Source organism: Acinetobacter sp. GQ146, assembly GCF_059758585.1.
The window spans coordinates 115,343-229,745 of sequence record NZ_JCAXDV010000005.1 but is presented as its reverse complement, the minus strand read 5'-3'; the positions used below and the strand labels follow the sequence as shown (position 1 = coordinate 229,745).

The 114,403-nt window shown below is 41.1% G+C and carries 115 protein-coding genes and 1 riboswitch (1 of these 116 only partly in view); of the genes, 63 read left to right on the top strand and 52 right to left on the bottom strand.

From position 1 onward, the window contains the following. Positions 1-46 carry the 5' end (the start) of a muconolactone Delta-isomerase gene (gene catC / locus AC6CHI_RS10590; protein ID WP_498121184.1) on the bottom strand. The gene continues 245 nt to the left of window position 1, outside the view, so the window shows 46 of its 291 coding nt (coding positions 1-46); its start codon is at positions 44-46; its stop codon lies off the left edge, out of view. A gap of 13 nt (positions 47-59) precedes the next feature. Then, positions 60-1,169: a muconate/chloromuconate family cycloisomerase gene (locus tag AC6CHI_RS10585; protein ID WP_498121182.1), complete on the bottom strand. Its 1,110-nt coding sequence runs from the start codon at positions 1,167-1,169 to the stop codon at positions 60-62. 115 nt (positions 1,170-1,284) lie between these two features. On the opposite strand from AC6CHI_RS10585, the gene AC6CHI_RS10580 reads away from it, so the two are divergent. Continuing rightward, complete coding sequence (locus AC6CHI_RS10580; RefSeq protein ID WP_498121181.1) at positions 1,285-2,199, top strand: LysR substrate-binding domain-containing protein; 915 nt, start codon at positions 1,285-1,287, stop codon at positions 2,197-2,199. Positions 2,200-2,218: 19 nt separating this feature from the next. Here the strand turns inward: AC6CHI_RS10580 and AC6CHI_RS10575 are convergent, their stop codons facing one another. Both AC6CHI_RS10575 and AC6CHI_RS10570 read right to left on the bottom strand, forming a co-directional pair. Beyond that, positions 2,219-3,127: an alpha/beta fold hydrolase gene (locus AC6CHI_RS10575; RefSeq protein ID WP_498121180.1), complete on the bottom strand. Its 909-nt coding sequence runs from the start codon at positions 3,125-3,127 to the stop codon at positions 2,219-2,221. Between the two features lie 21 nt (positions 3,128-3,148). After that, entirely contained in the window at positions 3,149-3,685 is a 537-nt protein-coding gene (locus AC6CHI_RS10570) for a PadR family transcriptional regulator (protein ID WP_458892222.1), read from the bottom strand. A 134-nt stretch (positions 3,686-3,819) separates the two neighbouring features. Between AC6CHI_RS10570 and AC6CHI_RS10565 the strand changes: the two genes are divergently transcribed. The 4 genes from AC6CHI_RS10565 to AC6CHI_RS10550 are packed head-to-tail and all read left to right on the top strand — an operon-like array spanning position 3,820 to position 8,171. Then, the gene (locus tag AC6CHI_RS10565; RefSeq protein WP_498121178.1) at positions 3,820-5,847 is read left to right on the top strand and encodes an FAD-dependent oxidoreductase; all 2,028 of its coding nucleotides are present in this window, start codon (positions 3,820-3,822) and stop codon (positions 5,845-5,847) included. 48 nt (positions 5,848-5,895) lie between these two features. Further along, positions 5,896-6,303 carry a nuclear transport factor 2 family protein gene (locus AC6CHI_RS10560; protein WP_498121177.1) on the top strand — a complete coding sequence of 136 codons (408 nt, stop codon included), beginning with the start codon at positions 5,896-5,898 and terminating at the stop codon, positions 6,301-6,303. Positions 6,304-6,343: 40 nt separating this feature from the next. After that, on the top strand, positions 6,344-7,060 hold the full coding sequence (locus AC6CHI_RS10555; RefSeq protein WP_498121175.1) for an SGNH/GDSL hydrolase family protein: 717 nt from the start codon (positions 6,344-6,346) through the stop codon (positions 7,058-7,060). A gap of 19 nt (positions 7,061-7,079) precedes the next feature. Next, positions 7,080-8,171 carry a YheT family hydrolase gene (locus AC6CHI_RS10550; protein ID WP_498121249.1) on the top strand — a complete coding sequence of 364 codons (1,092 nt, stop codon included), beginning with the start codon at positions 7,080-7,082 and terminating at the stop codon, positions 8,169-8,171. A 74-nt stretch (positions 8,172-8,245) separates the two neighbouring features. Here AC6CHI_RS10550 and AC6CHI_RS10545 read toward each other — a convergent pair whose 3' ends face one another. Next, entirely contained in the window at positions 8,246-8,647 is a 402-nt protein-coding gene (locus tag AC6CHI_RS10545; RefSeq protein WP_498121173.1) for an internalin, read from the bottom strand. 227 nt (positions 8,648-8,874) lie between these two features. On the opposite strand from AC6CHI_RS10545, the gene pyrG reads away from it, so the two are divergent. The 7 genes from pyrG to AC6CHI_RS10510 all read left to right on the top strand — a co-directional run bounded on the left by pyrG (position 8,875) and on the right by AC6CHI_RS10510 (position 16,784). Then, positions 8,875-10,512, top strand: coding sequence for a CTP synthase (gene pyrG / locus AC6CHI_RS10540; RefSeq protein ID WP_498121171.1), 1,638 nt, complete (start codon positions 8,875-8,877; stop codon positions 10,510-10,512). A gap of 35 nt (positions 10,513-10,547) precedes the next feature. Beyond that, positions 10,548-11,405, top strand: a complete 858-nt coding sequence (kdsA, locus tag AC6CHI_RS10535; protein WP_458892214.1) for a 3-deoxy-8-phosphooctulonate synthase — start codon at positions 10,548-10,550, stop codon at positions 11,403-11,405. 60 nt (positions 11,406-11,465) lie between these two features. Then, complete coding sequence (gene eno, locus AC6CHI_RS10530) at positions 11,466-12,755, top strand: phosphopyruvate hydratase (protein WP_016167766.1); 1,290 nt, start codon at positions 11,466-11,468, stop codon at positions 12,753-12,755. Positions 12,756-12,772: 17 nt separating this feature from the next. After that, positions 12,773-13,174, top strand: coding sequence for a cell division protein FtsB (ftsB, locus tag AC6CHI_RS10525; protein ID WP_458892212.1), 402 nt, complete (start codon positions 12,773-12,775; stop codon positions 13,172-13,174). Then, positions 13,134-13,856: a 2-C-methyl-D-erythritol 4-phosphate cytidylyltransferase gene (ispD, locus tag AC6CHI_RS10520; protein WP_498121169.1), complete on the top strand. Its 723-nt coding sequence runs from the start codon at positions 13,134-13,136 to the stop codon at positions 13,854-13,856. Before ftsB ends, ispD begins: the two co-directional genes overlap by 41 nt. A gap of 126 nt (positions 13,857-13,982) precedes the next feature. Further along, the gene (rodA, locus tag AC6CHI_RS10515; protein WP_498121167.1) at positions 13,983-15,119 is read left to right on the top strand and encodes a rod shape-determining protein RodA; all 1,137 of its coding nucleotides are present in this window, start codon (positions 13,983-13,985) and stop codon (positions 15,117-15,119) included. 190 nt (positions 15,120-15,309) lie between these two features. Further along, positions 15,310-15,400, top strand: a riboswitch (glycine riboswitch). 139 nt (positions 15,401-15,539) lie between these two features. Continuing rightward, a complete protein-coding gene (locus tag AC6CHI_RS10510; RefSeq protein ID WP_498121165.1) occupies positions 15,540-16,784 on the top strand; it encodes a D-amino acid dehydrogenase in 1,245 nt (414 codons plus the stop codon). A 124-nt stretch (positions 16,785-16,908) separates the two neighbouring features. Here AC6CHI_RS10510 and AC6CHI_RS10505 read toward each other — a convergent pair whose 3' ends face one another. Then, positions 16,909-17,562: an A1S_1983 family putative colistin resistance protein gene (locus AC6CHI_RS10505; RefSeq protein ID WP_498121163.1), complete on the bottom strand. Its 654-nt coding sequence runs from the start codon at positions 17,560-17,562 to the stop codon at positions 16,909-16,911. Positions 17,563-17,659: 97 nt separating this feature from the next. On the opposite strand from AC6CHI_RS10505, the gene ispF reads away from it, so the two are divergent. Then, positions 17,660-18,151: a 2-C-methyl-D-erythritol 2,4-cyclodiphosphate synthase gene (gene ispF, locus AC6CHI_RS10500; protein WP_498121162.1), complete on the top strand. Its 492-nt coding sequence runs from the start codon at positions 17,660-17,662 to the stop codon at positions 18,149-18,151. Here ispF and AC6CHI_RS10495 read toward each other — a convergent pair. The 6 genes from AC6CHI_RS10495 to AC6CHI_RS10470 form a co-directional block, all read right to left on the bottom strand. Further along, complete coding sequence (locus tag AC6CHI_RS10495) at positions 18,139-18,663, bottom strand: protein tyrosine phosphatase family protein (protein WP_498121161.1); 525 nt, start codon at positions 18,661-18,663, stop codon at positions 18,139-18,141. The two genes, ispF and AC6CHI_RS10495, sit on opposite strands and share 13 nt — an antisense overlap. 59 nt (positions 18,664-18,722) lie before the next feature. After that, the gene (locus AC6CHI_RS10490) at positions 18,723-19,814 is read right to left on the bottom strand and encodes a 3-deoxy-7-phosphoheptulonate synthase (protein WP_458892205.1); all 1,092 of its coding nucleotides are present in this window, start codon (positions 19,812-19,814) and stop codon (positions 18,723-18,725) included. Between the two features lie 126 nt (positions 19,815-19,940). Beyond that, complete coding sequence (locus AC6CHI_RS10485; RefSeq protein WP_458892204.1) at positions 19,941-20,831, bottom strand: sulfite exporter TauE/SafE family protein; 891 nt, start codon at positions 20,829-20,831, stop codon at positions 19,941-19,943. A gap of 425 nt (positions 20,832-21,256) precedes the next feature. Then, on the bottom strand, positions 21,257-22,813 hold the full coding sequence (locus AC6CHI_RS10480) for a PepSY-associated TM helix domain-containing protein (RefSeq protein WP_498121159.1): 1,557 nt from the start codon (positions 22,811-22,813) through the stop codon (positions 21,257-21,259). A gap of 3 nt (positions 22,814-22,816) precedes the next feature. Continuing rightward, complete coding sequence (locus tag AC6CHI_RS10475; protein WP_498121157.1) at positions 22,817-23,110, bottom strand: hypothetical protein; 294 nt, start codon at positions 23,108-23,110, stop codon at positions 22,817-22,819. 62 nt (positions 23,111-23,172) lie between these two features. Beyond that, positions 23,173-25,272: a TonB-dependent siderophore receptor gene (locus tag AC6CHI_RS10470; protein WP_498121155.1), complete on the bottom strand. Its 2,100-nt coding sequence runs from the start codon at positions 25,270-25,272 to the stop codon at positions 23,173-23,175. 222 nt (positions 25,273-25,494) lie between these two features. Between AC6CHI_RS10470 and lpxB the strand changes: the two genes are divergently transcribed. Further along, entirely contained in the window at positions 25,495-26,694 is a 1,200-nt protein-coding gene (lpxB, locus tag AC6CHI_RS10465) for a lipid-A-disaccharide synthase (protein WP_498121153.1), read from the top strand. Here lpxB and AC6CHI_RS10460 read toward each other — a convergent pair. Continuing rightward, positions 26,684-27,607, bottom strand: a complete 924-nt coding sequence (locus AC6CHI_RS10460) for an AraC family transcriptional regulator (protein ID WP_498121151.1) — start codon at positions 27,605-27,607, stop codon at positions 26,684-26,686. The two genes, lpxB and AC6CHI_RS10460, sit on opposite strands and share 11 nt — an antisense overlap. A 205-nt stretch (positions 27,608-27,812) precedes the next feature. Here AC6CHI_RS10460 and AC6CHI_RS10455 point away from each other — a divergent pair, with 205 nt between their 5' ends. Further along, entirely contained in the window at positions 27,813-29,012 is a 1,200-nt protein-coding gene (locus AC6CHI_RS10455; protein WP_498121248.1) for an alkane 1-monooxygenase, read from the top strand. Positions 29,013-29,086: 74 nt separating this feature from the next. Here AC6CHI_RS10455 and AC6CHI_RS10450 read toward each other — a convergent pair whose 3' ends face one another. From AC6CHI_RS10450 to AC6CHI_RS10430, 5 genes are all read right to left on the bottom strand, one after another. After that, positions 29,087-29,572 carry a GNAT family N-acetyltransferase gene (locus AC6CHI_RS10450; RefSeq protein ID WP_458892199.1) on the bottom strand — a complete coding sequence of 162 codons (486 nt, stop codon included), beginning with the start codon at positions 29,570-29,572 and terminating at the stop codon, positions 29,087-29,089. A gap of 84 nt (positions 29,573-29,656) precedes the next feature. Next, complete coding sequence (locus tag AC6CHI_RS10445; protein ID WP_498121150.1) at positions 29,657-30,856, bottom strand: acyl-CoA dehydrogenase family protein; 1,200 nt, start codon at positions 30,854-30,856, stop codon at positions 29,657-29,659. 21 nt (positions 30,857-30,877) lie between these two features. Next, positions 30,878-32,164: an acyl-CoA dehydrogenase family protein gene (locus tag AC6CHI_RS10440; protein WP_498121246.1), complete on the bottom strand. Its 1,287-nt coding sequence runs from the start codon at positions 32,162-32,164 to the stop codon at positions 30,878-30,880. Between the two features lie 231 nt (positions 32,165-32,395). Beyond that, entirely contained in the window at positions 32,396-33,769 is a 1,374-nt protein-coding gene (locus AC6CHI_RS10435) for an ABC1 kinase family protein (protein WP_498121149.1), read from the bottom strand. Positions 33,770-33,913: 144 nt separating this feature from the next. Beyond that, complete coding sequence (locus AC6CHI_RS10430; RefSeq protein ID WP_498121148.1) at positions 33,914-34,216, bottom strand: hypothetical protein; 303 nt, start codon at positions 34,214-34,216, stop codon at positions 33,914-33,916. 282 nt (positions 34,217-34,498) lie between these two features. Here AC6CHI_RS10430 and prmB point away from each other — a divergent pair, with 282 nt between their 5' ends. From prmB to AC6CHI_RS10415, 3 genes are all read left to right on the top strand, one after another. After that, positions 34,499-35,509, top strand: a complete 1,011-nt coding sequence (gene prmB, locus AC6CHI_RS10425; RefSeq protein WP_458892195.1) for a 50S ribosomal protein L3 N(5)-glutamine methyltransferase — start codon at positions 34,499-34,501, stop codon at positions 35,507-35,509. 12 nt (positions 35,510-35,521) lie between these two features. Beyond that, positions 35,522-36,613, top strand: coding sequence for a chorismate synthase (gene aroC, locus AC6CHI_RS10420; RefSeq protein ID WP_458892194.1), 1,092 nt, complete (start codon positions 35,522-35,524; stop codon positions 36,611-36,613). A 106-nt stretch (positions 36,614-36,719) separates the two neighbouring features. Beyond that, complete coding sequence (locus AC6CHI_RS10415) at positions 36,720-37,262, top strand: GNAT family N-acetyltransferase (protein WP_498121146.1); 543 nt, start codon at positions 36,720-36,722, stop codon at positions 37,260-37,262. 40 nt (positions 37,263-37,302) lie between these two features. On the opposite strand, the gene AC6CHI_RS10410 is transcribed toward AC6CHI_RS10415, so the two are convergent. The 8 genes from AC6CHI_RS10410 to AC6CHI_RS10375 form a co-directional block, all read right to left on the bottom strand. Continuing rightward, positions 37,303-37,602, bottom strand: a complete 300-nt coding sequence (locus AC6CHI_RS10410) for a cyd operon YbgE family protein (protein ID WP_458892193.1) — start codon at positions 37,600-37,602, stop codon at positions 37,303-37,305. 3 nt (positions 37,603-37,605) lie between these two features. Continuing rightward, positions 37,606-37,707, bottom strand: a complete 102-nt coding sequence (gene cydX, locus AC6CHI_RS10405) for a cytochrome bd-I oxidase subunit CydX (RefSeq protein ID WP_002120988.1) — start codon at positions 37,705-37,707, stop codon at positions 37,606-37,608. Between the two features lie 23 nt (positions 37,708-37,730). After that, the gene (gene cydB, locus AC6CHI_RS10400; RefSeq protein ID WP_498121145.1) at positions 37,731-38,876 is read right to left on the bottom strand and encodes a cytochrome d ubiquinol oxidase subunit II; all 1,146 of its coding nucleotides are present in this window, start codon (positions 38,874-38,876) and stop codon (positions 37,731-37,733) included. Further along, the gene (locus AC6CHI_RS10395) at positions 38,873-40,459 is read right to left on the bottom strand and encodes a cytochrome ubiquinol oxidase subunit I (protein ID WP_498121143.1); all 1,587 of its coding nucleotides are present in this window, start codon (positions 40,457-40,459) and stop codon (positions 38,873-38,875) included. Before AC6CHI_RS10395 ends, cydB (AC6CHI_RS10400) begins: the two co-directional genes overlap by 4 nt. Continuing rightward, on the bottom strand, positions 40,459-40,650 hold the full coding sequence (gene cydP / locus AC6CHI_RS10390; protein WP_498121142.1) for a cytochrome oxidase putative small subunit CydP: 192 nt from the start codon (positions 40,648-40,650) through the stop codon (positions 40,459-40,461). Before cydP ends, AC6CHI_RS10395 begins: the two co-directional genes overlap by 1 nt. A gap of 588 nt (positions 40,651-41,238) precedes the next feature. Next, on the bottom strand, positions 41,239-41,856 hold the full coding sequence (locus AC6CHI_RS10385) for an OB-fold-containig protein (RefSeq protein ID WP_458892189.1): 618 nt from the start codon (positions 41,854-41,856) through the stop codon (positions 41,239-41,241). Positions 41,857-41,871: 15 nt separating this feature from the next. Beyond that, on the bottom strand, positions 41,872-42,180 hold the full coding sequence (locus AC6CHI_RS10380; protein WP_498121245.1) for a Rieske (2Fe-2S) protein: 309 nt from the start codon (positions 42,178-42,180) through the stop codon (positions 41,872-41,874). 14 nt (positions 42,181-42,194) lie between these two features. After that, the gene (locus tag AC6CHI_RS10375) at positions 42,195-43,202 is read right to left on the bottom strand and encodes an adenosine kinase (RefSeq protein WP_498121140.1); all 1,008 of its coding nucleotides are present in this window, start codon (positions 43,200-43,202) and stop codon (positions 42,195-42,197) included. Positions 43,203-43,350: 148 nt separating this feature from the next. On the opposite strand from AC6CHI_RS10375, the gene AC6CHI_RS10370 reads away from it, so the two are divergent. From AC6CHI_RS10370 to AC6CHI_RS10360, 3 genes are all read left to right on the top strand, one after another. After that, positions 43,351-43,800 (top strand): GNAT family N-acetyltransferase, encoded by a 450-nt coding sequence (locus tag AC6CHI_RS10370; RefSeq protein WP_458892187.1) that lies wholly within the window; start codon positions 43,351-43,353, stop codon positions 43,798-43,800. 153 nt (positions 43,801-43,953) lie between these two features. Further along, positions 43,954-46,893, top strand: coding sequence for an insulinase family protein (locus tag AC6CHI_RS10365; RefSeq protein ID WP_498121138.1), 2,940 nt, complete (start codon positions 43,954-43,956; stop codon positions 46,891-46,893). Positions 46,894-46,915: 22 nt separating this feature from the next. Further along, positions 46,916-48,055 carry a phospholipase A gene (locus tag AC6CHI_RS10360; RefSeq protein WP_498121136.1) on the top strand — a complete coding sequence of 380 codons (1,140 nt, stop codon included), beginning with the start codon at positions 46,916-46,918 and terminating at the stop codon, positions 48,053-48,055. A gap of 126 nt (positions 48,056-48,181) precedes the next feature. On the opposite strand, the gene AC6CHI_RS10355 is transcribed toward AC6CHI_RS10360, so the two are convergent. The 3 genes from AC6CHI_RS10355 to AC6CHI_RS10345 all read right to left on the bottom strand — a co-directional run bounded on the left by AC6CHI_RS10355 (position 48,182) and on the right by AC6CHI_RS10345 (position 51,391). Next, positions 48,182-49,090, bottom strand: coding sequence for a hypothetical protein (locus AC6CHI_RS10355; protein WP_498121135.1), 909 nt, complete (start codon positions 49,088-49,090; stop codon positions 48,182-48,184). 308 nt (positions 49,091-49,398) lie between these two features. Continuing rightward, positions 49,399-50,739 (bottom strand): TrkH family potassium uptake protein, encoded by a 1,341-nt coding sequence (locus AC6CHI_RS10350; RefSeq protein WP_458892183.1) that lies wholly within the window; start codon positions 50,737-50,739, stop codon positions 49,399-49,401. 1 nt (position 50,740) lies between these two features. Then, a complete protein-coding gene (locus AC6CHI_RS10345; protein ID WP_458892182.1) occupies positions 50,741-51,391 on the bottom strand; it encodes a potassium channel family protein in 651 nt (216 codons plus the stop codon). Between the two features lie 150 nt (positions 51,392-51,541). Here AC6CHI_RS10345 and AC6CHI_RS10340 point away from each other — a divergent pair, with 150 nt between their 5' ends. Further along, positions 51,542-52,090, top strand: coding sequence for a hypothetical protein (locus AC6CHI_RS10340; RefSeq protein ID WP_498121133.1), 549 nt, complete (start codon positions 51,542-51,544; stop codon positions 52,088-52,090). Positions 52,091-52,137: 47 nt separating this feature from the next. On the opposite strand, the gene ilvA is transcribed toward AC6CHI_RS10340, so the two are convergent. Further along, the gene (gene ilvA / locus AC6CHI_RS10335) at positions 52,138-53,676 is read right to left on the bottom strand and encodes a threonine ammonia-lyase, biosynthetic (protein WP_498121132.1); all 1,539 of its coding nucleotides are present in this window, start codon (positions 53,674-53,676) and stop codon (positions 52,138-52,140) included. Between the two features lie 105 nt (positions 53,677-53,781). Between ilvA and rpiA the strand changes: the two genes are divergently transcribed. From rpiA to AC6CHI_RS10295, 8 genes are all read left to right on the top strand, one after another. Further along, positions 53,782-54,453, top strand: coding sequence for a ribose-5-phosphate isomerase RpiA (gene rpiA / locus AC6CHI_RS10330; protein WP_498121131.1), 672 nt, complete (start codon positions 53,782-53,784; stop codon positions 54,451-54,453). A gap of 130 nt (positions 54,454-54,583) precedes the next feature. Further along, positions 54,584-55,264 (top strand): M48 family metallopeptidase, encoded by a 681-nt coding sequence (locus AC6CHI_RS10325; RefSeq protein WP_498121129.1) that lies wholly within the window; start codon positions 54,584-54,586, stop codon positions 55,262-55,264. 151 nt (positions 55,265-55,415) lie between these two features. Next, entirely contained in the window at positions 55,416-56,507 is a 1,092-nt protein-coding gene (locus AC6CHI_RS10320) for a GGDEF domain-containing protein (protein WP_498121244.1), read from the top strand. A gap of 134 nt (positions 56,508-56,641) precedes the next feature. Further along, complete coding sequence (gene argC, locus AC6CHI_RS10315) at positions 56,642-57,691, top strand: N-acetyl-gamma-glutamyl-phosphate reductase (protein WP_458892177.1); 1,050 nt, start codon at positions 56,642-56,644, stop codon at positions 57,689-57,691. Between the two features lie 78 nt (positions 57,692-57,769). Next, a complete protein-coding gene (locus AC6CHI_RS10310; RefSeq protein WP_498121128.1) occupies positions 57,770-58,522 on the top strand; it encodes a DUF6776 family protein in 753 nt (250 codons plus the stop codon). Between the two features lie 16 nt (positions 58,523-58,538). Continuing rightward, on the top strand, positions 58,539-58,952 hold the full coding sequence (clpS, locus tag AC6CHI_RS10305) for an ATP-dependent Clp protease adapter ClpS (protein ID WP_498121127.1): 414 nt from the start codon (positions 58,539-58,541) through the stop codon (positions 58,950-58,952). 9 nt (positions 58,953-58,961) lie between these two features. Continuing rightward, positions 58,962-61,238, top strand: coding sequence for an ATP-dependent Clp protease ATP-binding subunit ClpA (gene clpA, locus AC6CHI_RS10300; protein ID WP_498121126.1), 2,277 nt, complete (start codon positions 58,962-58,964; stop codon positions 61,236-61,238). 99 nt (positions 61,239-61,337) lie between these two features. Then, positions 61,338-61,691, top strand: coding sequence for a YnfA family protein (locus tag AC6CHI_RS10295; protein WP_498121124.1), 354 nt, complete (start codon positions 61,338-61,340; stop codon positions 61,689-61,691). 5 nt (positions 61,692-61,696) lie between these two features. Here the strand turns inward: AC6CHI_RS10295 and AC6CHI_RS10290 are convergent, their stop codons facing one another. The 4 genes from AC6CHI_RS10290 to AC6CHI_RS10275 form a co-directional block, all read right to left on the bottom strand. Continuing rightward, positions 61,697-62,179, bottom strand: a complete 483-nt coding sequence (locus tag AC6CHI_RS10290; protein WP_498121123.1) for a hypothetical protein — start codon at positions 62,177-62,179, stop codon at positions 61,697-61,699. Positions 62,180-62,269: 90 nt separating this feature from the next. Next, positions 62,270-63,190, bottom strand: a complete 921-nt coding sequence (gene argF, locus AC6CHI_RS10285) for an ornithine carbamoyltransferase (RefSeq protein WP_498121121.1) — start codon at positions 63,188-63,190, stop codon at positions 62,270-62,272. 109 nt (positions 63,191-63,299) lie between these two features. Next, complete coding sequence (locus AC6CHI_RS10280) at positions 63,300-63,950, bottom strand: TetR/AcrR family transcriptional regulator (protein WP_458892170.1); 651 nt, start codon at positions 63,948-63,950, stop codon at positions 63,300-63,302. A 278-nt stretch (positions 63,951-64,228) separates the two neighbouring features. Beyond that, complete coding sequence (locus AC6CHI_RS10275) at positions 64,229-64,459, bottom strand: hypothetical protein (RefSeq protein WP_498121120.1); 231 nt, start codon at positions 64,457-64,459, stop codon at positions 64,229-64,231. Between the two features lie 145 nt (positions 64,460-64,604). On the opposite strand from AC6CHI_RS10275, the gene AC6CHI_RS10270 reads away from it, so the two are divergent. Beyond that, on the top strand, positions 64,605-65,093 hold the full coding sequence (locus tag AC6CHI_RS10270; RefSeq protein ID WP_498121119.1) for a CinA family protein: 489 nt from the start codon (positions 64,605-64,607) through the stop codon (positions 65,091-65,093). A gap of 321 nt (positions 65,094-65,414) precedes the next feature. Here the strand turns inward: AC6CHI_RS10270 and AC6CHI_RS10265 are convergent, their stop codons facing one another. From AC6CHI_RS10265 to AC6CHI_RS10240, 6 genes are read right to left on the bottom strand one after another with little or no spacing between them, the layout of a single operon-like run. Beyond that, a complete protein-coding gene (locus tag AC6CHI_RS10265; RefSeq protein ID WP_498121117.1) occupies positions 65,415-66,359 on the bottom strand; it encodes a phosphatidate cytidylyltransferase in 945 nt (314 codons plus the stop codon). Next, the gene (locus tag AC6CHI_RS10260; protein ID WP_498121115.1) at positions 66,356-67,042 is read right to left on the bottom strand and encodes a lysophospholipid acyltransferase family protein; all 687 of its coding nucleotides are present in this window, start codon (positions 67,040-67,042) and stop codon (positions 66,356-66,358) included. Before AC6CHI_RS10260 ends, AC6CHI_RS10265 begins: the two co-directional genes overlap by 4 nt. Positions 67,043-67,055: 13 nt before the next feature. Then, positions 67,056-67,496: a hypothetical protein gene (locus AC6CHI_RS10255; RefSeq protein ID WP_498121114.1), complete on the bottom strand. Its 441-nt coding sequence runs from the start codon at positions 67,494-67,496 to the stop codon at positions 67,056-67,058. Continuing rightward, positions 67,493-68,836: a phosphatase PAP2/dual specificity phosphatase family protein gene (locus AC6CHI_RS10250; protein ID WP_498121112.1), complete on the bottom strand. Its 1,344-nt coding sequence runs from the start codon at positions 68,834-68,836 to the stop codon at positions 67,493-67,495. The genes AC6CHI_RS10255 and AC6CHI_RS10250 overlap by 4 nt, the downstream gene beginning before the upstream one ends. A 6-nt stretch (positions 68,837-68,842) precedes the next feature. Further along, entirely contained in the window at positions 68,843-70,597 is a 1,755-nt protein-coding gene (locus tag AC6CHI_RS10245; RefSeq protein WP_498121110.1) for a bifunctional alpha/beta hydrolase/class I SAM-dependent methyltransferase, read from the bottom strand. Positions 70,598-70,631: 34 nt separating this feature from the next. Next, on the bottom strand, positions 70,632-71,282 hold the full coding sequence (locus AC6CHI_RS10240; protein ID WP_498121108.1) for a CDP-alcohol phosphatidyltransferase family protein: 651 nt from the start codon (positions 71,280-71,282) through the stop codon (positions 70,632-70,634). Between the two features lie 157 nt (positions 71,283-71,439). On the opposite strand from AC6CHI_RS10240, the gene ybaK reads away from it, so the two are divergent. The 7 genes from ybaK (at position 71,440) to AC6CHI_RS10205 (ending at position 77,934) form a co-directional block, all read left to right on the top strand. Further along, complete coding sequence (ybaK, locus tag AC6CHI_RS10235) at positions 71,440-71,907, top strand: Cys-tRNA(Pro) deacylase (protein ID WP_498121106.1); 468 nt, start codon at positions 71,440-71,442, stop codon at positions 71,905-71,907. A gap of 208 nt (positions 71,908-72,115) precedes the next feature. Continuing rightward, a complete protein-coding gene (mtlD, locus tag AC6CHI_RS10230; RefSeq protein WP_498121104.1) occupies positions 72,116-74,266 on the top strand; it encodes a bifunctional mannitol-1-phosphate dehydrogenase/phosphatase in 2,151 nt (716 codons plus the stop codon). A 130-nt stretch (positions 74,267-74,396) separates the two neighbouring features. Next, positions 74,397-75,011 carry a 2'-5' RNA ligase family protein gene (locus AC6CHI_RS10225; protein WP_498121243.1) on the top strand — a complete coding sequence of 205 codons (615 nt, stop codon included), beginning with the start codon at positions 74,397-74,399 and terminating at the stop codon, positions 75,009-75,011. After that, positions 74,999-75,520, top strand: a complete 522-nt coding sequence (gene cobU / locus AC6CHI_RS10220) for a bifunctional adenosylcobinamide kinase/adenosylcobinamide-phosphate guanylyltransferase (protein ID WP_498121103.1) — start codon at positions 74,999-75,001, stop codon at positions 75,518-75,520. The genes AC6CHI_RS10225 and cobU overlap by 13 nt, the downstream gene beginning before the upstream one ends. After that, complete coding sequence (gene cobT / locus AC6CHI_RS10215; protein WP_498121101.1) at positions 75,517-76,569, top strand: nicotinate-nucleotide--dimethylbenzimidazole phosphoribosyltransferase; 1,053 nt, start codon at positions 75,517-75,519, stop codon at positions 76,567-76,569. Before cobU ends, cobT begins: the two co-directional genes overlap by 4 nt. A 10-nt stretch (positions 76,570-76,579) precedes the next feature. Continuing rightward, entirely contained in the window at positions 76,580-77,173 is a 594-nt protein-coding gene (locus AC6CHI_RS10210; RefSeq protein WP_498121242.1) for a histidine phosphatase family protein, read from the top strand. Positions 77,174-77,175: 2 nt separating this feature from the next. Further along, positions 77,176-77,934: an adenosylcobinamide-GDP ribazoletransferase gene (locus tag AC6CHI_RS10205; protein WP_498121100.1), complete on the top strand. Its 759-nt coding sequence runs from the start codon at positions 77,176-77,178 to the stop codon at positions 77,932-77,934. Positions 77,935-77,975: 41 nt separating this feature from the next. Here AC6CHI_RS10205 and AC6CHI_RS10200 read toward each other — a convergent pair whose 3' ends face one another. Further along, on the bottom strand, positions 77,976-78,671 hold the full coding sequence (locus tag AC6CHI_RS10200; RefSeq protein ID WP_498121098.1) for an LrgB family protein: 696 nt from the start codon (positions 78,669-78,671) through the stop codon (positions 77,976-77,978). Continuing rightward, a complete protein-coding gene (locus AC6CHI_RS10195) occupies positions 78,668-79,102 on the bottom strand; it encodes a CidA/LrgA family protein (protein ID WP_498121097.1) in 435 nt (144 codons plus the stop codon). Before AC6CHI_RS10195 ends, AC6CHI_RS10200 begins: the two co-directional genes overlap by 4 nt. Before the next feature lie 102 nt (positions 79,103-79,204). On the opposite strand from AC6CHI_RS10195, the gene AC6CHI_RS10190 reads away from it, so the two are divergent. The 7 genes from AC6CHI_RS10190 to AC6CHI_RS10160 all read left to right on the top strand — a co-directional run bounded on the left by AC6CHI_RS10190 (position 79,205) and on the right by AC6CHI_RS10160 (position 83,909). Further along, the gene (locus tag AC6CHI_RS10190; protein ID WP_498121095.1) at positions 79,205-80,104 is read left to right on the top strand and encodes a LysR family transcriptional regulator; all 900 of its coding nucleotides are present in this window, start codon (positions 79,205-79,207) and stop codon (positions 80,102-80,104) included. Positions 80,105-80,191: 87 nt separating this feature from the next. Further along, on the top strand, positions 80,192-80,443 hold the full coding sequence (locus AC6CHI_RS10185; protein ID WP_498121094.1) for a hypothetical protein: 252 nt from the start codon (positions 80,192-80,194) through the stop codon (positions 80,441-80,443). A gap of 3 nt (positions 80,444-80,446) precedes the next feature. Further along, positions 80,447-81,196, top strand: a complete 750-nt coding sequence (locus tag AC6CHI_RS10180; protein WP_498121093.1) for an ATPase — start codon at positions 80,447-80,449, stop codon at positions 81,194-81,196. A gap of 89 nt (positions 81,197-81,285) precedes the next feature. Next, positions 81,286-81,699 carry a YeeE/YedE family protein gene (locus AC6CHI_RS10175; RefSeq protein ID WP_498121091.1) on the top strand — a complete coding sequence of 138 codons (414 nt, stop codon included), beginning with the start codon at positions 81,286-81,288 and terminating at the stop codon, positions 81,697-81,699. A 3-nt stretch (positions 81,700-81,702) separates the two neighbouring features. Continuing rightward, on the top strand, positions 81,703-82,125 hold the full coding sequence (locus AC6CHI_RS10170) for a DUF6691 family protein (protein WP_498121089.1): 423 nt from the start codon (positions 81,703-81,705) through the stop codon (positions 82,123-82,125). Further along, entirely contained in the window at positions 82,125-83,000 is an 876-nt protein-coding gene (locus AC6CHI_RS10165; protein ID WP_498121241.1) for an MBL fold metallo-hydrolase, read from the top strand. The genes AC6CHI_RS10170 and AC6CHI_RS10165 overlap by 1 nt, the downstream gene beginning before the upstream one ends. 141 nt (positions 83,001-83,141) lie before the next feature. Then, a complete protein-coding gene (locus tag AC6CHI_RS10160; RefSeq protein WP_498121088.1) occupies positions 83,142-83,909 on the top strand; it encodes an alpha/beta fold hydrolase in 768 nt (255 codons plus the stop codon). A 271-nt stretch (positions 83,910-84,180) separates the two neighbouring features. Here AC6CHI_RS10160 and AC6CHI_RS10155 read toward each other — a convergent pair whose 3' ends face one another. Further along, complete coding sequence (locus tag AC6CHI_RS10155) at positions 84,181-84,375, bottom strand: hypothetical protein (protein ID WP_498121087.1); 195 nt, start codon at positions 84,373-84,375, stop codon at positions 84,181-84,183. A 128-nt stretch (positions 84,376-84,503) separates the two neighbouring features. Between AC6CHI_RS10155 and AC6CHI_RS10150 the strand changes: the two genes are divergently transcribed. Together AC6CHI_RS10150 and AC6CHI_RS10145 are read left to right on the top strand one after the other, a co-directional pair. After that, positions 84,504-85,724, top strand: coding sequence for a phage/plasmid replication protein, II/X family (locus AC6CHI_RS10150; protein WP_498121086.1), 1,221 nt, complete (start codon positions 84,504-84,506; stop codon positions 85,722-85,724). 11 nt (positions 85,725-85,735) lie between these two features. Next, complete coding sequence (locus AC6CHI_RS10145) at positions 85,736-86,062, top strand: hypothetical protein (protein WP_498121084.1); 327 nt, start codon at positions 85,736-85,738, stop codon at positions 86,060-86,062. A gap of 235 nt (positions 86,063-86,297) precedes the next feature. On the opposite strand, the gene AC6CHI_RS10140 is transcribed toward AC6CHI_RS10145, so the two are convergent. Beyond that, positions 86,298-86,492, bottom strand: coding sequence for a hypothetical protein (locus tag AC6CHI_RS10140; protein WP_498121087.1), 195 nt, complete (start codon positions 86,490-86,492; stop codon positions 86,298-86,300). 128 nt (positions 86,493-86,620) lie between these two features. Between AC6CHI_RS10140 and AC6CHI_RS10135 the strand changes: the two genes are divergently transcribed. From AC6CHI_RS10135 to AC6CHI_RS10125, 3 genes are all read left to right on the top strand, one after another. Next, positions 86,621-87,841: a phage/plasmid replication protein, II/X family gene (locus AC6CHI_RS10135; protein ID WP_498121086.1), complete on the top strand. Its 1,221-nt coding sequence runs from the start codon at positions 86,621-86,623 to the stop codon at positions 87,839-87,841. 11 nt (positions 87,842-87,852) lie between these two features. Next, positions 87,853-88,179 (top strand): hypothetical protein, encoded by a 327-nt coding sequence (locus tag AC6CHI_RS10130; RefSeq protein WP_498121084.1) that lies wholly within the window; start codon positions 87,853-87,855, stop codon positions 88,177-88,179. A 261-nt stretch (positions 88,180-88,440) separates the two neighbouring features. Continuing rightward, positions 88,441-88,677 carry a VF530 family protein gene (locus AC6CHI_RS10125; protein ID WP_074947644.1) on the top strand — a complete coding sequence of 79 codons (237 nt, stop codon included), beginning with the start codon at positions 88,441-88,443 and terminating at the stop codon, positions 88,675-88,677. Between the two features lie 95 nt (positions 88,678-88,772). On the opposite strand, the gene AC6CHI_RS10120 is transcribed toward AC6CHI_RS10125, so the two are convergent. The 3 genes from AC6CHI_RS10120 to AC6CHI_RS10110 all read right to left on the bottom strand — a co-directional run bounded on the left by AC6CHI_RS10120 (position 88,773) and on the right by AC6CHI_RS10110 (position 91,669). Further along, on the bottom strand, positions 88,773-89,084 hold the full coding sequence (locus tag AC6CHI_RS10120) for a helix-turn-helix domain-containing protein (protein WP_498121082.1): 312 nt from the start codon (positions 89,082-89,084) through the stop codon (positions 88,773-88,775). Then, on the bottom strand, positions 89,081-90,412 hold the full coding sequence (locus AC6CHI_RS10115) for a type II toxin-antitoxin system HipA family toxin (protein WP_498121240.1): 1,332 nt from the start codon (positions 90,410-90,412) through the stop codon (positions 89,081-89,083). Before AC6CHI_RS10115 ends, AC6CHI_RS10120 begins: the two co-directional genes overlap by 4 nt. Before the next feature lie 318 nt (positions 90,413-90,730). Next, the gene (locus tag AC6CHI_RS10110; protein ID WP_498121080.1) at positions 90,731-91,669 is read right to left on the bottom strand and encodes a LysR family transcriptional regulator; all 939 of its coding nucleotides are present in this window, start codon (positions 91,667-91,669) and stop codon (positions 90,731-90,733) included. A 200-nt stretch (positions 91,670-91,869) separates the two neighbouring features. Between AC6CHI_RS10110 and AC6CHI_RS10105 the strand changes: the two genes are divergently transcribed. Further along, positions 91,870-95,349, top strand: a complete 3,480-nt coding sequence (locus tag AC6CHI_RS10105) for an indolepyruvate ferredoxin oxidoreductase family protein (RefSeq protein WP_498121078.1) — start codon at positions 91,870-91,872, stop codon at positions 95,347-95,349. 79 nt (positions 95,350-95,428) lie between these two features. On the opposite strand, the gene AC6CHI_RS10100 is transcribed toward AC6CHI_RS10105, so the two are convergent. Continuing rightward, positions 95,429-96,247: a hypothetical protein gene (locus AC6CHI_RS10100; RefSeq protein WP_498121076.1), complete on the bottom strand. Its 819-nt coding sequence runs from the start codon at positions 96,245-96,247 to the stop codon at positions 95,429-95,431. Between the two features lie 292 nt (positions 96,248-96,539). On the opposite strand from AC6CHI_RS10100, the gene AC6CHI_RS10095 reads away from it, so the two are divergent. From AC6CHI_RS10095 to AC6CHI_RS10085, 3 genes are all read left to right on the top strand, one after another. Next, the gene (locus AC6CHI_RS10095; RefSeq protein ID WP_458892121.1) at positions 96,540-97,997 is read left to right on the top strand and encodes a cytochrome ubiquinol oxidase subunit I; all 1,458 of its coding nucleotides are present in this window, start codon (positions 96,540-96,542) and stop codon (positions 97,995-97,997) included. Beyond that, positions 97,990-98,994: a cytochrome d ubiquinol oxidase subunit II gene (gene cydB, locus AC6CHI_RS10090; RefSeq protein WP_498121074.1), complete on the top strand. Its 1,005-nt coding sequence runs from the start codon at positions 97,990-97,992 to the stop codon at positions 98,992-98,994. Before AC6CHI_RS10095 ends, cydB (AC6CHI_RS10090) begins: the two co-directional genes overlap by 8 nt. 209 nt (positions 98,995-99,203) lie before the next feature. Continuing rightward, a complete protein-coding gene (locus AC6CHI_RS10085) occupies positions 99,204-100,601 on the top strand; it encodes an aminotransferase-like domain-containing protein (protein ID WP_458892119.1) in 1,398 nt (465 codons plus the stop codon). 126 nt (positions 100,602-100,727) lie between these two features. Here the strand turns inward: AC6CHI_RS10085 and AC6CHI_RS10080 are convergent, their stop codons facing one another. Next, positions 100,728-100,841 carry a hypothetical protein gene (locus AC6CHI_RS10080; protein ID WP_458892118.1) on the bottom strand — a complete coding sequence of 38 codons (114 nt, stop codon included), beginning with the start codon at positions 100,839-100,841 and terminating at the stop codon, positions 100,728-100,730. 187 nt (positions 100,842-101,028) lie between these two features. Here AC6CHI_RS10080 and AC6CHI_RS10075 point away from each other — a divergent pair, with 187 nt between their 5' ends. From AC6CHI_RS10075 to AC6CHI_RS10060, 4 genes are all read left to right on the top strand, one after another. Further along, positions 101,029-101,727 (top strand): DUF1826 domain-containing protein, encoded by a 699-nt coding sequence (locus AC6CHI_RS10075; RefSeq protein ID WP_458892117.1) that lies wholly within the window; start codon positions 101,029-101,031, stop codon positions 101,725-101,727. A gap of 168 nt (positions 101,728-101,895) precedes the next feature. After that, the gene (locus AC6CHI_RS10070) at positions 101,896-102,312 is read left to right on the top strand and encodes a MerR family transcriptional regulator (RefSeq protein WP_458892116.1); all 417 of its coding nucleotides are present in this window, start codon (positions 101,896-101,898) and stop codon (positions 102,310-102,312) included. A gap of 112 nt (positions 102,313-102,424) precedes the next feature. Continuing rightward, positions 102,425-103,228 carry a type 1 glutamine amidotransferase domain-containing protein gene (locus AC6CHI_RS10065; RefSeq protein ID WP_498121071.1) on the top strand — a complete coding sequence of 268 codons (804 nt, stop codon included), beginning with the start codon at positions 102,425-102,427 and terminating at the stop codon, positions 103,226-103,228. A gap of 174 nt (positions 103,229-103,402) precedes the next feature. Continuing rightward, entirely contained in the window at positions 103,403-104,434 is a 1,032-nt protein-coding gene (locus AC6CHI_RS10060; protein WP_498121239.1) for an acetoacetate decarboxylase, read from the top strand. 473 nt (positions 104,435-104,907) lie between these two features. Here AC6CHI_RS10060 and AC6CHI_RS10055 read toward each other — a convergent pair whose 3' ends face one another. The 3 genes from AC6CHI_RS10055 to AC6CHI_RS10045 all read right to left on the bottom strand — a co-directional run bounded on the left by AC6CHI_RS10055 (position 104,908) and on the right by AC6CHI_RS10045 (position 108,201). Then, a complete protein-coding gene (locus AC6CHI_RS10055; RefSeq protein WP_498121070.1) occupies positions 104,908-105,972 on the bottom strand; it encodes a saccharopine dehydrogenase family protein in 1,065 nt (354 codons plus the stop codon). Between the two features lie 12 nt (positions 105,973-105,984). Beyond that, the gene (locus tag AC6CHI_RS10050; RefSeq protein ID WP_498121068.1) at positions 105,985-107,223 is read right to left on the bottom strand and encodes an NADH:flavin oxidoreductase/NADH oxidase family protein; all 1,239 of its coding nucleotides are present in this window, start codon (positions 107,221-107,223) and stop codon (positions 105,985-105,987) included. A 147-nt stretch (positions 107,224-107,370) separates the two neighbouring features. Continuing rightward, entirely contained in the window at positions 107,371-108,201 is an 831-nt protein-coding gene (locus AC6CHI_RS10045; protein ID WP_458892112.1) for an alpha/beta fold hydrolase, read from the bottom strand. Between the two features lie 419 nt (positions 108,202-108,620). On the opposite strand from AC6CHI_RS10045, the gene AC6CHI_RS10040 reads away from it, so the two are divergent. The 5 genes from AC6CHI_RS10040 to AC6CHI_RS10020 all read left to right on the top strand — a co-directional run bounded on the left by AC6CHI_RS10040 (position 108,621) and on the right by AC6CHI_RS10020 (position 114,322). After that, the gene (locus AC6CHI_RS10040; protein WP_498121066.1) at positions 108,621-109,517 is read left to right on the top strand and encodes an acetoacetate decarboxylase family protein; all 897 of its coding nucleotides are present in this window, start codon (positions 108,621-108,623) and stop codon (positions 109,515-109,517) included. A gap of 33 nt (positions 109,518-109,550) precedes the next feature. Then, the gene (locus AC6CHI_RS10035) at positions 109,551-110,795 is read left to right on the top strand and encodes a saccharopine dehydrogenase family protein (RefSeq protein ID WP_498121065.1); all 1,245 of its coding nucleotides are present in this window, start codon (positions 109,551-109,553) and stop codon (positions 110,793-110,795) included. A 39-nt stretch (positions 110,796-110,834) separates the two neighbouring features. After that, positions 110,835-112,277 carry a coniferyl aldehyde dehydrogenase gene (locus tag AC6CHI_RS10030; protein WP_498121064.1) on the top strand — a complete coding sequence of 481 codons (1,443 nt, stop codon included), beginning with the start codon at positions 110,835-110,837 and terminating at the stop codon, positions 112,275-112,277. Positions 112,278-112,378: 101 nt separating this feature from the next. Further along, a complete protein-coding gene (locus AC6CHI_RS10025; protein ID WP_498121062.1) occupies positions 112,379-113,365 on the top strand; it encodes an NAD(P)H-quinone oxidoreductase in 987 nt (328 codons plus the stop codon). Positions 113,366-114,091: 726 nt separating this feature from the next. Further along, positions 114,092-114,322 (top strand): hypothetical protein, encoded by a 231-nt coding sequence (locus tag AC6CHI_RS10020; protein ID WP_498121060.1) that lies wholly within the window; start codon positions 114,092-114,094, stop codon positions 114,320-114,322. The last annotated feature ends 81 nt before the right edge of the window (positions 114,323-114,403 follow it).

Below are 114,403 nucleotides of genomic sequence, written 5' to 3'. Positions count from 1 at the left end.
GCATGTCCAATGGAATGTTTACATCCATACGTACGTGGAAAAGCATGGGTTTCTCCTCATTATTGACGACGTAAGTTGTCAATTTTGTCTTCATCAAGCTCAATACCCAGTCCAGCTGTGGTTGGTAACATCAGCTCAAAATTTTGATATTGCAGGGGTGTCTTTAAAATTTCTTCGGTGAGTAATAGTGGACCAAACAGTTCGGTGCCATAGGCTAGATTGTGAAAAGTGGAAAAGACTTGTGCCGATGCCATCGTGCCAATCGGCCCTTCAAGCATGGTGCCACCATACAGATCAATTCCTGCCAATTTGGCAATTTTCCCAACTTCGCTGGCTTCGACCAAACCACCTGATTGCGCGATTTTCACAGCAAAAACCGAAGCACCATTGCGTTTTGCAAGTCGATAAGCACTGTCAGGACCCATCAATGATTCATCTGCCATAATGGCAATATCAAAACGGCGGGTAAGACGCTGCATGGCATCAATGTTGTCAATTGCACATGGCTGTTCAATTAAATCGATACCGCCATCTTGTAGGCGTTGAATGCCTTTAATGGCTTCAAGTTCGGACCAAGCACGATTCACATCTACTCGAATGGAAATGTCTGAACCCAGTGCTTGTTTAATCGCTAAAACATGTGCCACATCTTCTTCAACACGACGTGAACCAATCTTTAACTTGAAGGTATTGTGTCGTTTGCAAGCAATCATTTGCTGTGCTTCAGCAATATCTTTGTCAGTATCACCAGAGGCCAAGACCCATAGCACAGGGACGCTATGCCTTAAACGACCTCCAAGCACTTCACTGATTGGTAAGCCTAAACGTTGTGCTTGAATATCAAATAAGGCGGTCTGAATGGCGTTTTTCGCAAAGCGATTGCCATTGATATTTCGTTTCAATGTTTGTATGGTTTGCGCCACATTCAAACCGGATAAAGATTTCAGTAATGGGGCAAAATAAGTTTCGATATTGGTTTTGATACTCTCGGGACTTTCTTCGCCATAGCCTAAGCCGCCAATCGTGGTTGCTTCGCCCCAGCCCACAAAGCCATCTTCGGTGGTGACTTTGATCAGGACTAGCGTTTGAGTTTGCATTGTTGCTACCGCCATTTTGTGTGGGCGGACAGTTGGTATTTCTACAAGCAACGTTTCAATCGATTTATACATCTTTCGGCTTCGCTATCTTGATTTGTCTAATTCATGTGGTATACCTTAAAAGAATGAATTAATCCTGTCGAAGATCATTTTTGCATTTTTTTATATTTTAAAGGTATGAAGTCTTATGGAACTTAGACACCTACGCTATTTTGTAGCGGTTGTAGAGGAACAAAGCTTTACCAAAGCTGCGGAAAAACTGTTTATTGCTCAACCACCACTTAGTCGGCAGATTCAAAATCTGGAAGGAGAGCTGGGAATTCAATTATTTGAGCGAGGGAGTCGACCTTTACAGACCACGCCAGCAGGTCAGTTTTTCTATCAGCATGCGGTCAAACTTTTGTCTAATGCTGAAGAAATCAAGTCAATGACCAAGCGCGTGGGCATGGTCGAACGGACCGTTACCATGGGCTTTGTTGGCTCTTTGCTGTACGGTTTATTGCCAAGAATTGTGTACTTGTTTCGCCAGCAGCAACCTCAGCTTAAAATTGAACTGATTGAAATGAGCACTAAAGATCAGATTCAAGCCCTCAAGGAAGGGCGTATTGATGTCGGTTTTGGACGATTAAGAATCTCAGATCCAGCCATTCGTCGGGTATTGTTACGTGAAGAACCGTTAATGGTCGCTGCACACAGTAGCCATCCATTGGCATCACAAAAACAAGGGGTATACCTTGCAGATCTGGTTGAAGAGAGTCTGTTTTTATATCCAAGTCATCCCAAACCGAATTTCTCTACGCAAGTCAGAGGCTTGTTTTCTGAGTATGGCTTAGAGCCAAGAAGTTTGCGGGAAGTACGAGAAATTCAGTTAGCACTGGGCTTGGTGGCTGCGGGCGAAGGGATTTGTATTGTGCCTGAAAGTGCCTGTAGCATTCAGTTTCCGCACCTGAATTACATTCCTTTGTTGGATGATGCTGCGGTGAGTCCCATCTTCCTCGCTATCCGAAGTATGGATGAAAGTGAAGATATCCGCTCCTTATTTGACTGTATTTATCAGGTCTATGACCTTGAAGCAATCAAATACGATCGGGCAGTGCTTTAATACAACTTTAGTCTTATGCTTAATGATAGTCTGAAAGAAAGCGGGAGATTTCTCGCTTAAATTTAAACGGTTCATTAATCAAAATAGCATGTCCTGAACGTTCAAAAATGACCTGTCTGGCATTTTTGACACTGTTGGCGACAATTATTTGTCCCAGAGAAGGATAAAGCGTCGACTTTTCACCAATAAAAAAGGTGGTTGGACAATCCAGTGCCGCAATAGCATCTCGATAGTCTTCATCATGGTATAAATAGTTATTGATATACCATGCCAGATAGTCGAGTCGATGCAATGGCAATAGATGTTTTTGTAATTTATCGTACTTTAACGCGGTGTTCCAGAGCACCGGACTAAAGGCATTGTTATTTTGTAATAAGCTGAATTTACTCCAGATTTTAATAAACTCTTGACGGGAAGTTGGTTCAAGATCTTCTAGACTGTGCACAGGAGGTAAGGCCGAAAAAAATAACGAAATTTCCGCCAAGACCTTTTTAAAAGCAAGATGCTGCTGACTTAATAAACCATAGGGCCAGTGTGAATCTACGCTTATTTTAGGGGCTTGATCAATATGTAAATAGCGATTCAAATACTGTTTTAAGTTGCCATACTTCATGCCATGCATCGCAGTTGTTGCGCCCATAGAAAACGCTATGACAGCAAATTCCGAATACTTTAATTGTTGGATTAAGGCCTCTAAATCACGCCAATGGCTCGAAATAGCATCTATTTCAGGTATACGGCAATTTTTTGAACGACCAAAACCACGCCAATCGGGAATAATGAACTTAAATTGTTGACTGTTCTGAATTAAAAAAGGCATCCATTGCCAACTTTGCATGCCTAAACCTGATAAGACCAGTACAGGTTTACCCTGACCAAATTCACGAACATACAATTGTTCCTGATCGGGCATGCGGTAGTAAGGCATATTAATGTTCTCTTGCTTTTGTTAATCGAAATTTTTTAGACCTGTAATCATCGCCTCAAGCCATTGAATCCAGCCAACTTCTAGGTCGATCCCTAACTGTAAAATCATTTTATGAATATATAAAGTCCGATTTTCATTTTCTGACGATGAGAAATCTTTATTATAAATTTGTTGATAGATTTGGAGTTTCTCTTGGTGTAGCAGCAAATGACGTTCGAGTTCTGGCAATACTGTTGCTTCACCCATTTGCGCTTCTGCTCTTAAGCGAACCATCAGTTCTTCACGCAACTGTGCAGGTGGACTTTGCTTGACCATCCAGTCCGCCAGTTCAGTTCGACCCAGTTGTTCGACTTGATAAGTCTTTTTTCGGCTGGTCGCGCCTTCATCTTCAATTGTCGAGATCCAGCCTTTTTGCTGCATGGCACTCAGTTCACGATAAATTTGCTGATGTGTGGCATTCCAGAAAAAGCCCATAGAGCGGTCAAAACGTCGTGCCAGTTCAATTCCTGTACTTGGTTTTTCAATCAGACTGGTCAGTAGGACGTGAGCTAAGGACATATGTAAGCATAAATAAACTTAAGAGAAAGACATTATGCAACATGTTGCATAGATTTCAAAATTAGATTATAAATTAGTGCAACAAGTTGCACAAAAGCAAATTTAGCCAGCACATTGCAAGCCATGGAGGTCTCATGTCCAATTTTCCACATTTACTTGCCCCATTAGATTTGGGATTTACCACGCTTAAAAACCGCGTATTGATGGGTTCTATGCACGTTGGTTTAGAAGAAGCCCCAGGTGGTTATGACCGTATGGCAGCGTTCTATGCTGAGCGTGCAAAAGGCGGTGTGGGGCTAATTGTGACTGGCGGTATTTCACCGAATGATCATGGTTTGACTTTTCAAGGTGGTTCTAAGCTCGATACGCGTGAAGAAGCTGAACACCATAAAGTCATTACTCAAGCGGTACATGATGCGGGCGGTAAAATTGCGCTACAGATTTTGCATACGGGTCGTTATTCATATCAAAAAGATATTGTTGCACCTTCTGCGATTCAGGCACCGATTAACCCAAGCCGTCCTAAAGAATTAAGCTCGGCTGAAGTCCAGCAAACCATCGATGATTTTGCGAATTGCGCCAAACTTGCTCAGTATGCAGGTTACGATGGTGTGGAAATTATGGGGTCTGAAGGTTACCTCATCAATGAATTTATCGCTGCACGTACCAACCACCGTGATGATGAGTGGGGTGGCAGCTATGAAAAGCGTATCCGTTTCCCTATTGAAATCGTGAAGCGTACCCGCGAAGCCGTGGGTGAAAACTTTATCATCATCTACCGTTTGTCAATGTTGGATTTGGTCGAAGGCGGTTCAAGCTTAGATGAAGTGATTCACTTAGCCAAAGAAATTGAAAAAGCTGGTGCGACCATCATTAATACAGGTATTGGCTGGCATGAAGCGCGTATTCCAACCATTGCCACCAAGGTGCCACGAGCAGCATTTACTTGGGTGACCAAGAAATTAAAAGGCAGCGTTAAAGTGCCGTTGGTGACGTCTAACCGTATTAATACCCCAGAAATGGCAGAGCATGTCTTGGCCTCTGGTGATGCAGATATCGTGTCGATGGCACGTCCAATGCTAGCAGACCCAGAGTTTGTGCTGAAAGCGGAACAGGGTCGTAGCGATGAAATTAATACCTGTATCGGTTGTAACCAAGCCTGCCTCGATCACATTTTCTCGATGAAAATTGCCACCTGTTTGGTCAACCCACGTGCATGTTACGAAACTGAATTAATTTTCAAAGAAGTAAATCAGCCAAAAAACATCGCAGTGATTGGTGCTGGACCGGCGGGTCTAAGTTTTGCGACTTATGCAGCAGAGCGTGGTCACAATGTCACCCTATTTGAAGCCTCGAATCAAATTGGTGGTCAGTTCAATATTGCCAAAACTGTACCAGGCAAAGAAGAATTCTATGAAACTTTACGTTACTTCAAGCGCAAAATTGAGTTGTTACAGCCGAAGATCAAGTTGCAATTGAACCATAAGGCGACTTATGAAGAACTGAGCCAAGCCAATTTTGATGATATTGTTGTGGCGACAGGGGTAACACCACGAGAATTAAGCTTCGAAGGTAGCGATCATCCAAAAGTGTTGAGTTACATCGAGGTATTAAAAGAGCGTAAGCCTGTCGGTAAGCGAGTCGCGGTGATTGGCGCAGGCGGTATTGGTTTTGATACCTCCGAATACTTAAGCCACGAAGGCGAAAGTGGTAGCTTAAACCCACAAAAATTCTATGATGAATGGGGGATTGATACCGCTTACAGCAATGTTGGTGGTTTAAAACAGCCTGATGTTGAAGCTTCAGAACGTGAAATCTTCTTGTTGCAACGTAAACCAACGACAGTAGGTGCAGGCTTAGGGAAAACTACAGGCTGGATTCACCGTACAGGTTTAAAAAACCGTGATGTACAAATGATTGCGGGTGCCAGTTATGAAAAAGTTGATGACCAAGGTTTACATATCATTGTGAATGAAAAACCAATGCTTTTGGAAGTTGATCATGTTGTTGTGTGTGCAGGACAAGAGCCGTTCACAGCTATGTTTGATCAGCTGAAAGCAGAGGGTAAAGCCGTACACTTGATTGGTGGTGCCAAAGAAGCCGGTGAATTGGATGCGAAACGTGCAATTCGTCAAGGTGCTGAACTTGCAGCAGCAATTTAAAATCGAGGGGGCCTTCGGGTCCTCTTTTACTTTTAGGAAAATAAAGCAATGCAACTAAAACAAACTCAAAATGCATTACAACAATGGCATCAGATGTTAGCAACGCGTGATATGAGTCATTTAAACGAGCTATTAGCAGACCATGTTGTTTTTCGTTCTCCTGTGGCTTTTCATCCTTATGAGGGTAAAGCAGTCGTCCAGTTTATTTTGAGCAATGTAATCCAAATCTTCGAGAACTTTACTTATCACCGTGAATTTATCACTGAAGATGGTCAATCTGCTGTTTTAGAGTTTTCTGCCAATGTAGGCGATAAAAAACTGAAAGGTATAGATATGATTCAGTTCAATGAGCAAGGACAGATTATAGATTTTGAAGTGATGTTGCGTCCGAAAAGTGGATTGGAAGCTCTTGCTGCACAAATGGGGCAACGAATTCAACAATTTCAACCCAACTAAATTAGGTACCTAAGTCACCTGATCATCTGAGGTTATATCAATGTGGTTAAAGCTCTCGACAGTGGCTTTGTTGCCTGTATTGCTGATACAGGGCTTAAAAGTTCGTCACAATACCCCGCGCCTTGCCGAAGCCCGTGGTGATCGAGAGGGGGTTTCAGGTCAGGGGCAACCTTTATCCTTATTAATTTTAGGTGATTCAGCCGCTGCCGGTGTCGGGGTAGAGTCGCAAAAAGAAGCCTTGTCAGGGGTAATCTTGTCCTGCTTAGAAGACGAATATCAGGTGCGCTGGAAATTACATGCAAAAACGGGTGATACCACTGAACAGGTGACTTCTGCGCTGCAACTTTTAGCACCACAACCCTATGATGTGGTCGTGACCTCAATTGGTGTGAATGATGTGACCAAGCTTATTTCTGCGAAAAAATGGTTAAGACAACAACAGCAACTGTTTTTAGAAATTCAAAATCGCTTTCAGCCCAAACTGATTATTGTCTCTGGCGTGCCCCCGATGCAGCACTTTAGCGCTTTACCTAATCCATTGGCATGGCTGTTTGGTCAATATGCTGCACAAATGAATCAAAAGTTGCAGCAATGGTTGGCACCTCAAACGCAGTACCAGTTTCTTCACTTTGATATTCAAACCTTTCAAGGCTTGAATTTGCCCATGGCAAGTGATGGTTTTCATCCCAGTAAAGAAATTTATGCGCTTTGGGGGCAGCAGATTGCTGCATTGGTCCGGCAATCTTTTCACTCATAGTCAGAGGTCATAGATGAATATGAGCATAACGAGTTTAAAAAAAATTAAAAGTATCGGTTCCGCATGGTTAGATGCAATGGTGGGTGCTGAACAACCTAAAATGTATTATGACCCGCAAGGGGCAAGTAAAAGCATTTTAGAAAAGTTACCGCAACTCCAGCAGAAATATCGTCCTACACCGTGGTTGTCAAATACGCATGCGCATTTGCTGTATTTCGATGTCATTAAAAAACGCAGCATTCAGCTAAAGTATGATCGAATCGATCAGCTTAGCATGCAAGATGGCGGTATCACCGCAGTGGCTTGGTATGGACTTGCATTACCTGCAGAAACGCCAACCATTGTGCTCTTACATACCATTACCGGTAATTTAAGCAGCATGCGTGAGTTGGTCCGTGATTTACATCAATATACTGGATGGCGTATTGCCTTGTGTTTGCGGCGTGGTCATGCCGATTTACCTTTACCCGTACCTAAAATGAGCTTGTTTGGTTCAACTTCAGATTTACGTGAACAAGTGACCTATATCCAACGGCAGTTTCCACAATCTGCACTGTATGCTGTGGGTTCATCGGCTGGAACAGGGCTATTGGTGCGCTATTTAGGGGAACAAGGGGTGGATACGCCGTTTAAAGCGGCTTTTGCCTTATGCCCAGGCTATAACACCGAACTAGGATTTGACAATATTCATCCATTTTATAGCAAGGTCATGACCAAAAAGCTGTTTAATACTTTTATTCATCCTTATTTGCCCACATGGCAGCCTGTAGCATCACTTCCGAAGGTTTTGGCGGTTAAAACACTTGCTGAATTCGAGAAAAGTTATTTTGAGCTAGCCGGTTTTCAGGATTATGCGAGTTATACTCAAGCCATTAATCCGATACACGTATTTCAAAATATTCGGATTCCTTTAATGGTCTTAAATTCAGAAGATGATCCTGTCTGTCATATCAAGAATTTTGAACCGTATAAGTCGCTGATACAACGTATGGAAAATATCATTGTAGTGACCACCAAAAAGGGCAGTCATTGCGGTTTTTATGAAGGTTTCACACAAACCCGTTCTTGGGCAGCACGACTGATGGCTGATTATCTTAAATTGCATGCCTAGCCTAAAGTTTAAGTATTTCTTACAGACAATAAAAAACCAGTTCAATTGAACTGGTTTTTTTAAAGCATTCAGAATTATTTATTGTCTAATGCTGGGGTTGCAGCAGCAATTGCAGCAGCGACAGCATCATCTTCAGATTGAGCTGTTGTATTTGGTTTTGGCTGCGACACAGCTGGAGCTGGTTTTTCTTCAGCTTTAGGGGCTTCAGTCACTTGAGTCGCAGGTTTAGGCGTTTCTTCACGACGAATTTCAGTGGTGGTATTTGGTGTTTCTTGGCGCTCTACTTCAACTTGGGCAGGAATGACAACTTCTTCTTCAGCTTGAGATGCTTCTAAAGGTTGGAACTGTGCTGGTTCAGATGCAGCTTGATTGGTTTCAACTTGCTGCTCGTCATCTTTAGGTTCTTCTTTTTTCACACACGCGGTCAGGAACAAGCCCATTGCAAGGGCGCCACAAATTAAAAGTTTCTTATTCATAATTGCACAAAATAAAGCATAAATAGAGTGCGCGTAGTATAACAGTAAAATAACAGATGAAAAATCCTGAGATTCCCTACTAAATTTTTATCGGAAATGCTGATAGAATAGCCAATTGTTTATTGATCTATGAATTGCTGCTAATTGACTTTGCTTTCTTGGTACAGAGTAAAGTAAAATCGCACAACATTGTAGGCCGATTTAGGCTCCATTGTACGAGAAACTTAATGACCCATTTTATTTTCGTTACTGGTGGTGTAGTTTCATCACTAGGTAAAGGTATTTCAGCTGCTTCAGTTGCTGCACTTTTAGAAGCCCGTGGTTTAAAAGTGACCATGGTCAAAATGGATCCATACATTAATGTCGATCCAGGGACGATGAGTCCATTCCAGCACGGTGAAGTTTTTGTCACTGAAGATGGTGCTGAGACAGACTTGGATTTGGGTTATTACGAACGTTTCTTACGTCGTGCGAAAATGACCAAACTCAACAACTTTACTTCTGGTCGTGTTTATCAAGACGTACTGAATAAAGAACGTCGCGGTGATTACTTAGGTGGTACTGTTCAAGTAATTCCACACATTACAGATAATATTAAAGAACGTGTTCTTCGCGCAGGTGAAGGATATGACGTTGCCATCGTAGAAATTGGTGGAACAGTCGGTGACATCGAATCTCTCCCATTCATGGAATCCGTACGTCAACTGATGGTGGAATTAGGTCACAAACGTACCATGCTGATGCATTTAACGTTGTTACCTTATATTAAATCTGCTGCTGAGTTAAAAACCAAGCCAACACAGCACTCTGTTAAAGAGTTGCTTTCTATTGGTATTCAGCCAGACATCCTGATCTGCCGTACTGAATACGATGTAGATGCAGATACGACGCGCAAAATTGCACTATTTACCAACGTTGAAGCACGTGCGGTGGTGGTGTGTAAAGATGCGAAAACTATTTATCAAATTCCACGCACATTCTATGAGCAAGACGTTGATGATTTAATCTGTGAACGTTTTGGCTTCAATGACTTGCCAGAAGCGGATCTTTCAGATTGGGACAATGTGGTAGAAGCATTGTTAAATCCTGAATATACCGTACGTGTTGCGATGGTCGGTAAATATGTAGAACTTCCAGATGCCTATAAATCTGTGAATGAAGCATTATTGCATGCTGGTATTCAAAACCGCGTTAAAGTGCAAATCGATTATGTGAATGCTGAAGACCTTGAAAGCCAAGATGTTGTAACTGTATTGAAAGATGCTGATGCGATTCTTGTACCGGGTGGTTTTGGTGAACGTGGTACAGAAGGCAAAATGAAAGCCATTCAGTATGCACGTGAAAACAATGTGCCGTTCCTTGGTATCTGTTTAGGTATGCAGCTTGCAGTAATTGAATTTGCTCGTAATGTAGCAGGTATTGCAGATGCAACTTCTACAGAATTTAACCGTTCAACGAAGTCACCACTCATTGGTTTGATTACCGAATGGTTAGATGAGCGTGGTGAAGTACAACAGCGTAGCCTAGAGTCTGATCTTGGTGGAACAATGCGTTTAGGTGCGCAGAAGTCTGAACTGGTTGAAGGCACTAAAACACGTGAAGTTTACGGCAAAGCGGAAATTGTAGAACGTCACCGTCACCGTTATGAAATGAACAACCGTTTCATTCCAGCGATTGAAGCTGCAGGTATGAAGGTTTCAGGTTATTCTCCAGTTCAACATTTAGTTGAAACTGTTGAAATTCCTCAACATCCTTGGTTTATTGCTGTACAATTCCACCCAGAATTTACAAGTTCACCACGTGATGGGCATCCATTATTTGCAGGTTTTATTGGTGCAGCGAAAGCAAAACATCAAAAAGCTTAATAAGGTATGTCTAGGACTAAACTAGGAAAGTTTAAATGTCACAATTAAAACCACAAGAAATTGTACGTTTAGGCGATATACAAATGGCAAACCACTTGCCATTTGTACTATTCGGCGGCATGAACGTATTAGAATCGAAAGATTTAGCTTTTGAGATTGCAGAAACCTATATTGATATTTGCAAGCGCTTAGATATTCCTTATGTATTTAAGGCAAGTTTTGATAAAGCAAATCGTTCGAGCTTAAACTCATTCCGTGGTCCTGGTTTGGAAAAGGGCATTGAATGGTTAGGGGACATTAAAAAGCATTTTAATGTGCCAATCATTACCGATGTCCATGAACCTTATCAGGCTGCACCAGTGGCTGAAGTTGCTGACATTATCCAGTTGCCTGCTTTTTTAAGCCGTCAAACGGATTTGGTTGAAGCGATGGCAAAAACCGATGCCATCATCAATATCAAAAAAGCACAGTTCCTTGCACCACACGAAATGCGTCACATTTTGCATAAGTGTTTAGAAGCAGGAAATGACAAGCTGATTCTTTGTGAACGTGGTTCTGCATTTGGTTATAACAATCTTGTTGTAGACATGTTGGGCTTTGACATCATGAAAGAAATGAATGTTCCAGTGTTCTTTGATGTGACCCACGCTTTACAAACACCAGGTGGCCGTGCTGATTCTGCAGGTGGTCGACGTGCGCAAATTACGACACTTGCGCGTGCTGGTATGGCAACAGGTCTTGCAGGTTTGTTCTTAGAAGCTCATCCAGATCCTGAAAAAGCTAAGTGTGATGGTCCATGCGCATTGCGTATGTCGCAGCTTGAGCCTTTCTTGGCGCAGCTTAAAGAATTAGATACCTTGGTTAAAGGTTTCGACAAGCTAGATACACACTAAATTATAGACTCATTGATGCCTTCTAAAGCATCTCGTTATTAATCAACTGAGGAATTATTCATGAGCCAAATCGTTGACATTCGTGCACGTGAAATTTTGGACTCTCGTGGTAACCCAACCATCGAAGCAGACGTTATCCTAGAATCTGGCGTTGTAGGCCGTGCATGTGCACCATCTGGTGCTTCAACTGGTTCTCGTGAAGCTTTAGAACTTCGTGACGGCGACAAAGCACGTTATTTAGGTAAAGGTGTTAAAAATGCGGTTAACAACGTAAACACTTTAATCCGTGATGCTTTAGTTGGTAAATCAGTATTTGAACAAAAAGACATCGATAACACGATGATCGCGCTTGATGGTACTGAGAACAAAGAAAAACTAGGTGCTAACGCAACTCTAGCAGTTTCTTTGGCTGCTGCACGTGCTGCTGCTACTGAAAAGAAAATTCCTCTTTTCCAATACATCGCAGACTTACGTGGTCAAACAACTTTGAGCATGCCTGTACCAATGATGAACATCATCAATGGTGGTTCACATGCAGACAACAATGTTGATATTCAAGAGTTCATGATTGAGCCAGTTGGCTTCACTTCATTCGCAGAAGCGTTACGTGCTGGTGCTGAAATCTTCCATTCTCTAAAATCAGTTTTAAACAAAAAAGGTTTAAACACTGCTGTAGGTGATGAAGGTGGTTTTGCGCCGAACTTACGTTCTAACGAAGAAGCAATCACGGTTATTCTTGAAGCAATTGGTCAAACTGGTTACAAAGCTGGTTCTGATATTATGCTTGCGCTTGACTGTGCATCTTCAGAATTTTACAAAAATGGTCAATATATCCTTGCAGGTGAAGGCAATAAAGCATTCACAAGCAACCAGTTCTCTGACTATTTAGCGGGCCTTGTAAACCAATATCCAATTATCTCTATTGAAGATGGTTTGGATGAGTCTGACTGGGAAGGTTGGTCTTACTTAACGTCAATCCTTGGTGACAAAATCCAATTGGTGGGTGACGATTTATTCGTAACGAATCCTAAGATTTTACAACGTGGTATTGATCAAAAAGTAGGTAACTCTATCCTGATCAAGTACAACCAAATTGGTACTTTGACTGAAACACTTGATGCGATCTATCTTGCAAAAGCAAATGGTTACTCAACTGTTATCTCTCACCGTTCTGGTGAAACAGAAGATTCAACCATTGCGGATCTTGCTGTAGGTACAGCAGCGGGTCAAATCAAGACTGGTTCACTTTGCCGTTCTGACCGTGTTGCAAAATATAACCAATTGCTTCGTATCGAAGAGTTGACTAATGCAATCTATCGCGGTAAAGCTGAGTTCAAAGGTTTGAACTAAGCGATTGAATGCTATCTATGTTAAATGTATTTGACTCCGTTGCGAGTAAATTACTATTGGGCCTTGCGATCGTACTGATCGCAGGGTTTCAGTATTTATTCTGGTTTGGTGAAGGTGGTTATCATGATCACCAGCAACTGACCCAAAAAATTCAACAACAAACAGAAATTAATGATGAGCTTAAAGAGCGTAATCGCGTTTTAGCCGCTGAAGTTTATGATTTAAAAAATGGTGTTGAAGCCATAGAAGAACATGCACGTTTAGATTTAGGTTTAATTAAGCCGCGTGAAACTTTTGTGCAAATGAGTACGATCAGTACCCAATACAAACCGATTTATATTGATCCAAACGCCAAGATAGATACACGCACCAATGAAGATGACAACGCCATCCCACCAGAACCAGCAAATGCACAATAAACTGTGGGTGGTGATTCCTGCTGCGGGTTCTGGACGTCGCTTTTCTCAGACAGAACTTAAACAATATCAACTGATTGATCAGAAAACGGTATTGGAACATACCGTAGAGCGTGTCAATACTCTCGCTTTAGCGGGTTATGTTTTGGCTGTGTCTGAAGATGATGCTGTCATCAATACATTATCTTTGGCATGTTCTGAGCGAGCACATTTTTGTGTGGGTGGTGCAGAGCGTGTTGATTCGGTTTTAAATGCACTCAATTATTTATCTGAAATTGCCGCTGCAGATGATTGGGTGTTGGTACATGATGCTGCGCGTCCTTGTGTGACTACAGCATCTTTGCAGGCTTTGGTTGATTCCGCCATGCACGCCGATCAGGCAGCAATTTTGGCAATACCAGTACGAGATACCTTAAAGCTGGTACAAACCGAAACTGTCATCAGCAAAACAGTCAGCCGCGAAGCTTTGTGGCAAGCACAAACACCGCAAATGGCTCGATTAGGTGTATTAAAGCAAGCAATTCAACATGCACTCCAAGATGGTCAAGTTATTACTGATGAAGCCAGTGCCTTGGAATACGCGGGGCATTCGGTGAATGTGGTGCATGGCCGCTCAGACAATATCAAGATTACTTATCCAGATGATTTGCAGTTAGCTCGCTTAATTATTGCTTCACAAAGCTGAACATTTGCCACCTTAATGACAGCAAATTTCGGAGTTACGAAATAATTTTCCAGAACGTGAAATTAAGCATTCACTCTGTAGTACTTTAAATTTATACTTGGCGCTTTTAGCTGTTTTGTCTTTCTGATGATACCTTCACAACAGTATCGTTTTTTACGTCAGTCCTTACGTGATGGGCGAAGTATTAAAGACGATTCCTCCAAATGGCACCGCTTGCATTTAGATCCTTGGTTATTAGGTTTCTTGGTGATTAATTCCATTATTGGCTTAATGGCGGTATATAGCGCCACTGCTGAAGATATGGGAATGGTGCTTCGTCAGGCCACCAGTTTTGGTGTAGGTTTTATATTACTGTTTATCTGTGCTCAGATTCCGCCTAAGGTTTATCAGGCCACAAGTCCATATTTTTATTTCATCTCTATCGTACTGTTGATTTTGGTCTTGGTGGTGGGGGATACGCGACTAGGGGCCAAGCGTTGGTTGACTGTACCGGGTATTGGCAGTGTTCAGCCCAGTGAGTTTATGAAGTTTGCGATGCCACTGATGATGGCATGGTATTTTGCGCGAAAGCCGTTTCCTCCTAAGCTGATTCATATTATCGGCGCACTGATTATCATGTTTGTGCCGTTTGTATTGGTGGCTTTACAACCCGACTTATCCATCGGATTGATTATTCCTGGTATTTTTGTTTTGTTCCTGAGTGGTATGTCTTGGCGACTGATCTTGGGTGCATTCGCAGCACTGGCAGTCGTTACTCCTGTACTCTGGATGTATGTGCTGCAAACCTATCAAAAGAAACGTGTCTTAACTTTATTTGATCCTGAATCTGATGCTTTAGGGGCTGGATGGAATATTATTCAGTCTAAAATTGCGATTGGGTCCGGCGGTTTAATGGGTAAGGGGTATTTGGAGGGAACGCAGTCACATTTGGGGTATTTACCAGAACATCATACCGATTTTATTTTATCGACTTACTCGGAAGAGTTTGGCTTTATCGGGGTGATGTTTTTATTTGTCCTGTATGCAGCTATTATTTTTCGTTGCATGATGATTGGTCTGAATTCATTCCATAACTATGGTCGCTTACTGGCGAGTTCAATTGGTTTGACCTTCTTTTTCTTTGTGTTTTTAAATTCAGGCATGATTAGCGGAGTTTTACCAGTAACTGGTGACCCATTACCATTAATGAGTTATGGTGGAACTGCGGTTATTGCACTACTTGCGGGCATGGGAATTGTCATGTCGATTCATACACACCGCTAAGTTGTGCATGATACTAGCCCCCTTAGGGGGCTTTTTTGTATTTTAGAGTGGTTTTTTAAAAATTGTATTAATTAGTAATATATTGATTTTAAAAAATAAAAAATAAAATTGAAAAATAATGCATAATTAATTACTAAAAATGTTTATTTGTTGCTCGCTAATGGTATATATATTGCTCATATTATAAGAAGCAATTATTGCAGGAGAGAAGCACTGTCATAGTGCTCGCCGAAGGAGCAACGACCCCGGAAACTCTCAGGCAGAAGGACTGTAATAATTTCAAAATCTGGAGAGAAGTGCATAAACACAAGAAAGGCACTCACCGAAGGGGATGGTTGTATCTGATATGACCGAAGCTCTCAGGTACCAATGACAGATGGGGCATATACAAGGAATGCATGCATTTCGAAGGAGTGCTTTATGCCACATATTATTGTTATTGGCTCTGGAATTACTGGGGTAACTTCAGCTTATGAATTATCTCAATTAGGTTACGATGTTACCGTGATCGATAAACATCTCTATCCTGCTATGGAAACCTCTTTTGCCAATGGTGGTCAGCTTTCTGCATGCAATGCTGAAGTTTGGAATCAAAAGTCGACCGTGCTAAAAGGCATTAAATGGATGACGCGTAAAGATGCCCCGTTGTTACTAAACCCTTCCTTTGATGTACATAAGTATGCATGGTTGGTCGAATTTCTGGGCAATATTAAATATTATGAAGAGAATACCCGAGAAACGGTTAGATTGGCATTGATGGCACGTAAGCGTTTATTTGATATCGCGGACCAAGAGGATATTCAATTCGATTTGGAAAAGCGGGGAATTCTGCATTTTTATCACAATAAAGCAGATTATGAAGTCGCAACCCGTGTGAATGAATTGCTACGCACTGGTGGTCTAGAACGTCATGCGGTAACACCAGAAGAAATTAAGCGCATAGAGCCAAGCCTGACAGGGGATTATTATGGAGGATTTTATTGCCCGGGGGATGCAACTGGGGATATTCATAAATTCACTGTAGGTCTTGCCAAAGCGACACAGAAATATGGAGTGAAATATCGTTTTGGCTTGGACGTAACCGATGTTCGACATCATGACCAAGGCATCACGGTGGTTTGTAAAGCCAGTGACGAAAATATGAAGTCAGCGGAGTCGGAAACAGAATATTTAGAAGCAGATGCTATTGTGGTTTGTGGGGGGGTAGGAAGTTATCAACTAGCACATTTGCTTGGTGATAAAGTCAATGTTTATCCAGTGAAAGGATATTCGATTACCATTAATTTAGAGGATCAGCAAAGTGTGCAATATGCACCGTGGGTCAGTTTGCTGGATGAAAGTGCCAAGATTGTGACTTCACGCTTAGGCGAGAGCCGTTTAAGAATTGCGGGTACAGCGGAATTCAATGGTTATAACCGTGATATTCGGGCAGATCGTATTCAACCTTTGGTCGATTGGGCGAATAAGAACTTTGATATCTCTACTGAAAGTGTGGTGCCATGGGCAGGCTTACGCCCGATGATGCCAAATATGATGCCGATTGTACGTCGTGGGCGACGTGATCGCGTGTTTTATAACACGGGGCATGGTCATTTGGGGTGGACGCTGTCCGCAGCGACTGCGGTGATGATTAGTCAGGAAATTGCATCGGCATATCCAGCCTAATACCACTTTCGAAAAAAGCACAGATTGATTCTGTGCTTTTTTATGGTAATTATTCAGTCGTGAACACCGCAGCGAATAATTAAAAGTGATCGAAAAACTTAAACAGAGTTAGCTTTGTTAAGTTTTAATCATACAGTCGATACACGCCTGTAAAGCGTTCGCAGCCTTTTTGCTGAGTTTTAATGGTTAAAATAGCCCTTGAGTAATCAAACTGATAGTTACAGTCATGCTCATTATCTACAATATTCTGCTTCTTATCGGTAGTGGTATAGGCCAGAAAGGAAATGGTCTGAGTTTCTTTTTTATTATTGGGATTACGATAAGCTAAACCCTCAATTTTAATATTGTCCTTACTGAGCTGATGAATTTGAAGATGCACGGGATTCTTTGCAATCTTGCCATTTTCAAACTTTAAATAATGTTGGGTTAAACTCTGATTCAGTGATGTATAAAAGTTTAAGTCGTCCGTGCGCAGTTCAAATTGCTGATTAAAGCAAGACGAGGTTTTGCATTGCTGGATACGTTTAAACCAGAGTTGATGAGTATCTTCTAAGAGTCGTAAAGGGGCATCACTAATTAGAAAAGCAGTGACATACTGGTTTTGAAGCTTTTGGCGCTGTTGTTCAAAATTGCTGGAGCAAAGCGTTTTTATAGAGGAGCTATCATCAGGCTGGTTACAGTTAATTTCTTGCGCATAGCTAAGACTACTGTAAATACAACCGATACCGATGAAAGATGCTATAGTTCTAAAGAATTTAATGTCTGTATTCAACAACATGATCGCTTATACTTTCACAACACTGTGCTGGTGTAACTATAGCGAAGTCGAAACATAGAATACAAGATTTCAAACATTTATTTCTCAGGGAGTACTTATGGTCGCACAAATTCGAATTGGTCAGGGAATGGATGTCCATGCATTTGAAGAAGGTGAATTTGTCACTTTGGCGGGCGTTAAAATTTCCCATACGCAGGGTTTAAAAGCCCACTCAGATGGGGATGTGGTATTACACGCCTTATGTGATGCTTTATTGGGTGCGCTAGCATTGGGGGATATCGGTCAGCATTTCCCAGACACTGATCCAGAGTTTAAGGGTGCTGATAGTCGTGTGTTATTGCAGCATGTATATCAATTGATTTTAGATCGTGGTTATGTTTTGAATAACGCCGATATGACAGTGGCTTGTGAACGTCCAAAGCTGGCAAAATTTAATTTGCAAATGCGTCAGAGTATTGCGGACGTGTTAGACGTGGATGTTACTCAAATTAGTATTAAAGCAACAACCACAGAAAAGCTTGGATTTACTGGGCGTCAGGAAGGAATCTTGGCAACAGCTACGGTTTTAATTAGTCATCAAGCAAAATGACCAGCACTCATGAGTGACTGTTGTAACTCTTTGGTAGCTTTACGACCTTGCAGTTGTAAGGCTACAGCATGCATAAGTCCAGTCCAGGTTTCATTGGGTTCCCAGACCTTGTGTAACAGCTCTTGGGCTGTCGCGATATCCATATCCATATAATACTGGCGATATAGATACATTAAGCTGCTGACTCGCAAGTTTTTAGCGCAGTGTACCCAAACCATTTGTTCTTGCACCAAGTGATTGAGCATGTCTAAAACCAATAAGCATTGTTCATCCGACGGGGTATCCCAAAGAATTGGAATGTGGATGTAATTCAAGCCTAATTCCAAGCAAACACGATCTTCCTGTGGTAGGTGATTGTCTGCATCATTTAAAGCCAGATTAATTACGGTGGTGATACCATATTCTTTGATTAGTTGTAACTGTTCAACCGTGGGTTGTCCCGAGCTAAATAAATGTTCATGTACAAATTGGAAATGGTCGATTTGGCTTAAGGCATTTTCGAGTTGATTCATAACGCTGACTTTGCTTGGCAGTAAAACAAAACGCCATCCTTTAGGATGGCGTTGAAGGCTTAACGATTAGGTAATACATCTTTTAAAGTATTATGCATTTCTAGCAGTACTTTTTCAGTGGTATCCCAGTCAATGCAACCATCGGTAACGGATTTACCGTATTCTAAATCACACAAGTTGTCTGGAATATCTTGGCGACCACCTTTTAAGTGGCTTTCAACCATAATCCCGACAATCGATTTGTTGCCATCTACAATTTGCTCTGCAATGTTTTTAAGCACTAATGGTTGTAGGAATGGGTCTTTATTTGAGTTGGCATGACTGGTATCAATCATAATTTTGGTGCTGACTTTGGCTTTTGCTAAAGCATTTTCCGCCTCGGCAACAGAACCTGCATCATAGTTTGGTTTGCCATTACCACCACGTAATACGACGTGTGCATAAGGGTTACCGCTGGTACGAATCACCGAAACTTGACCCAGTTCGTTAAGACCTAAGAAGCTATGACCATGTTTCACTGATTGCATAGCATTGGTAGCAACAGTTAAGCCACCATCAGTTCCATTTTTAAAGCCAACAGGAGAAGAAAGACCTGAAGACATTTCACGGTGAGTTTGGCTTTCTGTGGTACGTGCACCAATGGCAGACCATGAAATCAAATCTTGGTAATACTGTGGTGAGTTAGGATCGAGTGCTTCTGTTGCACAAGGTAAACCTTTTTCATTCAATTCTAAAAGTAATTGACGACCAATGCGAAGACCTTTTTCAATATTGAATGAGTCATTCATGTCTGGATCGTTAATTAAACCTTTCCAGCCCACAGTGGTACGTGGTTTTTCAAAATACACTCGCATGACGATATAAAGTGTGTCTTTCACTTTTTCGCTGAGTACTCTTAAGCGGTCAGCATAATCGTGTGCAGCAACGGTATCATGAATAGAACATGGACCAATTACGACAAAAAGACGCTTATCTTTCCCATCTAAAATATTACGAATGGTTTCACGACCTTTAAGCACAGTTTGATATGCATTTTCAGTTAACGGCAACTCTTTTTTTAGCTCTGCTGGCGTTACTAAAGGCTGAATGCTTTTCACATTTACGTCGTCAATGTCTGATTGAGTAATAGGGGTTGGCTGTTGTGTATTCATTGCTGTCACTAGATCGATCATACAAGAGTTTTTTTAGTTGCCTGAATATAACACGATTTAATCAGTCTTTTACTATACAAAAGACCAATAAAACCGTGAAATAAACAGATTAATCGCATAGATAGTTTAAACACTGTGTGATTTTTCAACAGTATAAACCATCGCGGTGCTTGGTTTTTGTACAGGTTTGGCTTTCACTGGGTTAATCATAAAATTTACACCCAAAGCAAAAAGCGTGATTCCGAGAATCTTACGGATAATTTTTTCAGGTAAACGCGAGCTAATCAGCGTGCCGATCACAATGGCAGGAATAGAACCCACCAATAACCAGCCCAACAGGTTAAAATCGACATTACCAGAACTCATATGTCCAAGACCTGCGACGAGTGTCAGTAATACGGCATGTACAACGTCAGACCCAATAATCCGAATCATGGGTAAATTCGGGAACATAATCACCAGTGCCATAATGCCAAAGGCACCCGCACCGACTGAAGATAATGTGACAAAAATTCCGAGCACAATACCCATGATAATGATATATGCACGTTTATCTTTGGCTTGGAAATTTACTCTTTCCAAGTCTTCAGTCATGTCTAAGCGTTCATCTTTACGGAATTTATTGAAAAACCGTTCAATATGACCGCGGAAAATAATTGATACACCCGTAAGGGTCAGCATGAAGCCTAAGACCATGGTGAGCACAGCTTTATACTGTGAGGATTGGCTTAAATAATTTTCAAGGACCCAATGTGTGGCAAAAGAGGCAGGAATACTGCCGACTGCGAGCCAAATCACGATTGGCCAGACAATATTCATTTTTTTCGCATGCACCATTGAGCCGCAAAACTTGGAGATCGATGCATAGAGAAGGTCGGTTCCGATGGCAATGTGAGGCTCGATTTTAAAAAGGCTAATCAGAATCGGGGTCATTAGAGAACCACCACCGACACCCGTAATCCCTACACATAACCCAACCAAAACACCTGCAAGAATATATTCAACAGAACCAAACATGAATAGAAGCCAAATATGATAAACCATGCATATGTTATGACTTTTTAAGATAAGTGTTTGTCTTGATAAATGATTTACTTATGCAAAAAAACGCTAAAGCTTTCTGTGGCGCATAAACAAGATAAATCAATGATTCCGCATTTTGGCTTTGTTTTTGTTTTTTAAATCATTGATTAATAATATTAAAAGTAAAATGACAGGGCTGGCAAACAACCACCAGCTGACGAAACCAATTGAAATGCCAAAAGTTTCAATAAAAATGCCCGCGGCTATAAAAAAAAGAATATAGGCAAAACTACGGGTACATTGGGGAAACCGTGTAAAAAAATGCCACGCGGATTGCCGACTTTTTCCCATCTGTTTAGCACTTATTAAATATAAGCACCACATGCCAGTGAGAATGCAAAGCATGCCCAAAAGAATCATCATGAAGCATTAACCTCTTGAGTAGTTGCGATTTTCTTCGCTATTTTTTGTGTGGCCTGCATTTGAATAGGGTGAATATTCTTGTAAATAAAGATGGCTAAAATAGCGAGAAGCAGGATGAACCCGTCGATTCTTAAAAACGGCCAATAGCTGCTGAAGCTATCAATATATTGATGCTGTAAGAGGTAAATGGCATTGAAAATGACCAGACCTAAGGCAAGCAGGATGAAACAAATCAGTTGTGAGCGCCATAGCCATAGTTTAGGCGTGCAAAGTGCAGTGATGAGGCTTAAACACCAAAGCGTAAAAAAGGTATAGATCTCGTAATTGGGTAAGTTGGCGGTTAAATAGACTAGGCGGTTGCAGAGTAAATAACCCAGCATGGCGATGGGTAAACCGACAAAAGTTGCCAGATTGAGTCGATCGACCAGATAGTGCCCAAAATGAAATTGTGCTGATTTGTTTTGAAGCTGTCGTTTAAGACTCCAGAGGAGTAAACCTGAAGCAATCATGCAACAGCCCAATAAGCCTGAGAAAAAGAAGGCTAGTCTAAGTGCGGGTTGGGCAAAAGTGGCCATATGTAAGCCATAGACACCAAAATTTAAAGTTGCAATTGCACTGTCATTACGCGTGTTGTGGATAATTTGTGCATCTGTACCGCGTAAAGTGATTTGCGCTTGGTTGCCTGTGATGCTGTGATCTTGTAATTGAGTGAAGGTATACACAGCTTGATTGGTATTGGGATTTTGAACGGCAATGGAACGAAGTTCTTGTTGTCCCCATTGTTGCTCAACGGTATGTAATAAGCTTGTCATACTCAAATTGGGTTGCGCTAAAGCAGATGTATCTTGTTGAATGGCTTGGCTACGAATTTCTGTGAAGTACTGGTAAGGGTTATCGGGGTAAAGTGCTTTCATTCCCCAAGGCAAATATAAATAGAAAAAAATGGCTAAACCCGTGAAGGTGATCATTAAGAAAAAAGGTAAAGCAATCACGGAGCTGACGTTATGGAAGTCTAGCCAGGAGCGTTGTGATTTAAAGGTACGCAGTGTAAAGAAATCGGTGAAGATCTTTTTATGCGTGATGATGCCTGAAATTAATGCAATCAGCATGATGAATGCAGCGAAGCAAACCACTAAGCGGCCAATTTGAATGGGTAAACCAAACAGTTGATAATGAAATCGATAGAAAAAATCTCCACCTTCAGTCGCTGAAAGATTCAACTCTTGCCCAGAATTTGCATCAAGTATTTTACGTTCATAGCCACCATCTGCTTTTTGCCAATAAATGCTATTCACTGGTGATTCTGCTGTGGCGACCGCTATAAACCAGGATTTGGCATCGGGGGCATGACTGTGCAAATATTGACTGGCAGACTGAATGGCAACTTGTTGTTGGATTTCGTATTTTGCCAGTTCTGGCTGCATCCATAAGTTAATTTCATGGCGGTAGTAAGATGCAGTCCCCATAAGAAAGATCGCAAAGATCACCCAGCCCAGTAGTAACCCTGTCCATGAGTGTAACCATGCCATGGATTGTCGAATACTTTTATGCATGAGTTAACGTATTCCCATCAGAACGAACAAAAGGGCACAGCATGTTCCTGCGCTGACGATTGACAGCTTGAGCAGCGACTGCATACAAAAACTGAAAATGACAAATGCAGCATAAAAAATAATGCTGACAAAGGCTGCCAGATAAATGGCTTCTGCTTTAGGCAGGTGATGATGCATCAAATAAGTTAAATCTAGACTGAGTAGCCCAGCGCACATAAAACCTATGACAAAAGCCACAACAAAGCGATACAGCACTTGTAGGCGATAGGTCAAGTTAATGGGGCGTGACTTAGTCATAAATTGGATCACTATGGAAATACAGAAAAGCCAAGTCTGAGTAGCTAGACTTGGCGGATTTCTTAATATTTAAATTTTAAAGCAACGTTATAGTTTGCAGAAGCACCGTAATAACCTTGTCCACCAGAAAGTCCAGTGAGGTACTTTTCATTGGTCAAATTATTACCATTTACTTGCACTAAAACATGTGGATTCACTTCATAGCTTGCCATTAGATTGAATAAAGCATAAGCATCTTGAGTAATCGCTGCATAAGAAGTGTCTTGAATGTCATCTTGCCATTTTACGCTGGCACCAAGTTTGAGTTTAGGAAGTTGCGGTACGGTATAAGATGCTAAAGCGTTAACGGTTTGGGTTGGAATATTGACACGGGCTTTTTCACCAGATTCCATGTTTTTTAGACTAAATGTGGAGAAACCGAAGACAAGGTCGAGATTATCCGTCATTTTTCCAGATAGACCAACTTCTACGCCTTGCGAGCGTACTGTGCCAATATCAGACGTGTATTTGTTATAGGTCGCATCCCATAGGGGATTTAAGGCGAAATTATCTTCGTCAGTTCTAAATATTGCCAAGTTCCCTGTTAGTGCACCATCTAACCATGAACTTTTGACACCTAGCTCATAACTTTCACCTTCAACAGGAACCGCGGTTTGTTTGGTCGCAAGGTCAATTACCGTTTGCGGTCGGAAGATAGAGGTATAGCTCATATAACCCGTATATTCAGGTGTGAAGTTATAGGTCAATCCCGCATAAGGTGAAACTTTATCTTCCTTGTATTCCAGTGTGTCAATTTCAGTATAGTTTGCACCCAGAAGCAGTTTCAAATCATCATTAAGATGCAAACGTGTAGCAGTGTAAACCGATTTCATTACACGTTCTTCGGGTGTTGCGGTATAGAACTCGCCCCACGTGGGTTCTGCAGGTGACCAGCTGGCTTGATCAGTTGTATAAGTTCCTAAATTGCTGCCATACGAATAGACACTTTGGGCTGTATATTTTGACCAGTTATAACCGATATTGGCTTCATGACGTTGCCCAAAAAGCGGGAAGGTCCCTTGAATATCCGCATTGGCGGTGGTTTCTTTAAACTTCTGATTGTAAATTTCTGGATAGAGATAAATGCCAGAGGTATTGTCCGTTGCAGATGGTGAGCCGCTTAAATACAGCATTTTGTCACGCACTTCTGACTCTTTCAGATTGTAGCCGAGTCTTAATTTCCAGTCGCCAGCCAGTTGTTGTTTGATATTGGCAAAATAGTTGTCTATGTCCCAGTCATAATACGTCCAGGACGGTGCATAGTTATAGCTACGCGAATAACTTAACGGCTCTCCCGCTGTATTGACTAGAGGTAATGCGCCCCATTGAGAACCGTTGGCATATTGATGAGTTTTGGAATAGCCCACGGAAGCAACGGTGCTATCCGTTAGGTCTGCTTCAAGAATCCCTTGGAAACCATTTTTTTCCTCTGAATAGCGGTCTAAATATGAATTTCCAGTTTTTTCATAACCAATTAAACGTCCACGTAAGCGTCCATCTTGAGTTAGTGAACCTGAAACATCCGCTTCATAACGTTGTGTATCCCAAGAGCCATAGCTGATTCCTGCATTGGCTTGAAACTCTTTGGTTGGGCGTTTGCGAATATAATTAATAGTTGCCCCAGGATCACCTAGGGCATTGGTCAGGGCATCGGCACCTTTCACGACTTCTACTCGATCGTAAAAATAGTTATCTGCATCACTGTTATTGTAGTTATAGCTATCGACCTGAGGAATCCCAATCCCATCTACGAGAATATTTGAAATATCAAAACCACGCGCCGTATAGGTCGTACGGTTGGTTTCTAATCCTGTGACGGTCACCCCTGGGGTATTGTTTAAAATATCTCGTGTGGAGGTGAGGTTAAAGTCATCCATTTGCTGACGCGTTACCACATTCACCGTTTGCGGTGTTTCCTGCGCATCTATATTTAGCTTGGTAGCACTACGACTTGATTTAACGGTATAGGCTTTGGTTTTTTCAGAACTCTGATCGCTATTGCTTTCTGCTTGTAGCTGAATAGTGGAGAGGGTCGCAACATCATCTTCAGCATAGCTTAAGTTGATCTGGGTAATGGTGAGAGCCAGTAGAGAATACTTAAACAGCGCAGTTGGTTTAGACATGATTAATGTTAATGCAAATAATTATCATTAATATTATTTGTAACTTTAATAATGATCAATTGTAAGGTTATTGTAAATCTAGATTAAATACAGAAAATTCATGGCTAAATTAGATTTTAGTTGGCGGTTTAGATTTGTGCTTTATCCGTTCGCATAAATTTTTCAAATGCCATGGCTATGCTAGAATATTCAGGTGTTTAACTTTGAACAGAGCATAAAGTCTTGAACAACAAAAAACTAAAAATAGGCATTGTCGTCGGTGAGGTTTCTGGCGACACGCTGGGAGCTAAATTAATCCGCAGTTTTCGTGAGCAAGGTATTGATGCTGAGTTTGAAGGAATTGGTGGTCCACAAATGATCGCTGAAGGATTTCAGAGTTACTATCCCATGGATATTTTATCGGTGATGGGCATTGTAGAAGTCTTAAAAGATATTAAAAAGTTATTTGCAGTGCGTGATGGGCTAGTTGAAAAATGGTCGAAAAATCCAGTGGATGTTTTTATTGGAATTGATGCTCCAGATTTTAATTTACGGCTCTCCAAAAGTTTAAAGCAAAAGCAATTACCAATTAAAACTGTGCAGTACGTCAGTCCTTCGGTTTGGGCATGGCGACAAGGGCGAGTTCACGGGATTAGAGCCAGTATTGATTTAGTCCTGTGTCTATTTCCATTTGAAAAAGCGTTTTATAAAAAATTTGATGTGACTGCCGCGTTTGTAGGGCATCCTTTGGCAAGTCAGTTGCCATTAAAAAATGATTTGATTGAGGCAAAGCAGGAGCTTGGCTTGGCAACCAATCAAAAGCATATTGCCTTATTGCCGGGGAGCCGCCGTGGTGAAGTTGAGCGTTTAGGGCCATTGGTATTACAAGCGGGAGAGATTCTAAGTCAAAAATATCCAGATTATGAGTTTCTTATTCCAGCCATTAATGATGCCCGTAAACAGCAGATTGAGCATTTACTGCAACATTATTCAGATACCTTCCGCGCTAAAGTCCATTTATTGGAAAATAGTGACACCGAATCGAAAATTGGTCGTCAGGTCATGAATGCTGCGAATATTGTTGCTTTGGCGTCAGGAACCGCCACGTTGGAAGCCATGTTGTTACATCGTCCCATGGTGACATTTTATAAGCTCAATTCTTTGACGTATTTTATTGCGAAATTATTAATAAAGATTCCTTATTATTCATTGCCGAATATTATTGCGGGTAAAAAAGTAATTCGAGAGCTCATTCAAAATGATGCGACACCTGAGAATTTAGCCCATGAAATTGAAAAACTAATGAACATTGAGGTGTCGCAAATTCAAGTTATGCAGCATATTACCATGCATAAACAGTTACTCTCAGGCAATAGTGAAGATCCAGTACAGGCCATTTTAAACTTGCTGAATTCGGGCAATAACGCTGCAACTACTGCATAAATTGTTGTCGATATTGACTTGGGGTTACTTCAAATTGTTTTTTAAAACTTTGACTGAATGCTGTTTCTGAGGCGTAGCCAACCAAGTGTGCAATTTGCTGAATGTTGTATTGTCCGTGCCTGAGGTAGCGAGAGGCAACCCGAAGCCGATGTTGTTGCAAATAGGCAAGCGGTGTTTCTCCAACCATTTGGCTAAAAAGTTGTGCAAATTTGGAACGAGACATACAGCACTGTTCGGCAAGCGTTTCTACCGTCCACGCTTGTTGCGGGTGTCCATGAATTGCAGCTAAGGCATTGGAAAGCTCGGGATGGGATAAAGCACTTAACCAGTTTTGACCATCCTGTGATTGCAAGATGTAATCTCTGACACATTCAATAAAGAAAATACTGACTAAATGATCCAAGATTTTGTCGCGTCCTGGCTGTAATTTAAAGGTTTCTACTGCTAAAAACTGAAGACCAATTTGCAGCCATTCTGGAATGCTTTGACCATTAAGCTGATGTAAATGAATATAGTGCGGTAGGGCATTTAATAACGGACGCGCCATCATACTGTCCATATGGCAGCGGATTGCCAAGATGACCGTTTGCTCACCTTGACCACTGCCAAATTCAATACTTTTTTCACCTGTTTCATCAAAGCGGTGGGTGATATTCAGAGTATCCACAAAGGGATGATGTGTGTTAAATGCAGTATGACTGACTCCAGAAGGAATCAGGATTAAATCTCCAGCATAGGCTTGAACCTGTGTAGATCCATCTAATTCAATTATGGCTTTTCCGCTCACCATGACATAAGCAACCATGGCACTCTGGTCCTGATAGTAAATACACCAGTCACCTTGTGCCTTTAAATAGATATATTCCGACTTATTGAGATGAATATCATCAAAAATTTTACTCAGTGCATCCATGTCTTATCTTGCTGTTTAATTAAGTGAAATATAAAAATTTTCTAAATATTTTATATGTGCTTTTGGGTCATTCTATATCATTTTAAGCCAAAGACTTTGGCGCAGTTATTTTGGACGCTGACAACTGTTGAAGCAGCTTGAATTAGGAAAATATATAGATAACAAAATAAGAAGGAAAGTATTGCAGATGAATGCAACAGTAAAAATGACTGAACAGAATGGACTGCCATTAGCAAAGAAAAAAGGTTTAGCTTTAGATAAAAAACGCTATTTGTGGGCGATTAGCCCTGCCTTACCAGTAATTGGCTTGGGAATTCTAGCGGGGTACCAATTTGCACCACGCCCCCTGAAGAAAGCCTTTGCTTTAGGTGGGCCAATATTATTACACGTCATTATTCCAGCCATAGACGCGCTGATTGGTCAAGATAACAATAATCCCAGTACCGAGGATGTGCAGCTACTTGAACAAGACCCGTATTACTCACGTTTAGTAAAAACCTTCATTCCGCTACAGTACGCTGCAAATATTTATGCCTGTTATTTAGTTGGACGTCAGCAAACATCCTTCGTCGATAAAATATTATTGGGTATTTCCATGGGGGCAATTAATGGGATTGCCGTCAATACGGCCCACGAGTTAAGTCATAAATCCCATCGACTGGATCATATTTTGTCGCATTTGGCACTGGTGCCCACCGGCTATAATCACTTTCGGGTCGAGCATCCTTATGGTCATCATAAACGTGCAGCGACTCCAGAGGATCCGGCTTCTTCCCGAATGGGGGAAACTTTTTATGAGTTTTTGCCAAGAACGGTAATCGGCTCATTTCGCTCTGCGATCAACATTGAAAGTAATCGTCTGAAACGCAAAGGGAAAACCTTTTGGTCTAAGGACAATGAATTGTTACAAGGCTGGGGCATGAGTGCCACATTTCATGCCAGTATGATTAAAATGTTCGGTGTGGGCATTCTTCCTTATTTAGCGACTCAAGCTTTATATGGCATCAGTTTATTTGAAATCATTAATTATATTGAACATTATGGCTTACTGCGCCAAAAAGATGAAAATGGAAAATATGTACGGACCATGCCGGAGCATAGCTGGAATAACAACAATATTGTAACTAACTTATTTTTATATCAATTACAGCGTCATTCGGATCACCATGCTTACCCAACGCGGCCATTTCAAGCTTTGCGCCACTTTGATGAAGCCCCCGAGCTGCCAAGCGGTTATGCCAGTATGCTGTTACCCGCGATGATTCCACCACTGTGGTTTAAAATCATGGATCAACGCGTTTTTGATCATTATGAGGGTGATTTAAATAAAGCCAATATTCATCCAAAACGCCGTGCTAAAATTTTTAAAAAGTTTGCAATGAGGGATCAATTGCTTCATCCATAAGCATGCGCTATACCGCTCAGCCTCAAGTTTGAATGACATCAATGGGGGCAATTGATGTCATTTTTGCATGGTGGCTAGAGTGTTTTTTCCATCCAGATTTCACAGGCGTGGCTGTGACCGGTATGGCCTTTGGGGGCTTGTAAATGTTGAAATCCTAATTTTTCATAAAGTTTTACGGCTTGCCATAGCGATGAGGTTGTTTCCAAATAACAGCATGCATAGTGATGTGCTTGAGCAAATGTAAAGCATTGTTCAAGGAGTTGTTTGGCTAAGCCATGTCCACGAAGTTCTGGTAAAAAGTACATCTTTTGAATTTCAAGTGTTTCGCTATCCCCTTGGAGTGGAGACAATCCACCACCACCTAAAATCTCACCTTGTGTATTTTCGATCACCCAGTATTGAGCATTCGGCTGACTATAGACCTGATATAAATTATCTAAAATTGGATCGGCAACGGCAAAACCGGACTCTGCGGCAAGTCCATATTCTTTGGAAACTTCACGGATAATTTGTGCGATTCGGGCATTATCTCGTTCTTGAATGGGGCGAATTTGAAACATGGATTGAGGTGAATATGATAAACGATGGATTGTTATAACAAAAAATCCATCGTTTGTATGGTGGGACAGGACGTAGATAGAAAATTATTTCAACTCACTAGAGCTTTTTCCAAGTTCACGTCGGGCAATAATGAGTTGTTGAATTTGCTGTGTACCTTCAAAAATATCCAAGATTTTTGAATCACGTGCCCATTTCTCTAAAAGTTCGGTTTCGGTATAGCCGACAGATGCTGCGAGTTCAACACATTTCAGGGTAATCTCATTACCTACGCGTCCTGCTTTCGCTTTTGCTATGGAGGCTTCTTTGGAATTTGGCATTTTGTTATCTGCCATCCATGTCGCTTTTAACATCAGGAGCCGAGCCGCCTCCCATTCGGCTTCCATCTTATGAATTTGTGCCACCAGATTCGAACATTGTAGATAGGGGGTTGCATAGTGTGGGTCAAGTTGATCCTGAAAAATCTCTTTGATGCGTTGCAGTGATGCTTTGGCACAACCAATGGCCATAGCTGCCACCAGAGGGCGGGTGTTGTCAAAGGTTTCCATCACCCCTGCAAAACCCTTGGCCATATCAATGTCTGCATTGCCGAGGAGATTTTCAGCTGGTACACGACATTGGTCGAAGCGAATCACTGCAGTATCCGAGGCTTTGATGCCCAGTTTGTGTTCTAAACGCTCAACAGTCATGCCGGCTGTACCTTTAGGCACCACAAAAGATTTAATGGCGGCACGCCCTAGCTTTTTGTCCAGTGTCGCCCAGACGACTACAGAGTCAGCACGTGCTCCAGAAGTGACAAATATTTTTTCGCCATTCAAAATGTAGTCGTTCCCATCTTTGCTTGCTGTGGTGCGGATGGCTGCTGAATCTGAACCACAATTCGGCTCGGTAATCGCCATTGCCGCCCAAGTACCCTTAAAGCGTTCCAATTGCTCATCATTTGCCACTGCGGCAATCGCTGAATTGCCCAGTCCTTGTCGTGGCATGGAAAGCAGTAATCCTGTATCGCCATAACACATTTCTACAATTCCTAAGGCGGTAGACATATTGACGCCATTTTTATTGCTATCATCTTGCGTACCACGCTTGCCTACAGCAGCACCAGCATTAATTCCTTCACCGCCATCATTCATGCCATCCAACAGGGATGCCAACATATCTAATTCTTTAGGGTAGGCATGTTCAGCTTTATCGTATTTACGTGAAATGGGTCTAAGTACATTAAGTGCGACTTCGTGAGCCTGATCTAATAAAATTTTGAATTTTTTAGGATTTTGTAAGTTCATGCAGGATGCCTTTTAATTATTTTAAGCGTGTAAGCCAGAATGCAGAATTGCAGTTGCACGTAAATCGCGGTACCAGCGTTCTACTGGATGTTCTTTGGTAAAGCCGTGTCCCCCTAAAATTTGTACACCATCGGTGCCAATTTTCATGGACTTTTCAGCGCAGAGTAAGCGGGCTAAATAGGCTTCTCGATGAAAATCTTGCCCAGCTTCTGCCAAGCTTGCTGCATTCAAAACCAGCATGCGCATGGCATCAATTTCAATGGCCATATCTGCAATCATAAATGCCACACTTTGACGGTGTGAGATGGGTTCGCCAAAGGCCGTTCGCTCATTGGCATATTGAATACAATAGTGTTTCACCGCTTCACATGTACCGACAGCCATGGCACACCACATTAAATTGCCTAAATCGATAAATGCCGCATAATCAAAATCATCATCTCCCAGCAGTTCAGCAGGGGTCTGGTTAAAATGTAAGGTCATGGTTTCAGTGGCTTTTAAACCCATAGCAGGGCATTTTTTAGCAGTTATAGTGGCATCACGTTTCACCACAAAAATTTCAGGCTGTCCGAGATATTCTGCGCTGACCAAAAATAGATCGGCACTTTCTCCAAGCAATACCAAAGTTTTTTCGCCCTGAATTACAAATTGCTGATTCACCCATTGTGCTTTGGTTTTAAGTTTGTGTGGATTAAAAGCAGGGGTATTTTCTTGTACAGCAAAGCTGGCACGGATGCGATCATCCTCTGCAAAAGCCTTAAGATAGGTAGCTTGAACTTGAGGCGATCCCCACTGAGTCATGGCGTTAATCACACTAAAAGTAGAAAGCATGCCAGCAGTTAAGCTAAAGTCACCTTTGGCCAAATGTTCTGCGATGAGAATGTGGCTGACAATGTCTTTTTCAGTAGCAACACCGCCCAAGGCTTCGGGTAAGGCATAATAATTCAGCCCCAAGTCTTGTAGGTGTTGCCATAAAACTTCAGGAAATTTTTCTTCATGATCTGCCTGATGTGCAAGCGAATAAAGGACTTCTGAAGCAAATTGGCTCATGGCATCACATGTCAGTTGCTGCTCTTCAGTCAAGTTCAGATCAAACAAAGCTTTTGATTGATTAGATAAACGTTGCCTAGGATGCTGCTCAGTTTTAGTGAATAATTTTTGTGTTTGACTCAGTGTTTTGAAACTTGTTTTTGAACCTTGATATAAAGATTTTTCTACAAATTTTCTCAGTTTAAGCTGATCAAGGACATCACTGCCTGCAATTTTCGTAATCAGCGACAAGCCTAGTCCCTGAGCTTTATTCACCATATTTGTCATTATTTTCATTCCATATGTGCAGGATTGCTATTTTTATGCTGACATGTGGCTGTTTAAAAAACTATGTCATTGTTGACATGTAAGATTGTCAAAGATAAACGGTAAATTAAATTTTAATATTAACTTAAGATTTTGATTTTTATGCGAATTATAAAGCGATCAGGATGTAGGGTAAGGAAGCAGTTGACTAGAATGACGCGATGGTCATTCTAGTCCAAACTATTAAATGAATGATTTAATCATATCGCGGACATTGGTCTTGGCATCAATTACCGTCATAAAAGTATAAGCCCCAATAAACTTGCGACTTATAAACATAAACTCTTTGGGTGGAACACTAAAATAGCGTGAAGCCATTGATTTAGACGCTTGTTGCATCACTCGACTATGGAGTTGGCTTTTTTTCCAGTCATAACGATATTGTTCATCCATAACGCCAGCGGGAAGTTCTTTATTATTGGCAGGGCAGCTAAAAGCTTCGGTGGCCAGTAAAAACACTTTTGCCATATCTGGCTTAATACTTTGAGGAATAGAGTCAAAAAACTCATAGCCCGTCATGGCATTGACCATGGCTTGCGGATCGTGCTGATAACCCGCATGAATTAAATTTCTTGCCACACTTAAGAGGTGTTGATCGAACTGACGAATCGCGCCAAAGTCCAACAATACGATTTGATCAGGTTGTTGCTCACCATCTCCTAGGCGAACCAAATAGTTGCCAAAGTTCGGATCGGTTTGCATTTCACCCCATTCAAAAATTTCTCTTACCGCAATTTCTAAAGAGGCTTCACCTAAACGGTTACGACGGTCTTGTGGTAAAGACAGCATCACAGGACTATTAATTGGCACACCACGTTCAAAGGTCATGCACAAAATTTGGTCGGTACAAAACTCATCGACGATTTCAGGCACGATATAACGCGGATCCTCTTTTAGGCGCTCGGCAAAACGTCGAGTTGTGGCGGCTTCAATATCATAATTCACTTCACGATGCATCATGTCGCGAACTTCTTCAAACCATTGGTCAAACTCACGGGTTTGCGGAACCATGCGCGTGAGCTTCAACATATTCTTGAACAGGCTCATATCTGAATCAATGGCATCAGCCACACCAGGATATTGAATCTTAAGTACCAATTCTAATCCATCAGATTTACGTGTCGCACGGTGAACTTGAGCCAGTGAAGCGGTGCCTAATGGTTCATGATCAATCGTCAATTCATGAATTTTCTCGCCCAACTGCTGCTCTAAATGATGCTTGATTGCAGGCCAAGCCAAGGCGACAGTTTGATTATTCAGCGTATTTAAGGCTTGTGTGATTTCTTCAGGTAAAAAATGCTCGCCATACAGCGCCATCATTTGCCCAATTTTCACAATTGAACCTTTCAGTTTGCCAATTTCAGCCACCAAATAGTCGGCTTGTTCTTTCATGGCTCTTTTACGCTTTTTTTCTTTTTCAGCTTCGCTGGAAAACATGGATGTCGCGTTTGAAGCTGCCCAACGTGTCCCAGCCAGTAAGGATGCTTTTGCAATAGATAAGCGACGATCCATAGAGGAGGTTTTCAGTTGTTTGAGCTTATCGTTCTGATCTGACATTCAATGCAATCCTTAATCAGCAATTCACAGAAAAGTTAATTGTAACGGATATTAACGTGTCTTCACGTATTAAAAAAGTTCAAGTTGCTGAATGACTCAGTTAATTTTAAATTTACACTCGGTTTTAACGTTGAATAAAAATCATTACATGTGAAATTTAATCTTGAGGCTTTCTTTTCTAGAAAGTTGCAATTTATGCGTCTGAATATAAGTGCTAATCATTTCCTGTACGCTGATATGGCTAAAACCATGAGCATAACCTTTCACGATCACAATACTGGGTAAGCTAAAAAATAAATATTTGGCGTCATCTAATGTGGGTTGATTAAAGACTTGTTGTTCAGAGAGTTGCTGCAGTAAAAATAATTTTTCCGATTGAATTGAGGAAGATTCATCATTCCAAAAGTTTTGGCGCATGGCCATCAGGTTGTTGTGCTTGTAGCTCATAGTGAGAATAAGAGTAAATAGTGCCTTTATATATAAGACGCGATCCAACAGGTTTCAAGTTGCATTTCGAGTGATTGGTGAGTGTTTTGTATCTTTATGTTTGAGCTTTTTGTATCTTGCAACAAATTCCTGAACTGAACCTGCACTGGAAAAATTGTATTGAATTGCATGTGGCTGAAAAATGGAATGAAATAAAGCAGAAACAAAGTTAAGCATTATAAAATCAGGAAAAACAAGGTATCATAAGCCGTTTTTATGAAAATGACCTTGGAGACGCCCTAAGTGGATCGACCGACTATTAGCCCTGAACATTTACAGGAAGCAGCTGAAACCCTGACAACTATCCGTGATTTTATCCGTTTTGGGGTGACAGCATTACGTCAATACGATGCACACTTAGGTCAAGGTACAGAAGACTTTTTTGCAGAAAGTTCTGCCTTGGTATTACAGACTTTATCTTTAGAATGGAATGCAGATTCAGAAATTCTCGACTCTAAACTGCTACCAAGTGAAAAAGCTGAATTTCTCGCACTTTTAGAGCGCCGTATCAATGAAAAAGTGCCAACTTCTTATTTGTTGAATTTAGCCTATTTCTTTAATAAACCGTTTTATGTAGATGAGCGCGTATTGATTCCGCGTTCACCAATTGCTGAACTGATTGAAAACCGCTTTGCACCGTATTGCCTAGATGAAAATGGCGAAATGCGTGCAGCGGACAATAATCTTCCAGTCAATACTCAACCTAAAACACCACAACGTATTTTAGATATGTGTACGGGTTCAGGCTGTATCGCGATTGCCTTGGCGTATGCATTCCCAGATTCAGAAGTGGATGCAACCGATATTTCAAAAGAAGCATTAGAAGTTGCTTCAATTAATGCTGAACATCATGATAAACAATATCAAGTAGCGTTATTAGAGTCTGACTTGTTCGCTAAAATTCCTGCTGAAAATCAGTATGATTTAATTGTCTCTAATCCGCCTTATGTAGATGCTGAAGACATGGCTGATTTACCTGATGAATTCCGTCATGAGCCAGAATTGGCATTGGCTGCGGGACAAGACGGTTTAGATTTAGTGCGTAAAATGCTGGCTCAAGCAGCAGATTACTTAACTGAAGATGGCTTAATTGTTATTGAAGTGGGTAATTCTGAATGGGCGATGAAACAAAACTTTAATACCATTGATTTCCATTGGTTAAAATTCCAGAAAGGTGGTTCAGGCATCTTTGCTTTAACAGCAGCACAATGTCGTGAATTCCGTGATTTATTCATTCAATCTGTTCAAGCATAAGGAGTCGTGAACATGGCAGGTAATAGTATTGGACAGCTCTTCCGTGTAACGACCTGTGGTGAATCTCATGGCGTAGGCTTGATGGCGATTGTGGATGGTGTACCGCCAGGCCTAGAGCTTTCTGCTGAAGATTTGCAAAAAGATTTAGATCGCCGTAAACCGGGGACGTCAAAGTTTGCGACCCAACGTAAAGAGCCTGATGAAGTCGAAATTATTTCAGGGGTATTTGAGGGTAAAACGACAGGCACGCCAATTGGATTGCTAATTCGTAATACTGACCAAAAGTCCAAAGATTATGGCAATATTGCGCAAACTTTCCGTCCTGGTCATGCCGACTATACCTATACGCAAAAATACGGCTTTCGTGATTACCGTGGTGGCGGACGCTCAAGTGCGCGTGAAACGGCAATGCGTGTGGCTGCGGGTGCAATTGCAAAAAAATATCTTGCTGAAAAATTTGGTATTGTGATTCGCGGTCATGTGACACAAATTGGTACAGAGAAAGCCGAAAAGTTAGATTGGAATGAAGTTCCAAACAACCCATTTTTCTGTGGCGATGTTGATGCTGTGCCACGTTTTGAAGCACTCGTAACTTCTTTACGTGAGCAAGGCACAAGCTGTGGCGCTAAATTAGAAATTCTGGCTGAAAAAGTTCCAGTGGGTTGGGGTGAACCAGTATTTGACCGTTTAGATGCCGATATTGCTCATGCGATGATGTCGATTAATGCGGTCAAAGGCGTTGAAATTGGTGATGGTTTTGCCGTAGCAGAACAGTTTGGTCATGAGACTCGTGATGAATTAACCACAGACGGTTTCTTGGCCAATCATGCTGGTGGAATTCTCGGTGGTATTTCAAGTGGTCAGACTATTCGTGTTGCGATTGCACTCAAACCAACGGCCAGTATTACTACGCCAGGTAAAACGATTAATATTGAACGTGAAGATACGGACGTATTGACTAAAGGGCGTCATGATCCTTGCGTGGGTGTACGTGCCACACCGATTGCAGAAGCAATGTTTGCAATCGTACTGATGGATCATTTCATGCGTCATCGTGCTCAAAATGCTGATGTGGTTGCACCATTTGCACCAATTGCACCGTAATTTTTAGCATTAAGCCAGTTTGCAACAAACTGGCTTTTTATTACGTCCAAATAAAATAGCCTAAGCATAAATAAAAATTAGATTATAAAATTTACAGGGGATAGGTATGCATGCATTACAATTTCGCAAAGCGGTTTTAACAGATTTACCTCGACTTCTAGATTTAATCAATCAAGCTTATCGAGAAGACTCTCCATATAGTTGGAGTAATGAAGCGAAGTATGTTTCTGGTCTAAGAATTAATGAGCAACAACTACGAGAAGCTTTGGAAGATAAAAGTTTTCATTTATATGTTGCTGAAATAGATATCGATCCAGCAAGCTCAAGAATAGTTGCGAGTATTGGTTTAACTTTTAATTATGATGAGGTGGAGATCGGAACTTTCTGTGTAGATCCAACTTTTCAAAATACAGGAATTGGTAAGGTCGTTTTATCTTTTGCAGAGAAACAGGCATTGTTGGTACAGCCAGAGCTTCATATATATGTGATGTATGTACTTGATATTCGTACAGAGCTAATCGCGTATTATCAACGCCGTGGTTATAGTCCGACAGCACATAAACAAGCTTATCCCCTAGATGCTAATGTCGGACAGCCGTTTATGCATATTGAACTACTGCAACTCATTAAGAAAAAAACTGAATTTTGACAAGCTATAAAAAAAGCCCTCAATCATGAGGGCTTTTTTATTAAGCAAGGAACCAAGTGTAATAGCCCCATAGCATGAGTGGCCAAGCGATGAAGGGGCTAAACAGCCACTTCCACAGCCAAAAGCGAGGAATGAAACCAACACCGTAAACAAAGCCACCTGAAATACCAATCATAATTAACATCATGGCACGGTGACTATATTCACCATTGGCATCGAGCATTGCACTTGGGTGTACTAATAACACCGCAGCAAGCGGCAATGCCAACAAAAAGGATACGGCCATGACCAATTTATTTGGTTTTTGCGATTGCTCTGTTGTCATTGCTACTTCCGTCATTGTTTATTCCTCATCTAAATCTTGATGATGCTCGATATAGAGGGCGCTGAGTACGCCAGCAAAGCATGCCATCAAAATACCGAGAATCCAGGCAAAATACCACATAATTTATTCTCCTAAGCATTGCCTTAGTACAGGCTATGTGAATTCTCTTGAATATGTTTTTTGGTAATCACGCCCCACATTTTGTAGTAACACCAAGTGGTGTAGCCCAAAATGATGGGTACGAAAATACATGCTGCAACTGTCATAACAGTTAAGGTGGTTTGACTTGAAACAGCATCCCACATGGTCAAGCTTGCAACAGGGTTAATGCTTGAAGGCATAAGGAATGGGAACAGCGCAAAACCAGCCGTTAAGATTGCACCAATCACAGAGAAAGAAGTCCCTAAGAAAGATAGGCCTGCTTTATCTTTACCTGCCGCAAGGATCACAATTAACCCACCAAGAATCGCTAAAACTGGAGCAATAATGGTGATAGGGTAAGTTGAGTAGTTGTTCATCCAACCTGAGTTAGCATTGGTAATGACTTCTTTAGCCAATGGGTTTGCAACACCATTCGTATCAAAAGGTGTAGCAAGGGTATAACCTTGAATACCACCGAAATATAGCCATGCGCCTGCTGCAAGGAAGCAGACTAAGAAAATAATGCCCATTAATTGAGTTGCTTTCGCAGAACGTTTTCTAAGTTCGCCATCAGTACGCAGCATTAACCAAGCACCGCCATGAGCCGAAAGCATTGATAAGCTCACAATACCGCAGACCAAAGCAAATGGGTTGAGTAAGGCAAAGAAGCTACCCGTATACGTTGAACGTACAGTTTCATCTAAGGTAAAAGGTACACCAAGGAACATATTACCAAAAGCCACTCCGAACACGAGTGCAGGTACTGCACCACCGACACATAAGCCCCAGTCCCAAGCGGTACGCCACTGTGTATTTTCCAGTTTAGATCGGTAGTCGAAGCCTACAGGTCTTAAAAACAGCGCAAATAAGACCAAGAGTAGTGCCCAATACATGCCAGAGAATGCTGTCGCATACACCATAGGCCATGCTGCAAATAATGCACCGCCTGCAGTAATGAACCAAACTTGGTTGCCATCCCAGTGCGGTGCAATCGTATTGATTGCAGCACGGCGTTCTTCATCTGTTTTACCTACGAATGGCATGAGTGCCATCGAGCCCATATCGAAACCATCAGTGAGTGCGAAGCCAATCAGTAATACACCAACCAACACCCACCAAATAATTTTGAGAAGTTCATATTCGATCATGATTGAGCCTCCTCAACAGGGTTATTTTGTACAGCATTTTTTTCGAAGTGGTATTTCCCAGTATGAAGCGCACTAGGACCAAGACGAGAGAATTTAATCATCAAGTACATTTCAATAATAAGAAGCACTGTGTAGAAAGTTGCGAGGGCAGTAATAGAACCCCAAATGTCTGCAGTTGTTAAAGTCGATGCAGATAAGTGAGTTGGTAATACTTCACCAATGGTCCAAGGTTGACGACCAACTTCCGCAACATACCAACCAGTTTGAGCTGCGATCCAAGGTAATGGTAATGCAAACAATGCAAATTTAAGTAACCACGGTTTGTTTTCCGCATTACGTTTAGCGACTGCAAAAGTGGCTAAAACAAACAGCAATAACATTAAGAAACCAGATGCAACCATTGCACGGAATGCCCAGAACAAACTTGGTACATGTGGAATCGTATCTAAAGCAGCAGATTTAATTTGTGCTTCAGAAGCATCTACAACATTCGGTGTATATTTTTTCAAAAGTAGACCGTAGCCTAAATCTTTTTGAGTTTGTTCAAAAGCTGCTTTAAGTTCAGGAGATGTATCACCAGCACGCAGTTTCTCGAGCTGAGAGTAGGCAACCATACCATTACGGATACGTTCTTCATGTTGAACTAAAAGGTCTTTAATACCGGTTACTTCTTTAGTGGTTGAACGTGTCGCAATAATTCCCATGACATATGGAACTTTAATCGCATAATCAGTGGTCATGGTTTCTTTATTTGGAATACCGAATAAAGTAAATGGTGCTGGTGCAGGATGAGTATCCCATTCTGCTTCAATCGCAGCGAGTTTAGTCTTTTGCACATCACCCAGTTCATAACCCGATTCGTCACCAAGTAAAATAACAGAGAGGGTTGATGCAAGGCCGAAAATAGCGGCAATGGCGAAAGAACGGCGTGCAAATGGAACATCACGTTTTTTCAATAAGTAGTAGCTTGAGATGGCTAAAACAAAAATTGCACCTGTTACATAACCAGCTGAAACGGTATGCACGAACTTCACTTGTGCTACAGGGTTAAAAATCAGTGCCCCGAAATCTACCAGCTCCATACGCATGGTTTCGTAGTTGAATTTAGAACCAACCGGGTTCTGCATCCAGCCGTTTGCAACCAGAATCCAAAGTGCGGACATGTTCGAACCTAGAGCAACTAACCATGTTACAGCTAAATGCTGCACTTTGGTGAGTCGATCCCAACCGAAGAAAAATAGACCGATGAAAGTGGATTCTAAGAAGAATGCCATTAAACCTTCAATTGCGAGAGGTGCACCAAAAATATCCCCAACATAGTGCGAATAATAAGCCCAGTTCGTACCGAACTGGAACTCCATGGTCAACCCCGTCGTTACCCCGAGTGCGAAGTTAATACCGAAGAGTTTTCCCCAGAATTTGGTCATATCTTTATAAATTTCTTTACCAGAAATGACGTAAGTCGTTTCCATAATGGCAAGAATAAAAGCCAGACCAAGAGTAAGTGGAACGAAAATAAAGTGATACATCGCGGTCATTGCAAATTGGAACCGCGAAAGATCGACCACGCTTTCAGAAATCATCAACGTGTCTCCTTGATTTGGGAAGGACTGCCAGCAATACGCTCAGCAACTTGATTGTCAAAGTTTTTGGGAATGGTAGGAGCATCAAACCAGATATGTTTAATGGTGAGTAAGATAACGACCTTAATTATTAAAATGATCATTATTTCACGAACTAAACGTTGGTTAAAATCTTTGGGAATTAAGCTCATGGAAATAAGCCTATTTTTATAACTTACTGGATATTATTAAACAAATTTATACAAAAAATAAATAGGTAGAACAGTTAAAATAAAAATATATTATTTTAACTTTTTAAATCAGTATCTTATGAGTGTAGTGGCTTTAATTTTATTCTAAGTAATGTGTATTTATTTCTGAGTAAAACGCTTGTGTTTTAATAAAAATAAACCCGACAAAAATACTTATATTTAAAAAATTAAATCCAACTGTTTTAGTCTATTAAAAAATAGACCAATTATTAAACTATACTAAAAAGATCGGATTACGGTTTAGTCTATTTAAACAATGCTCTTTTTTTTATTGTGTTGATTAATAAATATACACAGGATTGTTCTGAGTGCCATAGGCTGATTTGTAATTTTTTTTAACATGGATAAATCTGTACAGAGTTTTGTGTATGTCGCAAGATTAATGTGAGATTGAACTCAGCGAGAAGAGTCGTTCAAACTTGTCACAACAAAGCTTCAATTTGATGAAATACAATAAAAATCCAAAAAAAGTGCTGATCAGCACTTTTTAAACACAGTCTTCATTTTTGCTTGATTCAGCGGATGAGATTATTTATTGATATCTCTGGTAAACAGATCATTAGATTTAGAAATTTTTTTAGCAATGTAATGTGAATGCTTTAAACGAATCAGGATAATTTGTGATTGGAACTCTAATTCTCCAAACTCAGGTTCAACCTGAATGTAATGCAGTTGCCCAAATTCATCTCTGACACGTGCTTGCGCCGAAAAACCGGGACGAGCATTACCACTCGATATGGTCGCCAGTCGACCTAATAGATTGGTTTGAAGTTGTACCTGTTTTGGTTTAATGACTTGATCCAAGCAGTGAATCATAAAAACGGTAAAGAAAATGGCAATAATTAATGCAGGTAGAATTACATAGTAAGCAGGTAAAAACTGTTGCTGTTGTGCGAAGTAACTAAATTGTAGGAAATAGCCTGAAAAGCTAAAGTTCATTAATAAAAAAACTAAAATCAAGATTTTGGAAAACTTGACACTGAGCAAGGGGGCTTCAGCGATTTTTTGTGGAACAATTTTTTTGAAAAATTGGCTAGGCTTAATTTTTAAGAAATAACCGATGGTTTCTACCATGCTGAGTACGACAAGAGCCAATAAACTTAAATGGAAAGGCATTAAATTTATATTGTGTAATAGCTCAAGCATGGCAAATTCCATTAATTATTCGGACAGGTATATTCCGCCATCAGAATGTACGGTAATGGCTACTTTTTCAAGGGCTTGTCCTAGGCATGGCCCTGAAATACATTCACCAGTTTCGACTACAAATAATGCACCGTGGGTAGAGCATTCAATATATTCTTGCTCACGATCTAGAAATTGATTTTCCAAGAATTCTAGTTCAACTTGTAGGTGCGGGCAGACATTCTGATAGGCAAAAAATGCCCCATCACGTTGAGTAATAAAAATTGTATCACCATTCGGCGTTTCATAAGCACGTGCTTCACGCTCTGGAATGTCTTCAGTCATACAAATTTTATGCATTAGGCACATTCCTTTTTTTCAAAATTCGCCAGTAGTTGAGCATAAGCTTGATTCGCAAGACGAGGGCCAAACTGAGACACGACTTCACTCGAAATCAGAATGGCAAGTTCAGCCGCAGTTTGTAAACTTTGTCCAGCATTTAATGCGTACAAGAATGAACCTGCAAAAGCATCGCCAGCACCGTTGGCATCGACAGCAGTCACTGCACGACCAGGGATACGAATAGTTTCTTGTTCAGAGGAAACTAAAGCACCTTCTGCACTTAGTGTAATTACAACGTATTTACTATGTAATTTTAATTTAGCCAATGCATCTTCAACTGTTGTAGTTTCGGTATACATCATGGCCTCGTGTTGATTACAGAACAGTAAATCGACACCATCATCTAATAGTTCGTTCAAGCCATCGCGGGCATATTGCACCATTGCTGGATCAGAAAGTGTTAAGGCAATTTTAACATTATGGCTGCGAGCGATTTGGCGTGCTTGTTTGACTGCAGAACGAGCGGTTGCGCTGGTTGAAAGGTAGCCTTCAATATATAGCCATTCTGCTGTTTTTAGAGGTTCGAAATCGATTTGCTCTGCTGATAACTCTGCGGTAATGCCTAAATAAGTCTGCATAGTACGTTCTGAGTCTGGGCTTACCAAGACCATACAAGTTCCAGTGACACCTTCACTCACAGATTTAGGTGTAGTCTGAATGCCAGCCTCGTTGAGACCATCTAAATAGATTTTACCAAGCTCATCATGACCTACACGGCAACCGTAAAATGCAGAACCGCCTAGAGCGCTAAATGCGACTGTGGTATTCGCAGCAGAACCACCAGAAGCTTGCCCTTTATAGATTTCTGATTGTTGAAGCTGGGTGTATAAACGAGCTTGTTGTTCACCGTCAGTCAGTTGCATGGTTCCTTTTTGCAAATTATGTTGCATAAGGAATTCATCAGAAACTTTAAATTCTTGGTCAATCAGCGCATTACCAATTGCAAAAAGATCAACTGAGGCCATGTCGTTTAATCACATCTAAAAATAAAACCTAAGTTTACACCAATGCTCAGGATTGCAGAAGTTTTGTGAATAAAATTCAAGATTATACCTAATTGATTGTGTTTTATTGTTTAATAGGCAAAAACCAGTGTTAGGTATTAGATAGAAAATGAATCTCATCATTAAAGAAGCTGAACAATTACCTGCTCAAATTGAAACTTTACTAAAACTAGCCAATAAAGAGGGTGTAAATGTAGTTCAGCGGCTAATTGAAGAATACGCGAGCGGTAAAAATCGGTTTCAGGATGAAGGTGAGTTTTTTTTACTTGCGTATGATGGGGATAAGTTAATTGGTTGTGGTGGTTTAAACCAGCAACGTGAGGAAGAAGGGCAAAAAAGTCGCATTGGTCGGGTCAGACGTTTTTATGTGCATCCCAAATACAGACGTCATGGTGTCGGTAAAGACTTGTTAGCCTATTTAGAAAGTAAGGCCAAACCGAATTTTTCGGCCCTTTGTTTGCAAACAGACACACGTCTTGCTGCGGATTTTTACCAAAAACAAAATTATGTCTGGGTCGAAAATAATCCCAGCTACAATTATTTTAAATATTTAATCTAGTTTTTCTTTAACTTGTTTAAATTTTGGCAATATATCTTGTAATCGGGTGTATTGCCTAAAGCCTGAATAAAATACTCGGGTTTAGTGCGTGAATTATGGTTCAAACTAAAGCTATAATCATTTCAGTTTTATTTATATTATATTGGAGTACACATGACTGTAGATGTCACTGAAACCCTTTCCCAAACCGTACATCCTGCGTTTCAGTTGATTCGTCAACACCATGTTGAAGCCTTAGATATTTTGGTGACAGAGTACCAGCACAAAGTCACAGGTGCGGTACATTATCACCTTGCGACCAATCATGATGAAAATGTTTTTCTGGTCGCTTTCCGTACCCAGCCGATGGACTCCAAAGGTGAAGCGCATATTTTAGAACACACGGCATTGTGTGGTTCTGAAAAATTCCCAGTCCGTGACCCGTTCTTCTTGATGATCCGTCGTTCATTAAATACTTTTATGAATGCCTTTACTGCGGCAGACTGGACCGCATATCCATTTGCAACGCAGAATAAAAAAGACTTCCAGAACTTATTAGAAGTGTATTTAGACGCAGCATTTGCAGCCAATCTTAATCCTTTGGATTTTGCTCAAGAAGGTATTCGCATTGAACTTGAAAACGACGTGCCCGTTTATAAAGGCGTTGTTTTTAATGAAATGAAAGGCGCAATGAGTTCACCTTCAGATCAGCTCTACCATCAATTGGCTTATCATTTATTCCCGAAAACGACGTATCACTATAATTCGGGTGGTGATCCAAAAGATATTCCAGATTTAACTTACGATGAGTTAGTTACTTTCTATAAATCGCATTACCATCCAAGTAATGCTGTATTTATGACTTTCGGTAGTCAATCTGCATTTGAGTTGCAAGAACAATTTGAAACTTTGGCTTTGGCTAAATTTGGCAAAGGTAAAACATTATATTCTAAGCCTGAGCAACGTTTAGCAGCGCCTATAGAAGTCACGGAATCGTATGCTGTTGATGCAGAAGATTTGAAAGATAAGACGTACCACATTATTTCTTGGTTATTGCCACAAGCCAGTGATATCAAACTCCGTCTCGGCATGCGTTTGGTTGAAGGCGTTTTACTTGAAAACTCGGCGTCACCTTTACGTCATTATTTAGAAACTTGCGGTTATGCACAATCGACTGGCCCTATTATGGGGGTTGACGATTCTAACTTTGAAATGACCTTCTTCTGTGGGGTGCAGGGTTCTAATCCTGAACATGCTGAAACCTTTAAACAAGGTGTATTTAAAGTTCTCGAAGATGTTGCCTCAAAACCGATTGATTCGGCATTGGTGGATGCGATTTTGCACCAAATTGAATTGCATCAGCGTGAAATTAATGGTGATGGCATGCCATATGGTTTGAGCCTGATTTTAAATGGTTTAAGCAGTGCAATTCACCATAGTGATCCAATCCACGTTTGGGATGTCGATACTGCGATGGAGCAAGTCAAAGAAGAGTTGCAAGACCCAATGTGGTTGTCGCGACTTATTCAAGAACATTTAATTGAAAATCCACATCGTGTGCAAATGACTTTGGTACCGGATGCGACAAAATCGACAAAAGAAGCACAAGCTGAAAAAGAGCGTTTGGCTGCGATTGGTGCGACATTAACTGAAGCGCAAAAAGCAGAGATTATTGCGCAAACAGAGGCGTTAAAAATTCGTCAAGATACGCCTGATGATTTGAACCTGTTACCGAAAGTAGGCTTGGAAGATGTCCCTGCCGAGCTGCCAATAGTACAAGGTCAGTTACGTGAAATTATCTGTAATGGTTTAGATACGCCATTAAATCTCTACCATGCAGGCACGAATGGTATTTATTATCAACAAGTCCTGATTCAGATTCCTGAGGAAATTGTTCAGTCGCCATATTTTAACTTGTTATCGATTTTACTTGGTGAAGTCGGTGCGGGTGAATATGACTATTTAGAATTGCAACAACTTCAAACTGCAGTGAGTGGTGGTTTGGGAATGGGCGCATCTCTTCGTTCAAAAGTCGATGATAAGCAAAAAATCAGTGCATGGTTAACCTTAACGACCAAATCTTTGGTACATAACTTTGAAGCAATTCGACTGCTTAAAATTGCATTTGAACAGCTGCGTTTTGATGAAAAAGACCGGATTGTAGAGTTGTTGCAACAGCGTAAAACCCGCTGGCAGTCGCGTTTATCGGGTTCGGGGCATAGTTATGCCATGCAGATTGCTTCTCGTCATCACAGCGCATTAGCACTACGTGACTATAACAATACTGGTTTAGGCGCACTCAATTGGTTGGGTGAGTTGGTCACGCAAATTGAATCCAGCGAGGAAGCATACAATCAACTGATTGCTGAGTTGCAGTTGATTCATCGCAAACTGTTGCAAGCTCCAAAACAGTTCTTATTGGTGTGTGAAGAACATCAAACAGATCGTTTGTTAGAAGAAATTCAAGAAGTGTGGAACAAGCTGGCGGTAGACAAGTCACAACAGGCTTTAACCCTTGTGACACCAGAAGTTAAATCTCAGGATCAGGCATGGTTGATTCAGGCCAATGTACAGTTCTGTGCATCGGCTTATCCTGCGGTAGATGTTGCTCATGCAGATGCTGCACCGTTGATGGTCTTGGCAGCCTATTTGCGTAATGGTTTCTTACACAGTGCGATTCGTGAAAAAGGCGGTGCCTATGGCGGTGGTGCGAGTTACGATGGTAATGCCTGCTCATTTCGATTCTATAGTTACCGAGATCCGCGTTTAGCTGAAACCTTCAATGATTTTGAAGCCAGTGTGGCATGGTTGTTGAATGTTGAACAACAGCCGCATCAGTTGGAAGAAGCCATTTTAGGTTTGATTGCTTCAATGGATAAGCCGGGTTCTCCAGCAGGTGAAGCAATTACCGCGTGTTATGCATTGTTACATGCTCGTACTCCAGCATTCCGTAAGCAATTGCGTGAACGCTTGCTAGCTGTGACTTTAGATGATTTAAAACGCGTAGCGGAACAATATTTGCTGCAACAAACACCAAGTAAGGCAGTGGTTGCTCCAATGGCGAAAAAAGAAGAGTTGTTGACCTTAGGTTTCGAAATTTATCAAGTCAATTAATACAATAAAAAGAGGTGTATTTATGGCGTTCAAATCATTTGAACGTGGCGTGCTGTCGCTGAGTGTGATTATGCTCAGCACAGCTTATGCTGCTGCAAATGCCCAAGATCCTGATAGTCTAATTACGCCTGCAAGTCCTGAAGCATGTGTTGCTTTGGAGTCAAATGCAGATCGTTTGGCCTGTTATGATGCTTTATTTAAACTACCTGCAGTGGATCAAGCCCAGCCTGCTGCTGAGTCGGTATTGGTGAAGCAAGCGACTAAGTCACCGGAAGAAACTGCAACAGAGGAAAAGAGCAGTAGTTTAAGCAACCTCTTTGCACTAGAGGGACCAAAGATAGATCCAAACCAATCTTTACTGGATAAACGCTGGGAATTATCCGAAGACAGTAAATTGGGAACTTGGAACATTCGTGCTTACAAACCGGTCTATCTCTTACCTGTATTTTGGTCCAGTGAGAAAAATGAGTTTCCTGAAAGCCCGAATGTCAAAAATACCGTTAATCAAGATCAGAATTTGAAATCGACAGAAGCGAAGTTTCAAATCTCGCTTAAAACCAAGGCGGTCGAAAACCTATTTGGAAACAATGGTGATATTTGGGTTGGCTATACCCAATCCTCACGTTGGCAAGTCTATAATCAAGATGAGTCGCGACCATTTCGTGAAACCAATTATGAGCCTGAAGCCAGCTTGATGTTTCGCACCAATTATGAGTTTTTGGGTTTAAATGGTCGCTTGCTGGGGGTTACGCTTAACCACCAGTCGAATGGTCGTTCTGATCCCTTATCGCGTAGTTGGAACCGGGCCATTTTTAACATTGGCTTGGAACGAGACAACTTTGCGTTAATGATTCGTCCTTGGTATCGTTTTGATGAGAGTGCTGAAGACGACAATAATCCAGATATTAAGGATTATGTGGGGCGTGGCGATATTACCGCCTTTTATCGTAAAGATGACCACGATTTTTCCTTAATGTTGCGACATTCTCTAAAAGGTGGAAATGATTCGCATGGCGCGGTTCAATTTGATTGGTCATTTCCGATTCATGGCAAATTGCGTGGACAATTCCAGCTCTTTGATGGTTATGGTGAAAGCCTGATTGATTATAACCATCGTGCAACTTATGTTGGGCTGGGCGTATCATTGCTGAATTGGTATTAATGCACTCAAAATTTAAAAAGCCTGAAATATATTTCAGGCTTTTTTATATGGACCTTTGATGGTTTATTGGGGGGTGTTTTGAAAGCTTGATTGAGGATGGTGCTAAATTCATCCTCGCTTAGATGCCTATTTAGCGCCCGCACAAATTCCAGTATGTTCAATATATTCTTGGTTGATACGATACCATTGATGTTCTTTTATATTTTCTGGATTTTTGATTTCAACGAATTCGGTCACTAAGGGTGGATTTGCATTCGGTTTAAACTCGAAATCTTCTGCATAGTAGCGTTGAGCAATATTTGCAACTTTTTGCGATTTACAGTCTATCAAAACTTCATTCACCACAGAAGTAGCTGATTTTCCATCAATAAAAAATTCATCATAGCGCTTCATGCGCAGTAAAAAGGGATGTTCTAGACTGACATTTTGAAGATCTTGTTTATTAATGTAATTCGGCATGACTCTTTCATCAGGAGTAGTCAGCTTCCAGTCTTTTTGGCTGTCATTCTTTGCAGGATTAAACGCTTTAAAGTCTGGTGCTTTAGCGCAATATTGCTCTGCAGCATATGAACCTTTCAAGAACATATTCCATTTAGAGTCATCTATGGGTTTATTCAAATCAATCAATGTTTCAGAATGTTCTCTTGGCTTGCCTGTATCATCATGGTCTTTAGTTTCTTCATAAACACGGGCGAATTTTAGGTTAGCGCAATCAAGGAGTAGGACTTGGGTAAATATGGTGTCTTCAGCTTTGCCAGAAGGACCGATTGCTTTGACTATACTTTTTTCTCGGACTAAAAAAGGTGTATTAAACTGAATTGACTTAATGTTTTGCTCGTCCACAAAACGTTGTGTTGAAATGAGGTTAGGTTGATTCGGGTCAATTCCATCTTGTTCAGCAGACCAATGATCGGCTAATTGCCAATTAGGCTGAACTTTGAGGAGGGTGTCTAAATGAGCGTCTATTTTTTTATTGGCACAAGCAGAGAGTAACAGTGTTGAAGCAGTGAGTACGCATAATGTTTTTATTTTCATTCTAAGTCTTCTTGTTCGGTTGAAAAGGCTGGTAGTATTTTTTACAGCTGCTTTAAGCGCACATTGTTGAGTAAAACGGCATACATTTGTTGATGGTATTCACCAAAATTTAGAAATTGGCTCTCTATGTTTAATAGGAAAGCCAAATCTTTTGCGGACAATAATAAAACACAGTCTATTTTTTAAGTTATATAGTAAAAATTTCAGTAACTTAAATTCGCTCGTTTTGCTTCTTTGAACATATCTAAAGAAGCAAAAGAGTTCAAGTGAAAAGTAACGTCATAGCCAATCATGGTTCTTGTTTGGGTTTAACCAATTTGAATGTCGGTTGATGGGTGCTTTAAACGTGTTCTTTTCGGTGTCGCAATCATATAGGCTAAAGTTAACGGTCCGAGGCGTCCAGCGAACATTAGCAGCATCAGGGCGATTTGACTGGCAGGTTGTAAATCGGCGGTGATTCCGCGTGACAATCCGACGGTACAAGCGGCAGATACCGCCTCAAACAGTAAATCCAAGAAATGCTGATCAGGCTCTAAGAGCAATAAACTCAGAAATCCTGCAAAGACCAGCATCGCGGTGATTGAAACCACGGCCATGGCTTTAAATGAGGTTGCATGTGGAACTGAAAAATTAAAAATTCGGATTTCATCTGCACGGCGTAAGAAACTAATTACACTCAGAATCACCACGATAAAAGTTCCGACTTTAATCCCTCCAGCAGTACTTAGTGAGCCCCCGCCAATAAACATCAATATCATGGTCACCAGTGCTGCGGCATCGGTCATGCTACCGACATCTAAACTATTAAAACCAGACGAGCGAGGCACAGTGGCATGAAACCAGGCATTGACCGCCTGATCGCCGATGCTCATTGGTGCTAAAGTCAATGGATTATTGGCTTCAAGCAGCCAAATGACAATAAAGGCAATCAGATTGAGTCCCGCAATGGTCAACAAGATTAGCTTACTGTTCGGACTCAGTCTTTTCCATCTGCGGTGGCGTTTAATATCCATCAGAACCAAAAAGCCAATGCCGCCAATAATATACAGCAGGCTAATGGTGAAGGTGATGAAGTAATGGCTGGAAAAGTCCATAAGGCTGTTCGGGAAAAGTGAAAAGCCACCATTGTTAAATGCAGAAACACTATAAAAGGCTGCATAAAAAAGAGCTTTCAAGAAGTCGTATTCTTGCATCCAGGCAATGGTTAAAATTACCGTACCGATTGCTTCAAAGAAAATTGAATACAGAAATACCGCTTTAATGGTATGTGAAACTTTAGATAAACTGGTTTGTCCGATGGTTTCTTGAGCCATGATTTGTTGCTTTAGCCCAATTTTAGTGGACAGGCTCATGACGGCTAAAATGGCAAATGTCATAAAACCTAAGCCCCCACATTGTAATAACAACATGATGACAATTTTGCCAAAGACTGTATAAGCCTCACCGACATTTACCACGGAAAGCCCAGTAATGGTGACTGCGGAAGTGGCCGTAAATAATGCGTGAATCCAAGGGAGTTCACCATGATGGGCAAAGGGTAATTTCAGTAATAGGGTGCCAATTACAATAAAGCTCAGAAAGCCAAGGGCTAATAGACTTGGTGGACTGAGATTGATCGTACTTTTCGGCTTCTTTCTTAATCTTTTCATATTATTTAAAGCGATTTGATAATCGGCGTAAGTGTTCGAGGTGACCTTCAACCACTAAAATATCCCCGCGTTGTAAGATTAAGTTCGGATCGATATGGTAGTGCATCTCTTTGCCACGTTTATGCAAAATCACGTTAATTTCTTTGTTGTATTCACAAATGCTGTGGAAACGAGAACCATGTAAATTGTCCTTAATTTCAACTTTGACAATATAACGGTCATCTTCAAGTGACATATAGCGGCTCACCATCGGATAGCTTAGGGATTGTGCAATCCGAACCCCCATGTCTTCTTCAGGATGAATAATTTTTTCAATGCCGAGATGACTGAGAATCATATGGTGGGATTCTGATTTGGCTTTAACCCAAATTTTTTCCACACCTAAATTTTTTAAATGCAGTACGCATAGAATGCTGGCTTCAATATCTTCACCAATGGCAACCACAACCGCATCGCAGTTTTGAATATTGAGTTCATTCAGGACATGTTCATCGGTGGCATCGGCAATGACAGCATGGGTCAGTACATCTGAAATATTTTCAACGTATTTTTTATTGCTATCAATGCCAATCACATCATGTTTTAACTCAACCAGTTCAGTTGCGACTGTTGCACCAAAACTTCCTAAGCCAATCACTGCAAATTGAGCCATGTAAGGTCCTTATCTTATCAAGTGTATTATTATTTACACATTTAAATTACATAATATCCAATCATAGCTTTATTTGAGGGTTGAAATGAAGGGTCTATGTTTTGACTGTATATTAAGTAAAGCAATTCACATAACAATAAGGGTTTCAGGATGAATGAAAAGAAGATTTATAAGCAATTAAGGCGCTGGTTTCCCAAGTTGAAGCAAAATCCACTACCGAAAAAAAAGCATCGGGCGAAACCCAAGTACTTTTTACAGTGGTTAAATTTTCGGGATGATGACGATGAGCAACAAGGGGAATGGATTATGCCGCTGAACCTCAGTCGATATTTAGAAAATGGTTTGACGGAGCATCCGTTTTTTAGTCAGATGACCACGGAAATCGAGATTGTACAAATGAAAATACAATCTCGCGCAGATCCGATTCTAAAACACTACGAACAATTTGAGCATGTGATTGGGCGTTTTTATCGAGTGCAAGATCAGATTTTAGAAATTATGCTAGATGAAATTTATAAATTTTTAAAATCGCAAAATTTTGCATTGCTTTTACTTTGGGGCGATGGTTATTACTGGCTGGCTGTACCCAATCAACCCAAGAAAATTGAGTTATTTTGTGAGTTATTTAATCAGCAATTTTTAGAAGAAGGCTTAAAGGTAGAAAAATATGAGCCTTCGGAGATGTCTTGGTCAATATAAATACAAACAGAGCCATTTTAGACTCTGTTTGTAGGATGATTGACAACTTATTTTAAGAAGCGTTGATAGCCGAGATTATTGGTAATTTCCACATATGGATAGGTAATACTTTCCAGTGTTTCAATTAAACCATCAGGATTCTGTTTGGCATCACTGGCTTCTAGACCTACCAAGACGCGACCTTCGGCAGCACCGTGGTTACGGTAGTGGAACAGTGTGATGTTATGTGTAGGACCCAAACGTTCAAGGAAGGTGAGCAAAGCTCCCGGGCGCTCTGGAAACTCGACACGGAATAAACGTTCGTTTTCCAAGTCTGCATGACCACCCACCAAGTAACGAATATGCAGTTTAGCAACTTCATCATCAGAGAGATCATCAACATCGTATTGCGCTTTTAATAACTCATGAATGTCGTGACGTTCTTTTTCACCGCTTTTTAGGCTAATGCCGACAAAGACTTGAGCAGCAGATGCATGGCTGGCACGGTAGTTAAACTCTGTGATGTTACGACCTTGCAAGGCGCGGCAGAAGTTAAGGAATGAACCCTTTTCTTCTGGAATGGTGACGGCGAAAATGGCTTCTTTGTGTTCACCTAATTCGGTACGTTCTGCAATATAGCGTAAACGGTCAAAGTTCATGTTTGCACCGCAAACAATCGACACCATGTTTTTACCGTGAATATTGTGTTGCTCCACGTATTTTTTAATACCTGCTAAAGCCATTGCACCAGAAGGTTCTACAATGCTACGGCATTCATCATAGGTATCTTTAATCGCAGCACAGATTTCATCAGTATTCACCAGAACTACATCACGCTCAACAATTGGTCCAGAATTATCTGATTTTTGCAGTTGCAACACTTCAAACGGTTTTGCACCAATTTGAGCGACTGCTGTGCCGTCTGCGAACAAACCTACAGAAGGCAGGATGACGCGTTCATTGGCTTCAAATGCCGCTTTTAAGCAAGCGGATTCATCATATTCCACTGGAATAATTTTGACATGTGGAGCGACATCACCTAAGTAAGCTGCAATACCTGCGATTAAACCGCCACCACCGACAGCAACGAAAACGTATTCGACATCACGCCATTGACGTAAAATTTCATTGGCAATGGTACCTTGTCCTGCCATGACCAATTCATCGTCATAAGGGGGAATAAAGGTCATGCCTTCTTCTTCGGCACGTTGAATCGCATATTTGTTGGCAACATCGAAAGAGTCGCCATGTAATACAACTTCACCGCCCAAGCGCTTAACGGCTTGAACCTTAATGTCAGGTGTCGTTTTTGGCATGACAATAATGGCGCGAATACCTAACTTTTGACCAGATAAAGCCACGCCTTGAGCATGGTTACCTGCTGAAGCAGTAATAACGCCACGTTCCAACTGAGATTTCGGTAATTGACTAATACGGTTATAGGCACCGCGTAGTTTGAAAGAAAAGACAGGTTGTAAATCTTCGCGTTTAAAGCGAATGTTGTTGTTTAGCCTTTCACTAATTCGTGGCGCTGCTTCGAGTGGGGTTTCGATTGCAACGTCATACACCGTTGCTTGTAAAATTTGTCGAACCAAACGAGACAGCATGTTAATTTTCCATCTAACAGTTTAAAATAGGCGTTTATTGTAACAAACCCCTGCACATTTGCGTTTTAAAATTGCGCAAAACGTGAAAAAAAGTTGAGTGATGTCATGAGTCTATATGCAACCCAAGATGAGAAAAAGCAAGCAGCAGCGAAAGCCGCTTTAAAACACTTACCAAAAGGTGGCATTTTAGGGGTAGGTACAGGGAGTACAGTGAACTTTCTGATTGATTTGTTACCAGAACTTCAACTCGAAGCAGCTGTAGCAAGTTCTGAAGCGACTGCTGAACGCTTGAAAAAATTAGGCATTGAAGTGGTTGATATGAACCATGTTGGTGGTTTAGATGCCTATGTAGATGGTGCGGATGAAATTGACCGTCATATGCACATGATTAAGGGGGGTGGTGCTGCACTGACTCGTGAAAAGATTGTGGCTTCAATTGCCAAGAAATTTGTATGTATTGTGGATGACTCTAAATGGGTTGAGCAATTAGGTCGTGAATTTCCATTGCCTGTAGAAGTCATTCCTATGGCACGTTCTGCTGTGGCACGTAAAATTGTGAGTTTGGGTGGTGATCCTGTATATCGTGAAGGTGTAGTGACTGATAACGGGAATGTGATTTTAGATGTTTATAACTTAAATATTCTCAATGCCCTAGAACTCGAAAAAACCATCAATAACATTCCTGGTGTGGTGTGTAATGGTATTTTTGCTTTGAATAAGGCCGATATTGCGGTAGTTGCAACTGATCATGGTATTGAAGAGCGTACTGCGATTTAAATAATCCTGCGTAAGCTGCCTTTGAAAATGAAGCAAAGTCCTTCTTTTTCAGAGCAAAAGTTAAAGCAGTGCTTTAGCTTTTGCTCAGACTTGGGAGAAATTGAATAATCTATATAAAATTTAAAAATAAATGACCCAGACTCTGCCCGAAATTCAAATTACTCATCATGCACGAGCTACGCGATTACGCTTGCGTGTAGAACCGACTCAAATCCGTTTAACTGTTCCAAAATATTGTACCCAAAAGCAAATACAGCATTTTTTGAATGAATCAGAGCAATGGATGCGGGAAACTTGGTTGAAACAACAAGAAAAAATTGAGCAATTCGAACGAAATTTACCAACTGAACTTCAATTATTTAATCTCGAGCAGCCAATACAAATCGATTATGTCACGCAGAAGCAATCCTACCTCTGGAATGCTGATCAGCAAAAACTTTTGGTCAGTGATCGACAGCCTGAGCAGTACTTAAAAGCCTTTGTAATTGCCTATGCAAAACTGCATTTGCCTCTTTATCTGAGTCAGCTGAGTCGGGAAACAGGTTTGAAGTATGCACAATGCAGTATTCGCCAGCCTAAAACGCGTTGGGGAAGCTGTAGTGCAAAGCATGACATTATGTTGAATAGTGGCTTAGTGCTTTTTGCATCTGAAATTACGCGTTATGTTGCTATTCATGAATTGGCGCATACTGTGCACTTTGACCATAGCCCAAAGTTTTGGGCAGAAGTAGAAAAGCATGATCGAGATTATCAGCAGCATCGTAAAATTTTAAAAAATACAGCATTACCTTATTGGTGGTTTACGGCATAAAAATGTAATTGAATGCTTTATTATTGAAAGTATTCAATTCAGTTTAAATCATCTAAACTGTTTTTAGTTTTGGTCTAGATGTTTAGTTTCGAGCGTGAATTTCCCAGAAACACATTACTTTATATTAATTGTACCTGCTTGCCTGATTTTAATCGGAAGCGTGTTCTTAATATGTCATTACAATTATAAAGCACCTACATATTTATTTTGGTTAGGGTTGGGTTATATCGTCCCTTCATTTTCTGTTGCGGCACAAAGTTTTATGCCAAACCAACAGCTGGCTTTATTTGCACCGCTATTAGGAGCGATGTATTTGTTTGGTGCTTGGGCAAGTGCCTATGCCATGGCGTTAAGAAAAAATGCGCAGGCACACTCTTTATGGTGCTTAGGAATAATCATTATTGCATTGATATTGATTGGCTATTTTGCCTATGTTGATGAAAAATTATGGCTCAGGATGTTGATTCTCAATTTTTCTATTGCTTTGGTTGAGTCCTTAGTTTTGTTTTCTATATTCAAACACTATAAAAAAGAAGATTTACTCAACAAAATTGTCGACTTTTCTTATGTGTTTATTGTGCTATATACCTTTGCACGTAGTCTTATTATTTTTTTGTTTTTAAAAGATATTGAAGCAAATATGTTGGTCAGTTCGGTATGGTGGTTAATCATGCTGGCAGCCAGTATTTTCTTAAGCATGTGGTTTGCCATGGTGCTTATGGGGACTTTGGTGCGCGATATTATTCATCATTTAAATGATGAGCGTTTAAAAGACCCCTTAACGCATTTACTGAATCGCCGTGGATTTAATGAGGCTGTGTATAAAAGATTGAAGCAGGTATCTCATCAACGTTATTTTTTATTGATGTGTGATATTGATCATTTTAAAAAAATTAATGATCAATATGGGCATTTGGTGGGCGATCAAATATTGCAGCACGTTAGCCGAGTGCTTCGACAAAACCTTCGAGCGCAAGATTTAATCGGGCGTTTTGGTGGGGAAGAATTTATTGTCTTATTCCAAGCACAGCAGCTAAATCAGGCCTATGAAATTGCTGAGCGCATTCGTTTGAACATAGAAACAGAGCCGCAATACGCATTAAATATACCGATCACCGCTAGTTTTGGCTTAACTGAAGTTTTTAATCAAAATCTAATACATACCATCGGTGTGGCAGATAAATTACTGTATAGCGCAAAACAATCTGGACGTAATTGTGTCTGTCTAGAAAGTCCAAGCTAGAATTGGATTGTACTGAAATAGAGCTACAATGAGACGAAAACATATAAAATACAAGTAAAACAGTTTAGAAAGCCCTAACTTCCTGTCATACTACGCAGTTACACAAAGAATGCTTTTGAATAGGGGTAAAGCACGTGATTTCAGTAGGTATTGTTGGTGGTACAGGCTATACAGGCGTTGAATTGTTGCGCCTATTACTTCGACATCCAAATGTACAAGTAAATGTACTGACTTCGCGTACTGAAGATGGCCGCCGTGTCGATGATATGTTCCCGAGCTTGCGCGGACATACTGAGCTTAAATATTCAGATTTAAATATTGAACAATTAAAACAATGTGATGTGGTGTTTTTTGCGACACCGCATGGCGTTGCCATGAAACATGCTGAAGAATTGGTTGCTGCCAATACCAAAGTGATTGATTTGGCAGCAGACTTCCGTTTGCAAAATCTCGCTCAGTTCGAAAAATGGTATGGCATGCAGCATGCTTGTCCAGAATTATTAAAAGATTCAGTCTATGGTTTATCTGAGCTGAATCGAGACAAAATCAAGCAAGCCAATGTTATTGGTAACCCAGGTTGTTACCCTACAACGGTACAGCTTGGCTTGGCCCCATTATTTAAGCACAGCGACACATTAGTTAAACCAGAAAGCATTATTATTGATGCAAAATCGGGTGTTTCTGGTGCTGGACGTAAAGCCAGTATGGGTATGATTTATACAGAAAATGCGGATAACTTCAAAGCTTATGGTGTTGCAGGTCATCGTCACCATCCCGAAATTGTTGAAGCATTAGAAAATATTTCAGGCCAAACAGGTGTCTTTGATCAGATCTTGTTTGTGCCGCATTTAGTGCCAATGATTCGTGGCATGTTGAGCACGATCTATGTCGATCTAACTGAGCAGGGCGCTGCGGTTGATTTGCAGGCATGGTATGAGCAGTTCTATGCCAATGAAAGTTTTGTAGATGTGATGCCTGAAAATAGTTCGCCTGAAACGCGTTCTGTACGTGGTGCGAACCAGTTGCGAATTGCGCTTTATAAACCACAACCAAAGAAATTGGTGGTGTTGGTTGCACAAGATAACTTGGTTAAAGGTGCAGCAGGTCAGGCGGTGCAGAATATGAACTTAATGTTCGACTTTGCCGAAACTGCGGGCTTAGAAGGCATTGGTTTATTGCCATAAAATATGATTTACACCTTCACACACATTTAAATTTGGATTTAAATGTGTGTTTTGAATAATTCAAAATAAGAGATGACGATGCAGAATACTGACTCGAACATAGCGTCACAACCAGATGAACCTGTAAAAAAACCGTTTCTTGAAACCAATCTCCCTTTAGCCATTGGCGCAGCGGTATTGGTGTTGGGAAGTGGATTTATCGGTTATTCGGTGGGTCATCGACAGGGTTTGACCGTGGTGGGTTATGATGCAGATGCCGAGCAACTGGTTGAAGTTGTTCAGAAGCAGAAGCAAACATTGGAAAGTCTGAACAAAAATTTGAATCTGGCTGTTCAGGAGCGTGATGTTGCTGTTAGTAATTCAAACGATTTGTTTACAGCATTAACTCAAGCCCAAGCCACAGAAAGCCAGTCACGTAGTTTGGCAGTGCTCTATCGTGAAGTATTGCGGCAACGTGGCGGGTTAAGTTTAACCATACAGGGTTTAAGTATTAAGCCACTTCCAGAAAACGCCTATGAGTATCAACTTGATTTGGTGCAAGTGAGTCCGAGTAAGCGTAACACTTCTGGTGAGGTAGAATTGCGTCTCATTCAAGGTACTGAAGTTTTGGTTGTCCCGATGGAAGATAAAAACTTTAATTTTGATGAATATGAACGTTTGACCGGGCGTTGGACGATGCCTAAAGGATTTAATCCACAATTTGTAGAAGTTCGTTTAACGGGAACGAATACACCTGTAATCAAACGCTTTAGTTGGTCTAAAGGGAATGCCGTGGAGTCAACCACAAGTAACATTTCCGAAATTCCACAAGCTGAAGCCAATGCGCAATAGTTGTAAAAAAAATCTTATGCCAAATTCAAAACGTCAAATTTGTTTGAACGATATTAAAAATAGTTTTTATCAGTCTGGTTTGGTGGACTGGCACTTTAATCCGCGCTTAGTGGATGAGCCTCAGCATGAGGAACACGGGGATGTTGTGGTACAGACTGCACCACCCGAATTAAAGCGTCCTCCACAGTATGTTGTCGTTTTAATGAACGATGATTACACCCCAATGGACTTTGTAATTGAAATTTTACAACAATACTTTGCAATGAATCTTGACCAAGCGACTCAAGTAATGTTAACAGTACATTACGAAGGTAAAGGTGTTGCAGGCGTCTATCCAAGAGATATCGCGGAAACCAAAGCGAACCAAGTCAATAATTACGCTCGATCTCAAGGTCATCCATTGCTTTGTCAGATTGAGCCAAAAGATTAAGGGGGTTACATGCTCAGTCGTCAATTAGAAGTATCATTACGTTTGGCTGTTAGCATGGCTCGTCAAAAGAGACATGAGTTCCTAACAGTTGAACATTTATTATTAGCCTTACTGGATAATGATTCTGCTGTGAATGCTTTAAAAGCATGCGGTGCAGATATCATCGTCTTACGTAAAGAATTAGAAGAATACGTAGAACAACATACTCCCAAACTTGGTGAAAATAGCGATCAGGCACCGCATCCAACAGAAAGTTTTGATCGTATTCTGCAGCGCGCAATTTTCCATGTGCAATCTAGCGGTGGGGACCGTACTGTAGAAGGGGCAGATATTCTCGTGGCAATGTATTCCGAGCGGGATTCATTTGCAGTGTATTTATTAAAACGTCATCAAATTAACCGTTTAACCTTAACGCAGTATTTGTCTCATGGTACGCGTAAAGATGAGGTTCAAGTTGAAGAAGAAGCGGAGGAGCTAGATGGAGAGTCAGCATCTTCTGCGAATTCAGGTCCTTTAGAGCTATACACAACCAACTTAAATAACGAGGCACAGAAAGGCAAAACGGATCCGCTCATTGGTCGTGAAAAAGAGATTGAGCGTGCGGCACAGATTTTATGCCGTCGCCGTAAAAACAACCCATTATTAGTCGGTGATCCTGGGGTTGGTAAAACTTCGATTGCAGAAGGCTTAGCTTGGCTGATTGTAAATGGCAAAGCACCAAAACCTTTGGCGAATGCTGAAATTTTCAGTTTAGACATTGGGGCGTTGGTCGCGGGTACGAAATATCGTGGCGACTTTGAAAAGCGTTTAAAACAGTTGCTGAATGCATTGAAGAAAAAACCAGAAGCCGTTTTATTTATTGATGAAATCCATATGATTATTGGTGCTGGTTCGAGTATGGGCAGTACCATGGATGCATCAAACCTGATTAAACCTGCTTTGGCGAATGGTACACTTCGTTGTATTGGTTCAACGACGTTCCAAGAATATCGTCAAGTATTCGAAAAAGATCATGCACTTTCTCGTCGCTTCCAAAAAATTGATGTGAATGAGCCTTCTATTTCGGAAACGATTGATATCTTGCGTGGTTTAAAATCTAAGTTTGAAGATTTCCATCATGTGAAATACGAAGATAAAGCATTGGTATCTGCAGTAGAACTTTCTGCTAAATTCATTAATGATCGTTTCTTGCCAGATAAAGCGATTGATGTGATTGATGAAGCTGGTGCACAACGCCGTTTGAAAGCTGAACAAGATGAAAGCTTGATTACTGTTGAAAATATTGAAGATATTGTTTCTAAGATTGCGCGCATTCCACCGAAAACAGTGTCTAAAGATGATAAGACAGTATTGGAAAATCTGGAACGTGATTTAAAACGGGTGGTCTTTGGTCAAGATGAGGCCATTGAAGCTTTGGCATCTGCGATTAAATTATCTCGTGCGGGCTTAAAGTCACCAGACAAACCAGTCGGTAGTTTTGTTTTTGCGGGACCGACCGGTGTAGGTAAGACTGAAGTCACTAAGCAGTTGGCGAAACTGCTAGGGGTTGAACTGGTTCGCTTTGATATGTCTGAGTATATGGAGCGTCATGCGGTTTCTCGCTTAATTGGCGCCCCTCCAGGCTATGTCGGCTTTGATCAGGGTGGTCTATTAACCGATGCGATTCATAAAAATCCGCACTGTGTTTTATTGTTAGATGAAATTGAAAAAGCGCATCCAGATGTCTTTAATTTGCTCTTGCAAATTATGGATCATGGCTCGTTAACGGATAATAATGGACGTAAGTCTGATTTCCGTAATGTGATCTTGGTTTTAACCACGAATATTGGTGCAGAAAGTATTTCTCGCGTCAGCATTGGTTTCATGGAACAAGACAACAGCCGTGATAATCAGGAAGCCATGAAGCGTGCATTCTCTCCAGAATTCCGTAACCGTCTAGACGGTGTTATTCAGTTTAAAGCACTCCCAACCACAGTGATTGAAAGCGTGGTGGATAAGTTCTTAACCGAGTTGCAAGCACAACTGGATGACAAGAAAGTTATTCTTGAAGTTGACCAAAGTGCGCGTGAGTGGATGGCTGAGCATGGTTATGATCGCTTAATGGGTGCTCGACCAATGCAACGTTTAATTCAAGAACACTTGAAAAAGCCGCTTGCCGAAATGATTCTATTTGGTGAGTTGGCTGAGCATGGTGGTAACGTTGCAGTTTCTGTGAAAATGGAAAATGGCGAAGTAGTTGGTTTAAAACTGGAAGTGTTTGAAGATCAAACCGCAGAACCAGCCTAGTTAGCCATTTAAAAAATAACCCGTGCAAATACGGGTTATTTTTTTGCGTACGATTATATCTTCTAAGTTATAGCTTTTTGAATGGTGTAAGACATATTTATGGATCTGCCAGTGATCAAGATTTTTACCACATTTTTATTATTTTTGCTGACGGCGATTGCGGAAATTTTAGGCTGTTACTTTCCATATCTAATTCTGAATCAAGGTCGTTCTTATTGGTTGTGGATACCGACAGTTTTGAGTTTGGCGCTTTTTGTTTGGTTATTAACACTGCATCCTGCCGCTTCTGGACGCATTTATGCCGCTTATGGCGGAATTTATATTTTTACCGCTTTAATGTGGCTACGTTATGTTGATCAGGTGGTGCTTTCACGTTGGGATATGATCGGTGGGGGAATCGTGCTACTTGGAGCAGCAGTGATTATTTTGCAGCCCCAAGGATTGATGCGTTAACCTTGTTACTCAGCTTGGTCAAAATTACATTCTGAATTTTTTAATTGAAGATCGTAACTTTTTTGTTCTGCGGTTAATTTAATGTTCACATGATAAGGATTGCTACGTTGGAATTGATGTTCAAAAAATTTTGGACAGCTATGGACCAAATTTTTTTTCATCATGGTTTTAACTTTTTGGTCACCAATATCCTGCGCAAATTGTTTGAAGTCTGGTGACGTAATTAAACCAGAAATCTCCATATGGTCTGCGTATAGGCGCATTTTTTCGATCACGATATTCTGATTCAGCTGGTAAGGCATGGTGCGTGAATCTTCATCACTGATATAGTCAAGAATTTCATTCAGTGCAGCGCTATTTTTAATACTGTAATTGTTATCGACGATTTTTTTCTTTACGAGATATTGATCTAAGTCAGTGGGTTGGGCGAGGGTTAAAGTGCTCACTGTGCTGGTAATTAGTGTGAAGATAATTGTTTTAAATTGCATAAGATCAAATCACTTATAGATGTTATGGTTTTGATTATAGCCTTGCTCATAGAAAATAAGCACCCGGAGGTGCTTATTTAGAATGAAAATTTAATCTTTTTTTAGATTTTCATTGATTAAGAATTCAACCAAGGCCTTTTGTGCATGCAAGCGATTCTCCGCTTCATCCCATACCACAGCATTTATATGATCTAACATGGTTTCTGAAATTTCTTCACCACGATGTGCAGGGAGGCAGTGCATAAATAAGCAATCTGAGTGTGCCAGACTCATTAAACGTTCGTTGACTTGATAATCTGCAAACGCTTTTGCACGAATTTTCTGTTCTTCTTCCTGCCCCATGCTTGCCCAAACATCAGTCACAATCAGGTCGGCATTCACTGCAGCATCTTCGGCTGAATCAACCAATTCTACACAATGGGCAAATTCTGAGAGAAATTTCTCTTGCGGTTCATAGCCTTTTGGCGCTGCAATTTTCAATTTAAAGCCCCACATATGCGCGGCTTCAATATATGAATTGCACATATTGTTACCATCGCCAATCCAAGCAACGGTTTTACCTTGGATTGAACCGCGGTGTTCAAGGAAGGTTTGCATATCTGCAAGCAACTGACATGGATGATGGTCATCGGTCAGGGCATTAATGACAGGTACTTTAGAGTAAGATGCAAAACGTTCAACAATCTCATGGCCGAAAGTACGAATCATCACAACGTCGAGCATGCTTGAGATTACGCGTGCCGAATCCTCAATCGGTTCCCCACGACCTAGCTGCGTGTCACGAGGAGAAAGAAAAATTGCGCTTCCACCAAATTGGCTCATACCAGCTTCAAACGAAACACGTGTACGGGTACTCGATTTTTCAAAAATCATCCCCATAACTTTGCCAACGAATGGTTGAAAAACTTCGTTATTGTGTTGCTTTCGTTTTAGTTCGATCGCACGGTGCAAAATTTGGTTGAGTTCTAAAGTCGATAAATCACGTAATGTTAGAAAGTGACGCAGAGCCATAGTTACTCCACAATAATTGCCGTCTTTGGTAGTACAACAATTAGTTGTTGGTTGGTTAAAAGAAAAGACTAACATTTATATACTATAAGTGTCAGTAAATGCAAAAAAACTAGGCTTTTTGATGACCGTCTAAGAAGCGATCGACACAGTACTGAATATATTTCAGGTTTTCTTGCTCATTCTCTTGCTCATAAATGTTCATGAGCACTTGCCACTCGAGATTCCGAATAATGCCAAAAAATAGCTGTGCTGAATAAGCGGGTTCTGTACAGGTAATTAATCCGAGCTCATCTGCTCGAGTTAAGATGCATGCAATTGCACTTTGAATATGTTTTGGACCTTGTTCGTGAATATATTGTGCGAGTTGTGTACTACGCTGCGTTTGTTCAAAAATAAGCCGAAAAAAAGCAGCATTATCGGGCAGGACCAAATGGGTTTGAAGATTTAATAAGGTTTGAATCAGATACGTGCGTAAATCATCTTTTTCAATATCAAATGGCAAACAAATATCTTTAAAAAACTGTTCGCGACGGTAGTCACAAATTGCAGTGAACAAACCTTCTTTATTGCCAAAATATTTGTAGATGGATGCTTTGGAGCCACCTGCATGATTAACGATGTCATCTAGCGATACGGCATCATAGCCATGCTTTAAAAACAACTCGTTTGCACTCAATAAAAACGCAAGACAACGCTCATGACCACGTTTAGTTTGAGCAACATCTCGTGCGAGAGGTTCTAAATCAGCGATATCATGCATGTTCAGGAACGCGTGTAATTAAAAAATTACTTGAAATTATAGCAAAAGTTTGCACAAGTTTTCTTAATCCCTAGGATTTATATGTATTTATCGTGTTATGAGGTTAATAAATAACACTATATTTTTTTATATTATGTTTTCTTGAGTTGAGAGGGTCTGGCACACGTGAAGGGCTGATTCAGCCTTAATCTGAATTAAAACAACATGGAGAAGAGGTTCTCCATGTCAGGCGATCTATTGCAACAAGAATGATCCAATAGGAATACTAAAGATGATAATTAAAGCGCAATCACTTTGACTAAAATGGTTTGGCTTTCCTCAAAATCATCTTGAATTTGTTTGCGATGCAATTCTTTGCTTTTTACTTTGAAGTCACGGTTTTGAAATTGAATCACCAATGGAATCTGATCAAAATATTGACCATCGACATCCAGTTCTTCTTCAAACAGTGGTGTGCCAAGTTGGTAATCTTTACTTTTTAAAACCACATATTTGACGGTTGTTTTCATTCTAATGTCTGCCTTTGTTTCCATGCTTTATTTTTAGTTGTATCAGTTTTTAACTGGGGAATAAACAGTTATGCTTATGGTTTGTTTATGAATTGGACAAACGCTCCCTTGAATCAAGGTTTTGTCCAATTTTTTGGGGGAAGCTATGCTCAAGCGATGCTGTAATGAATTGGAACGACAGCAACTCAAAATTGCTTTTGTCGAGAGCGCGAGTTCTGGTTTTTTGTGCAGTCAATTTTCAATCTATAAGCATAGTGGCGCAGATATCTTATTGGGCAGTATGGTGTGTTATGACCCCAGTATAAAGTTAGAAATCTTGCAGCTTGATCCTGCCTTAATTGAGCGCTATAGCGCTGAGTCTGCTGAGGTCACTACGGCCTTGGCTTATGCAGGACAGCAGTTATTTGCAGCAGCCGATGTGATTGTAGCGTGTACCGGACTCTTAAAGCCTGGAGGAAGTGCCACGCCAGAAAAACCCGAGGGAACATTCTATATTTCCATTCTTTTTAATGATCAATGCCATGACTATCATTATTGGATTGCGGGAACGCCCAAACGGCGACTTGAACAATTGACGGAGTATGTTGCGAATTCCGTCTATCAGCTGATTACGTTTAAAAAAATTAGCCGCTAGTTTTTATGGCTCCTTGAGAGTTTGATTAATAATGTTTCATTATTGTCTGTAAATGTCAAAATTTGTCACATTTTTGGATTGTAAATGTAGTGTAAACGTGTCTAAATAGACCTACCTCTGAAGAAATAGAGGGTGAGGTATGAAAGCTTTAGAATTATTAATCACGTCATCGTCGGTTTTGATGTTGATGCTAGTAATTTATGCCTTTGGGCAAATGATGCACTAATCGTCTTGTAAGTATGTGAATACGTTGCAAAGCAAAAAATAAACCCTAGTTTGCATGACTAGGGTTTATGCTATGCGGTTTTAAAATGATTCATTTTAACTCCACCAATAGCGCAAAATATGAAAGAAAATTGGTGCAGAAAAACAAATGGAATCAAGACGATCTAACATACCACCATGTCCGTGAATAAGTTGCCCCCAGTCTTTGACACCACGATCGCGTTTAATGGCAGACATGACCAAACCACCAAAGAATCCGAAGATACAGACAATCAATCCGATCAAGGCTGCTTGCCAGTAACTAAATGGCGTTAACCATTTCATCACGATGCCTAGACTGGTCGCTAAGAAAATACCGCCTAACAGCCCCTCTATTGTTTTTGAAGGCGAAAGGATTGGGGCAACCTGATGTTTGCCAAAGAGTTTTCCGCAAACATATTGTAAAACATCTGAAGCTTGAACGACGATAATCAGCCAAATCGCTAACCAGATTTTTTCGCCTGTAAAGCCGGGGAGTTTTAAGTTCATTAAGGCGGGGACATGGGAAATACAGAATACGCAGACCATTAATCCCCACTGGATTTTGGCACTACGTTCTAGAAAGTGCTTGGTATCTTCTTGTTTTAAGCTGGCAATCGGGATCAGCAAAAAGACATATAGGGGAATAAAGATGGAATACAAGCCATACCAGTCAATATAGATGAGATAATACTGGTAAGGAATCACAAAATAAAATGCGATCAGTAATGGAAAATAATCACCACGTCGTGTGGGCAATAGACTGATAAATTCACGGAGTGCGAACAGGGAAATTAAGGCAAACAATAAAATAAAGGTGACCTTACCCAGTAAAATTGATGTCGCAAGGACAATCAACATCACCCACCAGGCATTAATGCGTGCATTTAAGTTGTCAATAACAGGTGAAATTTGATGTGCATTACGTTGCTTGAGTATCCAGCCGACCGTAGAGGCAAAGATTAAAATTCCAGTGAAAATAGCAAAGAGCAAATAGGTTTGCTGTAAATTGTTGACGGTCATTGAAATTCGACCTCTTTTAATGCCAATAATGCTTGTTCCGCTTGCTGCAAGAACTCTGATTTAGGCAGATCGGGCTGTAAGTTTAAAGGTGCTCCAAAAATAACGGTGGAAAGCAAGGGGAGCGGCACTAAGGCACCTTTAGGCATGACACGTTTAAGATTAGAAATCCATACAGGAATGACTTCAACTTCAGGAAACTGCTGGCTTAAATGATATAGCCCACTTTTAAAGGGTAGTAATTCAATATCATCATTCAAATTGCGGGTACCCTCAGGAAAGAAAATAATGGAGTCACCTTGTTGCAGCACCGTTTTAATCGGTTCTAGTGGATCTAAAGGACCATGTTGGCTTCTTTGGATGGTAACGCCAGTAAAGGTGTCATGAATAAGAAAACGTCGAAAACCATCTTTTAGCCAATAATCAGAGGCGGCAACAGGTCTGGTTCTACGGCGGACAGGCGTCGGTAAGGACGACCACAATAAAATAAAGTCGATGTGACTATTATGATTGGCGTAATAAATCCGTTGTTTGGTGGCGGGCTGACATCCGACCCATAAACTGCGAGCACCTGTAAGGAGACGGGCACTGCGACGAGTTAGAAATGCAATAATGCGGGCAAGCGTTTGACTCAAGAAATGTGTTTTACGGGGAACTTCGGATGGGGAAGCGTGGGGATTTGGCATAAAGTCACCGTATTTATTCTTGTTGTAATAAAAATATCATGAGTGTGAGTAAAACGATATATTGGCAGACCACCACCATCACATGCAGTTTAAACAGGCGCATACAGCCTGCTAGGCGGTCTTGCCATGGGCGGGCACATTTTTCTGAGGGAATGAGCTTGAGTTCGACTAAGCTTTGATCCAGTCGCATGGTTTTGTGGTCTAACTGTAATTCATCTTCGGTCTGGCTAGACGTTGCAAGCAACTCTAGAACTTCGGCATCAAAACGCAGGCGAATGCTGAGATAATGTTGCAGCAGACATAACAAAAAAATGCAGAACAGGCTGAGATAAAGCCAGACCGAATGCCATGCATAAAAAAAATAGCCGAATATAGACAAGCTGAATGCGACATAGCCAGAATTGCGTATGCCATCGGTATTACGCAATAGCTTTGCGACAAGCTGTAGTTTCATAATTTTGCCTTTAAGTATTCTGCTTGATAAGTGTTTAAGGCTTCGAGTTGTGCGCTGTTTAAGACAATCCACGGGCGGGCACGGTGTATTATTTGCACGGCCTCTGCTACATGATGGGCTTGTTGGGTATGCAGCAGCCATGCTGCTAATATACTGCTACTACGTGAATAGCCCAAAGCACAGAAAATCAGAATTTTACTCGGCTTGTATTGAATTAATTCATTGAGAGCCAACACGCCATTGGCCAATTGCTGCGGCTGCAAAGGAATTAGGTCTAGACTTAAAGCTTGCTGGTAGGCTTGTCGTGGAGTCAGGGGAAGTTCTGCGCAACAGTCCAATAAGCCTTCATAGTGTTGTGCTTGTGTTGAGGACGGGATGCGTCCCAAAAAAATCTGTGTTTGATTGACTTCAAGCACCAAGCTGTCTTTTTGATGCGAGCGTGTCCAGATCCGGCTGTTGAGTTTGGCAAGGGCAAAATAAGGAGCAAACAAGATCCATGCAGCCAAGGTCATGCTGCCATTAGCTTGCTTCTGGAAAAAATGAAATCGGTTGAGAGCATACGCCGTAGCAACCAAAAAGAAGCTACTGGCAGGATAAGTGAGCCATAGTGCCCAGCCCTGAAAATAAGCCGCGATACAGGTCAATGCCGCTGAAGCAAAAAAGTAATAACCGGCAAGTTTTAAATGCTTGACGGTTTTATACTGCATGGATTGGGCTTGAAATGGAGATTTTCCTTGTAATGGGAATAGCCATAAGCAGAATGCACCGACCCAAATTCCTGTAGGGATATCGATAAAATGATGTTGCCAAGTGGTTAAGACCGAGATGCCAATCAGGCTACACCATAGATGTACCAGCCAACGAGCGCTAGGTTTGATATGGCGAGCATAGAAATCCCATAAAATGATCAGCAGTACGATATGTAAGGATGGGGCTTGGTTAAATGGCTTGTCAAAACCCATAAGGATATCAAACCACAGGCCAAAGAATCCGTGTAATTCGGGGCGTTCAAAACTGAATTTCAGCGGGAACAATAAAAAGCAGCTGATCGAGATCAGTTGAGCTGAAAATAAACGGAAGGCATGTTGGCGAAGTTCAAATTTATTCCAGCACAACAGCAAAGAGAGACCATAAAACAGGTCAATCGACCAGTAAGGCACAATCGTCCACGGCCATAAAGGAATATACTTTTCCCAAGAAAATACAATACTGGGCACATCGATGAGTCCAGCAGCATAGTGATTGGCAAAACCATAACTGAGAAAGAAAAATGGGGCTAAAAAAATTAGGCAGAGCAGCCCCCATTGCCATGTGCCTGCCTGATGGTCTAGTTTAGGCATGGATGGCTAAGACTCAATTTTCTGTGCAACAGATACAGTGAAAATGCCATATTCATCAATACACTGATCAATTTTTTTAAATCCTGCTTGTTCGACCAGCGCATCCATTTCGGCTTGCGCCCGTAACCGCATGACCCATGCTTCACCCTGACGATGGGAAGTTAGGGCACGTGCAATGAATTCCTGCTGTGGATGCCAGATTTGCCCGGTATAAATTAAATAACCATCCTTTAACAGGGCTTTATTTAAGCCAGCCAAAGACTGACGTAACAGGTTGTTATCGCTAAACAGCTCATAAAGTCCGGACACCACAGCCAGTGTCGCTTTCGGTTTGATATTGGCTAAAGATTCTGTATCAAAGGCATCTGCTTGTACAAAGGTTGCAATATCACCTAAACCACGCTCATCAATTAAACTTCTTCCAGCTTCTACATTCAGCTCGCTATAGTCGCGCAGCAAAATTGACTCGGGGCGTTTCGGGAGTTGTGTAACTGCATCCAGAATGTAGCGTCCATGGCCCGAGGCAATATCCAAAATTCGTACAGGCTTGCGCTTTTTGACTAATTGCTGTGCGTATTTTTGTAAAAGCTGTTCAATATGTTGCTTACGGATACGGATGCCGCGCCAACCGATGGCATTCAAATAGTGGTGGTCGATTAGTTGACCCAATCGATTTTGACTTTCGGGTTGATTGCGATAGACAAAGTCCAAAGTGCTTCCAGAGTCATATCCAGTTTGTTCACCAATTTTAAGCCCGATAGAAAACAAGCTGCCAAACTTAAGTTGACGCTGAGTCAGACTCCAAAACAGTTGTTTGAGCGACTTTTCAGGCAGAGGCTGGCTAAACTGTTCAGCCGCAGAGCAGCTTGCACCAATTTTATCGGCATTCAGCACAGCGGGGGCTTGGTACGGTGTGGCATAACACTGTTGAATAAAGCGTTTGATTTTATGAATCGCTATAGCACGGTCTTTTTCGCCCAAGGTATCGTGATAAAAACCTTCTAGAATATGGAATTCTTTATTGGGATGAGATAAGCGCTCATAAAATTCATATTGGGGTTTTTGCTGCACCACGAAATCTGAACCTGAACACAAGACTTGCGTGGGAACATAAATATTTTGCGCATCTTTGACCAGTCGTTCTGCGGCATCATAAAGCCCGAGCAGCATTCTGACTGAGATGGCGCGCGCAATTTTAGGATCATGTTCATATTGCTGTGCACGCTCAGGGTCATGCGTCAGCATTTTGGCTTTTACATAACTTTGAATAAAGAAATTGCCTTTTAACTTGCTGAGTAGCGTTAATCCCGTTTTGGCAAAAGGCACATACAGTTTAATGTCAAATGCAGGTGAGGCTAAACACAGGGCTCGAATTTTAGGGGCATAGTCATGCACCCATGTCGCAGCCAACACAGCGCCTACACTCTGTCCGATAATGGCAATATTTTCAGAGGGAATCGCATAGTTTTGTTCAATATGTTGGATAAAGTATTGAATATCTTTGACGCACGCAGAAAAACTTGCTGCATCACCACGCTCACCTGGGGAGTCGCCGTGTCCACGTGCGTCCCATGCAAAGAAATCAAAATCGGGCAATCCTAACTCTTCAACCAAATGTGCCATGCGCCCTGAGTGCTCATGCCCCCGGTGGAACATCACAATCGCTTTCTTCTCGGCATGATTGGTGGCTGCCCAGTGTTGGTAAAATATGGCTTCGCCATCATGGCTAATAAAATGGTGCTGACTATTCTTGTGATGCATGTTTTATAGTCCTGAAAATGATCAATATAATGAATTAATTTGTCGTATTTTGAATAGCGTGATGTATACGGTTATAAATGGTCACAAGCAATAAGAGGATGATGAACGTTAATAGGCCATTGCTGATATAGGTGAGATGTTGCTCCGTGACAAAGTCAGCACAATAAGGGCTGGCGACAAACAGAATCGCCAATAGACTAAACCAAAAAGCGCGGTCACTTTTACCCATCGGGCCATCATAACGGCGCTCTTGCCCAATTAAAGGCGCCATTACGCCTGCATATTCACTCACAATCGCGAGAAATATCGTCAATAAAACGAGTGGGGTTGAAATAAAGCTAAGCACAATAAAGCACAAATAGAGCGCCGTGTCTGAAATAACATCACATAATTCATTTAGATAAGCCCCCAATTTAGATTGCTGTTGAAATTCACGCGCCAACATACCGTCAATCGCATTAAAGGCCATACGAATAAGCATCCAAACGGGAATGCTGAGGAAATACCATGCCGATGCAGTCGGGGAAGAATGAAAAACATATCCAAGATAAGCTGCTAAAAATACGGAAATAAACATCGCCAATACGGTGACTTGATTCGCCGTTACACCACGGTGATATAAGCCACGAACCATGGGGCGTAATAAATTTTGAAAAGCGGGTTTAAGCTGATAGATCGAAGGCATGTTTATTTTTAAGTATCATATTCTGGCTAAATTGTACTCATTTCAGGAAGTTGAATTCAAGTCGTGTGAATTTTAAAATAAAATAGCCTAAGCATCTTTCACATTTTAAGCCTGAAATGCCTATAATTGGTTTAATTTATTGAAGAGCTCCCAGTAGATGACACCAGCTTGTAAATTACTTAAAAGTAAAAAAATTGATTTTTCTATTCATGAATATGAACATGATGCCAATGCGAAAAGTTTTGGTCTTGAGGCGGCCGAAAAGTTGAATCTAAAGGTCGAAGAAGTATTTAAAACGTTATTGGTGACCGATGATAAAAATTACTACGTTGCGGTTTTACCTGTTCATCATTTATTAAATTTAAAAAAAGTTGCGACAGCCGTTGGGGCAAAAAAATTGCATATGGCAGACCCTAAAGATGCTGAACGATTAACGGGGTATTTGGTTGGTGGAATTAGTCCAGTCGGGCAGAAAAAAAGACTAAAGACCGTCATTGATCGTAGTGCTCAAAGTTTAACGAAAATTTATGTCAGTGGCGGTAAGCGTGGTCTGGATATTGGCTTGGCACCGCAAGATTTGGCTGAAGTATTGGGGGCAATATTTGCAGATATTATTGATGAATAAAGCCGAGAAGTGCTGATTGACTGATTAATCAACAGGTTTACTTACATGAATTAACATGAAGCTGAATAAAAAACACAAAAAATAGCCTATTGTTTAAGTTTTAGATTAATTATTAATCAATATTATTTCATATCGTGTCATTTCTGCTCCAAGGTTATTTTTTTGATTAGGCTAAAAGCTGTACATAACAATAATTTGAGGAGCATAAATGCTGAAATTTCATGATGATGTGATTTTGGGTGCAATTTTTGATATGGATGGAACAATGTTTGATACTGAGCGGCTTCGGTTTCAAACCTTGAAACAGGCATCTCAAGAATTGATAGGTCAAGCATTTTCAAATGATTACCTGATGACATGTTTAGGACTGAGTGCCAAAACCGCGCATGCCTTAGCGCAGAAAACTTATGGTACAGATATTCCGTATGCCGAAATCCGTAAACGGGCAGATGAACTGGAGTTAGAGTCCGTCCGCAATCATGGCGTACCTATTAAAAAAGGGCTGATGCAGGTTTTAGAGCGGTTAAGAAAGTCTGGCTTGCGCATGGCGGTTGCAACCTCCAGTCGACGTGCTATTGCAGAAGAATATTTAATTAATGCTAATGTTTATAAATTCTTTGATGTAGTGGTTTGTGGTGATGAAGTCGAAAAAGGTAAACCACATCCTGAGATTTTTCTCACTGCCGCAGAAAAGCTTAATTTAAAGCCCGAACATTGTTTGATGTTTGAAGATTCAGAAAATGGCGTGACTTCAGCCTATGCGGCTAATGGCATTACGATTTTGCTCAAAGACATTAAGCCCGCGAATGCCAATATGCGAGGCAAAGCCAATTATTATTATGAATGCATGTATGACTGCTTGGCAGATTTGGATTGTTATACCAGTAAGCAAGACTTGCCTCAGTTACAGGATACTTTCCCGCAAACATTGAATCAGCTCACGGTCGGGATTCATGGTTTTGGTGCGATTGGTGGCGGATACTTGGCGCAGATTCTGTCACATTGGGATGGTTATACCCGCCCCAAGCGTCTGATTGCATCGACACGCAATAGTTTGTTCCGAGAAGCAGTGAATGCTTTTGGTGGATACTGTATTCGCTATGGACAAATCTCCTACGATGAACACATTAATAATATGTCGGTAATTGATGCAGATGATGAACTGCAAATGACCGAGATGTATGTGGAATCAAGCCTGATTGCGGTCTGTTTACCTGAAAGTGCATTGCAACATGAATTAAAAATGATGGCCAAAGGCCTTTATGCACGCCATATCGCACAAAATGGATCAGCCAAAGAGCCTTTAACACTCTTAATTATTCTAAACAAGGTCAATGCAAAGCAGTTGTTTATGGATGAATTGCGCAAATCCTTAAATGAGTTGACCAGTGTGGGAGTTACCGAGCAGATTCTACAGCAGCATTATTTCTGCGATACGGTGGTCAACCGTATGGTGTCTAAGTTAAGTGAGAAAAATCTCTATCGGCAATTAAAAATCAAATACAGTATTTTTAAGCAGTTTCAGGAAGATGCAGATATTGATAGTGCAGACAGTGTAGATATTGAGGAAAGTACTAAACTGAGCTCCACTCAGGAGCATCAGGCATCTGTATATATTGAAGACCTGCGCCGTAACTTCCAGCCCAGCCATATTTTGCAAAGCATGGATTTAATCCTATTTCATGCAGAACTGGACATGCCCATCTATGTAGAGAATCAAAGTCCATTACTGAGTAAAATGCGACAAATGATTTTGGTGGATGATATTTCTGAAATTCAGCTCATCAAAAACCGCTTGTGGAACGGCACACACGCCATGATGGCATGGTATGCCAGTTTGCTGGGTCATGAAAATATAGGTGTAGCCATGGGCGACACGCGGATTCAGCAGTTTACGCAAGCCGTACTGACTCAGGTTAAAAGCGGACTGTTACAGCAGCTTCCGCATCGCGAGGCAGATTTAAAGCGCCTAACTCAAAGTTTTATGGATTCCTGCCGTTTTGCCTTTAAAGACCCTTGTAGCCGTGTCGCGCGAGATCCTCTACGCAAATTAAAGAGTACAGAACGTGTTTTGGCCTCATTGCAACAGCAATTAGCAAGTGCAAAGGCGTATGATCAGCTTCTTGCAGGGGCAATCATGGGCTATGCCTATGCGCATAGGCAAGATCAAGTGGCACTTGAGGATGTGCTGCTAGCTATGCAGCAGGAAGTCGAGAAGTTATCGCTTCCTGTATCGCAGCAACAAGCGCTTTTGTTGCAATTAAAGCAAGGGTTGAGCTATCTGTTACAGCAACCCGAACAGTTTCAACCCTGTGAAATTCAGCATTACGTGCAAACCTTCTCTGTAGATTGCGCATAATTTGAATTATTTTCAGGTCAAACTGAATATTTCTAAAGGTTACCCTACATAACTGCATGAAATAACGTGTTTTAATAGCGCTTTTAGCATCAAGCGATTTAACCCTGTGTTTTTAACGTCTACAAGCCAAGTGGTTCCTACACAGCGCCGTGATTATCCAGAATGGCATCATGGTCGGGAACACTTTGCCTTGTGGTATATCGAGTTGCAAGATCCTGACTTGATTTTGTATCTTAATCAAGTTCGGGATTATTTTTCTGATTTTTTGCTGTTGCCGAATAAGCGGCAATTTCATATCACCTTGTTTGTGTGTGGGTTTTTAGCAAAAGAAGGTGTGAGCCGTGATGATGACTTCACATTTGCTCAGTTTCAACAACAACAGGCACAATTAAAATTACAACAGCCGAGTCCATTCAAACTAAAAATCGCGCAGGTCAATAGCTTTCATAGTGCCTTGTTTTTAGAGGTACAAGATCCTGATGGAATTTTGAGTGCAATTCGCACGCAATGTGCGCAGTTTAGTGATGAAATCGCAGCGTTAACGTATTGTCCGCATATTACTTTGGGTTTATATAATGCCGCGTTTCCAAGTCAGACCATATTAGACAAAATAGCCTCCTTTAAAAGCCAAGCCTTTGAGATAGAGATTACTCAGCTGAATTTTGGCTATTATCAAGCTCAGGTCTTACAAGGGCCTTTATATTCTCTTCAGACTGTTACGTTAGGTGAAGTATGTTGCAACTGATATTAGGCGGTGCACGTTCGGGCAAAAGTCGTCTCGCTGAAAAAATTGCTCAGGATTCAGGTTTAGTGGTTCATTATGTTGCCACAGCACAAGCCTTAGATGCAGAAATGCAGTCGCGGATAGCGCATCATCAGGCACAACGTCCTACGCATTGGCTACTGAGTGAAGAGCCGCTGTATTTGGCAGATCGTCTATTCGCGATTGATGCTCCTCAGCAATTAATTTTGATTGATTGTCTGACGTTATGGATGACAAATTTGCTTTTGGCCGATGATCAATCCTTGTTTCAGCAGCAAATACAAAAACTTCTCGAGATTTTACCGCAATTACAGTCGGAAATTGTGATGGTGAGTAATGAAACCGGTTTGGGCGTTGTGCCGCTTGGAGCATTAAGTCGTACATTTGTAGATGAGTCAGGGCGATTACATCAGCAATTGGCCCACATCGCCCATAAAGTCCTGTTTTGTGTCGCAGGATTATCCATGCAATTAAAAGGAGAGCAAACGTGAGTTGGTGGTTAGCAGCGTGTAAACAGCCGAATACTGAAATGCAACAACGTGCAGAAGCCCGTCAATTACAGTTGACTAAACCGACTGGCTCTTTGTCGGAATTAGAGCGTATCGCAATTTTGCTGGCGAGTTTACAGCAAACAGAACAACCCAACATTAATACGCCGTGGATTTGTATCTTTGCGGGGGATCATGGCGTCATGGCAGAGAATATCTCAGCCTATCCGCAGGCCGTTACGCGACAGATGCTCTTGAATTTCACCACGGGTGGAGCATGTATTAGTGTGATTGCCAAAGAGTATGCGGCTACGCTTCAAGTCATTGACTGCGGTACGGTAGGTGAAGCCTATCAATATCCGTTGGTAGAAACGCACTGTATTGCACCAGGAACAGCCAATTTTTCCAAACAAGCCGCTATGACCGAGCAGCAATGTCTGCAAGCTATGGCACTGGGTCAACATAGTGTTGAACGTGCCGTAGCGGCCGGTGCTTCAATTTATGTTGCCGGTGAAATGGGGATTGGTAATACCTGTTCTGCTTCAGCGTTGGCTTGTTTGTTATTGAATGAACCCGCAGAGCAATTGACTGGTGTGGGTACAGGGATTCGTGCGGAACAATTGGCGCATAAGAAGCATGTGATTGATCAAGCCATCGCGTTACATCGTAATGCTGTTCAAGAGGATGCCTTTAAAGCCTTATGCGCAGTGGGTGGATTGGAAATTGCATCGATGGTGGGAGCTTATATCCGCTGTGCCCAGTTAGGTTTAGCCATGGTGGTTGATGGCTTTATCAGTACGGCAGCAGCATTGGTTGCGGTAAAGTTAAATCCAGCTGTACGTGCATGGATGTTATTTGGACATCAGTCAGCCGAATATGGACATCAACGCCTATTACAAGAATTACATGCAGAACCTATTTTAAAATTGAATTTACGTCTAGGTGAAGCCAGTGGTGCGGGTGCTGCTTTAGGAATTATTAAGCTGGCATGCAGCCTTCATAATCAAATGGCAACCTTTGCTGAAGCCGCTGTAATTGGTGAGAAAATATAGAGCCTTCATGATGAAACTACAGATTGATCTGCTACGGCACGGAGAAAGTGAACTGAGCCATACCTTGAGGGGTTCACTTGATGATGCCTTAACACCATTAGGCTGGCAGCAAATGCAGCGTAGTATTGATCAATCTGGTGATCCGCATTGGGACATGATTTTTTCTTCGCCGTTACAACGCTGTCGTCTCTTTGCTGAGCAGCTAGCACATCAGCAACAAATACCACTTAAACTGGACCCTAATTTACAAGAGATGCATTTTGGCGATTGGGAGGGGCAGTCAATAGCCATGCTTTATGAGCAGTTCCCAAAGTTGTTGGCTGATTTTTGGCAACAGCCGATGCAAACGACATTGCCAAATGCCGAAAGCATGCAACAGTTCCAACAACGGGTCAGCCGAGCACTCACCAATATTCAACAGCAGATGCAGATGCAGCAACAGCGTCGTGCTTTGCTGGTAACCCATGGCGGAGTTATTAAGTTGCTGAAATGTATTGTCTTGGCTCAACCGCTAAATGATCTTTTGAAAATGACCGCAGAACTGGGACAGTTAAACGCCTTTTTTTGGGATACTGAACAGCAACGCTTGGTCTTAGGGGAGTAGTGATGACGCCATTCTTGATTTCGTTACAATTTCTAACTACATTCCCGATTCAATTAAAACAGATGCCAACAGCGAAACAGAATGCCTATTCGATTCTGTTTTATCCTGCGGTGGGGCTGATCATTGGTGTTGTTTTGTATCTTGTAGCGCTGGTACTTTCAGGGTTGCCGATAGTTTTAGCATCCAGTCTGATTTTGGTTATTTGGATTTGGCTAACAGGTGGATTGCACCTTGATGGTTTGGCCGATACCGCTGATGCTTGGGTCGGAGGATTTGGAGACAAAGAACGCACCCTTAAAATTATGAAAGACCCCAGTTGTGGTCCGATAGGGGTATTGAGTTTAATCATTATCTGCGGATTGAAATGGTCAGCACTGTATGTGTTACTTCAGACCCAGAGCAGTTTGGCATTACTGATTTTTCCATTTTTGGCACGTATTGCTCCTTTGGTTCTATTTTTAACTACGCCTTATTTGCGCGCGCAAGGTTTAGGTCGCAGTATTGCACTGCATTTACCTAAACGCCGTGCTTGGTGGGTGGTGGGCATTTCACTCAGCATGATGCTGTATTTTGGCTGGCTTGGGTTAATGGTGACTTTGGCCTTTATATGCACGCTGATGTATCTTCGTATTAAATTCCTGCAACGCATTGGCGGCATTACAGGAGATACGATTGGGGCAAGTATTGAAATTTCCGAGACCATTGGTGTATTGGTCTGGGTCATTGCATTACATTATTTGACATTCACCCCGCTATTTTAATAAGACCTTAATGATTTTTGATTGCTGGAATAACCTTGTCTTTATGCCAAATAGTGAATAACGGCATGAATCAAACTTGGCCCGACAATCACCATAAAAACGCCTGCCAGCACCATGGTCAAAGACGCAATCACACCTTCCTCATGATGGCGCATAAATGCCTTACTGGTACCGAAACCATGAGCGGCATTGCCTAAAGATGCGCCTTGGGCAAATACAGAATTTAGCCTAAGCAACAATAGAACCAAATCACCGAATAGCACACCGACAATGCCTGTAATCATGGTAAATAAAATTACCAGTTCAACCGAACCACCAATATGAGAGGTGAGTTCCATGGCAAATGGTGTTGAAATTGAGCGTGACATGAGGCTATAAGTCGTTTGGCTGTCAAAATGGAACAGTTGCGCTAAATAGAAGGCACTCATCACGCCAGCACACATTCCTATGACAATCCCAAGACTGATAGAAAACAGATGTTCCCGAATCAACTGTCGGTATTCATAAATAGGAATAGCGAACGCAATGGTTGCGGGTCCAAGCATCCAGACAATCCAGTGATTATCGGTCATATAGGTGTCATAGGAAATATGGAAACCCAATAGCACTACAATCAGCACAAAAGGCACCAGTATGGCTGGAGAAAGCAGCATATACGGAAAGCGACGATAGATTTTTTTCGCGACGATATAACCCACAATGGTTGCAACAAAGCAAAACAGCGCCGTCAGGTTCATATGTGGATTTCCTTTTTGCTATGGCGGCTCAATTGTCTCTGTTGTAATTTACGCTCTAATTTAAAACCAAAATGTACACTGTACGCGGTCATAACCATCACGCAGATGGTGCCAAATACCACAGCAAGGATGAGTTGCCAACCTTGAGTCAGGAACAGATGTTTGTACTTTACTAAGCCGACGACGCAGGGAATAAACATCAGCACCAGCTCGGTCAGAATAAAATCTGCACCCGCTTTAATCCAAATCAGTTTGATGATTCCCGTCATTAAAGCCAATAAAAGCAGAATCAGCCCGATCACACCCGCGGAAAGCGGCAGCTGAAAGAACACCTGAATAAAATAACTGAGCCACCAAAGTCCAATTAACACGCCTAGCTGAGCAATGACTTTAAGGGCGTATTTAAATTTTATATCACTGGGAGAAGTCATAATCTGCGTAATAAACCAAACAACTTGGTGCTATTGTAGAATTGACCCAGAAAGTTAATTATGAATAATAAAAAAATAATTATGCAAATTTGGAATGTTTGTGTGGATATTAAAAGCCTGCAAATCTTTGTTACCCTTGTAGAAACACAAAGTTTTACGGTTGCAGCAGAGCAGCTTAATTTAACCCAACCGACCATCAGTAAGTCGATGCGGGGCTTGGAAGAGCAGCTGGGTGTAGCATTATTGCATAAAGGAGAAGCAGGGCGTAAGCGAGGTGTGGCGGTTACCTATGTCGGGCAGCAAGTTTATGAACGTGCCTTGGTTATTTTAAACGAGCAGCAGCGTATTCTGGATACAGTGACTCAAGTCAGAGGATTGAAGAAAGGCAAGCTGACTATTGGATTACCTCCTTTGGCAGCCATGATGTTAAGTACCGTGATTGCCAAGTTTCATAATCAATATCCGCATATAGAGCTGAACTTTTTAGAAGTCGGGGCGACAGGCATCGAAGAAGCGATTTATCGTAAAGAAGTTGATGCAGGCGTAATTATGGGCGATTTAAAGCCTTTATTGAGCGGTTTTGAAATTATTAACTCACCAATTTGCCTATTGGCGAAAAAGAATGCCCATTGGCGCAGAAAGCACGAAGTTCGCTTAATTGAGCTGAAGGAAGAATCCTTCTTACTGTATGCCAACACCTTTACCCTAAATAATGTGATACTTCAGGCCGCACAATCTGTAGGTTTTGAGCCTAAAGTGGTTTGTCGTAGCAGTCAGTGGGACTTTATTGCCAAACTGGTCGAGTCTAATGTGGGAATTGCCTTATTGCCACAAGCCTACTGTGAACGCCTTAATCAAGATGAATTTCATATAGCCTTGCTTACCGAGCCGAAAATCAACTGGAATCTAAAAATGGCATGGAATAGTACGGTCAGCATGACACCTGCAACCCGCGCATGGCTGAATATTATTGAAGATCATCTAGAGAGCATCCACTTTTAGGGGTGTGGTGTTATTGGATAAATAGACAGCAGCATTGAATATGTTAATATGAAGACAAACCTTCTATACGGATGGAGTACGTAACCTATGTCGTATCCAGTCATGAAAATAAGTCGCTATGAAGATGAGATGATTCCTAAATTGGCTGCTCATGCATTTCGACGTGCTTTCCAGCAAGCATGCGCCGTGTCAAATGTGGTGTATGTGAAAAACCATCAGATGATTCAACATCATGTGGATGGTCGAGAGGAAGTATTGAAGGACTTATCTTCAGCCTATGTGAATATTGACCAATTGCCGAAAACCTTAAAGCGCAAAAAACACGCGGCAACGGTCTAATTCATGCCAAAACCTAGAATCCGAATGTTTGCTGGTCCAAATGGTTCTGGGAAAAGTACAGTAAAAGACTACTTATTGCCGCATCATATTGGGGCCTATTTAAATGCGGATGAGTTAGAGTCGGAGTTAAAAGCCACGTCTCAGCTCGATTTAAATCGCTATCATCCGGCTTTATTAGCCATCAATTTATTAGAGTTTTTACAACAAAAACAACGACCAACAGCAACCGGTTTAGTGCCATTATTAACAGTATCTCCGCAGCTGATGACAGCACAACGTATTCAGTTTGAGACAAGCGAAATCGATTCCTATTTGTGTGCGCGGATTATTGATTACATTCGGCTTGAATTCTTAGATTTAAAAATCAGTTTCACCTTTGAAACAGTGATGTCGCATATTTCCAAAGTTGAGTTTTTACAAGCGGCCAAACAACAAGGTTATCGGACATATCTTTATTATGTGTCAACGGTCGACCCAGAGATTAACATTGCCCGTGTGCAATACAGAGTCAGTCAGGGCGGGCATGGCGTACCCGAACAGAAAATCCGAGAGCGCTACGTGAGAAGTATGCAATTATTAATGCAGGCCGTAGATGCTAGCGATCGAACCTATTTCTTTGATAATTCATCCAATGGTGAAACAGCAGTCTTTATTGCTGAAATTGAAAATGCAGAAGTTTTAAAAATTAATCCCGCTTTAGATGAACTGCCTAAGTGGTTTGTAGAAAGGGTGCTGACTGAATTCGAAAGATGAGTGCGAGAATATTGTACAAATATGCACTTGAATAATTTGTAAATAAACATATTATAAAAACATATAATGTTTTAATTGGATCACACGAAATGCATGACTATTTAACAGCTTTCATCGGTGGAACACTGTTGGGTGTTTCTGCTGTGGGTTATTTGTGGGTCAATGGTCGTATTGCTGGTATAAGTGGTTTAATTTCCCAAGTTTTAAATCCTAAAACACTGTTCAGTACGCCTGCAATTTGGTTTTTATTAGGATTAATCATTGTCCCATTTGCTTATGGTGCTTTTACACAGCCGAATATTCAAATAGAAAGTTCACCAATGATTATGATTCTAGCGGGTTTGCTGGTCGGCTTTGGTACACGCTTAGGCTCGGGATGTACAAGTGGCCATGGGATCTGCGGGATTAGCCGCCTCTCTAAACGCTCCATCTTTGCGACCTTAACCTTTATGTTTGCCGGTGCAGTTACCGTATTTGTAATGCGTCATATTGTGGGAGCCTAAAAAATGAAAAATGTATTTGCCTTTATTTTTGGTGGCTTATTCTCGATTGGTCTGATGTTCTCCGGCATGGCTAATCCAGAAAAGGTATTAAATTTCCTTGACGTATTTGGAACATGGGATGCAAGTTTAGCCTTTGTAATGATCGGTGCGATTGCGATTGCATTTATCCCATTTCAGATTCTATCTAAACAGAAAGCTCCAAAAACCGTATTTAAAGAACCGATTCTGTTGCCGACCAATACCAAATTAGATCCTAAATTATTAACGGGAAGTGCTATTTTTGGCATAGGTTGGGGACTCGCGGGTATTTGTCCTGCGCCAAGCTTGACCTTAATCGGCTTAGGACATTATCAGGCCTTCTATTTTATTGTTGCGATGGCTGTAGGGGTTATTTTATATAACAAAACACTTGGAGAAAAATTATGATAAATCAGCCTGTTGTAAAGGCATTCTTTGAGAAAGAAACCAATACATTTAGTTATGTCGTTAGTGATCCTTCCAGCCAGCAATGCGCAATTATTGATAGTGTGTTGAACTATGATGCGGCATCCGCGACGACAAATACTCAATCGGCAGATGAAATCATTGCTTATATTCAGCAAAATAGCCTAAGCGTAGCATGGGTTTTAGAAACCCATGTGCATGCTGATCATTTGACTGCTTCACAATATTTGAAGGAGAAAGTCGGTGGGGTAGTGGCCATGAGCGAAAAAATTTCGGTTGTGCAGGACACATTTAGTGCGATCTATCATATTGATCTTAAATATGATAACGCTACGCGCTCTTTTGATTATTTATTTAAAGATGGTGAGCATTTTAGTATTGGTGAGCTAGATGCCTACAATATTCCGACGCCTGGACATACGCCAGCATGTTTAAGCTACGTGATTGGTGATGCTGTTTTTGTCGGTGACACATTATTTATGCCTGACTATGGTACAGCGCGTTGTGATTTTCCGAAAGGCAGTGCTGAAATGCTGTTTGATTCCGTGCAAAAACTCTATGCACTAGACGATCAGACCCGCGTGTTTTTATGTCACGACTATCTACCTGAAGGTCGTGATCATTACGTTTACGAGTCTAGCATCGCTGAGCAGAAACAAAACAACATTCATATTCATAGCGGCACAGCAAAGGCTGAGTTTGTGCAGATGCGCCATCAACGTGATGCGACCTTGGCCATGCCTAAACTGATTTTACCTTCGATTCAAATCAATATGAATGCAGGAAAATTTCCAGAACCAGAGGCAAATGGCGCTCGCTATCTGAAAATCCCATTTAACTACTTTAAATCGAAGTAACCTTAATTTATTGCTTTTGCAAATCCCTCTAATTCTCTAAAATTACTGGGATTTTTTATTATATTAAAATAGCCTAAGCAAATTTATTGATTCTTAAACAAGAAAAATACACTATATATAAAAATTTCGGAAAAGGGCATTATGATTCTTAATTATCAAATAGAGCAATCAGTTGAACAAAGCGATTTAGAGCCAATGGTGTTAATTCATGGCTTATTTGGTAGCTTAAGTAATCTTGGAATGCTTGCACGCGGTTTAAATACAAAACATACAATTATTCAGATTGATGTGCGAAACCACGGATTATCAGCACATAGCGACATTATGAATTATGATGTTATGGCACAAGATGTATTAGAAACTTTAGATCATCTGGATATTGATCGTTTTTCTGTCATTGGTCATTCAATGGGTGGAAAAATTTGTATGAAGCTTGCAGCTATAGCCTCAGAACGCATACATAAATTGGTTGTACTGGATATTTCGCCATTTGCATACCGTGAGAGCCACCACGAACAGATTTTTAAAGCATTATTTGCTGTTCAGGAAGCTTCACCACCATCTAGATCGCAAGCAACAGCAATTATGAAGCAGTTTATTGCTGAGGATGCTGTGATTCAGTTTTTATTGAAATCATTCAATCAGGGGCAATGGCGCTTTAATTTGAATGCTATTTTTCAAAACTATGCGGAAGTCTTGGCATGGAAAGATATTGAGCCTTATCCAAAGTCTGCGTTGTTCTTGCGTGGTGGGCAATCTACATATATTCAACAGCCAGAACATTTTGAGGCTATTCAACAGCAATTTCCAAATGCTGTAGTTAAAGAAATCATAAATGCTGGGCATTGGTTACACGCAGAGAAAACCTCTGAAGTTATGTTAGAGCTCTCTAGTTATCTAAATTCATAAAATGAATTACGGCGGCCTTGTTAATTCAAGGTCGCATAATTTGTTCGGCTTTTATTAGCTTGGATTGATTTCGTATAATGTGTGCAGGATTATGTTACTTGCATTATCGCTCAGTAGAGAAAACAAAAAGCTATGTTAAGTCAAACATAGCTTTTTTTTTCTTTGTAGGATGCATTTAACATCAATCTGCATTATACGAAATTCGAAAGTAGGGTAGTCCACGTCTTCTAATGGTGGACTCTAGTCTCAAATTTAAGACTTTTAGCTCTAATTATTCTCCGATCACTTTTAAAACCCCACTTGCTGTGAGTTCTACATTGGCAATACATTGTTCTAGTATGATATGAACAAGCTCACTTTCTTTGATAGGCATTAAGTTTCTATTAATCAATTGCTTATTTAACTCAATACACTTCTTTCTAAGCATTTCTTGCTCTTTATCATTCATTCTTACGGTAATAGCCATTATTTAATCAATCTGTATTCAACTAACATGTAGTCAATAATACTTGTATACATGTAATATGTTCTTGCTATTCATGTGAACATGTATTAAATTTCACTCAATGTAATTTGTATACATGTTCAAAGTATATGTTAGATCACCTTTGTATTAACGTCGAATTTGAGTCTAGCTTCTATTCAGTAGATGCAGAAGGACGTTATTGCTTTATTGATGTTGATCCGCATTCATTAGAAATTCCTTTAGCTTCCCGATCTGTCTATAAAGACGAGGATGGGGAAGTGCACAACTCTGCTTTGTTTCATCCATACGAATCAGTTCCTACGCATTTCACCGCTATGGCCATGAAAGTATTCTTTGATACTGCCTATATTCCGTATGTTCAGCTTAAAGCCAGTCCTGCCAAATTATTGCAAGGTCATAACGTATTTGGTTCGGACAATATAGAGCAGGGCGCTATGGAAATGATTGGCTTCCTTACCGAAGCTTATCCGCTTTTAGCGCGTATGTTGGACTGGAAAACAGCATGGGTTTCACATATTGATGTGACTTATTCAGCACGCGTCAAAGACCAGACAACCGCTAAAAAGGTGCTTGAATACCTTGGTAATGTTAGCAATGGTCAAACAAGAATTAGTAAAAAAGCTTATGACACATCGCGTTACTGGGGCGGTGAAACATCACGTCTAGTACAGCATAAGTGCTATCTCAAACATGATGAATTTATGGCTCAATTTGCCGATTTAAAACAGCAAGCTTTAAAGATGGATAAGGCTGCTATTCGTGTGATTGAGATCATGTCGCAAGAACGTCTCATTAATTGGACGATTGGTTTATTGCGTTTTGAATCACGTTTAAAAAAGCGTTGGTTAGAACGTAATGGTATTCCTACAAATCTCTGGGAATTAATTAAGTTTCAGAACGAACATCCGAATTTACTTCAAACACTTTGGACTAAAGCAACGCATAACATATTTGAAGCTCTTAGAGGTCAAACTATGAAATTAACCGATGATAAAAGTGTACTTGAAGCTATCGAACGGTCAGAAGTAGTTATGACTAGCAAAGGTAAGCCTTCACCAACCAAAGTACGCAATCTATTCGCAATGTACTGTCTTATCAGAGAAAAAGGCATTGAAGAATTAAAAGCCAATTACTCAAAAGCATCATTCCATAGATTGATTGCTGATTTATGTTTAATTGGTTTCTCAAAAGCTTACCTTCAGAACCTTCACACTGAAAAGGCAAATAACATTATTCCATTCGTCAAGCTCATTGAAATTGACTTTAACCAACAATTGCCAGATTGGTACGAAGAGCCAAGATCGCAATTTAATTACAAAATAGCCTAAGGAGCGAAACAATGTCTCAAACTCAAACTTTAACCGTTATTGGTTTGCGTCAATCGAAAGGTGAATTCACGCCTGAAAACGGAAAAAACAAAGGCGTTTCAACGCCATACGATAATTTAAACATTCACGCTTTGCAGCCATTTGGTGAAGGCGATCTTGACGCACTTGGAGCTAAAGAACAGATGTTCAAGCTCAAGGGTTCAGGGAATTTCTACCGATTCAAGGATATTCAGTTGCCAGCGCAATTTGATTTTGAATTTGAGTTTGACTTTACAAAGACACCGCCAAGACCAGTATTGAAAGATATCAAGCTGTCAGAGCAACAGGATTGGAAATAAGTCTTTAGTAATCAAAGGCTTACTATACGGTATTTCGTATAATGTGTGCAGGATTATGTTACTTGCATTATCGCTCAGTAGAGAAAACAAAAAGCTATGTTAAGTCAAACATAGCTTTTTTTTTCTTTGTAGGATGCATTTAACATCAATCTGCATTATACGAAATTCGAAAGTAGGGTAGTCCACGTCTTCTAATGGTGGACTCTAGTCTCAAATTTAAGACTTTTAGCTCTAATTATTCTCCGATCACTTTTAAAACCCCACTTGCTGTGAGTTCTACATTGGCAATACATTGTTCTAGTATGATATGAACAAGCTCACTTTCTTTGATAGGCATTAAGTTTCTATTAATCAATTGCTTATTTAACTCAATACACTTCTTTCTAAGCATTTCTTGCTCTTTATCATTCATTCTTACGGTAATAGCCATTATTTAATCAATCTGTATTCAACTAACATGTAGTCAATAATACTTGTATACATGTAATATGTTCTTGCTATTCATGTGAACATGTATTAAATTTCACTCAATGTAATTTGTATACATGTTCAAAGTATATGTTAGATCACCTTTGTATTAACGTCGAATTTGAGTCTAGCTTCTATTCAGTAGATGCAGAAGGACGTTATTGCTTTATTGATGTTGATCCGCATTCATTAGAAATTCCTTTAGCTTCCCGATCTGTCTATAAAGACGAGGATGGGGAAGTGCACAACTCTGCTTTGTTTCATCCATACGAATCAGTTCCTACGCATTTCACCGCTATGGCCATGAAAGTATTCTTTGATACTGCCTATATTCCGTATGTTCAGCTTAAAGCCAGTCCTGCCAAATTATTGCAAGGTCATAACGTATTTGGTTCGGACAATATAGAGCAGGGCGCTATGGAAATGATTGGCTTCCTTACCGAAGCTTATCCGCTTTTAGCGCGTATGTTGGACTGGAAAACAGCATGGGTTTCACATATTGATGTGACTTATTCAGCACGCGTCAAAGACCAGACAACCGCTAAAAAGGTGCTTGAATACCTTGGTAATGTTAGCAATGGTCAAACAAGAATTAGTAAAAAAGCTTATGACACATCGCGTTACTGGGGCGGTGAAACATCACGTCTAGTACAGCATAAGTGCTATCTCAAACATGATGAATTTATGGCTCAATTTGCCGATTTAAAACAGCAAGCTTTAAAGATGGATAAGGCTGCTATTCGTGTGATTGAGATCATGTCGCAAGAACGTCTCATTAATTGGACGATTGGTTTATTGCGTTTTGAATCACGTTTAAAAAAGCGTTGGTTAGAACGTAATGGTATTCCTACAAATCTCTGGGAATTAATTAAGTTTCAGAACGAACATCCGAATTTACTTCAAACACTTTGGACTAAAGCAACGCATAACATATTTGAAGCTCTTAGAGGTCAAACTATGAAATTAACCGATGATAAAAGTGTACTTGAAGCTATCGAACGGTCAGAAGTAGTTATGACTAGCAAAGGTAAGCCTTCACCAACCAAAGTACGCAATCTATTCGCAATGTACTGTCTTATCAGAGAAAAAGGCATTGAAGAATTAAAAGCCAATTACTCAAAAGCATCATTCCATAGATTGATTGCTGATTTATGTTTAATTGGTTTCTCAAAAGCTTACCTTCAGAACCTTCACACTGAAAAGGCAAATAACATTATTCCATTCGTCAAGCTCATTGAAATTGACTTTAACCAACAATTGCCAGATTGGTACGAAGAGCCAAGATCGCAATTTAATTACAAAATAGCCTAAGGAGCGAAACAATGTCTCAAACTCAAACTTTAACCGTTATTGGTTTGCGTCAATCGAAAGGTGAATTCACGCCTGAAAACGGAAAAAACAAAGGCGTTTCAACGCCATACGATAATTTAAACATTCACGCTTTGCAGCCATTTGGTGAAGGCGATCTTGACGCACTTGGAGCTAAAGAACAGATGTTCAAGCTCAAGGGTTCAGGGAATTTCTACCGATTCAAGGATATTCAGTTGCCAGCGCAATTTGATTTTGAATTTGAGTTTGACTTTACAAAGACACCGCCAAGACCAGTATTGAAAGATATCAAGCTGTCAGAGCAACAGGATTGGAAATAAGTCTTTAGTAATCAAAGGCTTACTATACGGTATTTCGTATAATGTATATTATGTTAAATGGAATATTATGTAAGTTGCCTACTCACATGTTGTTTGCAATGACTACCTAATTATTAGAATTTGAATAATTTATATTTAGAAAAAAGTTAACTAGAAAATAAGCTGTAATTTTCTATGTTAATTACGTTTAAATTCTAACCCTCTCATTTTCCAACTAGCTCAGGTTATAATAATGGCCTCCCAAAATATGATTGATCTATTATGAATACCTCCAATGACCCTTTACACGGTAAAAAACTTGCTGACATTTTGGATGAATTATTGGATTACTACGGTGGCTTTGAAGGCTTAAGTCGTAAAATTGAAATTAGATGTTTTTGCATAGATCCAAGTGTTAAATCATCATTGCGATTCTTGCGTACCACTCCATGGGCACGTGAAAAAGTAGAAAGCTTGTATTTGTATGTCTTACGCCAAAAAGCCAAACAGAAATCGTAGCTATCAAAACCCAGCCTCAGCATAATAGATTATACAAAATCGGTGGCTATTCACTATTCAAATGACCATTGTTTTAAACCATTCAACAAAAGTTTTTAATCTTTAGTAGGCTGAATTATCTTTCGAACGATATGCTCATGTGTCGGTACAAGGCCAGCTTTTAATCCAAGCGGTTTAAACACCTTGTCCAATACAACCTGAGTCAGTTGCCCTTTGTCTTGTTCAATATCAGTTAAAGTACGCCGACTGATTCCAACCATTGCTGCATATTTTTCTTGTGATAGCCCAAGTACGTTTTTGCGCAAGTAGCTCAACAGTTGCCCCAAAGTAATTTCACCGAGTAAATATTGCGTATATAAATCAATAAGCAATTGTTGACGGTCAAGTGGCTGATTTTTATTTTTCATAATAGTTCCCATCGACTCAATTTGGCTTCAATGAAATCGTATCCTAAGCCTGGCATTTCTATAATTGTTTGTGGAACACCTCTGTTGATTAATTGCTGTTTAAGTCCAATAAGTTTGTTAGCCAATATTTTTAAGGTATTTAAAGAGATGTGTGGTTCACACCAATGTGCAAGATTTTGGGTAATCTCTTTCCAGCGGTATTCCCCTCCTTCTTCATACGGGCTTCCCCATGTTGTTGATCTTGTTACAACCTCCGGATCGGCTTTCATTGGGGCGAAATCGTAAATAGGTGCAAGAAAAATACTTCCTGATTTTTTTAAGAATGACGTATTTCGACCATGATTATCTGAATTACCAAAAATGATATTCAGTAAATCTCTTTCTAACCACTCACAAACGAACTGCGAAGAATCAAAGTGTTTATCCACAGACTTTAATAAGCTACAAAGTGCATCTATGACTTCAAAATGATTTAAATGACTCCCCGATGTTTTATTCAATACTGAATAAACAGACTCAAGCCCGAGTCGCTGCCATTGTTGATTGCGCCACTCCGTATCAAATCTTGGTAGCCATAATGATGGATATTTCTGACCTTCAATGAGCCTCATTTGAGAAGTTTCAATTGTTGTAAATCCAAGCTCATGAAGGACATGATAAAAATGATATTCTGCTCTTAAAATGTCGCAATCTATTGCACTACGATTATTCCGAGGGAATTTAACGAGATAATACTGATCTGGTTCATCAAAAGAATTTTGATAGGTATCAATCCAAACTTGCTGATCCTCTGACACTCTAATCAGTAGTTTAGGAGCCTCACCACCTGCCCCCGTTGCACCGCCACTAATTGCACCCATTTGTTGTGCGTATTCGAGAAAATCAACATTACGTTCCGTAACATCATTGGTAGTGAACTTGCGCAAGTGTAGTGTTGATTTTGGATTGATCGGTGGAACCGATTCCTTAATTCTGAGATTCCCTACAGGAGCAATTGTGCCTTTTTCTAATAAAGTAAAATCCTGCTCTGCAGGTGAAAGTTTTTGTAGACCGAGATATTGAACTAAATAACGTCGAGCAGCACCAGATGGAACAATATCATCTAAAAAGCTAAACCAGACTTTCGATTCATGTTGAATGAGAATTTGAACAGGGAGCGCCAAGCTGCATGCATGTTCATCTCTCTTATCTAGATAAGAGATTGCGTATTCTAATTCGTAGGCTAACTCACTCGCACTTGCAGACCCTTTATGTGGTTCCAATATCTTGAGTTCTGCTATATCTAACCATTCTGTATCAAGAAGCGCCTGAATCGTTAAAGTTTCCATAGACATAAATGAGCAAATATTTACTCAAAAATATCATGAAATTCAAAAAATGAGTATATATTTGCACATTAATGAAGTTTTTTAAATTAATTGAGCAAATATTTTCTCAATTAGGGACTTGAGAGGAAACTTGATTTGGTCATACCCCCTGTGTAACGACGTCGCTTCTACAGCTCCAAATAATAAGTCCACATAATTATATTCATGTTGCCGCGCCTCTTAAGTTATATGTTATGAATATTCGAAAAGGCTAAGTGCGTAAAAAATCTATTTTCCTATTGAATGGTTTTCTTTCATAACCTGAATTACAAATTAGCATTATAAGAAATACGCCGTATCACTCTCAATTTTAGGTGAAATATGCTGTTCAACCCACGTTAGCCATGCTCTGGTTTTAGCATCAATAAAATGACGTGAAGGTAATAAGGTATACACCCCTATATCAGGCGATCTCCAATCCGTTAAAATACGGCGTAATCGTCCAGTACGAATAGCCTCAATCACTGTAAAAGTTGGAAGCAAGGCAATGCCCATGTCTTGCTGAACCATATCCAGCAAGAGTTCTGGTGAATCTGCAATTAATGGTCCTGTTATATCAATTTGATTGGAACAGCTATTTTCACTCACCAAATGCCATTGCGGTGTTATTGAGGGGTTCACCAATCTTAAACATGCATGTTTTTGTAAATCATCCAATGATTTTGGTTCGCCATATTTTTCTAAATACGTTGGTGATGCACAAAGTACCGAAAAAATTGTCCCAATCTGACGGGCTACAAATCGAGAGTCAGCCAAAGATTCCGCAAGATATAAACTAACGTCAATTCCTTTACCTAAAAGGTCAGGGACATTCTGAGAAGTTCGGTATTCAACAGTCAACTCTGGATAGGTTTGACAGAAATCGGCCATCATTGGCGACACATAATGATGCCCAAAACTTGCCATACTCAAAACACGTAACTTTCCCTGCGGTTTGGTTGCCCTGCCCATGGCTTGAGTTTCAGCTTCATCGACCATGGCGAGCACGTGGCGACATTGCTCTGCATAAGTTGCACCAATATCGGTCAGTGCGTGCTGTCTTGTCGTTCGTTGTAGTAATTTTGTTCCTAAACGCTCTTCTAACTCGCTAACGAGTCGCGATACTTGCGCTGTTGTCAATTCCATCTGCTCTGCCGCAGCAGTAAAGCTTCCACTATCAATGACTTTGAGAAAAGCATGCATCGCATGAAGTAATCCACCATCAAGATTTTTGCGCATAACGTAAATATCTTTTGCTTAATTACGCATTGTTGCACCAGTCTGGATCAATCACAATGACATTAATGTACATACATTGAGCAGTTCTAGTGTCTGAAATGAACTGATCAACCTTTTCTGAGTATGTCATTTACTCCAAATATTCAACAGGATGTTGAAAAAGAAAGTAGCTCGAACTACAAGATTCTAAGGAGACATAAATGAATATAGCGACAAAATTTACTCCAATTAAAATTCCAACCAAGGATGTATCACTCGAAGATAAATATCTCAGTGATCACGGTACTGCTTACATGACAGGTATTCAGGCCATGGTGCGCTTACCCCTTGCGCAAACACGGCGGGATACTTTAAACGGTTATCATACTGCTGGTTTTATTTCTGGTTATCGTGGTTCCCCTGTCGGAAATTATGATAATTATCTCTGGCAAGTTGAAGGCATACTTAAAGACCATCATGTGGTTTTTCAACCTGGCGTAAATGAAGATCTCGCTGCTACTGCAATTTGGGGGACTCAACAAGCCAATCTCGCTGGTCAAGGTAAATATGATGGTGTGACCTCTTGGTGGTATGGCAAAGGCCCTGGTGTAGATCGTTCTGGAGATGTTCTGCGTCATGCCAATCTTGCGGGCACCTCAGAACTGGGTGGTGTGGTGGCTTTCTTTGGAGATGACCATTCTTGTAAATCTTCGAGTATTCCACACCAGTCAGAACACGTGATGATCGGTTGCGGTATTCCCATTTTTTACCCGAGCTCAATCCAACAACTTCTAGATTTAGGTGTGCATGCTGTCGCAATGTCCCGCTTTGCTGGCGTATGGACATCAATGAAGTTGGTCAGTGAAATTGTCGAAACTTCTGCTTCTGTGCATGTAGATTCAGATCGTGTCACACCTGTTTTACCTCAAAATATTCAAATGCCTGAAGATGGTGTCAACATTCGTTGGCCAGATCACGGTATTCAACAAGAAGAACGTTTATATAAATATCGCATACCCGCAGTATTGGCTTATGCTCGTGAAAATGAACTGAATCAGGTCACATGGCCTTGTCCAGATGCGCGTATTGGTATTGCCGCCAGTGGTAAAGGCTATTTAGATACCATTGAGGCTTTGCGGATTCTGGGCATTGAAGGCGAAACCGCCCAACAGCTTGGTCTACGTGTGTACCAAGTTGCTTTAATTTGGCCTTTGGAGCCACAAGGTCTGCGTGAATTTGCTGAAGGTTTAGAAGAACTGATTGTTGTAGAAGAAAAACGTCCGATCATAGAAGCACAAATTAAAGATGAGTTGTATGCACTGCCAGATGGCAAACGCCCGCGTGTGATCGGTAAAGCCTGTGATGGAAAAGGTGAATGGAGTACCTCGATTGAGGAAGCCCCTTTGATTGGTTACTTTGAGTACCAACCTGAACCGATTGCCAAAATGTTGGCCGCTCGCTTCTTAAAATTGGATATTCCAGAAACTTTAAAAACGCAAATTCAAAGTCGCGTTGAGCTATTACAAAAAGCAGAGCAAGAATCAGCACGTGTGCTGGATATTGCCGAACGCAAACCTTTCTTTTGTAGTGGTTGCCCTCACAACGCATCCACAAAATTACCCGAAGGCAGTCGCGCACTGGGCGGGATTGGTTGTCATTATATTGCCGTGTTACAAAATCATGGAACAGAAACGTTCTCGCATATGGGCGGCGAAGGTGTGAGTTGGGCCGGTGCCTCTCACTTTACCAATGAAAAGCATATTTTTGCCAATATAGGCGATGGAACTTATTTCCATTCAGGTTATCTTGCAATCCGCCAAGCGATCGCGGCAAAACTCAATATCACCTACAAAATTCTCTATAATGATGCTGTTGCAATGACGGGTGGTCAGCATGTCGATGGCCATCTCAGCGTGGCACAGTTAACCCGACAACTCGATGCAGAAGGCATCACCAAACAAGTGATTGTTACGGATGAACCAGAGTTAATTCATGCAGAAGAAGGCATTGCACCTCACGTCGAGATTTACCACAGAAACGAACTCGATGAGGTTCAACGCAAACTACGTGAGATTTCTGGCGTTACGGCGCTCATTTATGTTCAAACCTGTGCCAGTGAAAAACGTCGTCGTCGTAAACGCAATGCTTATCCCGATATTGCCGAGCGCGTTTTTATTAACAGTGAAATTTGTGAAGGTTGTGGTGACTGTTCTAAACAATCGAACTGTTTATCGATTGAACCTGTTGAAACAGCGTTAGGCACTAAACGTCAAATCAATCAAAGCAGCTGTAACAAAGACTTCTCCTGTATCAATGGGTTCTGTCCGAGTTTTGTGACCGTACATACCCGTGATACGAAACGCCCAGACATATTCGAAGGGATACCTGCTGGCTGGCCTGAAAAACCTGTTATTCCTGAACTTGCGCAAGATCCAATGCGTATCATGGTCGGTGGTATAGGAGGTACAGGTGTGGTGACATCAGGTGCTCTACTGGGGATGGCTGCACATTTGGAAGGTAAAGCAGCACGCATTATGGATATGGCCGGACTTGCTCAAAAAGGCGGTACCGTTTACTCCTACATACAACTTGCAACTGAAGATGATCAAATCTCCTCCACCAAAATCCCTGCAGGGCAATGTGATGTTTTAATCGGTGCAGATGCGATTGTCGCAGGCAGTAAAGCAGCACTCTCTCGTTTAAAAGCAAATGCTGTGGTGCTCGTCAATGAAGATAGTTCACCTACTTCAAATTTCCTTGAGTCTCGTGATTGGTATGCGCCAATTACAGATTTGATTCATCGACTCCGTGGTCGAACCACACAAGGAAAACTCATCGCTTTACCTGCAACACGTATTGCGACTCAAGTGCTGGGTGATGCAATCTTTGCTAATCAAATCTTGCTTGGCATGGCTTGGCAAGCCGGTCAAATTCCGTTGAAGCGGGAAAGTATTGAACAAGCAATCCAACTCAATGGCACGGCGGCCGAACAAAACCTTGAAGCGTTCCGTATCGGTTGTCATCTAATCAGTGAGCCAGACTTAGCCAAACGCATTATTGCAAGCATACCAGCAACGCATAAACCAAGCACCTTGACCGAACTGGTTGATGACCGTTCTGCGCGTCTTGTTGAGTATTGGAATCAAGACTACGCAACACAGTACCGCACACTGGTGGAACAAGCTGCCAAAGTGTTGCCAGAAGAATTAACGGGAACCATTGCGACCCAGCTCTATCGAGTCATGGCGTATAAAGATGAGTACGAAGTTGCGCGTTTACTTACCGGAAAAAGCTTTAAACAATCGATTGAAACGCAATTTGGTCAAGGTCTACGTTTAACCTATCACCTTGCACCGCCAGCTTTGGGGACTCATGCCACCACCCGCAAACGTGCTTTCGGTTATTGGATGCGTTTCCCGATGATGATTCTTGCTCGTCTACAGTGGCTCAGAGAAACTTTCCTTGATCCCTTTGCTTTACAGCAAGAACGTCAAAAAGAACAGGCTTGGCGTGATCGCTATATCGCCTTTGTGAAAGACATTAGTTCAGCTCCTGAAAGCTATGACTTGTCTGTAGCTGAGCAAATTGCTCAATTACCCGCCGAGGTACGTGGCTTTGGTCATATTAAAATGCAAGCAATGGAAACAGCAATCCAACGCTGGGATGAACTTTCATTGAGTCTGCGTAAAGAACCGCAATAAAGCGAACGGATCATTGAATAAGGTAGATCGTTTATAAAAAAGAGCCATAAGCTGTATGGCTCTTTTTTTTTAGTAAAGCTTAAGCTGAAAAAGATGCATGATTTCGGGATGTGTGAAGTTGTAAACAAGTCTGAATATACTCGGCATAGACCGATAATTTTTCATAAATATGTTCCGCATAAAACATATCTTCCACCAGTTGCTTAGCTTGAATCTGGTTATAACGACCACTCACAGAGAGCAACTCTGCATTTAATATTGAAAATTTCTCACACAGTTCCATATAGTTTTGATCTTTATGTTTAAATAACAACTGACGCATATTTAATTCCGTACTCTCCTGGATTTTGTCCCACGGATCCGTCCGAATCCAATAAATTTTGATTTTAAAAAACTGTTCAACCTCCGCTAATTTTTGGGCATCAAGCTTTAAGTGAGTAATTAAATAAATCTGGGTCACATCTGCTCTGCACAAAGCATTCAGTAAGGCGTAATAGAGAAATTCAACCTCGTCTAAATCCGTATCATGCAGGTCTAAATAAATATTCAGGGCTTGTAACACCTCATCTATTTTTATATGCACCTTGTTTTCCGCCTGATAGTAGCGGTTCAATAGATTCAGTACAGGTGTGGTGGCTTGACTATGATAGAGCGTGGTTTGATTTAAATTCCCAAAAATAAAAGGGGCAAACAAGTAAGCCAAACTTGACTGCTCAGGCTGAATGGCCGACTGCACAATATAATTGGCTTTCGCCTGAGAAAGTTCACGTAATACTTTAGACCGTAATAGTGTTGCTTCTAAATTGACAAACTTCTGTATTAGCTTCATTTTTAGCTTTTCAGACATTCCCTGTTCAATAATTTCCGGAATTCGATTCAGACTCTCTGTAACAAACATTTCAGCACGCCCTGTATGTATTCATATCCCTCATTTTTAATGCTTTTGCGAATCAGCAGTAGCTACAGAATCGGGCTGAATGAATATAACAGCGTATTATTATTGACGATCTCTGTTATATTTTTTAGGGGGTATTCCTGTACCTACATCTTGAATATTTTGTCCTGCAAAATCTTGATAATTATTCAAAGTAGGTAGTTTTGATGAAACGATCTATAATTTTCTATAACACTGAAATAAAGCGTGTTGGTTCCAAAAATCTCAGAAATCTATGTCTGAAATGGGAGGTCCTATGAACCTCGGTTTAACCGCACTTGAACTCGCTCGAATTCAATTTGCTTTTACTGTTTCATTTCACATTATCTTTCCTGCCACTTCAATTGGCTTAGCCTGCTTTTTAGCTTTGCTCGAATGGAAATGGTTACGCACGCAAAACCCGATTTATAAAGATCTATTTAAATACTGGATTAAAATTTTTGCAGTCGCTTTTGCCATGGGCGTTGTATCTGGCATTGTCATGTCCTATCAGTTCGGCACCAACTGGAGTGAATTTTCCCGTATTGCAGGTTCTGTTACAGGTCCACTATTGGCTTATGAGGTATTAACGGCATTTTTCCTCGAAGCTGGATTTCTCGGCATTATGCTGTTCGGTTGGGGACGTGTCGGTCCTAAAGCACATTTTTTTGCCACCTTGATGGTTGCGATTGGCACCTGTATTTCCATGTTCTGGATTTTATCCTCCAACAGTTGGATGCAAACTCCGCAAGGCTTTGCGGTAGAAAATGGCATTATTGTGCCGTCAGACTGGCTGGCGATTGTGTTTAACCCCTCCTTTCCCTATCGCTTTGCCCATATGGCAACCGCTGCTTTTCTTGTTTCTTCTTTATTGGTGGTCGGAACTGCCGCTTGGCATTTATTCAAAGGTCGTCGAGATGCGTTGGTCAAAAAGTCTTTCTCTATGGGACTTTGGATGGTGCTCGTAACGTCCTGTTTACAGGTCGTGATTGGCGATCAGCATGGTCTAAATACTCTAGAACATCAACCCACCAAATTGGCTGCCATTGAAGGTCACTGGGAAACCAATCATGACCATGGCATGCCGTTACTGTTATTTGCTTTACCCGATATGGAGAATGAACGGAATAACTTAGAAGTTGGCATTCCCAATTTAGGCAGTCTCATTTTAACCCACTCCATGGAGGGAAAAGTCACGGGATTAAAAGACTTCGCCCCAGAAGATCGACCACCTGTGCCCATTGTGTTCTGGAGTTTCCGCGTCATGGTGGGACTCGGCATGCTGATGGTGTTGATGTCGCTGACTGGGTTATGGCTACGTAAACAAAACCGTTTATATGAGAGCCGTCGTTTTCATCAGTTTGCAGTCCTTATGGGGCCGACCGGTTACATTGCTCTGCTTGCAGGTTGGGTAACTACGGAAGTTGGACGACAGCCTTGGGTGGTCTACGGCGTGATCCGTACGCAGCATGGCTTATCGCATACCGTCACAGCGGAACAAGTCGGTCTGAGCCTGATTATTTTTGTACTGGTCTATACCGTAGTTTTTGGTACTGGCATCTACTACATGCTGAAATTAATCAAGGCAGGTCCCGTGCATATCGACAGTGTAGATTCGCAGCTTGCAGGTCCAGGCCACTTTAAAACCCCAATGCGGCTATTAAGTGCTGTGGATGAGAGCATAGAGGGTTCGGCAAAGCATACACCTGACAATAAGGAGCAGCATCATGATTGATCTTGCATTAGTCTGGGTCGGTATTATTGGCTTGGGCGTATTAATTTACGTGGTCATGGATGGTTTTGATCTGGGTATTGGTATCTTGTTTCCGTTCATTCAAGGCAAACAAGAACGAGATGTCATGATGAATACGGTTGCTCCTGTGTGGGATGGTAACGAAACCTGGATGGTCTTAGGTGGCGCGGGGTTGTTTGCCGCTTTTCCTTTGGTGTATTCCACTGTCTTATCCGCCTTGTATTTACCCATCATTTTTATGGTGGTGGCTTTAATTTTCCGCGGCGTGGCTTTCGAATTCCGTTTTAAAGCCAATCGCAGTAAGCCCTTATGGGATCAAGCATTTATATGGGGTTCTTTCTTTGCCAGCTTTTTCCAAGGCGTGATTCTCGGCGCGTATATTCAAGGGATTGAAACCCGCAACGGCATTTACAGTGGTGCGGCACTGGACTGGTTGACCCCATTCTCTTTGTTTGTGGGCTTAGGGGTCGTCATCATGTATAGCGCCTTAGGTTGTGCATGGCTCATCATGAAAACCGAAGCGGATTTACAAGCGAAGATGTATACACTCATGCCTAAGCTGATCATCATCTTGTTGATGGTATTTGGCGCAGTCAGTATCTATACCCCGATTAGTCATCCTGACATTGCAGAGCGCTGGTTTAGCTTGCCGAATCTATTTTATTTCAGCCCTGTGCCTGTTTTGGTTCTGGTCTGTTCGGGATTCATCTTAAAAGCATGTACGCAGCGCAAAGATGTGCAACCCTTTGTCTTGACGCTCGGTCTGGTCTTTCTGGCCTTTACAGGGTTTGTAATTAGTTTATGGCCCAACATCATTCCACCGACGGTTTCCATCTGGCAAGCAGCAGCACCTGAATCGAGTATGAAATTTGCCTTGGTTGGTGCTGTCATTTTGATTCCAATTATTCTGACTTATACCTTTTTATCTTACTGGGTATTCCGTGACAAAGTCCGTATTGGTGATGAAGGCTATCATTAAGCAAGGTGACCCTGATGAAAAAAATACACAATCGTTTGAGCCCCACTGCATGGTTCATATTATTATGGTGTTTTGGTTTTCTGACCCTTGGCTTAATTGCTGGTTTTTTTAGACTGCTACTGCGTCTAGCCTATTAAAAACGGACTTAATAAAAATTTGGATAGCAGTGCAATGGCTGCTATCCCTTTCCCCTATGAGCATGACACTGTATGTATAAATCAGAACAACTGGCCTTAAGTCTTAAGCATTTAATTGAAACTGGGACGTGGAAAGCCCATGAGAAACTTCCCTCTTTAAGACAGCAAGTTGAGATTTCAGGGTTTAGCTTAATGACGGTAATGAATGCCTATCAGGAGTTGGAGGCACAAGGACTAATTTATTCTAAAGAAAAATTAGGCTACTTCATTGCCGAAAATCCTGTGCAAATGGCGCTTGCAAAAAAAGTCATTGTGAATGACAAAATCGAAATTAACTCCATTGTTTTTAGATATTTAAAATCGATTCAATCGGAAAAAATTATCCCTTTGGGGAGTGCTTTCCCGAATAGCCAGCTGCTTTATTCAGCAAAACTGATGCAGACTTTGGCGCAACAGGCCAAATACCGCGTGGGTTATGAGCAGATGCCCAGCTTACCCCCAGGCAACTACGAGCTAAGAAAACTGATTGCGCAACGCTACTGCATGCAAGGCATTCCGACGGATCCTTCGGATATTGTGATTACGTCAGGTGGTCTGGACGCATTAAATCTGTCTTTAAGAGCCATGACTCAAGCCGGTGATTACATTCTCCTGCAAGAAACGGTGTTTTATGGTGCATGGCAAGCTGCGGAAAATCTGGGTTTAAAAGTCATTACTATTCCAGAACATCCTGAACATGGATTAGATCTGGAAGCCTTTAAAAAAGCCATTAGCAGCTATCCCATCAAAGTCTGTTTACTGATGCTGAACAGCCATAATCCAATTGGTTTTACCGTCAGTGATGAAATTAAATTTGAGCTGGCAAAACTGCTGCATCAGCATGACATTTATTTGATTGAAGATGATGTTTACGAAGAGCTTTATTATGATCAAAAAAAGCCGCTGTCGATGAAATATTATGACCAGCACAATTTAGTGCTGCATTGTTCTTCATTTTCCAAAACATTGGGAGCAGGTTTTCGTGTCGGTTGGGTCTATGCGGGGAAATTTTCCGAACATGTTCAGCATTTGCAATTGATGAGCACCATCTCGGTCAACTCCTTTATTCAAAATGCACTGGTGGACTATCTTTCACACCGTCATTATGAAAAACATTTAAAGGATCTGCGTACCACCTTAAAACGACTTAAAAATCAATATCATCAATATCTCAGCCATCACTTACCCGAAAATTGTAGCGTGCATTATTATCCTTCTGGCTATTTTCTTTGGGTGACACTGCCTGAACATATAGACAGCAGTCACATTTATGAAAAAATGATTCAGAATGGGATTGGTATTGCTCCAAGCATGCTGTTTTATCGTAAGAATAAAAAGCAGAACCACATTCGCATTAATTGTTCCTTTGAAATGAATGAAAATATCACTCAAGCTTTGGATCTCTTAATTAAACAAATTGCGGAAATGTAGTAGCGATATTGATCATCGCGATAGCTCTATGTCTGGCAAATTTAAGCCCGCATGTTTTGCATAACACAACATCCAATCAAAATGCACTTTGTGGGTTGTAGTTTATTGTTTTATTGATATTAATTTTCACTGTAAAACATATTCCCAGATGATAAAACCAATGAAAAACCCTAGAAATGAATAGGCCGTGATGATAAAGAATACAAACCATGCCTTATTTTTTTTAAATAAAAAATCCATCACTACGTCCCATCACTGATCTTGAATGAATATTTTAAGCGTCAGATCTGGGAAGTGTAGGTACAGTTTTTCAAGGAAAAATATAACAGCAGTGAATTACTTAACGTCAAAGGCATCTGCTAGATTTCGCCATCTGCATGCTCAGCGTATATAATTAAGCATCGTGCCTTATTGCTTTAAATCAAATATGCCCCATGCTTTTAATGACAACGCTCAAATTAGCGTGGTCTCTACTTTTTCTGAACTCGTAAATTCGAATTTTCACGGCGAAATGAATGCGATTTGCTGGTATAGAAATTTGGCGGGTGATTTTCGAGAAATTGTGGCTAAACTTCAGTTAAAAGAAAATATTACCGAAGTGTCGGTTGACGATCTTTTGGCCCTGCAACTCTCAGAAGCAGGTCATCAAGCACGAGCAATTATTTTAAGTGACATCCAGTTATTAACTGATTTTGGCGCATCCCCCTGTCTAAATCTACTGAAATGCTATGAGCGCGATGACGAACTCGATTTCATTTCTACCGATGTGTATTCCTATCACGTTGATCGCTCACCGATTGAAACGGATACATTTCTCTGTACCTATCATGGTTCTGCCAGTGAGATTCTGCCGAATGATCAGGTTCAGCAAAAGATTTTGATCCCAGCAATCCGAGAGAAACTCAAAGAGTTGCATGATGGTCCCGAAGCAGAATTTGAAACTTTTTTGGAAGAATATTTCTTTGATTTGCACTATCAGGCTAAAGCCGAAGCCACCCCTGTGAATTTAGGCAAAGGTCATCTTTGGCGCTTGGCAGTAGATCATCCCACGCAACAGGTTTTACCTTGTGTGCATCGCGCGCCCATAGAGCAAGAGGGTGAGTATAGACTCCTACTGATTTGTTAAATGTTTATTTGAGATTTTGAATTAATCAGAAGTGTTTTTCTCCGACTCAGTTGCTTAGTATTACTCAAGTTGGAGGAGTCATCGCAATTACACTCGAAGCAAAAGCATCTTGCTTTTTATTTAGCACAAGCCTAAAGTTAGCTTGAATGTCGAGCGGAATTGAGTCAAATGAACATTAGCGAATTATCCAAACAAAGTGGGTTGAGTACCCCGACCATTCGTTATTATGAACAGATTAAGCTACTGCCTAAAGCAAAACGCAAGTCAAATGGCTATAGAGAATATAGTGAAAATGATCTCAAACAGCTTTTTTTAATTCAACAGGCACAACAAGTTGGTTTTTCCTTGGCTGAGATTAAAGCTTTTTTACCTTCCAATGTCTCAACTTGGAATCACGATGTGCTGATTAATATTCTTGAAAGCAAAATTAAGGATATTGAGGATCTTGAGCAAAAATTAGCGATGAGCAAACAAAACTTGCGCACCATGATTGATGCCATCAATAAAAAACCTGATGAAATCACCTGTGAAGAAAATGCCCAACGCTTATTAAATCTCTATTATGAAAATGAAAAGAATTCATGATTTTTCTCGAATTTAGCCCTATCCAAGTTTTAATTTTCCCAACAAAAACTGATTGACCTTAAAGTGGACTTTAAGCATAGCATAGGCCACAGGTGATATAGAGGAGCCTGTCATGTTTAAAAGTGGGAATATTCAAACGTGGTTAATCTCGGTTTTAATGCTATTCGTTATAAGCAACTCAGTTCGTGCTGCCGAGACTGCTCAAGTCGGACATCGTCAATCTCTCGGCAAAATTCTGGTGGTGATGACCAATCACTCAGCCTACCCAACGCGAACAGATACCACGGGTTTATGGCTGACTGAATTGACGCATTTTTATGATGTTGCACAATCGGCCGGTTATGAAATGGATTTTGTCAGTCCTCAAGGGGGTGCTATTCCTCTCGATGAGCGTAGTTTGAAACCTGTGTATATGGATCAATCTGCAAAAGCGCATTTAGCCGATTCTCAATTTATTCTGCGCTTAAAAACCACACTCGCAGCAACTGCAATTGAACCATCCGACTATAAAGCGATTTATTACACGGGTGGGCATGGCACCATGTGGGATTTCCCCAATAACCTTGCGTTAAAGCATATTAGTGAAAAAATCTATCAGCAAGGAGGCGTGGTATCTGCTGTCTGTCATGGTGTGGGCGGATTATTAGCTTTGCAAGATGCTCATGGTCAATCTTTAATTGCTGGCAGAACGGTGACAGGGTTTGCCAACATTGAAGAGACCTTATCTGGAGTCAAGTCGCAAGTCCCTTTTTCACTTCAAGATGGCTTAATTGCACGCGGTGCTAAATATCAACGTGCATTTTTACCGTTTACCTCGTATGTGGTTTCGGATGATCGAATTATTACTGGTCAAAACCCTCAGTCCAGCAAAGAAATTGCACAAGCCGTTGTGGCACGCTTAAACAGCATCAATTAAAGCTCATTGTCTTCATCTAGGTCAGATTTATATGTCTGACCTTTTTATTATCTGTCTGATTTCAATCTTTCTTTATTCTATTCATCTTATTTCATTTCCTCCTCAAAAAACACTTGACCTTAAAGCTTACTTTAATCTTAGCATTTGATTAAGGTTAATAGGAGGAACATGATGATGTTCAACAATCTTAATTTACGCCGTACGGCATCCGCGATCTCCATCGGCTTGTTGATTAGCTTATCAGCTCAAGCCGAGGAGGCTCATCTTGGTGCGATGGAAAATGCCAAGCAAACGACCACGGTTGAATTTGGACCGTATAAGGTTCAAGTGCCTAAAGGCGGCTATTATGATCGATTCCGTATGAATCCCGATCTAGATGAAGTAGCCAAAGACCCGGCTGCGGGAAATATTGATTACTTCCGTACAATTCCTAAACAGCTGGTCGATACACGCGTGGGTAAGGTCTGGTCGCCAAATTTTTATTATCGTACCAGTAATGTGCAAGTCTTAATGTTAGCGCCTATTGCTAAATTAAAAGCCAAACTACCTGCGCCACTCGAGCCTTTACAAGCTTTTCCGGGGTACGGTTTGGTTTCTCTCACCTTCTTTGCCTATGCTGTCGGCGATGTAGACCCTTATGATGAAGTCTCTGTTGCGGTTGTTGTACGTCAACCAGGTGCACATCATTTTAATAGCGCTGAATTACTCAACTCGATGCGCACGCATCAGTATTATGGTCATGTACTGGCATTACCTGTAGATACCGAAATCGCTCGTGTGCGTGGCGTGTATGGTTATCAATTACCCAAATGGTTGACTACAATTGATCTCAACATCGGTGAAAAGCAGGTTCAAGCGCAAATTTTCAATACAAATGGAACACCTGACCTCAGCCTGACAGCAGCATTGCCAAAGCTGAAAACAGTCCAACCTCAGTCACGGATTGAGACGAAAACCATGTATCAACTTGTTGATGGTAAATGGCACAGTACCTCTGTCGAATCCAACACACTGACATATGGACAAACGTTATTTCCGAAGCATGTTGAACTGACCAGAAATGGCGGTCCTTTGAGTCAATTGCTGGATGAGCTTGGTGCAGCCAAAATTTTACGTTTCGATGTGGTTAAAGATGCACAACTAGCACTGAATATGCCAGTTCCCTATACCTCTTTAGATAAGGTTAAAGTAGCTAAGAAAAACTAATCTCGCTCAAACACTATAGCCTCTTTATTTAAAGGGGCTATTTTTTATTGCCTTAAATCGGTATTTTGATAGGTCTATAAAAATTATAGTTTTAAGATTGAATATTATGTTGGATGGGTCTGTTTTAATCTTATTTTATGCTCTGTTTCAAGTTTGAATAGACAATACCAATCTAAATTTTTTATGAAAAAATAATGCCAGTAAAATAAAACCATAACTTCATCCTCTGTTTTAGCAGCCCTCCCTTACACTACGATCATTTCAGTGCATCCTTAAAAAGGGAGGCCTATTATACATTCAAGGCATGACATCATTTTGCGGTGATTCTCTCTGGATGTGTGCTAGATGAGCAGGGTTGTAGAAATTTAACCTGATTTTCATTTGAGATTGGCTATAAATTATAAGCAGCATAATTTATAAAAAAGCCAACGACTGAACATCAAACGTTGGCTTTTAATTAGTCATCTTAATCTTTACGAAATTGTTAATGAGCCTGAACCCGGAATTTTCGTAACCAAATCAGCACCCATCAATTTCGCAGGTGTATATGCCCCGCCCTGAACGGTATTTTTCAGTAAATACTGAATGACCATAAGCGAACCACTGATCGTTAAACTGTAGGTATTGTCCGTTTGTATTCTCGCTGTTTTCGTGTGTCCTTGGGCATTTCTGACTTCACCCCAGACATACGTTGGGAGTGTGGCACGGACGGACTCATCCGGTCCTACCACGGAGGTGCTAATCCTTGCTTTAATCATATGCTGTATAAATTTAAGCTTTAACAATGGACGGATATAGTTCAACATTTTTGCCACAACAATCATTTTAGGCGTTGCTGGAACAAAGACCTCAATATTCGGAATACCCGTGGTATAGAATGCAGTTGAAACGTCTCCCCAAGGGATACTCATTGCCGTTTTTTCACCATCGCCAAAGTTGATCTTGCGTACATGATGGGCTAATGCAACCTTAGTAATCTTCGCATTCTTGCGGATTTTTCCACCTTCAGCCATTCCCTCGGTACTGGTTTTTGCTGTCCCCGGTGAAAAACCTGACTTTGAGTCAAATCCTAATGCTAAATGTGTTGCATCAGGCATGGCTTGTTTAAGTGTTGCTGCGACGCAATCTGTAGGGATGACATCAAAACCCACACCCGGACAAAGTACCATATTGGCGTGTTGCGCTTGGCTATTTAAGGATTGTGCGAGTTCAAATACTGCAATTTCACCCGTAATGTCGAGATAATGTGCTCCTGCCTTTAAACAAGCGAGCATCATTGGTTTAGAGGTTGTGGAAAATGGTCCTGCGCAGTGCATCACAAGCGCAACGTCTTTGAGTTGTTCACTGACCTGTTCAAGATCATCTAAAGCAAAAGCTTTGAACTCAAGTCCTAGCTCTTGCGCGAGCGTATGCACTTTTGTGGTATTACGTCCAGCCAATATAGGTGTTAAACCTTGCTGCACAGCTTTACGGGCGATTAACTCACCCGTATAGCCATTTGCACCGTATATCATCCATTTCTTGTTGTTTTCTGTCATATCTCACCTTTTTTATGATGCTAATGCATAGTCACGCATCCGACTTTTATATTGGCGGGTACGACGCGCCATGGCCGTTTGTTGTAAGATTAATGCCCATAACGGTGAAACTTTAGGATTTGGTACTTTGCCAAGACTGAGTTTACGCAACTGAAATTTCACGGTCGCCATATTGGCAAGCGAAGCCAAAGTTTTATTTTCCCAAGTAATTGGCTTGAGCTCTGGTGCAACATTTTGACCTTGTTTCCAAGCATTCGGTAAGTTTGGATCAATCGCTAATGCAGTTGCAATGCCGACCATATCCACACCACTTTCAATCACTTGTTCAGCAACTTGTTTACGGCGGATGCCCCCTGTCACCATTACAGGCATTTTGGCCACTTTACGAATTTCTTGGGCAAACTCTAAGAAATAAGCTTCACGGGCTAGGGTTCGACCATCGCGTGCCTGACCCTGCATGGCGGGTGCTTCATAGCTCCCCCCTGACAATTCAACCAAGTCCACAGGCAATTCATTTAACATTTTGACCACTTGCTGAGCATCTTCGGCACTAAAGCCCCCCCGTTGAAAGTCAGCTGAATTTAGCTTAACGGCTACAGTAAATTCAGCTGAAACCACAGCACGGACGGCTTTAACAATTTCAATTAAGATCCGCGCTCGGTTTTCTAATGAACCACCCCATTGGTCTTGGCGTTTGTTGCTCAGGGGAGATAGAAATTGGCTTAATAAATAGCCGTGTGCAGCATGAATTTCAACCCCTGTAAAACCCGCTTTTTCACCTAAACGTGCGGTATTGGCAAAACGTTGAATCACTTCTTTGATCATGTCTTGCGTCATTTCAATCGGAGTATTAAAGCGATCTGACATTTTGCCTAAATCTAGTGGAATTGCTGAAGGTGCCCATGTTGCCTGCCCCAAGTTAGATTGCATTTGGCGACCAGGATGGTTGATCTGCAACCAAACTTGAGCACCTTTAGCACGACCCGTTTGAGCCCAGCGTTTAAAGGTGTCTAAATGCTTTTCGTCTTCCAATACGACTCCGCCCGGTCCTGTCATTGCACGGCGATCCACCATTACATTGCCTGTAATGATCAGTCCAACACCACCTTCGGCCCAAGCTTGATACAAACGCATTAATTCTTCAGATGGCGCATGGTTTAAATCCGCCATGTTCTCTTCCATTGCTGCTTTAGCAATGCGGTTAGGGATACTTGAGCCATTTGGGAAAACTAATTTTTCAAACACTTTCATTTTTGTGTCCTCATTGGGTATGAGTTCACTTTAAGATTAAAGCTTACTTTAATGTCAATAAGTTTTATCTATTATTTTTTATTTACAGCAAAAAATAGAAGCACAAAGGCTTCTATTTTTCATTTTTACTTGAAAGTGAACTCAGGATTAGGATCGAATAAAGGCCAATAAATCAGGGTTTATCACCTCGGCATTGACGGTTAACATGCCATGAGAAAAACCTGGATATGTTTTCAGCGTTCCGTTTTGCACCAGTTTTACAGCTAAAGCACCCGAATTTTCATAAGGAACCACTTGGTCATCATCGCCATGCATAACCAAGACAGGGACTGAGATTTTTTTAAGATCTTCAGTAAAGTCGGTCTGTGAAAATGCCACAATGCCATCATAATGCGCTTTGGCTCCACCCATCATCCCTTGGCGCCACCAGTTCCAAATAATCGGTTCAGAGGGTTCAATGCCCTCTCGATTGAAGCCATAAAAAGGCCCTGCAGGTACGTTATAGTAAAATTCAGCACGATTTTTAAACAGTTGATTTTGTAAATCATCAAAAACTTCTTTAGGTAAACCATCTGGATTATTTTCGGTTTTGACCATTATCGGTGGAACCGCACTCACCAATACGGCTTTAGCGACATTTTCCTCGCCATGACGAGCGATATAATGGGCAACTTCACCTCCACCTGTTGAGTGCCCAATGTGAATCACATTTTTTAGACCTAAATGCTGTACCACTGCTGCAACATCATCCGCATAATGGTCCATATCATGACCGTCCCAGACTTGACTCGAACGGCCATGTCCACGACGATCATGTGCGACAACGCGAAAACCTTCATTTAAAAAGAATAAGAGTTGAGTATCCCAGTCATCTGAACTGAGTGGCCATCCATGATGGAAAAAAAGGACTTGGGCATCTTGAGGTCCCCAATCTTTATAGAAAATATCTACACCATCTTTCGTTGTGACAAATGCCATGTTTGTTTCTCCTGTGTAAGATTTACACGTTAGAGGGGGGGTAATCTATGTTTTAATTAATGTTTGTTATTAAAATACTATCTTTATTAATAGCTCCATTATACTAAGATTAAAGTTCACTTTAAGGTCAATGCTTTTGGTCTTCGTTAGATGGTAAAAATGTAAATTAGCATGCCAGCAGAAATTGAAAAAATTAGACTAGATAACTGAAAATAAAAGGATTTAATTTTTTAATTGGCATTTAAACCTTTATTTTCTTTACATTCTCTTAACCAAAACATTCTCTATTTAAAAAATTTTGGATTTTGATACTTGACATTAAAGTTAACTTTAAACTTATAGTGATTCAACCAACTCAGGAGCGCTAGTACAACATCGCTAATCTCTTGGGTGATTTATCAATGTGAAGGTTGACGGACATGAAGACAAAAAAACAGTTCACTGACGTTGAATTTGGCCAACAGAAAGTCAAAGTCCCCAAAGGTGGTTATTACGATCGCTTTAGAATGAACCCCAACCTAGATGAAGTCGCTCAAGATCCTGCTGCGGGAAATATTGATTTTTTCCGTAAAATTCCAAAGCACATGGTGGAATCTCGCGTAGGTCCCGTCTGGGCACCAAATTTTTATTATCGTAGCAGTAATGTACAAGTGCTCATGGTAGCGCCGTTAAAGCAACTGAGAAAAAAACTCCCTGCCCCTTTAGAGCCGCTACAAGCATTTCCGGGATATGGTTTGGTCGCAGTGACCTTCTTTACTTATGCGGTTTGTGATAATGATCCTTATAACGAAGTCTCCGTGGCCATTGTTGTGCGTAAACCGAATGCCAAAGGACCGAATGCTTTAGAGTTGCTGAATTCAATTCGTCAGCGTCGTTTTTATGCGCATGTGTTGGCTTTGCCTGTAGATACTGAAATTGCTCGGGTTCGCGGTGTATATGGTTATCAGCTCCCTAAATGGTTAACCGAAATTAATGTAGATATCAATCCCAAACAGATCTACGCTGATTTAAAAGATACATCTGGCAATCCTGATTTAAGTTTAAGCACGCCAACCCCCAAATTAAAACATGTGAACTCCGAGTCTCGCATGAGTGAAGCCACCATGTTGCATCAGGTCGATGGTACATGGCATCAAACACTCGTCCAGTCCAATACGCTGGCTTTCGCGCAAAAGCTATTCCCCCAAAATGTAGAATTGGTTCGTCATGGGGGGCCAGTCAGCCAACTTTTAAATCAGCTTGGCGCATCAAAAATTTTACGCTTAGATGTCGTACAAGATGCTCAGGTTGTGCTGCATTTACCCAAAGTTTTGTAATTTATAGTCATAAATAAAAAAGGATAATCGCGAATGAAAAAAGCAAACTATGATCTTGTGGTCTTTGGTGCAACCAGTTTTGTCGGGCAAATTCTCACCCAATATCTCGCGGAATATTTTGCACAACAAGATGAAAAGTTGAACTGGGCAATTGCAGGACGTTCAAAGAGTAAGTTAGAAGAGCTGAAGCATGCCTTAGGTGCTCTAGGTGAGAACCTCCCCATCTTAATTGCCGATGCTGGCAGTGATGCAGATTTGACAGCCCTCTGTACAAACACGCGTGTGATTGTGTCTACAGTTGGACCTTATGCGCTTTATGGTGAGCCACTGATTAAAGCTTGTGTTGAAAATGGCACGGATTATTGTGATCTCACGGGAGAAACCCAGTGGATTAAGAAAATGATCGAAAAATATGAAACGCAAGCGCAGCAATCTGGTGCGCGGATTGTTCATTGTTGTGGTTTTGATTCTGTCCCATCGGATATGGGGGTTTATTTTCTACAACAGCAGGCCTTAAAACAATTTGGTGTGCCTGCCACCCAAGTCAAAATGCGCGTAAAAACCTTAAAAGGTGGTGCATCTGGTGGAACCGTTGCAAGCTTGATCAACGTAATTCAAGAAGCTGCCGCTGATCCCGTGTTAAAAAAAGAGCTGATCAATCCTTATTCTATTTGTCCGAAAGGTCACTCTTTCACACAGCAGCAAGATTTTATAAAAACAGCAAAACTCGATCCTGATTTTAATGCTTGGATTGCCCCTTTCGTAATGGCGGCAGTAAATGAACGTGTCGTGCATCGTTCTAATGCCTTATCTGGAAATGCGTATGGATCTAACTTTAGTTACAACGAAGCAATTTTAACCGGCACTGGTATCAATGGCCGTTTAAAGGCGCTTGGTATGGTCGCTGGTCTGGGTGCATTCATGTTAGCTGCGGTTAATAAACCGATTAGCCAACTCATGGAACGCTATGTATTGCCCAAACCGGGTGAAGGCCCTACACCAGAACAGCAGCGTTCGGGTCGTTTTGATTTACGCTTTTTCGGCAAAACCAATGATGGTCAGAGTTTAAGAGTCAAAGTGACGGGGGATCGTGATCCAGGTTATGGCTCTACAGGGAAAATGCTCGGTCAAGCCGCGATTAGTATTGCACTTGATCATGTGAAAGATGGGGAAAAAGTCGGTCGTAGTGGTGGTTTTTGGACACCTGCGACCATGTTCGATGACCGTTTTATTCAGCGATTAACACGCCATGCAGGTTTAGTTTTCCAAGAAATCTGAATAAAACCATTTTCATAGATACGTCCCATGAGGTGAAAGATGAACGCTTCACATCCAATCAACCCTACATCTGTAGCTGAGATACTCAATCAACAGCGTCGAGCATTCTTCACTGAAGAGCCACCGACTCTCGCTCAACGAAAAGCAAATCTGAAAAAATTACGTGATGCAGTCCTTGCATATCGTAGCGAGTTACAAAAGGCGGTCAGTGCAGATTTTGGGCATCGTTCTCATCATGAAACAGATGTGATGGAATTGGTTGGGGTTGTTCAGTCAATTGACTATCTGAGCAAGAAACTCCACCGTTTCATGAAACCCGAACGCCGTCATGTCAGTTGGTTTTATCGATCGGCCAAGGCATATGTAGAGTACCAGCCTAAAGGAATCATTGGTGTGATGGCACCTTGGAATTATCCAATTTCTTTAACCTTAATTCCATTAGCAACCGCATTGGCTGCGGGTAATCGTGCCATGCTTAAACCGTCTGAATTAACCCCTCGAACCAGTGAGGTGATTCATCGCATGCTTGCTGCAACATTTTCGAGTGATGAAGTGGCGGTCATCTTAGGTGGTCCTGAAGTTGGTGCGGAGTTCAGTGCGCTTCCTTTTGACCATTTACTCTTTACAGGGAGTACCCCTGTTGGTCGTAAAGTGATGAAAGCCGCCAGTGAGCACCTTGTTCCTTTAACCCTAGAGTTAGGGGGTAAAAGTCCAGTCATTGTCGCGCGAGGCAAGATTAATCACCGAACAATGAGCAGCATCGCCTACGGCAAGTTATCGAATGCAGGGCAAACCTGTGTCGCACCAGATTATGCACTGGTACATGAAGATGATTTAGACGCTTTTATTCAACAGTTCAATGAAACCGTGACGCATTTCTATCCGAACGGTCCAGATTGCCAAGACTATACCTCCATCGTCAATGCGAGGCATTATGCTCGTTTGCAAAGCTTGCTTGATGATGCACGAGAACACGGTGCACGCGTAATTGAAATGGGGGCTAAGCCAGAATCCGCTAGTGATCGTATTCGTACCATTGCACCAACCCTTGTTGTGGGTGCAAAAGACGATGATGCCATTATGCAAGAAGAAATCTTTGGTCCAATTCTTCCTGTCCGGACATATCGTAATATTGATGAAGTCATTGAGTATATCAATGCGCGTCCACGTCCTCTTGCGCTGTACTATTTTGGTGAAAACGATGCAGATTGCAAAAAATTGCTCCGGCGCACGACTTCAGGAAATGTTGGCATTAACAACACCATCATTCACGTAGCGCAGGATGATTTACCCTTTGGTGGTGTCGGTCCTAGTGGTATGGGGGCTTATCATGGCATAGAAGGCTTCCGTTCTATGAGTCATGCCAAAGGGGTGTTTGACCAAGGGCGATGGAATTTACCGAGTTTACTGCAAGCACCTTTTGGAAAATTTATGGACTTTGCGTTGCTCATGACTTTAGGCAAAAACAAAACCACGCACTAATCAAATCCGCATGGGATTCACGCGCCCTAGAATCCCATGCCTTCTGCGTTTTCAATTTACACATCCAATAAAACCACCTCAATTTTTATAAGGAAACCTTGATGAAATGCATTACTTTTAATGGTGCTGGCGGTCCTGAAGTGATTCGCTTAAGCGAACGAGACATACCAGAATTAACGGATGATGGTGTGCTAATTGAAGTCGTTGCCGCAGGCATTAATGGTCCCGATGTGATGCAACGTCAAGGTTTATATGCCCCGCCTCCCGGTGTCACAGATATTCCCGGCCTTGAAGTTTCAGGCATTGTTAAACAAGTAGGTAAATCTGTTCAGAAGTTTAAAGCTGGTGATGAAGTTTGTGCTTTGGTTCAAGGTGGCGGTTATGCCGAGTATGTGGTTGCACAGCAAGACAATGTGCTTTTTATTCCAGAAGGATTAACTCTGGTTGAAGGTGGGATTTTACTTGAAACCTTTATGACGGTATGGTCGCATTTGTTTCAACATGCCAAGTTTCGCCCAAACAGTTCTATCTTGATTCATGGTGGGACGTCTGGAATTGGAACGACTGCAACAATGCTCACCAAAGCATTTGGCGCAACTCAGATTTTTACGACGGTATCGAGTGCAGCTCATCAAAAAGCAAGTTTAGAACTTGGTGCAGATGTTGCGATTCACTATAAACAACAAGATTTTGTTGAAGAAGTCAAAAAGCATACCGATGGCAAAGGCGTGGATTTCGTTTTAGATATCATCGCAGGTGATTATATTCAACGAAATTATGAAGTTGCAGCAATGAATGGCACAATTTTACAGATCGGTGTGTTAAAAGGACTCGCTGAAAAAGTGAATATTTTCCCGATGCTTGCAAAACGCCTGCCCCATACGGGAGCAACACTACGTTCTCAATCTTCAGAGGCAAAAGCTGAGGTCATGGCTGCCCTTCAAGCACAGGTTTGGCCTTTAATTTCAAAAGGACAATTAAAACCGTTGTTATTTAAATCCTTTGATCTTGAGCAAGCACGCCAAGCACATGAGTTTTTGAACCAAGGTCAACACGTGGGGAAATTGGTTCTGATTGTCAAAAAATAGTCAATCTTATTCAGAAGTTAAGCGCCTTTCATTTCACTTCTGAGCTTTTTCATTGATGTCATTATAAATTTCAGCACACCGACTCAATTCAGCTTTAAATGACACCGCTGCCACTTATACGATGACGGATAAAAAATTAATCAGCCCTCCTTATTTAGAAATCCGCATAAGCTCATTAAGCATTATGTTTGCGCCAGTCAAAACACTGTTTTATAACACCGCCAGAGTCTAAATGTGGCATGCTTTTTTATCTGTATTCGATACCTTCGATCTATATACACGGTTTAAGTCATCTCCAATAAGCAAACCCGATGATCATATCTAGCAAACCTGACTGACCCTTAGTCTGTATTAGGTCTAGCGAAAGCTCGGCATGGGGTAAAATATGCGGTTGCTGTTTGAATACACTTAAAATTTCAATACAGGCAAAATCACGAGATATATCGCTGGGCGATATCAGAACTAAAAAAACATCTTTACAGTTAATTTTTTGATTTAAGTTAATTTAAATTTCAATATTTTTTCAAAATAATATTCTGTATTGGAGATGGAGTTCTTTTATACTTCAGTAATTGCGAAAAGAATAAAGCTAAGCACGTCGCACTATCGTCAAGGAAAGCGCATAAACTCGAGATTTTGGGGATGATCACGTGATAAATTATGCTAAAGCTTGCTCTAAATGTTCATATTCATCACTGAACCACCATCTGACTTAGGATATTCCTTATGTCGAATTTCATCATTAAAGCTAAAAAGTCGGGGGGAATTGTCTATTACGGTACTCGGCATGGAAAGCAGACGGTGCTTGGATCGTTACAAGAATGGTTAGATGATTTAAGTCTGGGAAATTGTTTCTATTCGGAAAAAAGAGCAAAAGAACTGGTGGTCTTATTAGAGTCGCATTACAAAGATCAAGCACACATTAGTAATATTACCATCGAAAAAGTAATGGAATGACCATCATCCTCTTTGAGAGTTACCAGTTTTAATGCATGGTAGAGATGATCTAAGTCTCAGAAGCTATTGAACTTGTATATG

What these genes read in the sequence shown, in the direction of transcription:
- AC6CHI_RS10550 (WP_498121249.1), top strand. Translation starts at nt 7,080, where the DNA reads ATGAGCATAACGAGTTTAAAAAAAATTAAAAGTATCGGTTCCGCATGG.
- AC6CHI_RS10075 (WP_458892117.1), top strand. Translation starts at nt 101,029, where the DNA reads ATGCCCCATGCTTTTAATGACAACGCTCAAATTAGCGTGGTCTCTACT.
- AC6CHI_RS10430 (WP_498121148.1), bottom strand. Translation starts at nt 34,216, where the DNA reads ATGAGCTACAAGCACAACAACCTGATGGCCATGCGCCAAAACTTTTGG.
- AC6CHI_RS10470 (WP_498121155.1), bottom strand. Translation starts at nt 25,272, where the DNA reads ATGTCTAAACCAACTGCGCTGTTTAAGTATTCTCTACTGGCTCTCACC.
- AC6CHI_RS10205 (WP_498121100.1), top strand. Translation starts at nt 77,176, where the DNA reads ATGACGCCATTCTTGATTTCGTTACAATTTCTAACTACATTCCCGATT.
- AC6CHI_RS10180 (WP_498121093.1), top strand. Translation starts at nt 80,447, where the DNA reads ATGCCAAAACCTAGAATCCGAATGTTTGCTGGTCCAAATGGTTCTGGG.
- ybaK (WP_498121106.1), top strand. Translation starts at nt 71,440, where the DNA reads ATGACACCAGCTTGTAAATTACTTAAAAGTAAAAAAATTGATTTTTCT.
- pyrG (WP_498121171.1), top strand. Translation starts at nt 8,875, where the DNA reads ATGACCCATTTTATTTTCGTTACTGGTGGTGTAGTTTCATCACTAGGT.
- AC6CHI_RS10040 (WP_498121066.1), top strand. Translation starts at nt 108,621, where the DNA reads ATGAAGACAAAAAAACAGTTCACTGACGTTGAATTTGGCCAACAGAAA.
- AC6CHI_RS10450 (WP_458892199.1), bottom strand. Translation starts at nt 29,572, where the DNA reads ATGTTTCAAATTCGCCCCATTCAAGAACGAGATAATGCCCGAATCGCA.
- clpA (WP_498121126.1), top strand. Translation starts at nt 58,962, where the DNA reads ATGCTCAGTCGTCAATTAGAAGTATCATTACGTTTGGCTGTTAGCATG.
- AC6CHI_RS10415 (WP_498121146.1), top strand. Translation starts at nt 36,720, where the DNA reads ATGCATGCATTACAATTTCGCAAAGCGGTTTTAACAGATTTACCTCGA.
- AC6CHI_RS10385 (WP_458892189.1), bottom strand. Translation starts at nt 41,856, where the DNA reads ATGCTTGAGCTATTACACAATATAAATTTAATGCCTTTCCATTTAAGT.
- AC6CHI_RS10575 (WP_498121180.1), bottom strand. Translation starts at nt 3,127, where the DNA reads ATGCCTTACTACCGCATGCCCGATCAGGAACAATTGTATGTTCGTGAA.
- AC6CHI_RS10435 (WP_498121149.1), bottom strand. Translation starts at nt 33,769, where the DNA reads ATGTCAGATCAGAACGATAAGCTCAAACAACTGAAAACCTCCTCTATG.
- ispF (WP_498121162.1), top strand. Translation starts at nt 17,660, where the DNA reads ATGGTCGCACAAATTCGAATTGGTCAGGGAATGGATGTCCATGCATTT.
- aroC (WP_458892194.1), top strand. Translation starts at nt 35,522, where the DNA reads ATGGCAGGTAATAGTATTGGACAGCTCTTCCGTGTAACGACCTGTGGT.
- AC6CHI_RS10055 (WP_498121070.1), bottom strand. Translation starts at nt 105,972, where the DNA reads ATGACAGAAAACAACAAGAAATGGATGATATACGGTGCAAATGGCTAT.
- cydB (WP_498121145.1), bottom strand. Translation starts at nt 38,876, where the DNA reads ATGATCGAATATGAACTTCTCAAAATTATTTGGTGGGTGTTGGTTGGT.
- AC6CHI_RS10505 (WP_498121163.1), bottom strand. Translation starts at nt 17,562, where the DNA reads ATGTTGTTGAATACAGACATTAAATTCTTTAGAACTATAGCATCTTTC.
- AC6CHI_RS10150 (WP_498121086.1), top strand. Translation starts at nt 84,504, where the DNA reads ATGTTAGATCACCTTTGTATTAACGTCGAATTTGAGTCTAGCTTCTAT.
- AC6CHI_RS10195 (WP_498121097.1), bottom strand. Translation starts at nt 79,102, where the DNA reads ATGACTTCTCCCAGTGATATAAAATTTAAATACGCCCTTAAAGTCATT.
- AC6CHI_RS10260 (WP_498121115.1), bottom strand. Translation starts at nt 67,042, where the DNA reads ATGCCAAATCCCCACGCTTCCCCATCCGAAGTTCCCCGTAAAACACAT.
- AC6CHI_RS10570 (WP_458892222.1), bottom strand. Translation starts at nt 3,685, where the DNA reads ATGTCCTTAGCTCACGTCCTACTGACCAGTCTGATTGAAAAACCAAGT.
- ilvA (WP_498121132.1), bottom strand. Translation starts at nt 53,676, where the DNA reads ATGCTGTCTCGTTTGGTTCGACAAATTTTACAAGCAACGGTGTATGAC.
- AC6CHI_RS10325 (WP_498121129.1), top strand. Translation starts at nt 54,584, where the DNA reads ATGACCCAGACTCTGCCCGAAATTCAAATTACTCATCATGCACGAGCT.
- AC6CHI_RS10380 (WP_498121245.1), bottom strand. Translation starts at nt 42,180, where the DNA reads ATGACTGAAGACATTCCAGAGCGTGAAGCACGTGCTTATGAAACGCCG.
- AC6CHI_RS10290 (WP_498121123.1), bottom strand. Translation starts at nt 62,179, where the DNA reads ATGCAATTTAAAACAATTATCTTCACACTAATTACCAGCACAGTGAGC.
- AC6CHI_RS10565 (WP_498121178.1), top strand. Translation starts at nt 3,820, where the DNA reads ATGTCCAATTTTCCACATTTACTTGCCCCATTAGATTTGGGATTTACC.
- AC6CHI_RS10085 (WP_458892119.1), top strand. Translation starts at nt 99,204, where the DNA reads ATGTATAAATCAGAACAACTGGCCTTAAGTCTTAAGCATTTAATTGAA.
- AC6CHI_RS10345 (WP_458892182.1), bottom strand. Translation starts at nt 51,391, where the DNA reads ATGGCTCAATTTGCAGTGATTGGCTTAGGAAGTTTTGGTGCAACAGTC.
- AC6CHI_RS10510 (WP_498121165.1), top strand. Translation starts at nt 15,540, where the DNA reads ATGCCACATATTATTGTTATTGGCTCTGGAATTACTGGGGTAACTTCA.
- AC6CHI_RS10250 (WP_498121112.1), bottom strand. Translation starts at nt 68,836, where the DNA reads ATGCCTAAACTAGACCATCAGGCAGGCACATGGCAATGGGGGCTGCTC.
- ispD (WP_498121169.1), top strand. Translation starts at nt 13,134, where the DNA reads ATGACAACGCCATCCCACCAGAACCAGCAAATGCACAATAAACTGTGG.
- AC6CHI_RS10050 (WP_498121068.1), bottom strand. Translation starts at nt 107,223, where the DNA reads ATGAAAGTGTTTGAAAAATTAGTTTTCCCAAATGGCTCAAGTATCCCT.
- AC6CHI_RS10125 (WP_074947644.1), top strand. Translation starts at nt 88,441, where the DNA reads ATGAATACCTCCAATGACCCTTTACACGGTAAAAAACTTGCTGACATT.
- mtlD (WP_498121104.1), top strand. Translation starts at nt 72,116, where the DNA reads ATGCTGAAATTTCATGATGATGTGATTTTGGGTGCAATTTTTGATATG.
- AC6CHI_RS10105 (WP_498121078.1), top strand. Translation starts at nt 91,870, where the DNA reads ATGAATATAGCGACAAAATTTACTCCAATTAAAATTCCAACCAAGGAT.
- AC6CHI_RS10135 (WP_498121086.1), top strand. Translation starts at nt 86,621, where the DNA reads ATGTTAGATCACCTTTGTATTAACGTCGAATTTGAGTCTAGCTTCTAT.
- AC6CHI_RS10585 (WP_498121182.1), bottom strand. Translation starts at nt 1,169, where the DNA reads ATGTATAAATCGATTGAAACGTTGCTTGTAGAAATACCAACTGTCCGC.
- eno (WP_016167766.1), top strand. Translation starts at nt 11,466, where the DNA reads ATGAGCCAAATCGTTGACATTCGTGCACGTGAAATTTTGGACTCTCGT.
- AC6CHI_RS10360 (WP_498121136.1), top strand. Translation starts at nt 46,916, where the DNA reads ATGGCGTTCAAATCATTTGAACGTGGCGTGCTGTCGCTGAGTGTGATT.
- AC6CHI_RS10245 (WP_498121110.1), bottom strand. Translation starts at nt 70,597, where the DNA reads ATGCATCACAAGAATAGTCAGCACCATTTTATTAGCCATGATGGCGAA.
- AC6CHI_RS10295 (WP_498121124.1), top strand. Translation starts at nt 61,338, where the DNA reads ATGGATCTGCCAGTGATCAAGATTTTTACCACATTTTTATTATTTTTG.
- cydP (WP_498121142.1), bottom strand. Translation starts at nt 40,650, where the DNA reads ATGAGCTTAATTCCCAAAGATTTTAACCAACGTTTAGTTCGTGAAATA.
- AC6CHI_RS10365 (WP_498121138.1), top strand. Translation starts at nt 43,954, where the DNA reads ATGACTGTAGATGTCACTGAAACCCTTTCCCAAACCGTACATCCTGCG.
- AC6CHI_RS10475 (WP_498121157.1), bottom strand. Translation starts at nt 23,110, where the DNA reads ATGACTAAGTCACGCCCCATTAACTTGACCTATCGCCTACAAGTGCTG.
- cobU (WP_498121103.1), top strand. Translation starts at nt 74,999, where the DNA reads ATGTTGCAACTGATATTAGGCGGTGCACGTTCGGGCAAAAGTCGTCTC.
- AC6CHI_RS10170 (WP_498121089.1), top strand. Translation starts at nt 81,703, where the DNA reads ATGAAAAATGTATTTGCCTTTATTTTTGGTGGCTTATTCTCGATTGGT.
- AC6CHI_RS10060 (WP_498121239.1), top strand. Translation starts at nt 103,403, where the DNA reads ATGTTCAACAATCTTAATTTACGCCGTACGGCATCCGCGATCTCCATC.
- kdsA (WP_458892214.1), top strand. Translation starts at nt 10,548, where the DNA reads ATGTCACAATTAAAACCACAAGAAATTGTACGTTTAGGCGATATACAA.
- rpiA (WP_498121131.1), top strand. Translation starts at nt 53,782, where the DNA reads ATGAGTCTATATGCAACCCAAGATGAGAAAAAGCAAGCAGCAGCGAAA.
- clpS (WP_498121127.1), top strand. Translation starts at nt 58,539, where the DNA reads ATGCCAAATTCAAAACGTCAAATTTGTTTGAACGATATTAAAAATAGT.
- AC6CHI_RS10210 (WP_498121242.1), top strand. Translation starts at nt 76,580, where the DNA reads ATGAAACTACAGATTGATCTGCTACGGCACGGAGAAAGTGAACTGAGC.
- AC6CHI_RS10440 (WP_498121246.1), bottom strand. Translation starts at nt 32,164, where the DNA reads ATGGTGAATAAAGCTCAGGGACTAGGCTTGTCGCTGATTACGAAAATT.
- AC6CHI_RS10355 (WP_498121135.1), bottom strand. Translation starts at nt 49,090, where the DNA reads ATGAAAATAAAAACATTATGCGTACTCACTGCTTCAACACTGTTACTC.
- AC6CHI_RS10340 (WP_498121133.1), top strand. Translation starts at nt 51,542, where the DNA reads ATGAATGAAAAGAAGATTTATAAGCAATTAAGGCGCTGGTTTCCCAAG.
- AC6CHI_RS10495 (WP_498121161.1), bottom strand. Translation starts at nt 18,663, where the DNA reads ATGAATCAACTCGAAAATGCCTTAAGCCAAATCGACCATTTCCAATTT.
- AC6CHI_RS10370 (WP_458892187.1), top strand. Translation starts at nt 43,351, where the DNA reads ATGAATCTCATCATTAAAGAAGCTGAACAATTACCTGCTCAAATTGAA.
- AC6CHI_RS10155 (WP_498121087.1), bottom strand. Translation starts at nt 84,375, where the DNA reads ATGGCTATTACCGTAAGAATGAATGATAAAGAGCAAGAAATGCTTAGA.
- AC6CHI_RS10100 (WP_498121076.1), bottom strand. Translation starts at nt 96,247, where the DNA reads ATGTTTGTTACAGAGAGTCTGAATCGAATTCCGGAAATTATTGAACAG.
- AC6CHI_RS10480 (WP_498121159.1), bottom strand. Translation starts at nt 22,813, where the DNA reads ATGCATAAAAGTATTCGACAATCCATGGCATGGTTACACTCATGGACA.
- AC6CHI_RS10545 (WP_498121173.1), bottom strand. Translation starts at nt 8,647, where the DNA reads ATGAATAAGAAACTTTTAATTTGTGGCGCCCTTGCAATGGGCTTGTTC.
- AC6CHI_RS10140 (WP_498121087.1), bottom strand. Translation starts at nt 86,492, where the DNA reads ATGGCTATTACCGTAAGAATGAATGATAAAGAGCAAGAAATGCTTAGA.
- AC6CHI_RS10555 (WP_498121175.1), top strand. Translation starts at nt 6,344, where the DNA reads ATGTGGTTAAAGCTCTCGACAGTGGCTTTGTTGCCTGTATTGCTGATA.
- AC6CHI_RS10455 (WP_498121248.1), top strand. Translation starts at nt 27,813, where the DNA reads ATGACTGAACAGAATGGACTGCCATTAGCAAAGAAAAAAGGTTTAGCT.
- AC6CHI_RS10280 (WP_458892170.1), bottom strand. Translation starts at nt 63,950, where the DNA reads ATGCATGATATCGCTGATTTAGAACCTCTCGCACGAGATGTTGCTCAA.
- AC6CHI_RS10030 (WP_498121064.1), top strand. Translation starts at nt 110,835, where the DNA reads ATGAACGCTTCACATCCAATCAACCCTACATCTGTAGCTGAGATACTC.
- AC6CHI_RS10145 (WP_498121084.1), top strand. Translation starts at nt 85,736, where the DNA reads ATGTCTCAAACTCAAACTTTAACCGTTATTGGTTTGCGTCAATCGAAA.
- AC6CHI_RS10070 (WP_458892116.1), top strand. Translation starts at nt 101,896, where the DNA reads ATGAACATTAGCGAATTATCCAAACAAAGTGGGTTGAGTACCCCGACC.
- AC6CHI_RS10020 (WP_498121060.1), top strand. Translation starts at nt 114,092, where the DNA reads ATGTCGAATTTCATCATTAAAGCTAAAAAGTCGGGGGGAATTGTCTAT.
- ftsB (WP_458892212.1), top strand. Translation starts at nt 12,773, where the DNA reads ATGTTAAATGTATTTGACTCCGTTGCGAGTAAATTACTATTGGGCCTT.
- AC6CHI_RS10115 (WP_498121240.1), bottom strand. Translation starts at nt 90,412, where the DNA reads ATGGAAACTTTAACGATTCAGGCGCTTCTTGATACAGAATGGTTAGAT.
- AC6CHI_RS10560 (WP_498121177.1), top strand. Translation starts at nt 5,896, where the DNA reads ATGCAACTAAAACAAACTCAAAATGCATTACAACAATGGCATCAGATG.
- rodA (WP_498121167.1), top strand. Translation starts at nt 13,983, where the DNA reads ATGATACCTTCACAACAGTATCGTTTTTTACGTCAGTCCTTACGTGAT.
- AC6CHI_RS10185 (WP_498121094.1), top strand. Translation starts at nt 80,192, where the DNA reads ATGTCGTATCCAGTCATGAAAATAAGTCGCTATGAAGATGAGATGATT.
- AC6CHI_RS10065 (WP_498121071.1), top strand. Translation starts at nt 102,425, where the DNA reads ATGTTTAAAAGTGGGAATATTCAAACGTGGTTAATCTCGGTTTTAATG.
- argF (WP_498121121.1), bottom strand. Translation starts at nt 63,190, where the DNA reads ATGGCTCTGCGTCACTTTCTAACATTACGTGATTTATCGACTTTAGAA.
- AC6CHI_RS10310 (WP_498121128.1), top strand. Translation starts at nt 57,770, where the DNA reads ATGCAGAATACTGACTCGAACATAGCGTCACAACCAGATGAACCTGTA.
- AC6CHI_RS10580 (WP_498121181.1), top strand. Translation starts at nt 1,285, where the DNA reads ATGGAACTTAGACACCTACGCTATTTTGTAGCGGTTGTAGAGGAACAA.
- AC6CHI_RS10160 (WP_498121088.1), top strand. Translation starts at nt 83,142, where the DNA reads ATGATTCTTAATTATCAAATAGAGCAATCAGTTGAACAAAGCGATTTA.
- AC6CHI_RS10395 (WP_498121143.1), bottom strand. Translation starts at nt 40,459, where the DNA reads ATGATTTCTGAAAGCGTGGTCGATCTTTCGCGGTTCCAATTTGCAATG.
- cydB (WP_498121074.1), top strand. Translation starts at nt 97,990, where the DNA reads ATGATTGATCTTGCATTAGTCTGGGTCGGTATTATTGGCTTGGGCGTA.
- cydX (WP_002120988.1), bottom strand. Translation starts at nt 37,707, where the DNA reads ATGTGGTATTTTGCCTGGATTCTCGGTATTTTGATGGCATGCTTTGCT.
- AC6CHI_RS10130 (WP_498121084.1), top strand. Translation starts at nt 87,853, where the DNA reads ATGTCTCAAACTCAAACTTTAACCGTTATTGGTTTGCGTCAATCGAAA.
- AC6CHI_RS10265 (WP_498121117.1), bottom strand. Translation starts at nt 66,359, where the DNA reads ATGACCGTCAACAATTTACAGCAAACCTATTTGCTCTTTGCTATTTTC.
- AC6CHI_RS10445 (WP_498121150.1), bottom strand. Translation starts at nt 30,856, where the DNA reads ATGAACTTACAAAATCCTAAAAAATTCAAAATTTTATTAGATCAGGCT.
- AC6CHI_RS10460 (WP_498121151.1), bottom strand. Translation starts at nt 27,607, where the DNA reads ATGGATGCACTGAGTAAAATTTTTGATGATATTCATCTCAATAAGTCG.
- AC6CHI_RS10025 (WP_498121062.1), top strand. Translation starts at nt 112,379, where the DNA reads ATGAAATGCATTACTTTTAATGGTGCTGGCGGTCCTGAAGTGATTCGC.
- AC6CHI_RS10375 (WP_498121140.1), bottom strand. Translation starts at nt 43,202, where the DNA reads ATGGCCTCAGTTGATCTTTTTGCAATTGGTAATGCGCTGATTGACCAA.
- AC6CHI_RS10120 (WP_498121082.1), bottom strand. Translation starts at nt 89,084, where the DNA reads ATGAAAAATAAAAATCAGCCACTTGACCGTCAACAATTGCTTATTGAT.
- AC6CHI_RS10035 (WP_498121065.1), top strand. Translation starts at nt 109,551, where the DNA reads ATGAAAAAAGCAAACTATGATCTTGTGGTCTTTGGTGCAACCAGTTTT.
- AC6CHI_RS10485 (WP_458892204.1), bottom strand. Translation starts at nt 20,831, where the DNA reads ATGTTTGGTTCTGTTGAATATATTCTTGCAGGTGTTTTGGTTGGGTTA.
- AC6CHI_RS10045 (WP_458892112.1), bottom strand. Translation starts at nt 108,201, where the DNA reads ATGGCATTTGTCACAACGAAAGATGGTGTAGATATTTTCTATAAAGAT.
- AC6CHI_RS10255 (WP_498121114.1), bottom strand. Translation starts at nt 67,496, where the DNA reads ATGAAACTACAGCTTGTCGCAAAGCTATTGCGTAATACCGATGGCATA.
- AC6CHI_RS10080 (WP_458892118.1), bottom strand. Translation starts at nt 100,841, where the DNA reads ATGGATTTTTTATTTAAAAAAAATAAGGCATGGTTTGTATTCTTTATC.
- AC6CHI_RS10410 (WP_458892193.1), bottom strand. Translation starts at nt 37,602, where the DNA reads ATGACGGAAGTAGCAATGACAACAGAGCAATCGCAAAAACCAAATAAA.
- AC6CHI_RS10350 (WP_458892183.1), bottom strand. Translation starts at nt 50,739, where the DNA reads ATGAAAAGATTAAGAAAGAAGCCGAAAAGTACGATCAATCTCAGTCCA.
- AC6CHI_RS10095 (WP_458892121.1), top strand. Translation starts at nt 96,540, where the DNA reads ATGAACCTCGGTTTAACCGCACTTGAACTCGCTCGAATTCAATTTGCT.
- AC6CHI_RS10200 (WP_498121098.1), bottom strand. Translation starts at nt 78,671, where the DNA reads ATGAACCTGACGGCGCTGTTTTGCTTTGTTGCAACCATTGTGGGTTAT.
- AC6CHI_RS10110 (WP_498121080.1), bottom strand. Translation starts at nt 91,669, where the DNA reads ATGCGCAAAAATCTTGATGGTGGATTACTTCATGCGATGCATGCTTTT.
- AC6CHI_RS10490 (WP_458892205.1), bottom strand. Translation starts at nt 19,814, where the DNA reads ATGAATACACAACAGCCAACCCCTATTACTCAATCAGACATTGACGAC.
- AC6CHI_RS10240 (WP_498121108.1), bottom strand. Translation starts at nt 71,282, where the DNA reads ATGCCTTCGATCTATCAGCTTAAACCCGCTTTTCAAAATTTATTACGC.
- AC6CHI_RS10275 (WP_498121120.1), bottom strand. Translation starts at nt 64,459, where the DNA reads ATGAAAACAACCGTCAAATATGTGGTTTTAAAAAGTAAAGATTACCAA.
- AC6CHI_RS10175 (WP_498121091.1), top strand. Translation starts at nt 81,286, where the DNA reads ATGCATGACTATTTAACAGCTTTCATCGGTGGAACACTGTTGGGTGTT.
- AC6CHI_RS10270 (WP_498121119.1), top strand. Translation starts at nt 64,605, where the DNA reads ATGCTCAAGCGATGCTGTAATGAATTGGAACGACAGCAACTCAAAATT.